The organism is Pseudoalteromonas luteoviolacea, assembly GCF_000814765.1.
GTDB classification, from domain to species: Bacteria; Pseudomonadota; Gammaproteobacteria; order Enterobacterales; family Alteromonadaceae; genus Pseudoalteromonas; species Pseudoalteromonas luteoviolacea_H.
Genome location: NZ_JWIC01000007.1, coordinates 288,358 through 403,700, shown reverse-complemented (window position 1 = coordinate 403,700; position 115,343 = coordinate 288,358). Strand labels below are relative to the sequence as shown.

Annotated in this window: 82 protein-coding genes and 1 pseudogene (2 of these 83 only partly in view); 32 read left to right on the top strand and 51 right to left on the bottom strand. The window is 40.3% G+C overall.

Features of this window, described 5'->3' with window-relative positions; all coding sequences use genetic code 11:
• The 8 genes from JF50_RS16175 to JF50_RS16140 form a co-directional block, all read left to right on the top strand.
• Positions 1-154, top strand: the end of a protein-coding gene (locus JF50_RS16175) for an efflux RND transporter periplasmic adaptor subunit (RefSeq protein ID WP_039610453.1). The gene continues 764 nt to the left of window position 1, outside the view; 154 of the gene's 918 nt are visible here — the last part of the coding sequence; the start codon falls outside the window, past its left edge; it ends in the stop codon at positions 152-154.
• Positions 144-3,173, top strand: coding sequence for an efflux RND transporter permease subunit (locus JF50_RS16170; RefSeq protein ID WP_039610452.1), 3,030 nt, complete (start codon positions 144-146; stop codon positions 3,171-3,173). The genes JF50_RS16175 and JF50_RS16170 overlap by 11 nt, the downstream gene beginning before the upstream one ends.
• A 19-nt stretch (positions 3,174-3,192) precedes the next feature.
• Positions 3,193-3,858 carry a response regulator transcription factor gene (locus JF50_RS16165; RefSeq protein ID WP_039610451.1) on the top strand — a complete coding sequence of 222 codons (666 nt, stop codon included), beginning with the start codon at positions 3,193-3,195 and terminating at the stop codon, positions 3,856-3,858.
• Positions 3,855-5,246: a sensor histidine kinase gene (locus JF50_RS16160; protein ID WP_039610450.1), complete on the top strand. Its 1,392-nt coding sequence runs from the start codon at positions 3,855-3,857 to the stop codon at positions 5,244-5,246. The genes JF50_RS16165 and JF50_RS16160 overlap by 4 nt, the downstream gene beginning before the upstream one ends.
• A gap of 19 nt (positions 5,247-5,265) precedes the next feature.
• Positions 5,266-5,721 (top strand): GNAT family N-acetyltransferase, encoded by a 456-nt coding sequence (locus tag JF50_RS16155; RefSeq protein WP_039610449.1) that lies wholly within the window; start codon positions 5,266-5,268, stop codon positions 5,719-5,721.
• A 155-nt stretch (positions 5,722-5,876) separates the two neighbouring features.
• A complete protein-coding gene (locus JF50_RS16150) occupies positions 5,877-7,013 on the top strand; it encodes a glycosyltransferase family 4 protein (RefSeq protein WP_080760263.1) in 1,137 nt (378 codons plus the stop codon).
• 117 nt (positions 7,014-7,130) lie between these two features.
• The gene (locus JF50_RS16145) at positions 7,131-7,802 is read left to right on the top strand and encodes a hypothetical protein (RefSeq protein WP_152614566.1); all 672 of its coding nucleotides are present in this window, start codon (positions 7,131-7,133) and stop codon (positions 7,800-7,802) included.
• A 126-nt stretch (positions 7,803-7,928) separates the two neighbouring features.
• Positions 7,929-8,921, top strand: coding sequence for a substrate-binding domain-containing protein (locus JF50_RS16140; RefSeq protein ID WP_052262366.1), 993 nt, complete (start codon positions 7,929-7,931; stop codon positions 8,919-8,921).
• A gap of 16 nt (positions 8,922-8,937) precedes the next feature.
• On the opposite strand, the gene JF50_RS16135 is transcribed toward JF50_RS16140, so the two are convergent.
• From JF50_RS16135 to JF50_RS16105, 7 genes are all read right to left on the bottom strand, one after another.
• The gene (locus tag JF50_RS16135; protein WP_039610446.1) at positions 8,938-9,807 is read right to left on the bottom strand and encodes a 2-phospho-L-lactate transferase CofD family protein; all 870 of its coding nucleotides are present in this window, start codon (positions 9,805-9,807) and stop codon (positions 8,938-8,940) included.
• Between the two features lie 199 nt (positions 9,808-10,006).
• A complete protein-coding gene (locus JF50_RS16130; protein ID WP_039610445.1) occupies positions 10,007-11,329 on the bottom strand; it encodes a Na+/H+ antiporter family protein in 1,323 nt (440 codons plus the stop codon).
• Position 11,330: 1 nt separating this feature from the next.
• The gene (locus JF50_RS16125; RefSeq protein ID WP_052262365.1) at positions 11,331-13,283 is read right to left on the bottom strand and encodes a transglutaminase TgpA family protein; all 1,953 of its coding nucleotides are present in this window, start codon (positions 13,281-13,283) and stop codon (positions 11,331-11,333) included.
• A complete protein-coding gene (locus tag JF50_RS16120; RefSeq protein ID WP_039610444.1) occupies positions 13,273-14,223 on the bottom strand; it encodes a DUF58 domain-containing protein in 951 nt (316 codons plus the stop codon). The genes JF50_RS16125 and JF50_RS16120 overlap by 11 nt, the downstream gene beginning before the upstream one ends.
• Positions 14,223-15,134, bottom strand: a complete 912-nt coding sequence (locus tag JF50_RS16115; protein WP_039610443.1) for an AAA family ATPase — start codon at positions 15,132-15,134, stop codon at positions 14,223-14,225. The genes JF50_RS16120 and JF50_RS16115 overlap by 1 nt, the downstream gene beginning before the upstream one ends.
• Complete coding sequence (locus tag JF50_RS16110) at positions 15,131-15,514, bottom strand: response regulator (protein ID WP_039610442.1); 384 nt, start codon at positions 15,512-15,514, stop codon at positions 15,131-15,133. The genes JF50_RS16115 and JF50_RS16110 overlap by 4 nt, the downstream gene beginning before the upstream one ends.
• Positions 15,515-15,734: 220 nt before the next feature.
• Positions 15,735-16,616: a hypothetical protein gene (locus JF50_RS16105; protein WP_152614565.1), complete on the bottom strand. Its 882-nt coding sequence runs from the start codon at positions 16,614-16,616 to the stop codon at positions 15,735-15,737.
• A gap of 424 nt (positions 16,617-17,040) precedes the next feature.
• Between JF50_RS16105 and JF50_RS16100 the strand changes: the two genes are divergently transcribed.
• The 4 genes from JF50_RS16100 (at position 17,041) to JF50_RS16085 (ending at position 21,501) form a co-directional block, all read left to right on the top strand.
• Positions 17,041-18,846 (top strand): RICIN domain-containing protein, encoded by a 1,806-nt coding sequence (locus JF50_RS16100; RefSeq protein ID WP_039610440.1) that lies wholly within the window; start codon positions 17,041-17,043, stop codon positions 18,844-18,846.
• Between the two features lie 400 nt (positions 18,847-19,246).
• Positions 19,247-19,699 (top strand): hypothetical protein, encoded by a 453-nt coding sequence (locus JF50_RS16095; protein ID WP_039610439.1) that lies wholly within the window; start codon positions 19,247-19,249, stop codon positions 19,697-19,699.
• Between the two features lie 181 nt (positions 19,700-19,880).
• Entirely contained in the window at positions 19,881-20,027 is a 147-nt protein-coding gene (locus tag JF50_RS27220) for a hypothetical protein (RefSeq protein WP_160290491.1), read from the top strand.
• Positions 20,028-21,048: 1,021 nt separating this feature from the next.
• Positions 21,049-21,501: a hypothetical protein gene (locus tag JF50_RS16085; RefSeq protein ID WP_039610437.1), complete on the top strand. Its 453-nt coding sequence runs from the start codon at positions 21,049-21,051 to the stop codon at positions 21,499-21,501.
• A 468-nt stretch (positions 21,502-21,969) separates the two neighbouring features.
• Here the strand turns inward: JF50_RS16085 and JF50_RS16080 are convergent, their stop codons facing one another.
• Positions 21,970-24,048, bottom strand: coding sequence for a carbohydrate binding domain-containing protein (locus JF50_RS16080; protein ID WP_039610436.1), 2,079 nt, complete (start codon positions 24,046-24,048; stop codon positions 21,970-21,972).
• Positions 24,049-24,512: 464 nt separating this feature from the next.
• Between JF50_RS16080 and JF50_RS16075 the strand changes: the two genes are divergently transcribed.
• Entirely contained in the window at positions 24,513-24,938 is a 426-nt protein-coding gene (locus JF50_RS16075) for a hypothetical protein (RefSeq protein WP_039610435.1), read from the top strand.
• Between the two features lie 57 nt (positions 24,939-24,995).
• Here JF50_RS16075 and asd read toward each other — a convergent pair whose 3' ends face one another.
• The 13 genes from asd to JF50_RS16010 all read right to left on the bottom strand — a co-directional run bounded on the left by asd (position 24,996) and on the right by JF50_RS16010 (position 43,199).
• Positions 24,996-26,105, bottom strand: coding sequence for an aspartate-semialdehyde dehydrogenase (gene asd / locus JF50_RS16070; RefSeq protein ID WP_039610434.1), 1,110 nt, complete (start codon positions 26,103-26,105; stop codon positions 24,996-24,998).
• A gap of 650 nt (positions 26,106-26,755) precedes the next feature.
• Positions 26,756-29,470, bottom strand: coding sequence for a TonB-dependent receptor plug domain-containing protein (locus JF50_RS16065; protein ID WP_039610995.1), 2,715 nt, complete (start codon positions 29,468-29,470; stop codon positions 26,756-26,758).
• 80 nt (positions 29,471-29,550) lie between these two features.
• A complete protein-coding gene (locus JF50_RS16060) occupies positions 29,551-31,188 on the bottom strand; it encodes a hypothetical protein (protein ID WP_039610433.1) in 1,638 nt (545 codons plus the stop codon).
• A gap of 174 nt (positions 31,189-31,362) precedes the next feature.
• Complete coding sequence (locus JF50_RS16055; RefSeq protein ID WP_039610432.1) at positions 31,363-32,667, bottom strand: tetratricopeptide repeat protein; 1,305 nt, start codon at positions 32,665-32,667, stop codon at positions 31,363-31,365.
• Positions 32,668-32,687: 20 nt separating this feature from the next.
• Positions 32,688-33,293, bottom strand: a complete 606-nt coding sequence (locus tag JF50_RS16050) for an energy transducer TonB (protein ID WP_039610431.1) — start codon at positions 33,291-33,293, stop codon at positions 32,688-32,690.
• 9 nt (positions 33,294-33,302) lie between these two features.
• On the bottom strand, positions 33,303-33,713 hold the full coding sequence (locus JF50_RS16045) for an ExbD/TolR family protein (protein WP_039610430.1): 411 nt from the start codon (positions 33,711-33,713) through the stop codon (positions 33,303-33,305).
• Positions 33,714-33,731: 18 nt separating this feature from the next.
• Positions 33,732-34,259: a MotA/TolQ/ExbB proton channel family protein gene (locus JF50_RS16040; protein WP_039610429.1), complete on the bottom strand. Its 528-nt coding sequence runs from the start codon at positions 34,257-34,259 to the stop codon at positions 33,732-33,734.
• Between the two features lie 2 nt (positions 34,260-34,261).
• Positions 34,262-35,584, bottom strand: a complete 1,323-nt coding sequence (locus JF50_RS16035; RefSeq protein WP_419177521.1) for a MotA/TolQ/ExbB proton channel family protein — start codon at positions 35,582-35,584, stop codon at positions 34,262-34,264.
• Between the two features lie 60 nt (positions 35,585-35,644).
• Positions 35,645-36,397: a DUF3450 domain-containing protein gene (locus JF50_RS16030; RefSeq protein ID WP_039610427.1), complete on the bottom strand. Its 753-nt coding sequence runs from the start codon at positions 36,395-36,397 to the stop codon at positions 35,645-35,647.
• A gap of 186 nt (positions 36,398-36,583) precedes the next feature.
• Positions 36,584-38,473: a methyl-accepting chemotaxis protein gene (locus JF50_RS16025; protein WP_039610426.1), complete on the bottom strand. Its 1,890-nt coding sequence runs from the start codon at positions 38,471-38,473 to the stop codon at positions 36,584-36,586.
• A gap of 177 nt (positions 38,474-38,650) precedes the next feature.
• Positions 38,651-39,412, bottom strand: a complete 762-nt coding sequence (locus tag JF50_RS16020) for a basic secretory protein-like protein (protein ID WP_039610425.1) — start codon at positions 39,410-39,412, stop codon at positions 38,651-38,653.
• A gap of 2 nt (positions 39,413-39,414) precedes the next feature.
• A complete protein-coding gene (locus JF50_RS16015) occupies positions 39,415-41,742 on the bottom strand; it encodes a GH92 family glycosyl hydrolase (protein ID WP_235423482.1) in 2,328 nt (775 codons plus the stop codon).
• A gap of 185 nt (positions 41,743-41,927) precedes the next feature.
• Complete coding sequence (locus tag JF50_RS16010) at positions 41,928-43,199, bottom strand: sugar MFS transporter (RefSeq protein ID WP_039610423.1); 1,272 nt, start codon at positions 43,197-43,199, stop codon at positions 41,928-41,930.
• 238 nt (positions 43,200-43,437) lie between these two features.
• Between JF50_RS16010 and JF50_RS16005 the strand changes: the two genes are divergently transcribed.
• The 3 genes from JF50_RS16005 (at position 43,438) to JF50_RS15990 (ending at position 47,077) form a co-directional block, all read left to right on the top strand.
• On the top strand, positions 43,438-44,628 hold the full coding sequence (locus JF50_RS16005; protein WP_039610422.1) for an AGE family epimerase/isomerase: 1,191 nt from the start codon (positions 43,438-43,440) through the stop codon (positions 44,626-44,628).
• Positions 44,628-45,578 carry a carbohydrate kinase family protein gene (locus JF50_RS16000; protein WP_039610421.1) on the top strand — a complete coding sequence of 317 codons (951 nt, stop codon included), beginning with the start codon at positions 44,628-44,630 and terminating at the stop codon, positions 45,576-45,578. The genes JF50_RS16005 and JF50_RS16000 overlap by 1 nt, the downstream gene beginning before the upstream one ends.
• Before the next feature lie 404 nt (positions 45,579-45,982).
• Positions 45,983-47,077 carry an MBL fold metallo-hydrolase gene (locus JF50_RS15990; RefSeq protein WP_039610419.1) on the top strand — a complete coding sequence of 365 codons (1,095 nt, stop codon included), beginning with the start codon at positions 45,983-45,985 and terminating at the stop codon, positions 47,075-47,077.
• A 48-nt stretch (positions 47,078-47,125) separates the two neighbouring features.
• Here the strand turns inward: JF50_RS15990 and rnd are convergent, their stop codons facing one another.
• The 3 genes from rnd to JF50_RS15975 form a co-directional block, all read right to left on the bottom strand.
• Complete coding sequence (rnd, locus tag JF50_RS15985) at positions 47,126-48,256, bottom strand: ribonuclease D (RefSeq protein ID WP_039610418.1); 1,131 nt, start codon at positions 48,254-48,256, stop codon at positions 47,126-47,128.
• 51 nt (positions 48,257-48,307) lie between these two features.
• Positions 48,308-49,957, bottom strand: a complete 1,650-nt coding sequence (gene fadD, locus JF50_RS15980) for a long-chain-fatty-acid--CoA ligase FadD (protein ID WP_039610417.1) — start codon at positions 49,955-49,957, stop codon at positions 48,308-48,310.
• A gap of 118 nt (positions 49,958-50,075) precedes the next feature.
• Positions 50,076-50,951 carry an alpha/beta fold hydrolase gene (locus tag JF50_RS15975; RefSeq protein WP_052262364.1) on the bottom strand — a complete coding sequence of 292 codons (876 nt, stop codon included), beginning with the start codon at positions 50,949-50,951 and terminating at the stop codon, positions 50,076-50,078.
• 129 nt (positions 50,952-51,080) lie between these two features.
• Between JF50_RS15975 and JF50_RS15970 the strand changes: the two genes are divergently transcribed.
• The 3 genes and pseudogenes from JF50_RS15970 (at position 51,081) to JF50_RS27905 (ending at position 53,098) form a co-directional block, all read left to right on the top strand.
• On the top strand, positions 51,081-52,373 hold the full coding sequence (locus JF50_RS15970) for an alkaline phosphatase (protein ID WP_039610416.1): 1,293 nt from the start codon (positions 51,081-51,083) through the stop codon (positions 52,371-52,373).
• 60 nt (positions 52,374-52,433) lie between these two features.
• A complete protein-coding gene (locus tag JF50_RS15965; protein ID WP_052262363.1) occupies positions 52,434-52,712 on the top strand; it encodes an integrase core domain-containing protein in 279 nt (92 codons plus the stop codon).
• Between the two features lie 224 nt (positions 52,713-52,936).
• Positions 52,937-53,098, top strand: a pseudogene (locus tag JF50_RS27905) (IS3 family transposase).
• A gap of 292 nt (positions 53,099-53,390) precedes the next feature.
• On the opposite strand, the gene JF50_RS27660 reads toward JF50_RS27905, so the two are convergent.
• The 5 genes from JF50_RS27660 to JF50_RS15935 form a co-directional block, all read right to left on the bottom strand.
• Positions 53,391-58,286, bottom strand: coding sequence for an RHS repeat domain-containing protein (locus tag JF50_RS27660; protein ID WP_039610415.1), 4,896 nt, complete (start codon positions 58,284-58,286; stop codon positions 53,391-53,393).
• A gap of 174 nt (positions 58,287-58,460) precedes the next feature.
• Positions 58,461-59,138: a hypothetical protein gene (locus JF50_RS15950; protein ID WP_039610414.1), complete on the bottom strand. Its 678-nt coding sequence runs from the start codon at positions 59,136-59,138 to the stop codon at positions 58,461-58,463.
• A 111-nt stretch (positions 59,139-59,249) separates the two neighbouring features.
• Positions 59,250-61,901 (bottom strand): chitinase N-terminal domain-containing protein, encoded by a 2,652-nt coding sequence (locus JF50_RS15945; RefSeq protein ID WP_152614564.1) that lies wholly within the window; start codon positions 61,899-61,901, stop codon positions 59,250-59,252.
• Between the two features lie 927 nt (positions 61,902-62,828).
• Positions 62,829-63,674, bottom strand: coding sequence for an alpha/beta hydrolase (locus JF50_RS15940; RefSeq protein WP_039610412.1), 846 nt, complete (start codon positions 63,672-63,674; stop codon positions 62,829-62,831).
• A gap of 588 nt (positions 63,675-64,262) precedes the next feature.
• Entirely contained in the window at positions 64,263-66,302 is a 2,040-nt protein-coding gene (locus JF50_RS15935) for an alpha/beta hydrolase family protein (RefSeq protein ID WP_039610411.1), read from the bottom strand.
• A 576-nt stretch (positions 66,303-66,878) separates the two neighbouring features.
• Here JF50_RS15935 and JF50_RS15930 point away from each other — a divergent pair.
• Together JF50_RS15930 and JF50_RS15925 are read left to right on the top strand one after the other, a co-directional pair.
• On the top strand, positions 66,879-68,456 hold the full coding sequence (locus JF50_RS15930) for a S8 family serine peptidase (RefSeq protein WP_039610410.1): 1,578 nt from the start codon (positions 66,879-66,881) through the stop codon (positions 68,454-68,456).
• A 996-nt stretch (positions 68,457-69,452) separates the two neighbouring features.
• On the top strand, positions 69,453-72,734 hold the full coding sequence (locus tag JF50_RS15925) for a TonB-dependent receptor (protein WP_039610409.1): 3,282 nt from the start codon (positions 69,453-69,455) through the stop codon (positions 72,732-72,734).
• Positions 72,735-72,822: 88 nt separating this feature from the next.
• Here JF50_RS15925 and JF50_RS15920 read toward each other — a convergent pair whose 3' ends face one another.
• The 4 genes from JF50_RS15920 to JF50_RS15905 form a co-directional block, all read right to left on the bottom strand.
• Entirely contained in the window at positions 72,823-73,431 is a 609-nt protein-coding gene (locus tag JF50_RS15920; protein WP_039610408.1) for a hypothetical protein, read from the bottom strand.
• Between the two features lie 193 nt (positions 73,432-73,624).
• Positions 73,625-74,278 carry a hypothetical protein gene (locus tag JF50_RS15915; protein ID WP_039610407.1) on the bottom strand — a complete coding sequence of 218 codons (654 nt, stop codon included), beginning with the start codon at positions 74,276-74,278 and terminating at the stop codon, positions 73,625-73,627.
• Positions 74,279-74,470: 192 nt separating this feature from the next.
• Positions 74,471-74,938, bottom strand: a complete 468-nt coding sequence (locus tag JF50_RS15910; RefSeq protein WP_039610406.1) for a hypothetical protein — start codon at positions 74,936-74,938, stop codon at positions 74,471-74,473.
• A 51-nt stretch (positions 74,939-74,989) separates the two neighbouring features.
• Positions 74,990-76,096, bottom strand: coding sequence for a M35 family metallo-endopeptidase (locus tag JF50_RS15905; protein ID WP_039610405.1), 1,107 nt, complete (start codon positions 76,094-76,096; stop codon positions 74,990-74,992).
• Between the two features lie 381 nt (positions 76,097-76,477).
• Between JF50_RS15905 and JF50_RS15900 the strand changes: the two genes are divergently transcribed.
• Complete coding sequence (locus tag JF50_RS15900; RefSeq protein WP_152614563.1) at positions 76,478-78,436, top strand: methyl-accepting chemotaxis protein; 1,959 nt, start codon at positions 76,478-76,480, stop codon at positions 78,434-78,436.
• 179 nt (positions 78,437-78,615) lie between these two features.
• Here JF50_RS15900 and JF50_RS15895 read toward each other — a convergent pair whose 3' ends face one another.
• The 4 genes from JF50_RS15895 to JF50_RS15880 form a co-directional block, all read right to left on the bottom strand.
• Positions 78,616-79,203 (bottom strand): pentapeptide repeat-containing protein, encoded by a 588-nt coding sequence (locus JF50_RS15895; protein ID WP_039610403.1) that lies wholly within the window; start codon positions 79,201-79,203, stop codon positions 78,616-78,618.
• 265 nt (positions 79,204-79,468) lie between these two features.
• On the bottom strand, positions 79,469-81,079 hold the full coding sequence (locus JF50_RS15890; protein ID WP_052262361.1) for an alkaline phosphatase: 1,611 nt from the start codon (positions 81,077-81,079) through the stop codon (positions 79,469-79,471).
• A 22-nt stretch (positions 81,080-81,101) separates the two neighbouring features.
• Complete coding sequence (locus JF50_RS15885) at positions 81,102-82,157, bottom strand: alkaline phosphatase D family protein (RefSeq protein WP_052262360.1); 1,056 nt, start codon at positions 82,155-82,157, stop codon at positions 81,102-81,104.
• Between the two features lie 361 nt (positions 82,158-82,518).
• Positions 82,519-84,870: a TonB-dependent receptor domain-containing protein gene (locus JF50_RS15880; RefSeq protein WP_039610402.1), complete on the bottom strand. Its 2,352-nt coding sequence runs from the start codon at positions 84,868-84,870 to the stop codon at positions 82,519-82,521.
• 208 nt (positions 84,871-85,078) lie between these two features.
• On the opposite strand from JF50_RS15880, the gene JF50_RS15875 reads away from it, so the two are divergent.
• Complete coding sequence (locus tag JF50_RS15875; protein ID WP_052262359.1) at positions 85,079-85,792, top strand: UTRA domain-containing protein; 714 nt, start codon at positions 85,079-85,081, stop codon at positions 85,790-85,792.
• Between the two features lie 112 nt (positions 85,793-85,904).
• Positions 85,905-87,212, top strand: coding sequence for a DUF5690 family protein (locus JF50_RS15870; RefSeq protein ID WP_039610401.1), 1,308 nt, complete (start codon positions 85,905-85,907; stop codon positions 87,210-87,212).
• A gap of 66 nt (positions 87,213-87,278) precedes the next feature.
• Here the strand turns inward: JF50_RS15870 and JF50_RS15865 are convergent, their stop codons facing one another.
• On the bottom strand, positions 87,279-88,322 hold the full coding sequence (locus tag JF50_RS15865) for a fibrinogen-like YCDxxxxGGGW domain-containing protein (RefSeq protein WP_039610400.1): 1,044 nt from the start codon (positions 88,320-88,322) through the stop codon (positions 87,279-87,281).
• A gap of 487 nt (positions 88,323-88,809) precedes the next feature.
• On the opposite strand from JF50_RS15865, the gene JF50_RS15860 reads away from it, so the two are divergent.
• Together JF50_RS15860 and JF50_RS15855 are read left to right on the top strand one after the other, a co-directional pair.
• Positions 88,810-89,583: a hypothetical protein gene (locus tag JF50_RS15860; RefSeq protein WP_039610399.1), complete on the top strand. Its 774-nt coding sequence runs from the start codon at positions 88,810-88,812 to the stop codon at positions 89,581-89,583.
• 549 nt (positions 89,584-90,132) lie between these two features.
• Positions 90,133-90,684 (top strand): hypothetical protein, encoded by a 552-nt coding sequence (locus JF50_RS15855; RefSeq protein WP_039610398.1) that lies wholly within the window; start codon positions 90,133-90,135, stop codon positions 90,682-90,684.
• A 77-nt stretch (positions 90,685-90,761) separates the two neighbouring features.
• On the opposite strand, the gene def is transcribed toward JF50_RS15855, so the two are convergent.
• Complete coding sequence (def, locus tag JF50_RS15850) at positions 90,762-91,310, bottom strand: peptide deformylase (RefSeq protein WP_039610397.1); 549 nt, start codon at positions 91,308-91,310, stop codon at positions 90,762-90,764.
• Between the two features lie 528 nt (positions 91,311-91,838).
• On the opposite strand from def, the gene JF50_RS27395 reads away from it, so the two are divergent.
• The gene (locus JF50_RS27395; RefSeq protein WP_196766434.1) at positions 91,839-91,979 is read left to right on the top strand and encodes a hypothetical protein; all 141 of its coding nucleotides are present in this window, start codon (positions 91,839-91,841) and stop codon (positions 91,977-91,979) included.
• 411 nt (positions 91,980-92,390) lie between these two features.
• Here JF50_RS27395 and JF50_RS15845 read toward each other — a convergent pair whose 3' ends face one another.
• The 5 genes from JF50_RS15845 to JF50_RS15825 all read right to left on the bottom strand — a co-directional run bounded on the left by JF50_RS15845 (position 92,391) and on the right by JF50_RS15825 (position 104,701).
• A complete protein-coding gene (locus tag JF50_RS15845; protein WP_039610396.1) occupies positions 92,391-99,797 on the bottom strand; it encodes a PKD domain-containing protein in 7,407 nt (2,468 codons plus the stop codon).
• A 628-nt stretch (positions 99,798-100,425) separates the two neighbouring features.
• Positions 100,426-100,833: a ribosome recycling factor family protein gene (locus JF50_RS15840; RefSeq protein ID WP_039610395.1), complete on the bottom strand. Its 408-nt coding sequence runs from the start codon at positions 100,831-100,833 to the stop codon at positions 100,426-100,428.
• 182 nt (positions 100,834-101,015) lie between these two features.
• Positions 101,016-103,049, bottom strand: coding sequence for an alpha/beta hydrolase family protein (locus tag JF50_RS15835; RefSeq protein WP_052262358.1), 2,034 nt, complete (start codon positions 103,047-103,049; stop codon positions 101,016-101,018).
• Between the two features lie 208 nt (positions 103,050-103,257).
• Entirely contained in the window at positions 103,258-103,662 is a 405-nt protein-coding gene (locus JF50_RS15830; protein WP_152614561.1) for a hypothetical protein, read from the bottom strand.
• A gap of 250 nt (positions 103,663-103,912) precedes the next feature.
• Positions 103,913-104,701 carry an AraC family transcriptional regulator gene (locus JF50_RS15825; RefSeq protein WP_052262357.1) on the bottom strand — a complete coding sequence of 263 codons (789 nt, stop codon included), beginning with the start codon at positions 104,699-104,701 and terminating at the stop codon, positions 103,913-103,915.
• Between the two features lie 96 nt (positions 104,702-104,797).
• On the opposite strand from JF50_RS15825, the gene JF50_RS15820 reads away from it, so the two are divergent.
• Entirely contained in the window at positions 104,798-105,169 is a 372-nt protein-coding gene (locus JF50_RS15820) for a DUF3224 domain-containing protein (protein ID WP_039610393.1), read from the top strand.
• A gap of 232 nt (positions 105,170-105,401) precedes the next feature.
• Complete coding sequence (locus JF50_RS15815; RefSeq protein ID WP_039610392.1) at positions 105,402-107,345, top strand: discoidin domain-containing protein; 1,944 nt, start codon at positions 105,402-105,404, stop codon at positions 107,343-107,345.
• Positions 107,346-107,659: 314 nt separating this feature from the next.
• On the opposite strand, the gene JF50_RS15810 is transcribed toward JF50_RS15815, so the two are convergent.
• Complete coding sequence (locus tag JF50_RS15810) at positions 107,660-108,235, bottom strand: hypothetical protein (RefSeq protein ID WP_039610391.1); 576 nt, start codon at positions 108,233-108,235, stop codon at positions 107,660-107,662.
• 266 nt (positions 108,236-108,501) lie between these two features.
• On the opposite strand from JF50_RS15810, the gene JF50_RS15805 reads away from it, so the two are divergent.
• Positions 108,502-109,854: a M24 family metallopeptidase gene (locus JF50_RS15805; RefSeq protein ID WP_039610390.1), complete on the top strand. Its 1,353-nt coding sequence runs from the start codon at positions 108,502-108,504 to the stop codon at positions 109,852-109,854.
• A gap of 71 nt (positions 109,855-109,925) precedes the next feature.
• Here JF50_RS15805 and JF50_RS15800 read toward each other — a convergent pair whose 3' ends face one another.
• The 3 genes from JF50_RS15800 to JF50_RS15790 form a co-directional block, all read right to left on the bottom strand.
• On the bottom strand, positions 109,926-110,486 hold the full coding sequence (locus JF50_RS15800) for a DUF6058 family natural product biosynthesis protein (RefSeq protein ID WP_152614560.1): 561 nt from the start codon (positions 110,484-110,486) through the stop codon (positions 109,926-109,928).
• Between the two features lie 88 nt (positions 110,487-110,574).
• On the bottom strand, positions 110,575-110,901 hold the full coding sequence (locus JF50_RS15795) for an antibiotic biosynthesis monooxygenase family protein (protein WP_039610388.1): 327 nt from the start codon (positions 110,899-110,901) through the stop codon (positions 110,575-110,577).
• Between the two features lies 1 nt (position 110,902).
• Positions 110,903-111,235: an NIPSNAP family protein gene (locus tag JF50_RS15790; protein WP_039610387.1), complete on the bottom strand. Its 333-nt coding sequence runs from the start codon at positions 111,233-111,235 to the stop codon at positions 110,903-110,905.
• A gap of 84 nt (positions 111,236-111,319) precedes the next feature.
• On the opposite strand from JF50_RS15790, the gene JF50_RS15785 reads away from it, so the two are divergent.
• Entirely contained in the window at positions 111,320-112,009 is a 690-nt protein-coding gene (locus tag JF50_RS15785; protein ID WP_039610386.1) for an ArsR/SmtB family transcription factor, read from the top strand.
• A 189-nt stretch (positions 112,010-112,198) separates the two neighbouring features.
• On the top strand, positions 112,199-113,266 hold the full coding sequence (locus tag JF50_RS15780; RefSeq protein WP_052262356.1) for an esterase-like activity of phytase family protein: 1,068 nt from the start codon (positions 112,199-112,201) through the stop codon (positions 113,264-113,266).
• 129 nt (positions 113,267-113,395) lie between these two features.
• Here JF50_RS15780 and JF50_RS15775 read toward each other — a convergent pair whose 3' ends face one another.
• The 3 genes from JF50_RS15775 to JF50_RS15765 all read right to left on the bottom strand — a co-directional run.
• Positions 113,396-113,947 carry a helix-turn-helix domain-containing protein gene (locus JF50_RS15775; protein WP_235423457.1) on the bottom strand — a complete coding sequence of 184 codons (552 nt, stop codon included), beginning with the start codon at positions 113,945-113,947 and terminating at the stop codon, positions 113,396-113,398.
• 63 nt (positions 113,948-114,010) lie between these two features.
• A complete protein-coding gene (locus JF50_RS15770; protein WP_039610384.1) occupies positions 114,011-114,826 on the bottom strand; it encodes a DUF4437 domain-containing protein in 816 nt (271 codons plus the stop codon).
• 282 nt (positions 114,827-115,108) lie between these two features.
• Positions 115,109-115,343 carry the final stretch of a phosphoribosyl-AMP cyclohydrolase gene (locus JF50_RS15765; RefSeq protein ID WP_200890418.1) on the bottom strand. It continues 275 nt past the right edge of the window, so 235 of the gene's 510 nt are visible here — the last part of the coding sequence; its start codon lies off the right edge, out of view; it ends in the stop codon at positions 115,109-115,111.

Genomic DNA, 115,343 nt, shown 5'->3' with positions numbered 1-115,343 from the left:
AAACCTATTTCATATTGAACTGATCGGAACGCGAGGTGAGGACTTACTATTTACAGTTACCAAAAACGTAGATGACATTAAATTTGATACATCACCAGAGCCCACTATCAATACAAATTTAATGGCTGCTTTGGAGGATAATAATGACAAGTAATAATACGCCCAATTGGTATCAAAACCCAAGACTGATCCTAGGGATCATCGTGATTTTAGTCATGGTAGGCGTGGCAGGGTGGTTCAATGCCAACGAACAAGAAGACCCTCAATTTCCTTACCGTAATGGTTTCATTTCCTTAAGCGCTAATAATATGACCATATCGCAGCTCAGAGATACAGCGGTATTACCACTTGAACGAGCGCTCAGTGAAATTGATGAAGTGAGCACCTACCAATCGCGCATAAAACATGGCAATGCCACAATAGACATTGAACTGCACGAGCACATCTATAGTACAGATACTGTATGGGAAAGAATAAAAGATACGATCGCTCATAAACAACGAACCATGCCAAATGTTGCTCTACAGCTTATTGATAGGGCACAAGATACACAAGGCATCGTCATCGCTATCTCGACCCCAAATGACTTGTTGGAACAGCGCTCAATTGCCCTGTCACTGAGAACTGAGCTTGAGCAAATTTCTAGTATACGCAAAATCAGCCTAGTAGGAGATCCGCAAGAGCAGCTCGTGATTGATTACTCACAACAAGCCTTGCAAAATTTTGGCGTAACACCATCACAAATTAAGGGTCGATTTCAGAATCCGTCTGGCAATTCGATACAGTTTGAAAATCAAGGGCTCGCAACCAGCTCAAATCCGATTGGTAGAGTTAAATCTCTGCAAGATGTTGCAAGCAGCCAAATAAACTTAGAAAACGCCCCCCCAGTTTCAATGTCGACTTTGGCAAACATTTATTACAGGCCAAACCCAATTGCACCTGAACGTTTCATGGTTAATGGAAAACAAGCGGTAGGGCTTGCTATCACTTTACCAGCCAATACAGTACGTGTGACGGACGTTGGGGAACAAATAAAGCAAGCTGTGGACAAATTTAACAGCCGGTTTTCATCCCCACCAGCGGAAATAGTCATTTTTCAGCCTAAATGGACGCAAAAGAGAAAAGTAGATTTACTGTCATCATTAGCAACTGGGTGTCTCGCTGTGGCCATTATACTAATTTTACTCATGTCAGTTAGAACTGCTGTCATTGTAGTGATATCCATTCCAACCATCACACTTATCGCTGTCGGCATATTTACAGCGGCTCAAGGCGTGATCCACCAAATGACGATTGCAGGTCTGGTTATATCACTTGGCTTGATGGTCGATAACAGTATCGTCATGGCAGAAAAAATAGTGCAGCTAATCGACCAAGGAATGAACAGGGTGCAGGCAAGCAAACAAGCCGTAAAGGCCCTTTACAAACCACTCGCAACTGCAACACTTACTACCATTGCCGCATTTTTACCTATGCTACTTGCAAAAGGTAGTGTCGCCGATTTTATTGCGTCTATTCCTGTTTTGGTGATTTTGTGTATTGGCATTAGCTATTTCATTGCATTGCTTTTCATACCCATTTTAGCCACCTATACGCTTAAAAAGATGACTCAAAATAAATTTAAAAATAGTCAACTTCAAAAACTTGGAATTAAGATCACCACATTTTCACTCACCAATAAAAAAATGGTTTTGGCAGGCGTAACATGCATTTTGTCACTCATGGTGATATTGCCAAAAGAAAATGGTGAATTTTTCCCCAAAACAAATCGGAATCAAGCGTACATAGATATTCAATTGCCTTATGGAAGTAGTATTGGCAAAACCACCCAAGTCGCCAACGAAGTCAGTGATAGCATTCAAGCGCTTGGCTTCATCACACAAACTCTGATTTTTAGTGGCTCTTCTGGACCAAGATTTTACTACAATCTTGTACAGCAACCTGGTGAGAGCCATATCGCCCGTATCGTTTTCGAGGTGGAAGAACATATTAACCTCAAAGAAATTGTTGAACGACTTAACGTGTTTTTACCCCCCAACTTTCCTGAGGCGCTCATCATAGCAAGAGAGCTTGGACAAGGTCCGCCGATTGAAAGCCCTATCGAAATAAGATTGATGAGTAATAATCACATGTCAAACTTAAGCGCAGCTGAAAAAGTTTTTATGCTTTTAAAACAACATGACTCTACCCAACATGTGAGAAGGGCGTATAGCTATGGTGTTGCCAATATTGATCTGAGAATAGACCAACAATCTCTCGCCCTCGCAGGATTGCACGAATCAGATATATCTGACTACCTGTCTTGGCAAGGAACAGGCTTACCAATAACTGACCTCAATTATAAAGTAGAGCCTGTTACGCTCGTATTACAGGATACGACTTCAGACCAAAGTCTAGCGCGTATAATGTCATTACAAGTCATTGATAAAAATGTACAGTTTTTACCAATTTCGACTTTTTTATCTGCTGATATCAAGGGTACAGTCGCCGTAGAAACACGTCGCAATGGTCGCTCAGAACTGCGTATTCTTGCTGATGTAAAACAAGGCTTCGACGAAGAATACGTGCTTAAAACATTGCAACCTGAGATAGAGGCAATTGTAAAAAAATACGATGTAAGCATGCAATTTGGCGGGGAATTGGAAGAGTCACAAGAAGCAAATACAGCGCTACTTATGGCATTACCCGCAGGGTTAATCCTCTTGTTTATAGCTTTAATGATACAATTTAACTCTTATAAATTAACCGCATTGGTCATGATCAGTATCCCGTTTGGTGCGATAGGTGCGCCAATCATGCTGTCAGTCATGGACATTCCTTTTGGGTTTATGTCACTACTTGGCATACTCGCATTAATGGGCATTGTCGTAAACACTGCAATACTACTAATTGAGAGCACCATTGAGCAAATCAGAGCTGGTAAAACAAAAATACAAGCTATTGATTTTGCAATTTCAACTAGGTTAAGGGCGATTATATTAACGACCATCACCACAATCATAGGTATATTACCCTTAACATTTGGACAAAGCCCACTTTGGCCACCACTTGCATGGGCGATGATCGGCGGGTTACTGAGTTCCACGTTAATTATGCTGTTTGTAATGCCAATCTGTATGAACTGGTTAATTGATCCAAAAAGGCACTTACTACGAATTAATATAGAACAATAAAAAAGGAAAATTTGAATCTATGCGCATTTTAATCACAGAAGATAATCAACAACTTGCAGAGTTTATTCAACAAGCCATTTTGCAAGATGGTCACGCAGCAGATATCGCCAACTGTGCATCTGAAATGAACCATCTTCTGTCTAACTGGCAATACGATGCGATGGTTCTCGATCTTGGGTTACCAGACACAGATGGCATCGATGTAATTAGGCAGCTAAGAGGTGCTGATAATCCAATCCCCATTTTAATTTTAACTGCTCGTGGCGGAGTAGAAGATCGAATAAAGGGACTCGACTTAGGTGCCGATGATTATCTCAATAAACCCTTCGCTATTGACGAGTTAAAAGCGCGTTTACGCGCAATTTTAAGACGCCCTGTTGAATATGCAGGTAACGTGTTAACGCGAGGGAATGTCTCTTTAGATAGCAAATCTCGACGCGTTATGGTCAATGATCAGAATATCAGTATGGGCAAAACTGAAGTTGCTATTTTGGAGTACATGATAAGGCATGCAAGTTTAACGGTAGGCAAAGATGCCATTTATGACGCAATATACGCGCTGGGCTTTGAAGTCACAGATAATGCAATCCAAGTGGCAATGCATCGAATTAGAAAAAAGCTGGAACAAGCTGGTGCAAGCGCAGACATCAAAACCATCCGAGGTATAGGATACATATTGTCATGAAACAGTCAGGCATAACCAACAAGGATTCATTGGCACGTAAATTATTCATCCTATTTAGTGTAATGGGCGGGGCTGTATTTGCACTGATCGGTGGCATCCTTTTTTTGTTTTCAATCAATTTCGCCAACATCGCTGTCGAAAAAAGCATGCATGGCATGGCTGAAGACATACCAGAAAGCCTCCATTTCGACGAGCAAGGTACACTCATATACTCATCTACCAACATGGCAAAAAAATGGGGGTACGATGCCTTATTTAATAATTTGGCATTTAAGGTGATTGACCGTGCATCAAATAGTGTCATTCTGACTTCTAATAAACACTTGGAGACATCGGCCGCATTATTAGCTCTACCGATTGATTTACCTGAGGGTTATTCCTTTTCAAACGGCATTGATCGATATCGTATTGCCGTGACATTAGACGATAGAGCACTTTATGTTGATTTAGCCAGAGACGACCTAATCGGAGAATTAGCAAATGAAGCGGTTCTTCCCATGTTAGGTCAAGTACTCACGCTCACAATGATTGCGGCATTTTTGATATTCATTTGTGTCGGATATGTCTCGATTAAAGCAGTTGTAAAACCAGTAAATAAAGTCGCTGAACAGCTAGACGGCATAGAACCTTCTCAACTGGATAGACGCTTAGACAAAAAAGGCGTACCAAGCGAAATGCTGCCTCTGGTTAATGCGTTGAATGACACCATGGAGCGAGTTGAAAAGGGCTTCAAAGAACAAAAGCGATTCGTGGCCAATGCCGCCCATGAATTAAAAACACCGCTTGCCGTATTACGCACTCGGCTTGAGTTGGCCAATGTCCCTGAAAAAGTTGGCTGTGAGTTAATGGGCGATATTGCCTATATGACTCGAGTCGTAGAGCAACTTTTAGACTTATCACGTGCTCAAAACCAAAATAGTTACCTGCACAAACCAGTGAATATATCTGATGTAGCAAGAGATGTGTGTATGTTGCTGGGCCCACTCACGGTGACACATAACAAAGAACTGGCACTTGAAGAAATCGATAAAGATGCAACCGTCATTGGCGACCAAGCCGCGCTTATTATTATGCTGAAAAACCTCCTAGAAAATGCGCTAAAACATGCAGAGGAAGGCGCGAATATCATTGTTGAAGTTGCTAACGACCGCATATCAGTGAAAGATTCAGGTCCCGGTATCAAAGAAGAAGATAGAGTGAAACTGTTTGAGCGTTTTTGGAGAAAAGAGCAATCAACACTAACCGGTAGCGGATTAGGTTTGGCCATTGTGCACGAAGTCACTCTTGCCCATAATGCCAAAATAGACGTGGATTGCAACAACGAGCTGGGCGGTGCTACCTTTCATGTATATTTTTATGATAGGGTGGAAAACGTATCTCTTTCGTAGCAATTCAAGGAGTTGAGCTATGCAATATAGAACGATAGAACGTGCAGACCTTGTTCAGGTTTCTAACATTGTGTCTGAAGTCTCAAACATAGATATTTTGCCGCATTTTTGTAAGCAAGGAAAAAGTGAGTTTATAACTCGTGTCATTCCCGACCTAGAAGCGACAATGAATTCAGCCCTATTTGATACCATTGTCGCCACTGAGAATGATCACATAGTTGGTTTTGCAGCAATTCGAGAAAAAAACTACATAACGCATGTCTTTGTCTCAAAAAATGCGCAAGGGAAAGGAGTCGGGAAGGCTTTAGTTAGCAAGTTACTGGGCTTCGCTAATGGCAAGCAAGTCACTTTAAGAGCGTCAGTTAACGCGCGCAGTTTTTACGAAGCACTCGGGTTTTGTGCAACAGAGCCTGAAGGTAGATTTAACGGAATACGCTTCATACCTATGTCGATAGCAGTCAATAAAATTGGTTAAATTCATACATATAAGCTGCCAAGCATTTTTAATTTGCAATGCAATTTGCACTTTTTCATTACCTTGATAAATATTTTCCATTTTAAAACAAACACTTAAAACTGGCCTACTTCTTGAAATTCAATATTAATTAATCAAATTGAGTAGGCTAGTCTATGAAGCACATTGGAATATATACAACATCGAGGAACCTCGACGAAGTCACTATGATGCTCAGTGAAGCAAATGCGCTGGCTGAGATTGGACATAAAGTTACGATTATTACCAAAGTAAAGTATAAAAACATACGTAACTTACATAAATCAGTCTCTATTTTTTATTTGGGTGCGCCAAATATTATTGAAGCAAGCGGCCTGGGCTCGACCATTGGCTTTCTTCGCCACTGTTACGCTATTTGGAAACAGTTCAAAGGCCTAAACTTCTTCGACTTAATTGGTAAAAGTACAAAGCTTTCAAATGTGCTCAAACAAAAGGAAATCGACCATCTGCACTGTAGCTTTAATCAAAGCGACTATTACGTCAGCTTGGCCAGTACAAAGTGTAACAACATATCGCTGTCCTCTTTTTGGGATGTCACGGGCCAAAGCAAATTAGTTAAGAAACAATTTAGGCTCTTTGAGCAATGTGATTTACCTCTCATGGAACTTGAGTGCCAAAGGCTGCCTGAGCATGTACAGCCATTGGTATTAAACAGAGGGTTAGACATCTCTAAATACAAACCCTATGAAAGAAATAAACCAAGCCTGAAACTGATATTTATAGGGAATATCGTCAAAGAGTCTGGACTCACAACGATTTTGAACGCACTTGCTAATTTACCTGCGCGCGTTGAAGTTAACCTCGACATTGTAGGTGATGGACCAATGAAAAAGGCCTTAGTGAATGAATTAATTAGAAAACGACTAAATCGGCGAGTACACTTCTTAGACGCAAAACCTAGATCTTGGATATTAAAAAAGTTACCTCAATACAGTGCCATAGTTGCTCCTTACTGTTCCGATGCTAGCCTTGCACAAGTCAACAATATTACATATGTAAAAGAAGCAATGGCTTGTGGAGTGCCTGTATTAACGTCAAACATCGCGGCCTGTAAAGAAATAACAAGCTCAAATACAGGTATGAAGTGCCCGCCTAATAGCATCGATGCGATGTGCAATATGCTGACAGCATTTATGCAGTTGAGCACGTATCATCAACATTTACTTGGTAAAAACGCGAGAAAATACGCAGAAGACAACTTTAATGTAAAACACCAAACAAGGGCGTTATCAAGATGGATTCAGGCTTTATAGATTTTAGCAAAGCACTACGCGACAAATAATCGTTTTGTTCTATACCTAATATATAGAGGTGTCTCTTTTAGAAGGCACCTTGTATTTAATGACACAAACAAAACAGGGAGTAGCGTGGTGTCTGACTCGATATATAGGGCATTACAAGGCTTAAGCCGACGAGAAACTATTTTATGTAAACAAGGCAGCAGACTGCCTAAGCACCTTGAATTTAAGCTATACGCTTTTTATCTATCACTCATTTTGTTCGCCATCATTATCGCCTTTATATGGCAATTGACGCGATTAGAGACTTTTAAAATTACTTCTTTAGTACTGCTGTTATCAGGCTACTTTGGGATTATTGCGCATCCAGCACTGTTGTTCATTGTCAGAAGCAAGGAAATTAGCAAGCATTTCAAAAACCCATTTAACATCATTTACGCAAACGCCCAAGAGACCGAAAGCATAGACAAAAGATACATCAATTACCTTGCGACAAAACGCCCAGAACAACTTGAACTGGTATTACTCGAAGTCAAAGCTCAAAAGCATATATTTGAACAAAAAACGGCATTGTTGGTTGGGTCAATAGAACGGATCGGCTTTGCTCCCGGCATACTTGCTTTGCTTATTTCGCTTGATAAACTCAGTGAAATTGAGCTCGATTGGGTATTGTCCATCGCATATATCATCCCGATTATTTATTTTTTCGGTGCATTCAGTCGGCTTCTTGCCTCTAAAGTGTCTCGCCATATCACCATACTAGAGCTAGCACTGAGTAATCAAAAAGCAAAAGTGGAATCATAAATAGTAATTAAAGAGTACATAAGTACATTCAAGTTGCATGATCTAATTCATTGCTATCACATAAAAACACGTTACACTCTAAACGTTAAGGTGACATATCATAAATTAGTCAAGGACTTAGAATTAGTGACTGATGTGAAGCGTATTACATACTACTTAGCTGTTGGACTAGCTTTATTAAGTCCATGTGCACTTGCACAATTTACTTTTGCCTTAATTGGCAAAACACAAAACGACAGCTTTTATCAGCAAGCGTTTACTGGCTGTAAAGCGTTCGCTCGCAAACAAAATGACCTAAAATGTGTCTATGACGGGGCAGATGACTACCAAGATGTTCGGACACAAGTACTCATTGTGAAAGAGTACATAGATAAAGGCATAGATGGGCTGTTAATATCGACGACTGACTCAAACCACCTTGTCGCTGGGGCATTGCAGTATGCTCAAAAAAAAGGGATCCCTGTCGTCACATTTGACTCTGACTTGCTTGTGCAACAACGTGAATTTCGTATGGCCTATCTGGGCACCAACAACTTCGATTTTGGGGTAGCACTTGGTGAAGCTGCAAGAAAGTACAAAAGCCAAAATCCTCAACCTATATGTATTCAATCAGGTCACTACACAACACCCAATTTGAATAAAAGAATAGAAGGGGTGAGATTTGCATTGTCAGGAGATGGCACTAAGAAACTAGAAGGACAATCAGGGTGGATAGAATACGAACGCTGCCCTCTCTATACTTTGGGTAAACGTGACGAAGCACTAAACCAATTGATCACCATTCTAAACTACGAAAACCCACCAATTTTTATTGCGGTGGCGGGTTTTGCTCAATTCAGTGAAGATTACATACCATCGCTAAACAAATACAAAGGCGATATCACGGCACAAAAAGTGATTATCATCTCCGCAGACACAGAAAACATTCAACTGAAAGCCCTAGGACTCGGATTATCCACAATTAACATCGGTCAAAAACCGTATCAAATGGGCATGAAAAGTGCTGAGCTTCTATATCATTATGTTAAAACAGGAAAAAAAACCAATAAAGATTCATACTACCTAGATTTTCATTACTGTGAACAAAAGAATGCAATGTCTTGCACAAATAATCACTGAAGCACATGACTAGTCACTAATATCTGGCAGGTGCAATGTTTAATTGTGCATTAATCATTGCTTCGACAGACAACGCACTAGGTACATCAAAAAGTGTACTCATCATACCTAGCGTCTTATTATGCACGACATCTTCAGGACTCACTGACATACTTTCTTGATAGTGATACTTTACAATCTCAGTAAATTGATTCGAAATCGTCACATCAAAGAACTGATAGCCAATTTGGCATTTCATCCAATGCAAATATTCTGATGATGTACAGCTGTTCACCAGCTTACTTGTGGAGTTAGGCATATCAATGAATAATCGACTGGCGGTCGTTTCTAAAAGCGCTCTTCTTATGTCATGAATTAATAATAACGGCATTAAATCGGTAATTGGGTTGCAAGGACCAAATATGATTAAATCAGCATCTTCTATCACAGACACTGCATCCAAGGACGTGTTTACGTCTTTCGAAAGGAAAACCTCTTTTGGTAACGCCGTTAAATTATTAATGTTCTTTGAGCCTACAACGGTCTCTCCTCCATAAGTAATGGCGATAAGGTCAGTTGCAAAGTCTGACATAGGTAATACGTTGTTAGCTGTATTGAGGGATTGATTAAATACGGTCATCGCCTCGGTTGGCGTGTGGCAAAGTAAAGCCAACAGCTCTAAATTTGCAATATGGCTTGTTTGCTCCTGCGCTTTAGATGAGTTCAACGCAAGACTCATACTCTGCAAAATTTCGAGCTGAGAATAGGAAAGCAGGGCACATTTATTATCAATATCGAAACTCGGCTCTGCGGTCGCACATATTGCACTTAATCTTTGGCATAGGGGTTTGAGCGACTTCATTAAATCAAGCATTTCTTGTCCAGCCCCAATGAACACTACATTCATATTTTCGTCCTCACATTTGTTCTTGTCAAAACGATTGCAGTTAACAGGCCAACATTTAAGCTGTTGATTTTATTTCTTTAAAAATTTATGGATGGTTTGATATTTTCATTTTGAAACGCACATTGAAAAACACTGATGTTTATGAAAATAAGCACAAGAGACTAAAATAAAAAGGGGCCCTTATGGCCCCATTCTAACTTTACAACACCATGGCTGCAATCCAGCCGAAGACAAGCAGCGGTATGTTAAAATGAATAAAGGTTGGGACAACAGAATCCCAAATATGGTCGTGCTGACCATCGGTATTTAATCCTGAAGTGGGTCCTAATGTTGAGTCTGACGCAGGGGAGCCTGCATCGCCCAATGCTCCCGCAGTGCCAACCAATGCAACGGTTGCCATTGCTGAGAAACCGACCTCTAAAGAGAGCGGTACAAATAATGTCGCGATGATTGGCACTGTCGAAAATGAACTGCCAATCCCCATAGTTATGAGTAACCCAACAAGCAAAATGACCGCTGCAGCGATAGGCTTACTATCTCCAATTAGATTTGCACAAGTTTGTACCAAAGAAGCGACATCACCGGTTTCTTTCATCACTGAAGCAAACCCTTGTGCAGAGATCATAATAAAGCCAATCATTGCCATCATCGCCACACCTTTGGTGAAGATATCTGAGTTTTGTTCCCATTTTATCAAACCGAACAAAGCAAACATCATCACACCGACAAGTCCACCTAAAATCATTGAACCACTGACATTCTGCGCAAGTAGTGAACATACAACAGCGATACCACCAGCAATCAATACTTTACGTTGATCTTCTACTACCAAATCGCTGCGCTCTGATGTCATTTCGCTTGATTGGTAGTCTCTTGGTTTTCGATAACTGAAAAACACGGCAATGAATAAGCCTATCAACATGCCTACTGCCGGTATTATCATTGCGTAAGGTACATCTGTGTTTATGATCTCAAGACCGTTGTCAATTAAGTTTTTATGCAAAATCGAATATAAATAAATCCCACCAAAGCCATAAGGCAAGACCATGTATGACGTGGCAAGACCAAATGTCAAAACACATGCAATGGCACGTCTGTCCATTTTTAGCTTATTAAAAATAACAATTAGAGGAGGGATCAAAATGGGTATGAATGCAATATGGACTGGCACGAGGTTTTGAGACGCAATTGCACAGCACATAATCACCAACAGAATAAGCATACTGAGGTATGAGGCAGAGTCTTTATTTTTACTGTTCACCAAGCTTAATAGCTTATTTGCCAGAATTAAGGTCAAGCCTGATTTAGATATTGCGACCGCAAAGGCACCGAGCATCGCATAGCTTAGCGCTATCTCAGCACCGCCAGACAAGCCATTATTAAAAGCATTGAGTGTGTTTTCAAGCCCTAAGCCAGCAGTTAAGCCTGCGACTAAGGCACTGATTGTCATCGCCACTATTACATTAACTCGAAATAGTGAGAGGCCAAGCATTAAAATGACCCCAATAAGTACTGCATTCATATTATTTTATTTTTGCCTTTTTTATTATTTGTTTATTGAGTTGAGACAACCTTCGATACTGATGAGAAGAAAGTGGCTGTGCGTTGTATCGTGCACTTTCGAACAATCTATAAAATTCAGTGAGCTCATCAGCCGCACTAGGCCATTGTACCTTTAGACGCTCAAATATCTGCTTTGGCGTTAATTTATCAGATTTTTCGTCACTCAACATCATTAAGTGATTATAAATTCTGACTTCTTTTGGCTCTCGAAATTTTGACCTCATAGTGAGGTATATAAACCAGAGCCCAAATACGATGATCAACAACACAACGACACTGAGAGCGGGTAACAGCTTATTTTTTTGACCAAAAAGCATTTCCAGTAGCGAAGACTGCTTTTTATCATCAAAATTCAGCACCCAGCGAGTCCACTGAAAATCGATTTGTTCTAACTTCAGACGCAACCAATTTACAGCAGCAATGTCAGAAAAGGCATGTAGGCTAAAACCTAGGTTCTCGTTAAATTCTTGTTCTAAGTCGACCATATCGGATAAAGAGCCCAGTATTCTTTGTGGTGAAACCCAAGCGGTTGGATCAAGCCTTTGCCACCCTAATTGTGGCACGTAATACTCAACCCAAGCATGAGCATCATACTGATAAACCGCATAATAATTACTCTCATCATTAAATTCTCCCCCCAAGTAGCCAGAAACAAGACGCGTCGGGATCCCCACTGAGCGCATCAAAAAAGCGGCTGAAGAAGCATAATGGCCACAGAAACCTTCTTGGGTTTCAAACAAAAATTCATCAATGGCATGCTTTGAATTAATACTGGGAGGGGACAAACTATACTGAAAACTCTGCGCCAAGAAAAATGCTTTCATATTAATAATAAACGCTTCGGTCGAAGAGGCTGTTTGATTGAGCTGTTTCGCTAAAGCGATGGCTTTGGGATTTATATCGCTCGGTAGACGCGTATTTAAGTTAAGCTCCCACTGAGATGCTCTCGCATCATCCAGTTTTATTGGCGAGACCTCGTACTGCATCGGCTTATTACTCAAATTCTTTTGATACAGTATGCCAAAGTAATTCACCTTAGTGCCATTGCTAGCCGGTAAACCTGCGCCAAGCGTGTAAAGCCAACGCGTATTAGAAGGGTTAGATATAACAGAGTAAGTTGATGAGCCAACTGGTTCGTATGTTTTCACCAAAGGTCTAGCCTGCAAATTAGACATTCCCCACCTTTTTCCATCAAAACTGTCGTGAATAATCGCTCGCCAATAAAAAGGCGGTTGAAACCCACTAGATTCAGGAAGTAATGCTCTAAATGCGAGTTCAGAAGAACGAGATAAATCGGATATCTGAAACGGGTCTACATCTTCAGATAATCCTGTAGCCGCATTTTTAGCATTAGGTAACTGCCAAAAAGGGGGCAGTTTAGGCACTAGGACAACCATCAAAATGGCAAGAGGTAAACTAAATATAAACTTTCTAACCGAGTTGTTTATTGATTGCTTGATTGGCAAGTGGTGTGTCACGCTAAATAACTGAGACAAGTTAAGTAACAAAAGTGCTGCGACAAATAAAAAGGACAAGATATTTTGCGAGAACAAATAAAAACAAGGGTAGGTAAAAAAATTCAGTAGATAGACGCTTTGAGCCTGCTGTTTCGTTGCTACCTTAAGCATTTTTAGTGAGCAGGCACCCAATAGCATTGCCACAAACATTTCTATGGTTTTTTGAAATCCAAGAGACAGAAACACCACAACGATGACCGTGATAGCCAATAAATTAATGATGATGTTTGACGGCTTTTTAACAGCACCAGTGGACACACTCAGTTTAAAAATACAGATGAGTAGAATCGAGACGCAAAATACATACCCTAAGCTTTGGAACAGAAGTAATGAGACGCCACAGTAAACAAATGACGTAATGAGCGTATTTTTCGCTATTAAGTCTCTAACATTCACTTAAACTCTCCAAACAAGCCAACACATGCTTTTCTCCATTACTGGCTTGAATGTGAAACCCAGGTAATTTTAAAGCGAATTCATGTCCTAACCTATCGGCTTCGAGTACCTGATAACAAAGTTTTGATAAACGGGTTTCTTTGCTACCTTCCACTAAGCTGTAGTCTAACGTTAAGCTAATACCGTGATTATCCCCTGTATAGTCTTTCACCAAAAGCTCATGATTTTTTGCAAAGTGACGCCATGAAATGCGATTTCTGTTCATACCTTTTTGATATGACTTTAGACCGGAGAATTCATCCAGACTATCTGATCTTTTTGCTAGTAACTCGGTATCTTCTCCCAAGTCTTGTACTTCATGTAAATCTAATGGGCACTTTAGTGGTAAAGGGTAAACGTAAAAGGTTTTGTCACTCACTAGATAACTCCAGACATTAACCAAGCCGAAAGGGTAACAGCTGTGGATTTTAAATTTACCCCCTTGATACTTCCCTCTTTGTTGCAGTCTTAGGGCCGAAACCTGCCCAGTGGTTGGCTCAAATAAGTTACACTCTGTTAATCCATCGCTGTCATATTCGGCACTGATCACTGACAAAGAGATCACATTTTTTTTTGAGAAGACCCGGAATTTCGCTTCATTATGGTTACCGCAAAAATTGTTGCGTATGTCTAACAGCTCAAGTTTGACACCATGCAAATTAAAGTAGCCATAAAATAATGAGGATATTTGTAGCATTAACATCAAATATGATACACCAAGGATCAAATTATTCTGATAATTAATACCGATAACAAAGTTTAAAAGTGCAAAGACGAGAAAATACAAGCCTCGCAAAGAGGGCACCACGTAAATATTGTTGTGCGCAAGTGTAATACTGTTTGCGCTATGCTTCTTAGTTATGACTTTTTCGATCCATTGCTTATAAAAAGGCAATGTCATTACACAGGCACCGGTACTTGTTTGAAGATTGAATTTACAACATCCAACTGCTCACTACATGGGATATTTAACCTATGTCCAGCGACACAGCCAAATATAGCCTGTACATCATCCGGTAATGTGTAATCTCTACCTGATATGAGCGCATAAGCGCGTGCAGATAGACCAAGCGCGATACTCGCACGAGGTGAAAGTGGGTCGCTAAACTCGCCAGAGTCTCGAGTGTATCTCACCAAATCAAGAATGTACTGAACAACTGGATCTGAAAGCTTCACTTTCATCACTTCATCTTGAAGCGCAAAAAGTTGCTCGTCTGTCATGTTACATTCGAGCTGTCGTGTCTCGAAGGTTCGCTTATTACCTTGCAAAATCAAACTTTTCTCAACTTCTGAATCTGGGTAACCAAGGCTTATTCTCATGAAAAAACGATCTAGCTGAGACTCTGGTAACGGGTGCGTACCAGACTGATGCAATGGATTTTGAGTCGCAATAACAAAAAAGGGTTGGGCAAGTCCATGTGTTTGTCCGTCTATCGTAACTTGGCCTTCTTCCATGGCTTCTAACAATGCGCTTTGTGTTTTTGGACTGGCTCGGTTTATTTCATCTGCTAATAGAATCTGACTAAAAATGGGCCCAGGATGAAAATCAAAAGTATGAGTTTGAGAATTAAAAATACTCGAACCCGTAATGTCTGCTGGTAACAGGTCACTCGTAAACTGAACCCGCTGATAGCTCAAGCCAAGTACATTTGCCAAACCATGGGATAGGGTGGTCTTGCCCATTCCAGGCAAATCTTCAATAAGCAAGTGTCCTTTGCTCAACAAACAACATAAAGCTAACTTAAGTTGCTCATTTTTGCCCAAAATAAGTTGAGAGAGATCTTCAATTATCTTTGTTGTCAGTTGGCTCATGCAATCATTTCTAACCTTTTCATTACGGTATCAACTTTTTTAGCATTGAAGGGTTTTGCGATGAAACCTTTGGCTCCGAGCTCCCATGTGTTTTGCACATTCTCCAGACTATTGTGGCCAGAACACATAATCACATGTGTGTTTGGAAACTGGTCATTCACATATTCTAGAATTTGCGTACCGTCTGTATCGGGCAGCTCAATGTCTAAAAAGAGCACGTTGGGCGCTTTGGACTCTAATAAAGGTTTAGCCGAGGTGAAGTCCTTTGATTCGTAGATTTCTTCGAATCCTAAGTTCTCTAAGATGTCTACCAAGTAACTGCGTACTTCTTCAACATCATCAATAATAAGTATAGGTTCTAGGGGTCTAACAAGTTCCATATTGTAATACTTTCTGACTGCAATTGACTCAATACTAAGGCATGGCGACAACGAGCTCAATGGTTTATTTAAATCAAATGAGCGAATAGGCTATGGTCTATTATTTATTCGGTTTTAATATAGTATACAAAACTGAATACACAATTAAATAAGTAATGATTAGAACCAATACTGATGTACTTGTAGACGCGCTACTCTCACTACGAGCTCGTTTTAACAATCAATCAGCTTGCAAGCTGCGCTTAAAATATTGCTCTATAAATGCTTTGAGCTCCTGATGTTCTTTTTCAGGTAAATAGTCAAAGTGTGCATTTAAAAATGGCGGCTTATCATACACGCTCAACATAATTTGATTAACTTTTGCAATAAACTGACGACTTACTTCCGTTTTATTGCACATAAAATGCCCCACTATGATCTTGGGTGATCCAGCAATGTGATATGAGCGCACCGGCAAATTAACATGATTGCTAAATCGATGAAATTCAGCAGGATAATTGAGAAGAAAATCAACACGTTTTGAAATGAACATACGGTATACAGTCTCATAATGATCCGCACCGCCCCTGAATATCAGGTTTTTTCGGTCAATTTTATCCAGTTGAGCATCTAGGAAGTCACCATAAGAAAAGTTTTCAGCTATCACAATCGCGGTTTGATTATATGATTTAAATAGCTCAACAAGAGAAGATATCTCATTTTGCGTGTTTAAAACGGGTAGTGGAGCCAGTGATAAGTCATGATGTGAATACAACTTATGCGCCCAATAAAAATTGACAGGTAAACTAAACAGGTACTCGCTTTTCCTTTCCTCATTTTTAATCATATTGAGGTTACAGGCCGCAACATTAGACTGCTGCAAAGATTTAATCGCGCGCTTGCGGCTTGACTTAACATAGTGCACCTTCATGTCTTCAATCTTTGAGAGTACAAGCAGATTAGTTGCACCCGCGATGTTTTCAGGTTGCCTGACTTTAGAGCTGAGTAGCTCAAAATCTAACTGATCATCAAGATATATGTGCACACCATGCGCGTATACACTTAAACTAAAGGTACAAGCAGCCACCAATAACATGCAAGCTAACTTATCACTGCAACTCACTATCTATGCCTCAATCATTAAGCCACTTATAAATTGTAGCTGACAATCGGATTTCACCACACTCATTTGACCAATTGTTTACAAAGAGAGAATCATCAAACCTGACTCTTGTAAGACTTACCATCATGTTAAAGCCACATATCAGCGCTTAGCTTGAGCGGTTGTATATATTGTCATAATAAAACGCCTTATTTAAAGACGACAAAACAGTCCAAATACCTAACTCCTTTGCTTACAGGCTTGATTGTAAGACTGTCTATTACTTCAACGCGCCAACGCAATAAAAAAGTCACATTATTTACATCTGTAATACAGTGTAATAGAACACCCCACCTCATTGATGTAATTTACAAAACGAATTCAAGGCCATTGTGCATGTCTTTGAGCGTCGTGTAATTAAACAATAATAAATTTGGAGTAAATAATGGGTTCACGAAAAGGGATCGTAAATTCAGCAGTCGTTGCCTCTGTGGTGGCGGGTTCTATGGTGATGACTAACCAAGCAAATGCATTTGGCTGGGGGAGCATAGGTGACTTCTTTAAAGATCCAATCGGGACTGTTGGTGGTGCCGTTTCACAAGTAGCACAAGTAGTTAGACATGTTACAAGCCCTGTGACAACTATTGCAATTGACACATTGAGACACGGTGCAAATGTTGTAAATAGTGCAACTAATTTGGTTGGTGTTGATTCTTCAGCGATTACTGGCAAAGCCATATCACTTGCTCAGCAACTTGCTACTTTGGACAACATTGGTACATTTGTAGCAGACCAACAACAAAAACTCGCCGCACTTGAACATTTTGCCACTGTTGCAGTCACCAATGCACACCACTTAGGTCAATTAGAAGCATTAGTTGATGGCGTGAATGAGAACAACGTTGAAGTGGCAAGAACCATCGTACACAGCCTAATAAAAGACATTGATTATCATACGTTAAAGCTGGTCGTCGATCAGGTAAAAACATATGATGGCGCACAATCTCTGATGTTTATGGTTAATAAAGGTAATCTAGGAGTAGGGGTTGCTGTTGACGTGAACGAACTTGAACGCATCAAGTATGGCCATCATTCAAACCGCCACGAACCAATCATGAGCTTTTTTGTTCAGGCTGTGAACCCAGGGACGCCAAATAACCAATTAAAATTTTCTGTTGGCTACCACAAAAACCCGCCTTTACAGGTATCCGGAAACAGCGTAAGCCTATCAAGCACAGTTAAAAAAATGAAAGTCAGCCTTGCATTTGCTTCGTTGAATAGCAGTGACTTCCTTGCGCTGGTTGACGTGCAGGCTTTGCGAAATCAACATAAAATGACTGCGGTTGGCGTCAGTGCAAACCCAATTAGCTTGCAAGCTGGTAGCACATCGAGACAAGTTGTATTTAAAGAATGCCAAAACGGTCGATTACAAGCGAACGGCGTTGATTGTAATCAACAAGATTTGTCTATAAGTGCGCTTACCGGTGTCCATGCTTTGGACCAGCACACTGCATTAGGTGGTGTATCATTTACATTTAAATCATTCGGTAAAGTGGATGGTATGTACTGTGTACAAACAGTAGAGCCCGCAGATCCGCATACGTGGCACGACAACTATTTTTGTTCATCCCAAGATCTTGGTATGAAATGGTCTTTTGCAGGCCCAATTGACGGCATGCGCTGTACGCAAATCATCGAATTAGCAGATCCGCATACATGGCAAGATAATTACCTTTGTTTACCTAATGACTCAGACTATTTGTTCTCTTGGAGTAGTGCTGGTAAAGGTAATATGAAAAATACAGTAAGATGGTTAGAAGCCGCAGATCCACACACTTGGAATGACAATTATCTAGGCATTGAAAAACATGTTGAGATGAAACTATTCGATAGGTGTTTAGATATTGCAGGGTATCACCCTAGCAATGGTCAAGACATCATGCTGCATGACTGTCACAATGGTGCGAACCAAAAATGGTTGTTCACCAATGATGGAAAAGTAAGAAGCAAAGTAGACTATAACAAGTGCTTAGATTACAGAAACTCAGCAACAAGCAACGGTGAAAAACTGATGATTTGGGACTGTAACACCAGCCCAACACAGCAATTTGAGTATGTTAATGGCCAGTTAAAAACGGTTCTACAACCATCTCGCTGTGTAGATGCACCAACACCGCACAATTTCACAAGAACACATTTGTGGGATTGCCCAGTGCTAACAAGGCACAACAACGTGGTTATTTCGAACTAATACACAGACACTCTGCCGGAAAGTGATGCGCTTTCCGGTAAGGTTTTTAGTTGAACCGGTTAAACTATATTCTAAATACGATCAACACCATTGAAGAAATCCGCATTAATTCAGATACTTCCGATCTACTCTACATTGGGCAAACTCAAAATACTTGAAAGTACAAACAACTGTTAGCGCATACGCATTAAGGTTTTAGTCGGTGTAATCCAGCGCTGAAAATCCCGTAATGGTCACACTTAGAGTTCCCATTTTGAGTGCTCATCTTTGAATCAATGAGTTTAGAATAGCAGGGTTGGAATAGAAAATTAGCCGTAAAAATATTCTACATATTAGTTGGTTAACACTTCCAACTTGTACAAATATTATGCTTAGTACAAACTACAACTAAATGTGTAATATGAAAATCTACAAATGGACTAACCCCAAAAAAGTAAACCTTCGACTGCCATTTCTTTACCATATTTGCATCAATACAGGTCAAACAGAGTTTAATTACATTGGAAAAGCATCTACAAAATCTAGATTAAATGAATACCGCAGAAATGTCGCCAGAATTTTAGATGGCAAAGCAAGGCGACCAAAGACAAAACGTAACGGTGAACCGCAATCACCTAGCAATCTAAAATATCGTTACGTGCACCTAGTGTTAGCCCTAGCACACAAACAAAACTGGGAAGTTAAGCATTACCCAATTGAAAATGTGGAAAAAGAAAATCTAAATAATAGGGAGCAACAAATGATTGAAGAACTCAATACAACCTGCGAACATTTTGGTCTGAACGAAAAACCGACTTGGGAAATCGAAGAGCTGGACACGCTATCGAAAAAGCTACTTCAAGGTATAAAGTAATTATTTAGGGAACTTTTTTAAATCAAATTACCTCTTAAATAGAAAGCATGGATTTTACTTAGTTTTAAATCATGCTTTAAACCGCCATACACATGCTTTTAATTACTCCTAGTAATTTTACTTACCTAAGCAAAATGCACGTGACAGAGTAGTTTCAATTTCACAAAAGGAGATTAAGAAAGTGAATACAAATATAGCAGTTAAAGACCTAAAACGGGTTGTCGCTGGCATTAACAACGGTGGGGATCGTGGTGGCCCTCCAGCTTCTTACATTCAAACGACTATAGAAATACAAAAAGTTGCAAGTGAAAAGGGTGCTGACATTTAGGTTGTCCACCGCACCGTACTCAATAAAATTATCTGTCATTAAAAAAGGAAAACAATATGATCGAATTAATCCCAACTAAAGAATTAAAAAAAATAGCTGGCGGCGTGGCTGGTAATTGCCACCAAGGTGGTCCTCCTCATACCCGTAAGTAGATATATTAGCCGCTATGTGCGGCTTTTTTACTTAAGTTTTGGGAGCATATTAGTTACTAGTTACGATTGGACCAAACTAAATTCTGAACATTTAGACCTTGGCTGACATAATTTTCCATATTTACAATATGTTAGTTGAAATTTTAAATATTCACAGATTAACCAATAACCTTTCGAATTCACATCAACAGCGATTAGGTTCAGTTTTACAAAAGGGCATTAATAAAATGAATAAAAATATAGCAGTTCAAGACCTAAAATGGGCTGTCACTGGAGATAACAGCGTTGGGGATCGTGTGGTGGCACTCCAGCTTCATACTGTCTAACGGCTAAAGAATTACAGAAAGCTAAAAGTTGAATTGGTAACAGAGGTATCGATAGCCTTCCGCTCTCAACTAAATAAAACCCAACTCTAATTAAAAAGGAAAGTCTTATGATCGAATTAATCCCTACAAAAGAATTAAAAAAAGTAGTGGGTGGTGTGACTGGTGGTGGCGACCAAGGAGGACCCCCTCAGTCAAACAAATTATGATATAAGCCGCTGCGCGGCTTTTTCAGGTATTGTAGATAGCTTTGTGTAACGACCACAGGCCAAAGGTAATTTGAAAGGAAAAACACTTTTTAAGGTTCTGATTTTAAAAACGTGAAGATACTCAACAAACCTGTAAAAATTTAAGGAACAAATCAACAGTAGGGCACTTGCACCAATCTTAATAAATTCAACCAACTAAAGCTCACACAAAAATTAATCAAAAAATATCAATAATTTTATTTGTCATTTTGCGCTTTGAGTTGCTAAACCTAACAATGCATAGAGCGATTTCAATCAGTTCAACTCTAATAACATGTAAGCAGAGGAAGTAGATAAGATGGCACTTAAACCAACAACCACAGCACAAGATGCTTACGTTGAAATGTTTGAAAGACACCATAGCCAAGCGCACAATGAGTTAATAGATAAACTCAACGAAGTGGCATTGAAACTGTATTCAATCTCAATGGATAAACATTATCTCAGAGATGCAATTTTGCTTGAAGTGTCAAAGGCACTGATGGAAACCAAAAAGTATTTTCGCTCATTGGAGTCCAATACACCCCGAAACCACGAGACCGAAGGCAAGCTCGTGATGCTTTGGGGCTTAGCCGCAGCGCCACTGAGCATGATAGATAAAGAGCTAGGTATACTGTGCGAGCTAGAAGACGAAAATTGGTTGCACCCAGATGGTTGGACTAACGATGAAATTATCGAATTTGGTGAGAAGCTCGATTTAATATCACGGACATTTATGCGTTTGTCATTTCCAGTATCTGTTTGGCATTAGAGAAACCCAAGCATACCCAAAATAGACACAGCTTAATATCTTAAGTCGAGTGCAAGATATATCGAACATGTGTCATTTCTCAAAAGCCCCATTAAGTCCGATACTGGTAAGTATTGGACATTTAATTGAATTAAAAATCATTTTTAAGCGTCAATAAAGTAGTGGCATAGCCTTGCTTTAAGCAGTTAAAATCTTATTTAACATAATATAAATTATCGGATATTATATATTGTGTTTCATAACCATCGTTTAGGTTTTAACTATCGTGGTTTGTAAACCTGCATCTCCCTATTAAAAATCAATGGGCCCCGCTTTTGTAACAGTGTTCAGCGCTAAACATAAGTGATCAACTATCCAGTTTGTAGCAAGGTTCCATTTTCTCACACTCGTATTTTACCCTACAAACTTATACAGCACTTTTTTAAAAGAATGTGGCCAGCCCTTGCTGTGCTGGCCACAACGAATCAGTTAATTAATACGGTATATCTCCAAATCATCAAAATGGATTTCACTGTCAACTTGCCAATTTGTTGAGTACAAATAAATTTGTAACTGATGGCCTGCAGTTTCTGGCACTGTAAATTCCATAGATAATGGCGACCAAGTTCTACTTGTGGTGATCTTTTGGCCGATTGATTTTTTACTCGTTGCATCGTAAATCATAATGCGTCCGTTTGCATCTCCAGATGATACGCGTGCCATAGATTCCAATCTATACGTCGCACCAGGCTCGTACTTAAATACCTTCTGTGCAACTTGCCAGCCATAAGTTGGCTTGTTTTTTACAGTTAACCCTTGTGCACCACTAAATGCACTGTTCGTGCTCAAAAACACAGTCTCAGGTGTTGATTGCCAGTGACGCCATTCTGCTGGTAACGCATTTGCAAACCCAACATCAAATGACTGATCATAAACCCTATATCCTTTAACAAGCTGTGCAATAGCGCCCATGTAATAACGTTGATTGACACCTTGAATGGCATCAAACACTGAGGTTAATTTGACTTCCGAGTCATGATAAATACTTGGCTTAAATTCAGCTAGTTGCATCCACCATCTTAAAGACGTTAGCGATTCGGAGTCATAGCATTTGTTCACATGCCTACTAAAGTTTGCACAATGTGAAATCATAAAGTCAGCCGTATTAGCAAAATAGTTCATTTCCTCTTTGCTGAATCCAAGCCCTGCATGATAACTACTTACAGCCGCTGCAACATCTAAGTTTCCGTGACTGGTATCCTCTGTTCCAGTCCAATTAAAACCATCACTTGTTGTATCTTTGTCAGTCAGCAGGCTCCAATAACTCCATTCGTATTTATTCACTGACAAGCCCGAATCTGCCTGATATTGACCAAGCGTCAGACTACTTTTAAAAGCCTCAATCAACTGTTTAGCCATAAATTGGTGATTAGGATCACTGTCTTCAACCTGAGCAAGTTCAGCATAGGTGCGCTGCAATGCAAGATACTGGTTATGAGGTAAGGATTGGCCAGGCTTTCGGCTAGATGAATCATTGGCAAACAAATAAACTAAATTACCATTTAACGTATTGTGTAGGTCTTTTTCCCACTTCGGAAATGTATGATTTATCAAAAAATCATAGTAGCCATCGGCCCAAGAGTTGAAACGTGCATCAAGCCGCCCTGTCCTTGCCAATTTAATAAACTTGGCTATCGGTGCTGTTATCATGCCATCGTGGACGAGGTATTCACGCCAAGATCTCACACGAATATTATCGAAGTGGACTGTACAGTGCTTTTTATAATCTGTTGCGTATAACCTGATATGTACATTATTAGAAGGATCGGAAGGCGCAATAAATTCCGCGACATGGCTAGTGAAACTATGCGATTCAACGTATGTGTTTAATAGCAACTTTCTTTCAGTAAAATCATAAACCTGTAAAAGGCCTTTAACACCACTATCGCAATTCTCAATTTTTGCATGAAAATTAATTTGGTACTTACCATTCGGATCAAAATGCTCGTTAGCTTTATGAGGGTTTCTTAATGGGGTTTGCAATACATGCCAACGATTAGTGTCGGGTGCGGTTTTAATAGTAAATCCAGCACGGCTCTTCCCGTCATCGACTTTATCTGCAGTGTTTCTATAGGCTGTTTCAGCTGTCGACTGCCAGCGATACCAGTTTGCAGGTAATGAACTGTCTTGCGAGTCAGCTTCTTCTGCACCAAAATTCTCAATTGCGTCAATAGAATAAACCCACTCCCCCCAGCCTTTATAGCCATCTACACCCATTCCGGTATCATCTTTGGCAAGCGCAAACGCTTTATCTACACGTGAAATGAATGTATCAAGATAGTTTTGATTGTTTGTGCCTAGATACATTTCTATTAAAGCATCTAAATAGTAGGCTTCTGCCCAAGCTAAATTGCTAGAACGGCTAAAGCTATTTGGATACTGTGCCTGATATTGCTGACTCAACAAATCGAACTTACCAACCCACTGTGCTTGAGTATGCTCAGCATAAGCTTTATTTACTGAAAATAAGCACAAAGGCAGTGATATAATTTTAATTATATTTTTCATAAACTTTCCTTTTTTTAGTACTATATTAGATACTACACCACCCAGCACGATGAAAAAACAACCGATGAATACATTACTATTTAAAAACCACTGATTAAAATTCACTCTAAAAAATAAATTAAGAATACAAACATATATAAATTTAAAATAATAATATCAAAATTAATAATTATATTTTTTAACAACCTTACCATAAAAAAGTAAAAATTTTTCTATAATGGGTAAATTCTTGAGGTAAATCTCTCAACTTAAAAAACATACTTGTACCTTTAATATATAAATATTAGTAACAAATTAGACCAAACACCTTCATTTTATACTAAGATTTAAACCCTATTCAGTGTAAAACCCCGCAGAAAAGTAAACAAAATGTAACATTTACTGAGTATTTTTTTACCCATTTTACTGCTATAACTTTTGATTGTTTTTAACCTGTTCATTCAGACAATCAAAAGGAGTGAGATATGAAAACACTATTTTTGGCCAGTACACTTTTAGCAAGCATCATCAGCGTTAATGGCTCCGCAACTGAAGTGAAAAAAAGCGCAGATGATGGATTGCTCAAGTACTCATACAACTTTGTGTATTTAAAGTGCGAGTCTGCATCTTGTAATGGTGCGATCACTCGTTGGTACAAAATGAGCGTATTTTATAAATTTATTGCTGATGTTCCTCCACATTCCGAGGTCAGAATTTATTGGAATGAAAATGTCCCCGTAGGTAGATCTGCTGGAAAAAGAGTGGCGTATACAAAAGGTGCGGCATGCTCTGATGGATCAAACATGACTGCAAAATGGTTTTTAGATAGTGCTTTTAAGCCAGTAACTGCGATAGCAACTGACTGTGATGGCCTTGAACACACGTACAGTGTGCATCAGTTTAACTTTTAAAGTGGCATTATAAAGACAATAACGCCTAGCTTGGACATGCTAGGCGTTTGCATAGGGTTAGCCTGTGATGATACGTAACATTCTACGAAGTGGCTCTGCAGCGCCCCATAACAATTGGTCACCAACAGTAAAGGCACTGATATATTTGTCACCCATAGAGAGTTTTCTGATCCTACCTATCGGGATATGAAGCGATCCAGTCACCTTCACTGGTGTAAGCTCTTGTTCAGTGATCCCTCTTTCATTCGGAATCACCTTAACCCATTCATTATGTTCATCAAGAATACGTTCGATTTCACTCACTTCAACGTCTTCACGAAGCTTAATGGTTAACGCTTGTGAGTGACAGCGCATTGCGCCAATACGAACACAAAGGCCATCGACAGGAATAGGCTGCTTAATCGAACCTAAGATTTTATTTGCCTCAACTTCAGCTTTCCACTCTTCTTTGCTTTGGCCTGATTCCATAGGCACATCTATCCAAGGGATTAAGCTCCCAGCAAGCGGCACACCGAATTGATCTTTCGGCAAGTTGTCATCTTTAAGTTTATCAGCAACAACTTTATCAATTTCCAAAATCGCAGAAGATGGGTTCTCAAGCTGCGAACTCACACTGCTATGAATTTCGCCCATTTGTGTGATTAGTTCTCTCATATTTCGTGCGCCAGCGCCAGAGGCAGCTTGGTATGTCATCGGGCTAACCCACTCAATAAGGTCTTTTTCAAACAGGCCACCAAGTGCTAATAACATCAAGGAGACTGTACAGTTACCCCCTACAAATGTTTTAACACCCTGCTCTAGCCCTTGTTGGATCACATCATTATTGACTGGATCTAGAACGATGATACTGTCGCTCGACATACGCAATGCCGATGCTGCGTCTATCCAGTAACCCTGCCAGCCAGCATCTCTTAAAGGCTGATAAACCTCTTTTGTATAATCACCACCTTGGCATGACACGATAATATCCATTTCTTTTAAAGAAGGTATGTCAAATGCATTGTTAAGCGGTTTGGCTGTCCCCGCAAAATCAGGGCCTAGTTGACCTGACTGTGAGGTGGTAAAAAAATGCGCATTAAGGTGAGCAAAGTCCCCTTCTTGTTGCATGCGCTCCATGAGTACTGAGCCAACCATGCCACGCCAGCCCACAAATCCTACATTATTCATTACATTACCCTTTATTTAATTAAAATTACTCATTGCGTGAGGGGTACGTCTAGACGTCTAACCTATCAAAATATAGCTATGAGCTCTAGTACTTTTTGGGGCAATTACAAAATTACTCATCTAGCGAAAAATATCGCATTAACCTTAGACAAACACAGTAGTGAGATATCAAGTTATAAAACGGTGATTAGGCATAAAAAAACCCCGCAATGCGGGGTTTGGATACAACATGTAAAGGTTGCGTCCAAGCTTGATGCTGCGCATCAAACTAGAACTCTGTTTTGGTAAAATGTTTATTTAATGTTAACAAAATACCTGAATATGGTAAGGATATGCGATAACCTTTTTGTGTTAGCTATTATGAGTCAGGTTACTGCTATTTTCAAGTAAAAATCATTCTAAATATTGATCTAGATTATAAAAAAAATCCAAATCTAATATATGTTTACGCTTACGTAAATGTAATATTTCTCACGTGAAAGTTATTAAATTTTATAGACAATCTTAAACCTAAAAATAAAGACGATAAAAACCGAAACATATTTAGATGATTTTAAAATAATTATACTAAATAAAAACCATGATTATTTTAATAATGGCAAAAATAAAAAAGACCACAAAAGTGGTCTTTTTTTAGTCATTATGTTTTCTTAGAATTCAATAGCAAAATCTAAGCTAACTTGTTGCGCCGTTTCTTGAGATCGAATAAGCGCACCGTTTTGTTCAACTTCAAAATCTTGACCAAGCAAGTTCTTCACTTTGAACGTTACAGTCGTGCTGAACGTTGGATAGTAACTATACACTACGTCTAATGAGTTGATCGGTTGCTCATACGCATCGTCAAAACCATTTACACCAGCTGCTAGGATACGATCTCCAAATACGTTGTAAATGACAGAGCCTTGGTGATTACCATTATGTGAGTCGTAGTTCAGCTGCAAGTTTGCAACATACTTAGAGTGACCTGTCATACGGCGTTGAAGATTGGTTAAATCCCCTCTCGCACTTTCAAGTATTTCTACTTCTGAGTCACTTACTGTTAAGTTACCAGAAGTAAAGAATGCGCCGCCTAAGAAATCTGAAGACAATTCCACCAGCCATTCAGCTTCAAGTCCATAAACATATGCAGAGTCAGCATTCTCAAACTCTAACGTAAAGCGACCATCACGCTCGTTAAGCTGAGCCTCGATCGGTTTGTCGATATCTTTATAGAATGCACCTACGGAGAAGTTGTCGCCACTTTCAAAATAGAACTCGACACGCACATCAAAGTTGTCTAAGTGACTCGACTGTAAAGTCGGGTTACCAAGCGTTCTATAATCCGTCAATGGATCTTGATATTGAACAGGCGTCAGTTCACGAAGATCTGGGCGAACAATCGTTTGACCCCAACCAGCACGAATCTGATAGGTTGGTTGACTATACGTCATAGACAACGAGCCAAACGTCTCATCTTCCATCACAGACGCTTCTTGAATTGCTTCGGCACTTAACTTGTCATTCAATAATTCTGCATCAAATACAGAGCGTGAGAAAGCCAACGCAACTTGTCTGAAGTCTTCATATCTTAAACCACCAGAAAAACGCCAGTCGTTTGCATACACGTAATCAAAGCTACCATAGTAAGCATCGATTTTTTGTGCGGCGATGTAATCATCTGCGGTTGGTTCCTGGAACAGGATCTCGATTTCAGTGTTATCAACTCGGCTATCGTCTTTAAAGATGCTGCCAATCCCTAATGCTTCATTTTTATTGGTAGCAAGAATAATATTTTCGGTCGGGCCAAAACGATATTTAAAGAAATCGGTTTTATATTCACGAGTTTTATCAACATAGTAAGCACCACCCTTTAGCTCAATTTCGGAAGAGTCAAAGTAAAATGCTTTAGATAAGTTCCAACCAAAGTTTTCAACTTTGTCTTCCATGTCAACAAAGCGGTATAAGAACGGATCGCCACCTAATGGACCACTCGTGTACGTATCTGTGTAAGCACCGTCTGTATAACGGTCTCTGGCTGTGATCTCAAGTTCACTTGGGATGTCAGTAGTCGCTGTCGAGTCTGTATACTGCCAGTCGAAGCCGACACCTTTAATGAAGTCGTATTCGATATTGTGCGTACCACGGAATTGAATCACTTCCAATTCACGCTGCTCGAACGATGTTAAGTTCTTGCGCTGGAGCTCTCCATTTGCAATGCTTAATGACTTTGACGGCTCTTGATATAGCGAAATTGACGCTTCGTCTTCAGTATCTCTTAACATCATGTAAGATGCATTAACGTCGTGTCCATCTAACTTATAACCGACATTAAGAGAGCTGTTCAACTTTACGTTCTTTTTAGTCGATTCCTTATCTGTTCTGGCAGAGTAACATTCTAAGTCAGACTTACCACAATCTTCAGGCTTCACATCAACAGATGATAAAACTGCTGAATATCCCTTGCTGTGAGACCATTCATGGTCATAAGCTGCAGAGATTAAGAAACCTAGCGAACCGCCAAAACCAAATACATCGTCAAATCTATCGCCATAAACAAGCTTGCCGCCAAAATCCGGATCTAGGCTCTTTTCAACCATACCAAAATCACGGTGCAAAGACTTAGTCAGTGATTTGTTGATTGCAATGGCTTCTGCTTGAGAGACAGCTTCACCGCGCTCTTTAGATTCAATATCGCGAATATTCAATACTGAAATATCTGAAATACCATTAATATACTTGTTCAGCGCAGCATTCATCGTGCTTGGCATTGCACGTAAACCGTCATCTTCACCTAACCAGTCATCATCACTACCGTTATACACAAAGCCAGTGCTGTTTGTGTCTTTGTGTGTTAAACCGACTTCCAGCTTGATCACTCGGTCATTAGGGATGCTCTTAGTACGGATGTTTACATCACCACCACCAAACGCAGCTGGCATATTTGGAGAATATGCTTTTTGAACGGCTAAAGACTCAATGATACTAGACGGGAAAATATCCAAAGGGATGACATTTCGAGTTAGGTCTGGGCTCGGAACTTGAGCACCATTTAGGCGAACACTGGAGTAACGCTCACCAAGACCACGCACATAAATGAATTTATCGTTTACGAGACTCAAACCTGTCACACGGCGAAGTGCAGATGCAGCATCGCTATCACCAGTACGTGAAATCTGCTCTGCCCCCATGATATCAGCAACAAAAGCTTGATTCTTACGCTCTTCAATGACAGCACTTGCACTGCCTTTTAAGCGGCTTCCTACCGCGACAACTTCTTCAATTTCTTGTGCCGTCTCTTGTGCCAAAACCTGTGTTGACAAAGGACTTAAAAGAGAAAGCAAAGAAATCGTTATCAAATTTGTTTTAAACACTTTGATTGGTTTCATTTGTAATTCCTCTAAACCAAAATTTCGATTCACAAAGGGCGCATTAAAGCGCCCTTCCAATTTTTCTTTTATGGCTTAGATTATTTTGTACGAGCGATTGACTGCGCTACGAATTTTGCCCAGTTTGTGTCTGTTTCGTCTTCACCTAATGCACCAACATATGTTACGTCAGTAAAGAATGAATTCTCGTCGCTAAGCTTTGATGACTCAACGCTTACATTGTTACCATCTTTATCTTTGATAGTACCGTTAGTAGTCGCTAAATCTGCACCAAGTACGTTTTCAAATGCGCTGAAACCAACGAGTTGGTTGCCATCATTTGTAAACCACTGAGCGATATCAAAACCTGTTAGGTCACCGTCTAAAGTAATATTTTCAGGTTCAAAGTTATTCGCACAAGCAAAGATAGAGTTGTGGAACTTGATGTCACCAGCAATTGCATTTGCGTGAACGCCTACTGGGCCTGAACCTTCGTTTTTGTCATATAGGTCAAAACACGCTGCGCCGTCTTCAGTGCCTTTACTTACAAAAAGCATGTTATGAAGTTGAGCTTTACCCCATTCTTTCATTTCCATACCAGCACCGTGACCACGTGGACCTTTAACACCATTGCTCACAACTGTCGCGTTAGCAATTGTTGGGTTAGAAACCGTTGTTGCTCTGTCTGCGCCAGCATCAGTTGTCGGGTCTTTTTTACCACCGTCTGTTTCGAAACCGTGGTTACCTTGGTTCAGTGTTTGAACTAGGATGAACTGGCCGTTACCTTTCCAACCTGTATCCCAGTCAATGCCGTCATCCGCAGTGTCTGTTACAACGATGTGCTTGATGTTAACTTGACCACCAAATAATTCGATACCGTCATCGTAACCTTGGTGAATGTGAATGTATTCAACCTTAGTGCCTGAACCAACTGCGTTTAAAGTAATTGAGTTAAGCTCGTCACCTTCTACACCGTTACCTGCATACTTAACAACAACGTGCTCTAGTGAACCGCTATTATCAGCATCATTGTTACCACCGTAGTAAGACACAACGCCTTCAGCGGCTACGTTACACATACCTGATTCAGCTTCAGTTTTAGTACACTCAACGGTTGTCGCTAAACCATTAATTTGGATACCACCCCAGTCTTGCATCGCTGGTACTGTTTCTGCATCACCGTCTATTTCTTTAATTGAAGTGAAAGTGATTGGGTTGCCAAGTTCACCAACAGCGTGGATTTTAGAACCACGACCAATACGTACAAAGTTCTCAGCTTTTGTGAATGCAATGGTTGCACCTGCTTCGATAGTTAAAGTAGGGCCGTCAAGGTCGATTGAACCACCTTTTGATGTATCCACATCATCACCGATGAATAATGCACCTTCAAAAACGTGTGCGCCGCCGTCTGGTAATGCTTCTAGTAAGAATGAAGAAGAGATGCTTTTTGCATTACTTGCGAACGCTTGGCTATATTTACAATGGATACCGTCTTGGTCACCTTTAAACGTCGTGCCGTCCATTGTGTAGCTTGCACATGGCAATTCTACAACTTTGTCGCCGCCATTATCGTTACCACCGTCATTACCTGTATCTGGAACAACGACCGGATTTTCAACTGAGTTGTCTACATGATTGTCGTTATTTGTAGGAGTGATATTGATGTCGCCGCCACCACAACCAGCTAGTACAAGAGCAGAAGAAATTAAGCTTACTTTAAATAAACCAGAAAGGTTCATATTGGTCTCCAAAGATATAATTGTTATAACCGTATTTATTTAATGGAGCCAGAATAGATTTATCGTGTTACAAATGGGTGACAGTTTTTATAAGTTAAAATGACAAAATATAATAAATTTAAAATAAAAAAGCCGCCCGAAGGCAGCTTTGGTGTTGCGAATTATTATTATAATTTACATTAACACTTCTTTTAAGCTTTGCTTGTGAAGCTTTTCATTTTTTACATATTTAATCCATTGACGAGCTAACTGCGCTGATTTTTTATGCTTTTCAGCTTGTTCAAATGCCAGTATAGATGCATCATAATTTTCTAAATTATACTGCGCCATACCAAGTGCAACATATGCATTTGACTCAAAAGTAAGGCCACCTTTTTCTAACGCAGCCCTTGCAGCATCAGCCGCTTCATCAAAGTTCTCAAGATTAATGTATACTTCAGCCAAGCGCTGTTGATACTGTCCATGTGACGACAGTTTATCAGCTGCTTCAAAAAACTCGATTGATTTTTTCTCATCGCGCGCTTGTACATAGGCTTCAGCAATAAAAGATAAGTTTTTTTCGGTATTATCAATTACCTTATTCTTTATACCTTCTTGCAAAGCTTGTGCGGCTTTAAACGGCAAACCATTGTATAAATAAACTTGTGAAAGCTGTAATACTTCAGATTTGGTCTTTATAAACCCACGCTGTTTTGCAGTTTCTAAAATAGCAAGTTGCTTTTTCTCAGCGCCAATCTCACCATACATTCCACCTAGCTGGATCCAATACTGCGGCTTATCAAACAGCTTAACCATTTTCTCCAATGTATTAACGACATCTGAAGGCTGATTTAACGAGTAATATAAAGCACGCTGAAGTACTAACCAGTTCTCTTTTGGTACTTCATTTTTAGACTCGACTAATGAAATTGCTGTATTGATACTTGCTAGTGCAGCTTGATACTGTTTATTCTGATAAAGCGCCTGCGCTTTTAACGTATAGTAATTGGTTTTAATCGGTTGGGTATTTAAAGCTTTCCAATCCTCCAAATATGCAACCGTTTTACCATAATCGCCATTAGCCATAGCAAGCTGCGCTAAACTAAAGGTCGTCGACAACTTTAAAGACTCTGGAATAGCCTCTTCGGCAACCACTTTCTCAAACGACGCAATTGCTTTGTCTAATTGGTTTTCGTTGTAGTAAATAAACCCATAAAAGTTATGCATCATCGCAACTTCATAGGAGTTCATGCTAGAAGCACGCCCTTTTATCGAGTCTAAAACTTCGAGACCTTCTTGTACATTGCCATCGTCAGCAAGCTTTTGGGCTCTCGCTAACTGGCTATACACCTTTTCCCTCAAAGCTGGCACACGCTTTGTTTTGGTCGCAGCATAAGCACTAGATAGTGAAACTTCTGGTACCAAAGAGACCATACTGATAGAAGCATTTATGGCTAACGTCGTCGCACTAAGAACCAGTATATTTTTGATTAATTTCATAATACAAACTCCTAACTTCACTAACCATTAATTTGGAAGGTGATCTTATTTTGTACACCAGCCACTTCAACAGCCTCACCATTTACAACGCGCGGCTTATACTTGAACTTCAATGCGGCATCCATTGCTGCGCGATTAAAGATATTTTCTGGCTCAGCTTGCACAACCTCAGGGTCTCGCACTGTGCCTTGTTTAGTGACTGTAAACTCAACGATCACAAAACCTTCAATTCCTCGTGAAAGTGCGCGCCGAGGATAAACTGGTGCAACTTTTACAATCGGTAAGTACTCTCCATCACTGGACTCAAGTGCCAAACCGCCCGCTAAATCCACATCCGCATCAACGTTTGCTGAAAAATCAAAGTTAGCACCGGCAGCATCAAGATTATTTGCCTGCATTTGCGGCGCATCCATTGGCGGTGGCGGCTCCTTAGGTGTTGGCGGTTTCTCTGGTTTACGCTCTTTCTTCTCTACTGTTTCTTCTTTTTTCAACCTGACAAAGTCAAGCACATTACCCTTAACAGGTTCTGTTGCAGTCCCTTGACCTCCTGTGATCAAAGCCTGCATACCAAGAAACAAGAAGAAAGTGACGACGCCTGCAACTAATAATGCAATTATGTAACGCATCGTGTGCCCTTAAGATTCTTGTGCAGCGATAGACACATCGAACGCACCTGCTGCTCGTGATGCATCCATGACTTTAATTAAAATTTCAGTCGTCGCTTTTTTATCTGCTTGAATAACGACACTGCCTTGTGGGTTTTCTGCCTTTAAACGCTCGATATTTGCTTGCACAGCACGAATATCAATTTGACGTTTATTAATCCAAATTTCACCTTTATCAGATATCGCGACCAATATGTTGGCACGTTGTTTTTTCACAGCCGTTGCCGCTTCTGGGCGGTTAACATCTATACCTGCTTCTTTGACGAATGAAGCGGTTACAATGAAGAAGATAAGCATGATAAATACAACGTCTAACATGGGAGTCATGTTAATTTCTTCGGTTTCTTCTTCTTGGAAAACTTTTGCTAGAGGAGCTCTCATTTTAATACCTCAAATTCTTTAATGATCTAACAGCAATTTATCTTCTAAAAGCTCAACTTCACGTTTTGCTTTACGCTGTAAATAAGTAGAAGCGAATACACCTGACAGTGCCGCTACCATTCCAGCCATTGTCGGTATGGTGGCTTTTGATACACCGGCTGCCATCGAGCGCGCGCTACCAGAGCCAGTAATTGCCATTACGTTAAATACTTCAATCATGCCAGTAACCGTACCGAGCAGCCCGAGTAAAGGGCATAGTGCAACCATGACATTAATAAAAGCCAAATTACTATTCAGTTCAATTCCTGCTTTGGATATCATGCCTTGGCGAATTTGCTCTGCATTCCAGCTATTTCGCTCAGATCTGTTTTGCCAAGTTTCTACCGTCTGCTTTTTATAGCTTCTGTACTTACCAAAAAAGTACATAAAGCGCTCCAGGATAAGTAGCCACATTGCAAAGGTGACTACTGCGATGACCAGGAGTACCTGGCCACCCGTATCAAGGAACTCTTGTAGTGCGGTAATAGCATCTACTAGTAGCACCATGATTACGCTCCTTTTTCACTTCGCTCTGCAATAATGCCAGCACTTTGCTCTTGAAGAATAAGAAGCAGGTTACGTGAACGTGTATTCAATACGGTGTATAAGAATACCGTCGGAATTGCGACGACAAGACCTAGTACCGTAGTTACAAGTGCTGTCGAGATACCACCAGCCATGAGTTTAGGGTCACCTGTACCAAACAAAGTAATTGCTTGGAAGGTATTGATCATACCGGTCACTGTCCCTAATAGGCCAAGTAAAGGCGCGACCACTGAGATGATTTTAATTAACGTTAAGTTACGTGTAATTTTTGGCATTTCGCGCAATATGGCTTCGCTTAACTTCAGCTCTAATGTGTCGTAGGCCACATCTGGGTACTGCTCTTTGACTTTCATGACACGACCAAGCGGATTGTCATCTTTAGCTACATCTGATTTAAGCTGACGCTTAATTTTGGCACCTATCAACATAAGTGATACAAAGCGCTCAAGTGCAATTAATAAAGCCAGTGCACCAACGGCGAGGATGACATAACCTACAACACCACCTTGCTCTACTTGCTCTTTCCTATTTGGCGCTTGAACCAATAAGCCCAAGATTGAACCGCCTGTTGGATCCAGTGCAAAGTCAACATTACCTGCGCTTGCCCCTTGCAAGTCAGCCGCACTTTGTTGGAAGCGTGATACAGGCTGTCGAGTCAACTCTGAGATCGTGTTTGTTTCAGGGTTGAAAGTCAGGTATTTGCCATCTGCAATTAAGTTAAATGCACCAACACGCATCACCTCTTTGTTTACCTTTTCACCGCCAGCGACAATCACATCCGTGCTGTAGCGAGTGACTTTACCCTGCTCGGTCATTTCACGCTGTAGTTCAAACCACACCTTTTCGATATCTTCAATCGAAGCGAGTTTTGATGTAGAGCCCATCTTCTTAGCCATGTCGTCCATCAATTCAGTTCGATTTTGAATTTCGGCAGAGACGACTGATGTTCTGAATTTAGAACTTGCATCACCCGATGCTTGCTGAAGCACCCCAAACAACTCTTTTAAAGAGCCCATGCGCTTTGAAAGCGTGTCACTTAGGTTACCTAATTTAATTTCGTTTTCTTCGAACTGAGTTTCCATTTGCTCTGAGCGATTCAACTGATTGTTGCGCTCAGATACAAGTGCATTTAGCATTTTTACTTGCTGATCTTCACGCGATTTAAACTCAGCTTCTCGCTGTTTATTCTGCTGCGTTTGTGCAGCTTGACCAGATTCGAGTGTTTTCAATAACGCGTCTAAATCCATTGCTTCATTATTTGCAAATGCTGACGCACTCAATGCCATAGAAGATACAAGTAATGCTTTACGGCTAAATGATTTTAAAAAGCTCATTAGTTATACCTCTTATTGAGCAGCTTGGACTGGCAGGGTTAACATATCTGGGGCAAGTTGCTTACGCGCAATGCGAACACCCTTATTGATTTGACTAATATTGGTATTAGGCAGAGCGACAAATTGCTTGGATTCTTTGTTCCAACTACCTGCTTTTGCAGCATCTTTCGTCACATACAGAAGTTCTAAACGACCAATTCGCAGCATGTCTACTTCACGCTCTTGCCCATCAATCGTTATCAGGGTTGAATACGCTTCAATGGTACGGCCGTATTCGACTTCAACCTGATAAGCCTCTAATACACGGCGGAATTTTTCACTCGAGGTGATGTCGGCTCTATCCATCAAAGCTTTAAGAGAAGCGATACGATTGGCACGCTCTTCTGGTAGGAAAGGTACATCTAAAGCCACGAATTGCTCGAGGCCAGCAATCATTCGCAACATCAATGGCGTGATCTGACGCTCGATAACAGACACTTGGTCCATCGATGCATTAATTGCGGCCATTTCTTCTAATTGGTTATTAATTTGCTTATCTAATTGGCTGTTATATACAACAAGGCCTTCTATTTCCTTATTCAGCGTTCTAAATTGCTGCAGACGAGACTGCATATTATCTGAAATCGCATCGATTTTATTTTGAGAAGTTAGCGCTGATTTATTAATGGCAGAGCTAGAGTCTATTACTTGATTGAGATCGTTTGCCTGCGCACTGCTTGCTACTGCAAACACGCCCGCTAAAAGCAATTGGTTAACGCACTTCATCTCACACACCTTTTATAATATTTGCTTGTTCCAATTTTGAAGTGTGTGCAGTTTAAATACGAAAAATGACAACCGTGTTGCGCAATTAATACATTACTGTGACAGCTGTAATATAAGTTTAAAAAAGAGATTTATACTAATAAATTCAATATTAAAAAGGGCCGCATTAATGCAGCCCTTTAATTGTTATACTTTAAATTTATTCATCATGTGTTCTAATTCATCAAATTGCAATTTTAGCGTTTTGCATTCATCCAGCGTTTGCTGCAAGCTTGCACTCCCCTGAACACATAAATCGCTAATGCCATGAATGTCCCCATCAAGGGATTGGATCACGGTATTTTGCTCTTGAGTTGCGTTTGCCACGGCATGGTTCATACCATCAATGGACTCAATCGCATGGGAGACTTCTTGCATTTTGGTACCCGCAGACTGTGCCTGTTCAGCGCTGGCACTTGAGTCCTCAATACTCAGTTTCATGACAGCAACCGCAGAGGCAGAACCTTGCTGCAATTCACCAATGGTATTTTCAATCTCTTGCGTCGACTCCTGAGTACGCTGAGCAAGTTGTCTAACCTCATCTGCAACAACAGCAAAGCCACGGCCTGCTTCACCAGCACGAGCCGCTTCTATCGCCGCATTCAGTGCAAGTAGGTTTGTCTGCTCACTCACCCCTTTAATTACTTCTAATACCTGACCGATACTTGCGGTCAATCTATCAAGTCCATCAATGGTCGATTGTGCTTCTTGCATTTTAGAACTCAAAGCCCCAATTTCCTCGATATTGGAATTGAGTGCAGATTGACTTTGATCAGATAAATTATTGGCCCCCGTTGCTAATTCCGATGCGTGTTTGGCATTATTAGAAATCTCAATCGCACTTGAAGACAGCTCATTGATTGCGGTTGCCACATTGTCTGTACGCTTAGTTTGCTCAGTATAAATGTCTAACGCTTCTTGCGTTTGCTTTTGCAGCCCTTCCATGACGCTTTCAAGTGCATCCGTCGTGCTTTTTACTTTAGAAATACTTTGATGTATTTTCTCGACAAATAAATTAAAGTAATTAGACAATTCCCCGAATTCGTCATTATTTTCAACAATCAGGCGTCTGGTTAAATCACCTTCACCTTGTGCAATGTCTTTGATCGCTTCGTTTAGGTGTGTCATAGGCCTCATCAAATACTTCAATAGCAGCTGCATCATCACAACAATGACGACAACACCTAATAACATATAAACCAAGGCCATATTTCTAAACGAAGAAATAGACGAATATGCTATCTCTTTATCAATCACGACACCTAGGTACCAATCTACATTTTTAATGCCGTGCATTTTGACAAAAGAGACCAGCTTTTCTTTGCCGTCTATCTCAAGTTCAACAAATTCCTGTTGCAAATTAAGTTGCTGGCCAAATAACTGACGCATATCTTTGTCATTCATCTGAGTATTTGGATGACTTAAGATACGACCTTCACCATCGAGCAAAAACCCATAACCAAAGCCAAGGAAATCTATTTCATTAATGATTTCTGTGATAGTGGCCATATCGATGTCACCACCGGCGGCGCCAGACAAAACACCGTTACTGTATACAGGTACTACGGCTGTGATGGTCAGCTCATTGGTTGTTGCATCCGTATAGGGTGTAGTAAACGCCGTGTCACGCTTCTGCACCGCAAGTTGATACCATGGGCGTGTTGTGGCATCAAAATCGCTTGGTAAGACAATAGACGCATCATTTAACACAAATTGACCATCCGGGGTGCCTATAAAGGTATTTTTGAAATGACCTGCAGCAGCAGCTGTTTGCAATCTTCGACGCACATCGTCATTGCTGTCAGACTTTAAATGACCTTGTGCAACCGACTGAACGATGTCTAAGCGGTCATTTAGCCAGTTAGCAATATTTTGTGACACTGATTGAGAAATTTCTTGTAATACAAGTGTTAACTGATCTTGAGTCTGAGAACGCATCAAGACAAAGTTATTCACTGTAAAGAGACTTAAAACGATAACAAGTACGACCGAAGCCGCAAGTGTAATTTTGGTGGTAAATTTAAAGGCGCTAAACATGCAGATCCTGTTGTTGTTCTTATCTACTACTAAGTAGGTTGTATCAAATCTTTACGGGTTTGTCCCCCTGTTATCGGCAGTTTTTATCTTTATATTATAAATTTATTGAATTATTTTTAATTGGCAATAAAAAAGGCAAGTTTTACTTGCCTTTGATATAGTAAAAAAGAACTAAAATTAGAGTTTACTTTGATAATGTGACCAAGCTGTATCGAGGTTTATTTCCATCTCAGAGGAAAAGCTTTTCCAGCTCCACTTTTTGTTATCAGAAGGATCTAATTGGGCGTTTAGCTCTACCAACAAGTTCGGGTGATGATTTTCTTCTAACCAATGCAAGAAAAACGCGGTGGTTTTATACCCCGTGTCATAATTGCCACCCGCTTTACGATGTTCAAAATCAACATAACCACCTTTCATTCTTACAACATCGGCGATCCCTTCAATAATCGGACCAATTTCTTTGTAATTATGATCATCCAGTTGATACGCATGGGCAATCTCATGATAAAGCACACCGATTAACTCATCATAAAGCGCTTGTGCACTGTGGCTTTGTGCATATTTATTAAGGTATTGAGCACTAATATGAATTTTTGCACCATTGAAGTCGCCTTCTTTGTATGCAACGCCATTCATATCTTCAATGATGATCTCCAATAGTGGTAACTTAGGTGCACGCTGTTTTTCACTATATAAAATACGTGCGACGTTATACGAGATCTGCTTTATCAAATTGACATTAACGTGCTGCCAAACAGGCACGGTTTCTTTGCTGAAGTTTCTGATTTGCACATTCGGCAAAGGAAACTGCTGCCATGCAATGTCTGCTTGAAACTGGATTGGCTTTATTGCGGTATCAATTTTGTCTAACGCTGATGCGCTATGGACCAAAAGGCCCATAGCCACTGCAAGCGAAGAAATTGCAGTTTTCACTTTCATGCTTAGTTATACTCCGACATTGACGGTGGACGTGCGCTAATTTCGCTACCCCATGCTTTGTTCGGCTTATCACTCATTACATACTTAAGCTCACCACCAGCCATAATATCTGCGTGCGTTAAGTAGTTACGGTTTAGTGGCTTACCATTTAAGCTCACAGATTGAATATACTTATGTGTTTTACTTAAGCCTTTAGCAGTCGTTGTGAATGTTTTACCATTTGCAAGCTTTAAGGTGACTTTAGGTGTTTGTGGCGCGCCAATTGCGTATGACAAATCACCTGGTGCTACTGGATAGAAGCCCATCGCTGAGAAAATATACCATGCAGACATCTGACCAACATCATCGTTACCCGCAAGGCCATCTGGCTTATCTGAGCTTAATGTATCCATGATTTGGCGAATACGCTCTTGTGTACGCCAAGGCTTACCCGCATAGTTGTACAGATAAGCAATGTGGTGACTCGGCTCATTACCGTGTGCGTAGTTACCGATCAAGCCAGCAATATCTTCGTGCTCTTTGATCATGTCTGCTGATAAATGCGTATCGAACAAATCATCTAAGCGTTGCTCAAATGCATCATCGCCACCCATTAAATCAATTAGGCCTGCAACATCGTGTGGTACGTAGAAGCTGTACTGCATAGAGTTGCCCTCTGTAAATGCGCCCATATACTTCGCTTCATATGCATTGAAATCTGGGTTCCAGTTACCTTTAGTATCACGACCACGCATGAACTTAGTTTCAGGATCAAACACGTTTCTGTAGCTCATTGCACGCGCATAGTAGTCTTTAGCAAGCTCTGTTTTACCCATCGCTTCAAACATACGTGCAATAGCATAATCATCGTACGCATACTCTAGAGTAATAGACACCGACTCTGGCAAAACATCCATAGGTACGTAGCCATACTTTTTATACTCTGGGATCGCGTCGTACACCTTGTTATTTGCCGTGTTAGTGATCGCTTCAACCGCTAAATCAATGTCATAGTCACGAATACCTTTTAGGTAAGCATCTGCAATGACAGATACTGCATGATAACCAATCATTGTCCATGTCTCGTGTGCATGGAAAGACCAGATAGGTAGCATTTTTTCGTAGCTCTGTTGATAGTGAACTAACATTGATTGGATCATACCCGATACACGATCTGGATCGATGTACGTCAGTAATGGGTGAAGTGCACGGTAAGTATCCCAAAGAGAGAATAATGTATAGTGTTCAAAGCCTTTACCATCGTGGATCTCACCGTCAACACCTCGGTATTGACCATTTACGTCTTGGTAAATGCTTGGTGCTTGTAAAGCATGATACAACGCTGTATAGAACTGACGCTTTTCAGATACTGTACCTTCTACATCCACTTTGTCTAAGTAATTAGCCCACAGCTGCTTTGACTCAGCACGTACTTTATCAAAGTCCCAATGCGGGATTTCAGCATTTAAGTTTTCAAGTGCATTTGAACGACTCACCGCTGACAACCCAACTTTAACGTAAAGCGGCTTGTCTTTTAGGCCATCGAATGAAGCAACAAATTTAACGGCTTTACCCGCAGTCATTTTGACAGCTTTGTTTTCAATCGTTGAGTGCTTTTGCTTGGTATTTAGACAGTTCATACATCTATAACGCATGTTGTCTTCGTTGATGAACTCATAGTCATCGATTGGCTGTGAAAATTGAATTGCAAAGTACATTTGTCGATTGCGCGCCCAGCCATTGGTCGCACGGTAAGCAACTAGCGTTCTGTCATCAACTTTACGAATGTCACTCCAAATAACTTTGTTCTCAAAGTTATAAATTGAGCTGGTTAAATCAAATAAAACATGGCCGTCATCATGACTATTGAAAGTATACTTATGCATACCTACACGTGTCGTTGCTGTGAGCTCAGCTGTCACATCGTAGTCTTGTAGTTCAACGCCGTAGTACCCTGGCTCAGACCACTCTTTATCGTGAGAAAAGCGTGAACGGTAACCCGTATCAGGCTTTTCAGCAGTGCCCGCTGTTAGTTTTACATCACCTGTAATTGGCATCACAAGCAAGTCACCCAAGTCAGAGTGGCCAGTACCTGAGAAATGCGTATGAGAGAAACCTACTATCGTATGATCATCATAGTGATAACCTGCACAGCGCTTGTATATTTCTGGTTGTGGTGAAACGCCGCGCATAGGATTATCAGTATCAGGACTTAATTGGACCATACCGAATGGAACAACTGCACCAGGGAATGTATGACCATCTCCGCCAGTACCAATAAATGTATCAACCCACTGCGTGTTTGATTCGCTTGCTACACTTACCGACGAAACTGAGGTAAGTGACAACATAGCTGCAGCCCAAATAGAGCGATGCATGTGCCTCTCCTTTATTCTAAATTATGATTGGATCGTTCCAACTAAGTTTAATATACAACGTCTATGAATACGTATTCAATACTTATGAGATAGAAATTTATAAATTTAAGTTAAAAAAGGCAAGTGAACACTTGCCTTATTAGAAAGAAGTTTGCGCGTTACGCTATTTTGTCATGCCATTGCTTTGATAGTTTTACAACATTTAAGCCATACCAAGCTATGAAAATGTAGCAAACAAGTGGCACAATGAAACTGATTTGAATATGCATTGTATCTGCTACAACCCCTTGTAATAGCGGTATAATAGCACCACCAACAATGGCCAAACACAACCAACCTGAACCTTTACTTGTCAGTGAACCAAGACCTTCAATTGCCGTTGTAAAAATTGTTGGGAACATAATAGAGTTAAACAAACCAATTGCTAACACTGACACCATTGCAACATTACCTTCTGTTAGCATGGTCGCTGCCAACAACAGCATGACAAATACTGAGTTGAATACCAATGCTTTTGAAGGCGCCACATATTTAAGTGCTTGGGAGCCAATAAAGCGACCAACCATTGCCCCACCCCAATAATAACCAAGCAATTTAGCCGCAGTTGGCGCATCCAAGCCGCCGATATGCTCTTCAGCAAAATAGTTTACGATAAAACTGCCAATAGACACCTCTGCACCGACATAACAAAATATAGCGACAACCCCCATCATTAAATGCGGCGCTTCTTTTAAGTTTTTGTCTTTGACTTTACAGTCTTCAGTTTCGATATGCGCTTCGATTGTTGGTAGCTTCAAAAACGCAAATACCACCGCGATTGCGAGCAAGCAACCTGCAATGACCAAGTACGGTACTTTGACAGAATCAGCATTAGCAGCTTCGACCACCGCCGCACTGCCCGCACCAAATAACAACATGCCGCCTGCAATTGGACCTAAAGTGGTACCCAATGAGTTCAACGCTTGTGCCAAGTTTAAACGGCTTGAAGCAGTTTTTGGCGTGCCCAGTGCTGCAACATATGGGTTAGCTGACACTTGTAAGATAACAATACCAGACGCCATCACAAATAAGGCGGTTAAGAATACCCAGTATTGATGCACAATCACTGCTGGATAAAACAGTAAACACCCCGCAGCGGCAACGACAAGACCGATGATGATCCCTTTTTGATAACCTAATCGCTTAACTAAATTACCGGCGGGAAGAGAAACAACGAAGTAGGCAATAAAGAAGCAAAACTGGATTAACATCGCTTCTGTGTAGTTTAAGTCAAAAACGCTTTTTAATCTCGGGATTAAAACATCGTTAAATACCGTAATAAAACCCCATAAAAAGAACAGGGTTGTCATTGCAGCAAGCGGAAAAAAGTAGTTTTTTTCGTTGTTCTGGGCGCCTGCTGCAAAGCTTTGATTCATGTTGATTTCACTCACTCGGATTACTCCATGTTAAAGGATGTAATGATTCTACACATTGTTACAAGAAAATCACAAATGTTTTATTGGATCGTTCCATTATTTTTTTTAAGATGCTACAGTAAATGAATAAATGAGAAAATAACGGTCAATACATCAAATAAAATAAGCTCAGGTGAATGATGCGCATTGTTCGCACTTTTATGATGCTTATATCATATTGACCGCTACGCGATTTGAGAGTGGAGCACAAATAATGTCGCTAGATTTTAGAAGTAGAGATTTTTTACAGCAACATATTGATAAAACCATGGCGTTTTATCATCCGAGGTGCGTAGACAACAAGGGTGGGTTTTATCAGTTTTTCAAGGACAACGGCGACATTTATGATGACAGCACTCGTCATCTGGTTTCTAGCACGCGCTTTGTATTTAACTATGCCATGGCCTATATCAACACGGATAAAACGGAATATCTGGAATTAGTCCAACACGGTTTAGATTATTTAGAAAAGGTCCATAAGCAAGAAAACGGCGGATATGCTTGGCTTATCGAAAATGGCGAGGCAAGCGATCTCACCAACCATTGTTATGGTCTTGCATTTGTATTGCTTGCAAATGCGATGGCTGTAAAAGCCGGTATCAACTCAGCAAAAGACACTATCGAGCAAGTCTGGTCACTTTTAGAAGAAAAATACTATGACTCAGCATTTGGCTTATACCTAGATGAGTTTAACGCCAACTTTACAGAAGCAGATAAGTATCGCGGTCAAAACGCGAACATGCATATGTGTGAAGCGCTACTAATGTGCTTTGAAGCAACCAATGATAACAAGTTTTTAGACCGCGCTTATGCACTTGCCCACAATATGACGGTAAGACAGGCAAGCTTAGCGGATGGTCTAGTTTGGGAGCATTACAACAGCGATTGGGAAATCGATTGGGATTATAACAAAGAGAACCCTAAGCATTTGTTTAGACCATGGGGATTCCAGCCAGGTCACCAAACAGAATGGACCAAACTGCTGCTTATCTTAAATAGACACAAACCAGAAGCGTGGATGGTAGAAAAGGCTAAGTTCTTATTTGATCAGGCGCTTGCGCATGCGTGGGACAAAGAGCATGGCGGAATTTGCTATGGCTTCGCACCAGATAAAAGCATTTGCGATGGCGACAAATATTTCTGGGTTCAAGCAGAAAGCTTTGCCGCAGCTGCCCTGCTAGCACTAGAGACTCAGGATGAGCAATATTGGCAATGGTATGAGAAAATCTGGCAATACAGCTGGGATAATATGATCGACCATAAATATGGCGCTTGGTATCGAATTCTCACGCAAGACAACCGCAGTTACAGTGATGAAAAGAGCCCCGCAGGTAAAACTGATTACCACACGATGGGTGCCTGTTACGAAGTGTTAAGAGCATATAATTTGAGAGAGAATGGCTAATGAGTGTTGTTTGTTTTGGTGAAGCGCTAATAGATTTCTTGTCCGACGGTGGCACACCTGAATCTTTCACAAAGTATGCAGGCGGCGCGCCAGCAAATGTCTCTGTTGCTGTTGCAAAGCAAGGCGTAGAAAGCACATTTTGTGGCATGTTAGGCGATGACATGTTTGGTCACTTTTTAAAAGACGAGCTATCGGGTCATCAGGTAAATACTCAATTTGTAAAATTTACCTCTGAAGCAAAAACAGCGCTGGCTTTTGTCTCACTAGATAGCGAGGGCGAGCGAAGCTTTAGCTTTTATAGACCACCTGCTGCAGATTTACTTTTCCGTGCAGAAGATTTCGAAGACAACATGTTTGAGCAAGGTACAATTTTACACGTCTGTTCAAACAGTCTGACAGAGAAAAACATCTACCTCAGCACAGTAACTGCATTGGAAAAGGCAAAACAACACGGTTTAATCAAAAGTTTCGATATGAATTTGCGAGAAAACCTATGGCCATCGATGAATCATTGCCTTGATAGAATCTGGCATATTATGTCGCAATCTGATGTAGTCAAGCTCTCCAAAGAAGAGTTAATATTCTTAAATACTCATGCGCATCCATCTAAAGATGAACAAAACACCATAGAAGCGATACTCTCTAGCCAAGTTAAGTTATTGATCATCACAGACGGTGCAAATGATATTCGTTATTTTACGGCGCAATTTTCTGGCTACATTACACCACCCAAAGTGAATGCTGTAGATACAACTGCTGGTGGCGACGCATTTGTTGGTGGTTTGCTGGCAGATATGACAAGGAAACTATCTCAAACTTCATTCACAGACATTGTAAGTTGTGAAGCTAAAATATTGGATTTAGTAAACTTTTCAGCTAAATGTGGCGCATATGCTGTAACCAGATATGGCTCCTTTTCATCGCTTCCAAGTCACCACGACATAGACTAAACAAATTTCCTAAGTGTGAGACAGGCTCACGGAAGAGCCTATTTAGCCTCTAGACATGCACTAAATACTCATTATAAAACCAAAAAACGATTGGCCCGCATATCAACCACCCGATTAGAAAAGGTTTAAAAAAACCGATTCTATTCGCGTCTAGCTCCTCAACTACTGAGTCATACTCAGAGGGTTTAACAGGAAACACTTTTCGATACATTTTAAATATTGCGAGCCCTATTAAAAAAGGTACTATTATTAGCGAGAAAAATAATAATACTGCGTACCAGGTTTCGTCTGAAACTCGTTCCATAACACTCCCATAGTGACTTGATGTTAATTAACGTTTTAGTAGTTAACGCAATTTCAGGATAGAGACAGACATCACTAAATACAATAAGAAATTTATATCTATGATAAACAAATACCTACCACTTCCTCTGTGCTTACTAATAGCGGGATGTGCGTCACAAAATAATGTAAATCGTTTGGAGCCGACGAAAGACATCAAATACAAAGTCACGGAAGGTTATACGCACCAGTTTGCCAATACTTATAAGATGCCTGAAGATTATCCCTATACTTGTAAGGACAATTGCTACCCTAAAAGCCAAGAGATCCAGTGCGAGAATGACATGGAACGCTGCCAGTATGTCGGCCAAAACCCTGTCCTTTCAAATACTTCAGAAAATACGTTCAACGTTAGATGGTTAGGTCACGCCAGCTTCTCTGTTACAACACCTAGTGGTGAAACCATACTGATTGATCCTGTTACAGGTCAATTTGACTGGCCCGTTGATTGGGCATTTGTTCATTTGGCAGGTGGCTTTTATCGAACAGAACCCAACGCATATAGCAAACAAACACTTGAATCCACGCAAGCGGTCGTCTACTCACACATTCACTATGATCACTTCAATAAGTCCGATATTGAAAACATTGGCAATCATCCAACCTATCTAACCCCATTAAACTTTGCAGATTACTTTCCTACGGGTGGTTATAACATAGTCGAAATGCCTTGGTTCACACAGTATGACGTTGGTAAGACAAACGTTCACTTTGTGCCAGCGCACCACTTTAGCAGCCGTATTGTGGTCCCCATGATCACAAGTGATGATGATGAAACGCTGTGGGGAGGCTGGGTCTTCGAAAGTGAAGGCAGGAAGTTATTTTACGCCGGTGATACCGGTTATTCTGCACACTTCAAAGATATTCATAACCAATATGGTGATATGGACGTCTGCTTGATACCGATTGCGTCTTATCATCATGAAAAGCACGGTAAGTGGTATAGAAATGTCCATTTAACGCCGGAGGATGCGCTTATTGCTGCTGATGAGCTAAACTGCGGGATAATGATCCCTTGGGGACACGGTAATATGAGTTGGAAAATGGGCGACCATACATCCCACTCTGCACTATTCCGCCTTTTACATATGAAAGAGGAACTAAAAACGCGCACGCCACTGTATATATTAAATGAGGGTGAGCACGCTAAACTGTGACTCAATAAATAGAGCGAAGCCCTTGCTTCGCTCTACCAACGCAAGAAGCTAGACTTCCCACTTTTTCAATGCATCACCGATAAGTTGCTTACGCCAGCCTTGGAATAAGTCCGGTTTTATCATCACTTCACGCTCTTTAGCGCTAAGCTTCCAGTTCCAACTGATCACCTGATTAATTTGTTTTTTTGATGCAATCACATCTACTGGTAAATCAAACTTTTTAGCAACATCCGTAATATCTGACTTAATCTCTTTGGCTGCCTTTTTATACTGGGCAAAATCAATAAGTCTTTTCACTTTTGAAGGTAGTACATCATCAGCAACGGCTTTACCAGCCTCAATACACGCTAAAATTTCTTTGCCAGAACGGTTTACTTCCATGGCTTCAACTTCAGGAATGTTTCTCATGCTCGACAGAGAACTTGGACGGCGTTTGGCAATTTCAACCATGTTGAGCTCTTTTAAAATGAAATTAACAGAGATGTTCTTTTTCTCTGCTTTATTCATGCGCCACGCTGCCAGTTCTCTCAATACCGCAAGATCGCGCCCTCTCAGCTGCCAAACATTTTTAATATTCAGGTAAAGGTATTCATCGGGTGTTCTAAATGCGCGCTTTTTAGCAATTAATTCACTTTCAGATATAACGATATCAAAAAGCTGCTTATCCTTAATTTTTTGAATTAGCTGTTCAAAACAAGGTAAAAGATAAAATACATCAGCCGCAGCATACTCTAGCTGCTTGTCAGATAATGGGCGTTTCAGCCAATCTGTACGCGACATACTTTTATCAATTTCTACATCCAGCAGGTTTTTAACCATGTTTGCAAAGCCAACACAATTCCCCTCGCCTAAAAGCTGTAATGCAAACTGTGTATCAAATAACGGTGAAGGAACAATACCGCCAAACTTTTGAAATACTTCAATGTCTTCGGAAGGAGAATGGATAACTTTTATCACTTCTTGCGAAGTAAACAGTGCCCATAAAGCTGAAAAGTCCATGTCAATTAATGGATCAATTAAAGCGAGATGCGTGCCATCAAATACTTGAAATAACGCACTTTCCGGATAAAGCGTTCTACGACGCATAAATTCAGTATCTATTGCTAAAATTTTACTTGAAGAAATGAGATTAACAAACTCATCTAGCTCAGCTTGATTTTGAATAAACTGGTACTGCACATTGACTCCTTCGCTTTTAGCGAAAAAAAACCGGCTGCTGCCGGTTTTTCATTATTTTAACGCCCTACGTAATATCTTACCTACGTTCGTTTTTGGTAGTTCATCTCTGAACTCGACCATTTTTGGAACTTTGTAGTTTGTTAGGTTTTCACGACAATGCGCTATTATATCTTTTTCTGACAAAGATTGGTCTTTTCTGACAACAAAAACTTTGACCTGTTCGCCACTTACTTCATGAGGCACACCTACAGCGGCAACTTCAAGCACCCCATCATGACTTGCGACCACCTCTTCAATCTCATTTGGAAAGACATTAAAGCCAGAAACCAAAATCATGTCTTTTTTACGGTCAACAATATAGAAGAAGCCTTCATCATCATAAGTTGCAATGTCACCCGTTGCAAACCAACCATCCTGCAAGCATTCAGCCGTTGCGTCTGGTCGGTTATAATAACCCGCCATCACTTGAGGGCCTTTGACTAGGAGTTCACCAGGTTCACCCTTAGGTGCTTCTTCACCATTTTCTAGGATAACTTTTAAGTCTGTACTTGGTGCAGGTAAACCAATCGAACCGTTATAGCCTTCTAGATCTAAAGGACAAATTGTCACAAGCGGTGCACACTCAGTTAAGCCATAGCCCTCTAATAAACGTGAGTTTGTTACCGATTGCCAACGTTCCGCCACAGGACGCTGAACGGCCATACCGCCACCTAAAGACACCTTCAGTTTTGAAAAATCTAACTGCGCAAAACCATCCGTATTTAATAGGCCATTAAACAGCGTATTCACACCTGTAATAACCGTAAACGGATACTTAGCTAAATCTTTGACAAAACCCGCCATGTCACGTGGGTTGGTGATCAGAATATTATGACCACCGTATTTCATGAAGGTTAAGCAATTCGCAGTCAATGCAAAAATGTGATAAAGCGGCAGTGCCGTCACCACAACTTCCTTACCTTTGTCTAATACTTTATCTAGGCAACCAGAAACCTGCTCAAGGTTAGCTACCATGTTACCGTGAGTTAGCATTGCACCTTTAGACACACCTGTCGTGCCGCCGGTATATTGCAAAAATGCCAAGTCATTTTGACCCACCTCAGGCTTTTTATAGCCATTAGGATCAGAACTCATTACATTTGCGAATGGGATAGCCGATGGTAAGTTGTAAGCAGGCACCATCTTTTTGACTTTTTTAACTACAAAGTTCACTAAGTGCTTTTTCACACCGCCCAGCAAATCACCGATCTGAGTTAAAACGATGTGTTTAACAGGCGTTGATGGTAATGCTTTTTCTAGCGTGCTCGCAAAGTTAGCCAAAATAAAAATAGCTTTGGCTTCAGAGTCATTTAATTGATGTTCTAATTCTCTAACTGTGTAAAGCGGGTTGACGTTTACGACCGTACAACCAGCTCTCAACACACCTAAAATTGTAATTGGCGTTTGCAATAAGTTTGGCATCATAACCGCAACTTTATCGCCTTTACCAAGTTTAAGTGTGTTTTGAATGTAACTTGCAACCGACTTAGTTGCCTCATCAATGTCTTTATACGTCAGTGTTTTGCCCATATTCGAATAAGCGGGTAACTGAGCATAATTGGTGAAACATTCATCTATTAATTCTAGCAGCGAGTTGTAGTGTTCTGGATCAATCGTTGCCGGCATGCCTTCTGGATAGCGCTTTAGCCAGATTTTTTCCACTCTTAGCTCCTGTATTCTCGTTCTTTTTTTACATTAACCTTAAAGCAAATAAGGCACTTAAACAATTGAGTAAATACTCTAACTGAGGGATATTCCCATATTTAAAGCAAAGTTACAATCAACAAAGCGCCTGCTTTTCAAGATGTTTAATGATCTCATTCAGAATCTCACGGGGATATTGCATATGGCAATGATGCCCCCCAGACACTTTGGAAACGCTAAGTTTATCAAAACATGGAAGAAATTTTTTCATGTTATCACGCATTTGAGCATATCCTTCGTCTGGTAAGATAAGCATAGTGTCTACTGAAATTTTATCTAATAAACTCATTGCTTGTTCTTGATTTAATCTTATCGTTGATGGCAACTTTAATTTTGGATCAGAGCTTAGTGTGTACCGACCTTGCTCTTCAAGTATATTTCGCGCCATCAAAGTCTCAGCAATGGTGTCGTCGAAATCACCCACTTTCGCCCTCGCCTTAATCATAGATTGCTTGTCATCAAACCAGCGTTTATCTTGATTAGATAATTTTAGCCGCGCTTCAAACGCTTTAATCAAATTGGCTTTTGCATGTTGATGACCTTGATATATGAGCCCGATACCGTCTATTAAGTTCAACGACTGAACATAGTTCGGAAAAGTGCTGGACAACAGGTTAGCAATAAGTGCCCCCATAGAATGACCTACAAAATGCGCGCTTTTTATATCAATAACCGTCATAAAGCGTATGACGTCATAAAGATACTCAACGAAGTAGTATTGCGCATCCTCCGATCTCCAAGCAGAGCGTCCGTGGCCTGGCAAATCAAGCAAGTACCATGTGTACTTGTCTAACTCTGCTTCGCTCAACATCTCAGCCATCGGTTGAAAGCTGTTACTATTATCTAGCCAACCGTGCAAACAAACGACAGCTTGAGCGCCACTTCCCACCTGTTGCCAAGCAAAGCCAGCTTTATTATGGTCTTTCATCTCATTTTTTTTATTAATCAGCATTTATTGATATTCTTCACAAACACATTTAGTTAAGATCATACGCGATAAAATCTAGACGCCTAAGCAAATAATTAATTCAATTATGACATGTAGCGTTTAAATCAAACACGGGAATTCAAAGGAAAAACTATGTCACGCAAAATTTCGGCAGTTGCAGCGGCAATTTCACTGATGGCAACAAGCCAAGTGTACGCTGCACCAAAAAATATCATTTACATGATCGGTGACGGCATGGGTCCAGCATACACAACTGCGTATCGATACTACAAAGATGACAAAACAACAAAAGTAGTTGAGCCGACAGTATTTGACTCAATTTTAGTTGGTATGGCACACACATACCCAGACGATAACACGGTTGTGACAGACAGTGCTGCTGGTGCAACCGCTCTGAGCACCGCAACAAAGAGCTATAACGGCGCCATTGCAGTAGACACAAAAAAGAAACCACTAAAAACCATGCTGCAAATGGCCAAAGAACAAGGCATGACCACGGCGCTTGTTGCAACGTCCCAAATTAACCATGCAACGCCAGCAAGCTTTGCAGCACACAACGAATCGCGTCGTAACTATGATGAAATCGCCAACGATTACGTAGACGTCAAAATTGCGGGGAAGCTGCCAGTCGACCTTATGTTAGGTGGCGGCACGCAGTACTTTATAAGAGAAGACCGAAATATCGTCTCTGAATTCCAGCAAGCTGGTTATCAATATATTGACAACCTCAGCAACCTTGACTCAGTCAACCGCATCCCAGCAATCGGCTTGTTTGCCGAGCGAGGTATGGCCCATGCAATCGACGAGCACCCGCTTAGACTTACTCAAATGACTGACAAAGCGCTTTCTTTACTTGAAAAAGACAATAATAAAGAAGGCTTCTTTATTATGATAGAAGGCAGCCAGATAGATTGGTGCGGTCACGCAAATGATATTGCTTGTGCGATGAAAGAAATGGATGATTTCGCCCAATCAATTGAGCTTGCAAAAGCCTACGTTGATAACAACCCAGATACACTGTTAGTTATCACAGCAGATCACTCTACCGGTGGATTAACACTGGGCGCTGACGGTGACTATAAATGGGAGCGAGACGTTGTTGCTAATGTTAAAGCGTCAGTGAAAACCATCACTAAAAAGCTCAAAGCAAGCAAAAATATCAAACAAGACTGGACTGCCCTTACCGGTCTAGCTTACACATCTGAAGTCGCGCAAGCGCTTAAAGAAGCCAAAGCTGAAAGTGACAAAGCGCTGTACAAGGCTATCAATGAATTGATTAATGAGGCCAGTTATACCGGCTGGACCACAGGGGGTCATACTGCGATTGACGTTCAAGTATTTGCCCACGGTAAAGGTCGTGAGCACTTCATAGGCTCTCAAAACAATACACAAATTGCAGAAAAGCTCATTTCCTTTATTGAATAATTGCTTTTCTGTTAGAAAATTAAAGCGGCTGCAAATAAGCAGCCGTTTTAATTTAAAACTATGTGTGATGACGAGTGTTTTGTCGCGTCCTATATAACTCCCCCATACACTGAAAAGTGCATAAAACTTAAGCTGATTAAACCATGTAATTCATTTCAGAACAGGGTTGTTGAGCGATTTAGCCGCAGCTACCAAGCAGAAATATTGGATTTATATCTGTTTGAGTCACTTCAGCAGGTTCGTGATATTACAGATGAATGGTTAGATATTTATCATTATGAACGGCCTCACAAAGCGCTTGGAGAGCAAACTCCAATGAGCTATCTTGAGGTGGTATAATTCTAGTCATGAGCTGTGGTAAAAATCGGGGCAGAGACAGATACATTAAACAATACTGTTAAGCAGTTGGCATGGCATGAACGACCGCTCATTCATTCTGACCAAGGTTGACAATATCAACATTCAGTTGACCAGAAAATTCATTGCTGAAAACAAGCTTACACAAAGCATGCCTCGAAAAGGAAACAGCCTAGACAATACCGTAGCAGAAAATTTTTTGACATATTGAAAAGGAAATGTACCACGGTTATGAGTATAAAAGTGTTACCGGGCTGGTAAGTGCCATTAAAGGATATATAGAATATTAGAATCACAAACGAATTAAGCTCAAACTAAATGGCCTGAGTCCGATAGCATATCGAAATCAGGCCTTGGTAGCCGCTTAGAAATGAGTCCAGCTTTATGGGGTCACTTCATAGTGCGAAGCTTTAGATTCAAAAGTAAGACCTTTTTAGAATAATCTTGTCCACTATTACTAAATCAGACCCAAAATCTGAAAAACACCAATGAGTAGAATCAATGAAAAGCAAATTAACATAAGTTTATTACCTTTTAAAAAGGTAACAACATATGATTGCGATTTTGTTTGTATATACCCTAGGCAAATAGCACTACCTACTAGAGCTATGAGGATCAAAATTAACGCATGAATCATTTTTAAACTTACCTCTCATCTTGCTATTCAACCATTTTTTGAATTTTATCAGCAGCAGAAGCAGCATCTCCTGCTGTATTGGCAGCTTCAATTAACGTCATTCCATTAGTTGCTTGAGAAGCACCACGCCCCGCTACAGCTTCTATTCCTTTATCAATGTATTCGGCTACTGACACACAAATAGTTGAACACCCTAAATCTTGAGCGGTCGATTGCAAAGGTCCTTCAGGTGTAGAACTCTTATTTTGGCCTGTTTCATTATTCCAAGCGTCTTTTATCTTATTTTTTGCACTATCAAAAGTATATTTTGAATCATGCACTAAGTAAATACCCCCAGCTATTGCTAATGATCCACCTACTTTCGAACCTGCTAACAAATCGACGGCCCCAACTCCTGTCAAAACTACTCCAGCAGCAGCTTCCCCTAAAGCGCCTACTGCACCCAAAGTACCTACAGCCAAATTACCCCATTCCTCTAATGATTCTGGCGCCATTCCCGTTGGGTCGGTATATCTATAAGGGTTATTGTTAGCATATGCATATCGATTAAAGCCAAATGCTCCATTACCAGCTTCAAAATGCCCTAAAGTATCCACAGGATCATTCGAATAGAAACGACCTATGACTGGATCATAGTATCGTGCCTGCATATAACTTAAGTTTAGGTCGGTATCAAACTTATGGCCTGTATAGCCAATACTATCCGTTGGTGTATTTATTGTCTCACCAAAAGGGCGATACGCCTGACGCGTGTCCTGTGATGGCGTGGCGTCGCCGTATTTGGCAACTAGCTTGTCACCTAAATAGATAAAGTTTGTACCATCGCCCGAGAATGTATCCTTCTCTCTATAGAGCAATTTACCACTTTGACTATATAAACTGTAACTGGTGCCATTGCCATCTTTTTGCTTCACTCGGCGGTTATAACCGTCATATAGGTATGTATTTCCCTTGGCACTAATCATCTGATTTGCCATGTTATAATCCATATTGAAGCCGCCGTTGCTTGTTACGTTACCGCGGCTGTCATAGGAAAATACAGAGTATTTCCCGTCAGTGCCCTCACCAGTTACTTTGTCAAGTAGGTTCGTGCGATCATTGTAATAATAAGTTAAGTCACGAGATGACGCTTTATAAGTAACAATATTACCAATGGCATCATAGTTGATTGCGCTGTTACCTATCGCAGTGCCACCAGTAACATTCTTAAGTCTATCAAGGTCATCATATACCAAAGATATAAGACTATAACTTGGGTCGACACCATCAATGATGGAAGTCACATTTGCATTGTAATCATAGCCGTATGTTAGGTTTACAAGATCACCATGAGCGCCCGAGTCTTTGAGAAGCTCAGGTAACTGCGTGACTTTGTCTATCTCTAGTGTGTGTTTAATGCCATTACCGTATTCAAAGCTATGTAACGTGCCATTGGCATGATAACGCGCATTTTTTGCAATGGTGAAATCAACTTGATTTTGCGCTGTAAGCGTCACGGCTCTGGTTGGTTGACCAAACCCGTTTGGGCTATAGTGCACCGTTGTACCATCAGGATAAGCAATATACGATGGCGCAAGCGCATTATTATAGCCATAATCAATTTCTGACTGTATTTGGTTATCAATTGAAAGCCTTTCAAGCTCTAATACACTTTGGTTATTGTACTGATAGTCATGTCGCACACTGCCTGCAACAAGTGACAATAAATTACCGACATTATCATGGGTATATGTAACTGAAGGTGTTGTGTCAGGATAGGTGACTGTGTGGCTATCACCCAAATTATCATACTTAAATCGCGTTGCGCCCTGTGGCTCGGCTGTCACACAAGTGTTATCGGCCACGCCTGCTTTTTGCCACATTATTTGACCAAGGGCATTGTGCCCCATAATGGTGTTGCCCACGTCAGGTCTTTTGATTAAACATAAGTTTTGATGGTCATCGTATTCGCGCGTCTCTGTCACCGCGTCCACACCATTTAAAGGGGTCGCTCCACTATTAGCTGATTTTTGTGTAATAGTTCGCACTTGCCCAAAAATATCTCGCTGAATATCTGTTATGACAAATTCTGGAGACTCAATATAAGTTGCAAGTTCGTATGCTGGACTCCCAAAAGCTTGATAAGTTGTCGTCGTGACATGTTTTTTTGGATCTGTGACTTTGATTTTATGTCCACTCAAATATGTGAACAAGGTTTCACCCATACCACTGGATTTAATGCTTTCCTTTCTTCCAAGTGCATCATAAACGGTGGTAACACCATACGTTTTATCATCATTAAAACGGACATGTGACTGAAACGTAGGTTGGTTTTTATAGTCGTATTCAAAGCTTTGATAACGCGTAGGGTTAATTACATCTGCTTGCTCAGATAAATCTGTCTCTACTTTTTTAACTAAACGATACAAGCCATCATAGTGCTCAACATTTTTATACTGAACAGTCCCAGCCACACACTCGTTGGCTGTGCTCAGCTCACATTGCTGGATAGTTCGAGTTCTTGCGCTATCGTTCCACGTAAACTTGGTATCCAACCACGCATGTGAAATATTGGGGTCATCACTCATATTGACACTTGTGATCCGGTCAATATCATCATAAGTATATCGAGTAACCACGCCGTTAAGATTGGTTATTTTTTTAATATTGCCATACCCATCTAGCAACCGTTCCATCGACATAAACTTGCCTGCATCATAGCGGGTTGGCAATGTGATTAACTGAGCTACATTGTGTTGATAATTATCATATTCGATAGTTCTATTGCCTGTACCATCGTTATAAGTCACCTTTTTTAGGCCACCATGACCATGGTACTGGTTATATGTTTTTTTCAGTTGGCCATGTACTTCAAGCGTACTTGGTAACTGTATATCTCGGCTAATATTATCTGAGTTTTTTAGAGGAAATGACGCATACTTCGTCCAAGCTGCGAGATCAGTGGACGAGCTTACATCAATATTGGCAAGTGACTGTTCACTAACAAATACTTTGCTCGGCTGGTTTAGCCAATTCGTATTTTCATCATGAAAATATGTCAGTCGTACGTGTTTTGTCTTCGCATCACTGTGGTTGGTGAGCTTAAATTGTGTTGGTTTATCATACTCATTGAACTCAGTTATGCTTGTTGAATATAGGGAGCTATTCGCACCATAATAGGTTGTAACTTTTTTCGATTTCACTTCAACATTAATGTCTGACGTAAAATCCTTTCTCTGCGCATCCCAAGGTTTTAAAGAGAGGTGGATATAAACAAATGCTCTGTCATCACCATGTGACTTCCCATAATGATAATCATAACTAGTTTCTTGCAGTAACACGCCTGAATTAGAAAATACTTTTTCTTTTTCCAAATTATTCAGTGTACGGCCATACTTTCGACTAAAGTGGCTTTCAGTGTAGGAGTTGTCTGGGTTGCGAACCGTCGTTACTTTGGTATGGTCTGCCAGCTGTGTATCATAGCTGCCATCACTGCCCGTATATTCATATGACCAAATCAGTGGTTTAGTTTCACCCGCTACACTCAACGTTTTCTTAATCAGGGAATAAGCCCAACTGGTATGAGGCACCCAAACTTCATCATGCTCGGTAAACCCTTGAGGATGAACTTTCAATATTTTTGGCACGCCCGTGCGGCCCTTACACTGATCCTCTATACTGAATTGGCCCGATGTGCCGTTTGGATGTGTGACGGTTATATAATTATCTAGCCTCTGCCCTTCATTAGCAGCACAAAAATTATCAGTGCCTGGAATTTCATAACGCTCCTCGTCAAAAATTTGATCGTGGCCATATGCCATTTTCCAGGTTTGCTTATTCGGAAGTGTGACAGTTTCTAATAAATTATAACGACGAGCATCTGAATACGCTAAAATTCGATAATCGTAAGACCACTCTCTGGCATTGAAGGTGACCTTATCAATTCTTGGCTCCGTCGAGCTCCAAGTAAAGTCTACTCTTTGGCCGTCAGACGTTACAATGTTGTCGATCCTACCGTTGTCTAAGTATGAAAATTCTATCGTATTGCCAAACCTATCTTCTATTTTAGAAGGCAGCATAAACACGTGATATTTTTGGACCTTAATGCCTGATGGCATGCTAGGTGCATCGCCACCACCAAAACTTGGCGGCTGTCTGTCTGAACACCCCAATTTAACGCAGCGTTCTGTAAAAACGCCCATATAAGGTGTGGTTCGGGCTTTAATAATACGCATGTTATCTAGGTGATAGGTAATGCCACTGGGGCTTTCTACTTTAAACCCTTCACTGCCTGCGCTCGTTTGGTAACAGCTAAATTTGTGCGATGCTTTAGTCGTTTTCCTAAAGTTATTTTCATTGGGACCACCAAGCGGTTGCTCCAATATTTTGTATGTGGGTTCATTCATTAAAGACAATGAATCTCCACTCCAATACTGGTCACGCATCAACCAGTAAGGGATCCGCTTAACTTGAGTTGGATCTGGATGTTCAGACCAGTCATCATAATTCATACTAGGCGTGCTACCTACATTGGCTGAGCACGCGTTACCTTTTTTCCATGCAGACGTATTCGCATAAACACCATTAACATCTTCAGCAAAAGTTGAGCGAATATGAGGTAGTTTCAAACTCCAAGCGCCAAACTCTTTTGTTTGCTGATACCAGCCATCGGGATCTCCAAACGTTCGAGTGATATCAAAAGTTAAGCCGCCATTCACTTTCAAAGTTAAATCGGTGTGGGAAATACTAAACCCACCATTTGCCAAATCGACTTTATCGCCCAATAGGTCCGTTGTAAGTGTACTTACCTCAGTACTGTTATTTGTGTACTCTTTATAATTGTACGCGTAGTCTGGCAATTTAGATGGATCTGCTATTGCCATAGCTTGCATGGGCAAAGTCCCAAGCAGCACTATATTCGTGAGTAAATTAAACTTCATTCACTATTTCCGTTAGATAATTATCTCTGTGTTTTGGTTGAAATAAAGACATTCTTTAACCAAAACCTGTTATGTGTTGTTTTAAAGGCGCTAATGCCTTTCATTTGTACATGCTTCAATTGCCTGTTGTGATATACACAGGGGCACTTTGAGGCACTGATGAATCAAATCTTCTTAATTTGACTCTGTTACTGGGCTGCCGAGCAGGTCCGTGTGAATAAATATCACTCGCTTTTTGGACGCCACATCAATGAGCAACGTATTACTCCACTGAGAACAGGTCGTTCCATTTGAACATGCTTGCACGCGGTACGCTCTTGGCCCGGTGTCTTGGGTACCCATGGTGTAAGACACGCCCACTTGAGTTGATATTGGCTGCCAAGTGATTTCACTCTCTATGGCACAGTTACTCGCACAAACAGCGCGCTCTAGCTTATAGTGTTGTGTGCTTGCCACAGGGGTCCACTCAATTGTGCCAGGCTTAGACTGGAATAAAGCAACCGTGTTAGGATCGCCCAAGTTGCTAGTATCTACCGTCAGCACACTGCTGTAATGACCAACATCTTCACCACACTGCACCACATTGCTTGCGTCACGAATACATGCGCCAACTCGATAGTGGTACTTGCCAAGCGTCTGCTTGCTAATGGCTCGGGACAACTCGGTCAGTGGAGATGGCGTCACTGACTTCCAGGAACCATCTAGCTGTTGCTCTTCTAAGGAGTAATGTGTCGCGTTAGCCACTTGACCCCAACTTAAAATAAACTGCACAGGCGTACTTGCCTGAGCAATATTGAACTTGCCCAGCAATACGAGCGCACCCAGTGCTATGGTTTTATTTTTTAACTGCATTTAAATGCCTTTTTCTTCTATCTACCTTACGTGTTAAAAGCACAGCAAGACAGAGACATAACTTTAAACTCGAGGTCTTTATTAACGACCTTCGAAAACACACAAATACGCTTATTGCTGCTTAAGTACAGGGGCTGCAAGTTTACGGATCTGTGTTGATAAAACCTGATGGGTTATCGTGCTGTTTTGCGTACACTCAAAGCTCAAATCAGATTTAGTGCTATACAAGGTCACTTGTTCACTGCCCTTGTTGGTGTAAACCGACCCGTTACGAGCACAGCTCATACCTGCTGGAATATCCCAACTTAGAGCAAATGGTGTGCCTATGGACACGTGAGCTGGAGCAGTAAAGTGTGTTTTACCTTCAAGTACGTTGAGTGTTTTAAGTTGTGGATCACTACAATAACGTTCTGACTCATTGCAAGATTGGATACTCACAGAATATGTGCCTGGTTTTAATAGTGTGATCTCTTTGGTGTAGGTCGTTTTATCACCGACTTGTCGCACTGTGCCATCACATCCACCAATGCCACCAGCTGGCGTACATGTAAATTTGTAATAGGCGGTTTCAAAGATGGTGCCGCTAGGTTGCGCCCAATTTAATGTCACTTGTTCGCCCGCGGGAATAGGCACAGTGCCATTCCAGAATTCAGGGTGTGAGAAATACCAAGACACCGGCTGAGGCTTATCATAAGCAACGATTAACTGTGAAGGACTCCATTGCGAGCACACAGGTTGACCGTTTACCCCTTCCACGCAAGTCGCCATTTTTAAGTGATACTGCGCAATCTCCGGTATCAAAATATCAACGTGTGGTTCTGTCGCCTTAACGTATACCTCGGTTTTTGCAGAGTCTGGGGCATTGACTTTATTTAAATGCACTTTAAACCCTGTTGCACCTGAAACCCCTTTTGCCAAGTTCACACGCATAAGGCTTTGAGCTGGGTAATAAAAATCCCAATTAACATTATATTTTGGGTGACCATGCACTGCTGGCAATACATCAACATATTTATGCGTTGGGCTACTGCAATAGCGCTCATTTTCATTACATGCTTGTACTGTAACAGTATGCTGACCATAGCCATTGAAGCTCAAACTTTTCACCAGTGGCAGGGCCATATCACCTCGATAAGCGATCTGTTCATTACAACTTTGCTGACCCGATGGCGTGGTGCATTGCACCTTAAAGTACCCATTTTCCCAAAGCATGCCTGCTGGTGGAGTCAAACTTAATACGTTGTTGCTGTCAATGCTGGCTTGAACAGGCTGAGGCTTGTCGTACACTACAATACGTGCGCTGTCACTTAAATTACCACAACGAACTTGGCCTGAACGAGATGTCACACATGATGCCAATTGAAGAGTGTGATTCCCCAGTGTCGATGCCGAGATTGTGGTGCTACCATCTGACTTAAGTACGCGCTTAAGGAATTTCGGCTGGTTGCCTGCAGGGTAATAATAAATATCAAAAGCATCAGCACCATCAATACCTTGTGAGATCACAAGAGGAATGTCGCTGCCTATAGGATGATGTATATCCCAGTTCAAATTGTATTGTGGTTTACCATGGGTTTGAGGTAACACCGTTACTTGGGCAGTTGCTGTGCTGCAATAGCTATCAGACTTATTACAAGTACGCACTTCTATGTCGTAAACACCCACATGATCTGCGGTAAATGTATGAGAGTACTGTGACTTATTCTCACTGCCACGATGTGGAATATGCTGGTCACAAACACGGCTGTTTGTCGCAGTGTGACATTTAACATTAAAGTATGCTTGCTCCCAAATGGTGCCACTGGGCACATTCCACGTGATGGTGACAGCCGCATTTTTTGATGGCAAGTGAGAACTTACCGAGACACTTGCTGCGGACGGTCTCTCAAAAATTTTTACGCGCTGTGATGGGCCTTCACCACTACACCCAGACGCATTACACGCCTCAATCCTGAGGTAATTATACCCAATCCCCACCGATGGCACACTGGTCCAGCCACTGCTGCTCACCTGCTTTGAAACTGCCCGCGAGCTTTCTGAACTGCCGTTATAAATATAATATGACGTCGCACCAGAAATGCTTGGTACAGACACAGGAATGCTACTCCCATATGGGTGGTATAAATCCCAATTCACGTAAGGCACTGAAGGTCGACTAGGTACGGGTGGTGGAATATTTACAACAACTTGTCGCTCCGGGCCTGTGCCAGAACACACATTATCAATATTACACACTTCCACTCGGTACCTGTAGGTACCGTTGCCTAAGTTTTGAGACAAGCTTTGTCCAGAGCTTGAATATACAACCTGCCATGACCCGCCATTGTCTGAGCGTTCAACGATGTATTTGTTAATACCATGACCCCAAGGTTTTGACCATGTAAGCGTGAATGAACCAGAAGAAGAGGTGGATGGCCCGCTGGTGACGGTTTGATTTGGTTTCCAGTGCTTTACAACCCGATTTACCTCATAACCACTCCACCCACTACAACCACTGCTGTTACAAGCCCGAACTCGCGCAGTGTAGTAGCCTAAGTCAGTATGTGTTTTTGTAAAACTGGTGCTAGTAAATCGACTCGTTGATGTGCTTCCAGCCCATGTGGTTTGCACTTCAAAATAAGTGGTTCCGCTAGGCTTAGTCCAAGAATAATCATATGTACCACGATAAATATGGTACGCAGGCCCTGTTATAGAGGGTTTTGATGGTACAGCAGCAACCACAGTTGAACTGGCCAACAGCAATAATAAAAGTATCTGTTTCAAAAAAATACCAAGTAAATAAATTTGAGCAATGATTCGCAGGCCACTATGGCCGATTTTATAGGTCACCGAGATTGAGAGAACAAGGCGATAAATTGCGCTTAGTCATGACAGAATAATTGCAATGACATTTGATATGACTCAGCGATTGCGCTTAAACATGTCTGGACTTGGCTAAGAATTAATCTCGATTCAAACCTTAGTACCTATTCTAGGTATTTTAAATTAAATGCGCAGAGATAAAAATAAAAATTTTCTTATTTTTAGCTTATATAACCAATATTTAAACAATGCGAGTAGTTTACGAGCAGCTAGGTATACATACGAGCGACATACCACATTAACATTGAGTGTGAACTTTTTTCGGTATTGATGATTAATCCAGACCATCCGTGGAGGGTATAACAATGTATACTGGACCCTCATAGTCAGGCAGATCTCATTTGTTCATAATATGAGTTACTTTTACTTTGAGCTGGCTTCAGTGTATAAGTGGTACAAGTCTCGGCTTTGTAACCTGACACCTACGATTGCAAGAGAGCGTTTGTCAACTTAAGCCGTGTATTAGTTAACAAAGCCCTACAATGCCCGTAGCAGTCATTTAAACACGGCATTTAATGTCAGATAGATTGCTATCGCCAAGTCGGAATAAGTTAAATAATTTAGGAGAAAGGCCATATTTGCCATAAAAATGAGCTATTTATTTGACAGACTTAGCAACCTTTCAACATGCTTTATTGAGTTCAATGAACTTTTAAGCATAGCCCTTTGATAATAGCGACCAAACTTAATACACCTAATATAATATTACACACAGGTAAAAATAAGAAATTAAATATACTTTTTAAAATACAACCATACTATTACAACGAAAAATAACCATTTCGCATCGACAACATGCGTGTATTCATTTGTCGGATTAATGACACCTTACAATAATTTTTCTATAAAGCCTTTATAAGTACTCCTCACCTTTTCATTATCAAACATTTGATAATGTCCTGCTTCATCAGATATCACAATTTTTTTATCACTACTTTGGCTTGCCAAAAACAATGCGTGCGACAAAGAAACAGGCGTTTGCTTATCTTCACCACCGCCAATTACCAATAAAGGGCCTGAGTAAAACCTGCTCACTACGTCTTTATTATCAACGGTAAAAAAGACGTCATCTACTTGAACGTCAACCAATACTTTTTTATACCAAGGAATTGCTTTATCTATCCACTCTTGAATATTTGTTGCAGAACCTTGCATGATCAACCCATCAATTGGCCTTGTCTTTGCCACTTGGGCAGCAACGAAACTCCCCAAAGAAAAGCCGTGCACAATCACGCTATCTGCGTTCAGTTGCTTCTTGACGTAGTCGTAACTCATTTGGGCATCTTCGACCAAACTGGCAATTTTAGAAACACCGTTACTTGCACCTAGGCCTCTGCGATCAAAAACAACGATATCAGCATGATATTCTGCTAAGTTGAGTAACGCCTTCTGTGCTGCATTTTCAACGCTCATGCCATTACCGGGTATATACAATATTGTATTGTTGGTGTGTGGTCGGTCCAAATGTATACCATGCAATGTCACTGCACCTTGCTCTGCTGGCACAACTATATGCTTCACGATGTGATTAGGCGTAGCCACATTTAGTTGGTGAATAAAATCAGATGAATATGGCGTAACAGTCTCGGCCTGAGCAATAAAATTTGATTCGTTTATCTGAACAGAGCAACCACAAAGCAGAGTAATGATCGAAGCCAGTGCAATTTTTTTCATAGTTATAATCTTCTTGCTGTCTAAATATCAATCATGAATTTATCAGAAACTCTGGCTCAAGTGCGGATTTGAAATAATTTGTAACCATAAAGCCGAGGCGACGCTTCAATTCAGCATTTGCAAAGGCTTGCTTCACTGGCGTGCAAAGCTTAAACCTTTATTTATTCGATAAAAACTCATCGAAAATCAATAATTCCTAAGACGCATCGCGTATATACCAAACTCATTTATAAAAGAAATAAGATAAAAAACATTGAAGTGCAACACAGCTAAGCATATTTTTAAATAAGTGGGTTTGCCTAGCTTTTTACAATAGTCGAGGATAATAAAAATACGATTTTTCAAAGCACGCTTTTTGAGTGCATGATTGCCCTACTCTGTACATTGACAATAAATAAACTGTTCAAATACGAATTAACCATTAACAATATAAGAGCGCTCAAAGTTTAATTGGGCGCTCTAAAATGCTGTTGGTGTTTAGACGTGTATCCAATACACTTTGCTTTAAATCGCAATGTGCTAGTAATAATCAGATTTAGTCGCTCTTTAAAGCAAGAAAAACATCATAACCCTTATTACACCATAAGCTTAAATTCCGCCAGGTTTGGCAAACTGAGTCATCCACTGCTCAACCTCATTGTACCAATAGATTGAATTGTTCGGTTTCATAATCCAGTGATTCTCATCAGGAAAATAAATCATTCTTGATTCAACACCTTTAGTTTGCAATGTTCTGAATAACTCAAAACCTTGACCAACAGGCACGCGATAATCTAACTGACCATGAACTATCAATGTCGGTGTATCAAAGTTTTCGGCATAAAAGTGCGGAGAAATGGTTTTATAAATCTCGGGCTGCTCCCAATAACTACCAAAACGAGGTGAATGCACAGCAAAGTCGGCTGACATTTGAGAATACATGTTGTACACCGCGGCATGAATTAAGAATGCTTTAAAATTATGCTTATCCCCGAGTAGCGTAGCACTTAAAAAACCGCCATAGCTCGCCCCTGCCGCAACCATACGCTCTGGGTCTATCCAAGACTTTTGCTCAAACCATTTTGTCGCTAATTGCACATCTTTTAAAGGTTTAGTTCGCCAATCAGGGTTGATTGCGTCCGCAAATGCTTGCCCAAAGCCGCTTGAACCATGAAAGTTAGGCCAAGCAGTTACATACCCCCACGAAGCAAACGTCTGCGCGTTCCAACGGTAGTGAAACCCGTCAGTAATTGCATTATGCGGTCCACCATGGATCAACATCATCAATGGATATTTTTTAGTTTTATCGAACCCAGGAGGGTAATGAACCCACATTTGTATGTCTTGTCCGTCGGCACCTTTGTAAGTCACAGACTCATAAGTACCTAGCTCAACCTCAGCCATAACTGTTTCATTCAAACTATCTATGCGATTAAATTTGCCACTACGCGCATTAATCACCACTAATCTTTTCGGATACAAAAAGCTCTCATTGGTAGTCACCAACTTGCGCGAACCCAATAATTTGGGTGTACCAAAATTTGTATCTTTTGTGATGGCACGCGTTTTTCCAGTTTTCCCATTGATATGATAAATGCGTCTGGTGCCCGCATCATCTATCGAGCTATAAAAATCACGGCCGTTATCAGCCCATATGATATTTGTCACTGAACGGTCTTTATCAATGTTCAGTGTTTTCGTTTCTTTCCCTTTTAAGTCATAGAGTTTTATAACCGCTGTATCGGCATAAAAGCCTAAAATACTGCGACTTAAATAAGCTAAGGTTTTTCCGCTTTGACTAAATTTCGGTGAAAAATCTGGTGCATTATTCTCTGGCGTAATGTTTACGACTTGATGACTACCAATTTTACCAATGAAGATATCCGTCTTTGTATAAACTTGGTTTTCCCAGCCATTTGAATTAAATGCAATGTTTTGCTCATTTGGGTCAATGTCATAACTTAGCCCCGATTGACTTGATCGAACCAACTGTCTTCCCATAGGCTCAGTGATAGGTTCAACTTGACCGCCACCAGCTGGGATTCGAAAAACATGCGCTTGTCTGTCTTCATTAATGAAATGATCAAAGGAAGAGTAAGGCAGCGCGTTCCATTGGCGCGCAGACACTGTCGTCTCTTTCTGCTTTTTTAATAGGCCTTCCATTTCGACCCATGTTTTTTTAGGCCACACTGAGCTAATAAAATAAAGATGCTGACCGACCCACTTAATGCCTTTGACACCAGTTGGCACATTCGTTAACCTTTTCGCTTCTCCTGGCTTAGTTAGGGGCAAAATATAAATTTGACCCATTTGATCATCGGCACGCTTACTGATAAAAGCCAATTGACTTGAGTCAGGGGAAAATACAGGCTCACTTGCTCTTAGCTTTGCAGATGTTAACGCTCTAGCAGGTTTCCCTTTCGCATCAAACAACCATAATTGCGTATCGCCTTTATCTTTTGCAACATCAAACTTAGTCACGGGTGCAACGATAAAATTGCCATCGGATGAAACAACAGGCGAACCTAGTCGCTGTAACTGCCATAAGCGCTCAATATTAAGCGCCGTGTTCGAATGTGATGAAGTTGCATGTACACTAAACGCCCACCCAATCAACAGTATAAACAACAGAAATAAACGAGTTTTCATCGGTATGTGATACCTCTATTAAGAAAAAAATGCAAAATACCACCAAGAATCAAATGATTCATACAATTTGGGATAAAACACCCCAAACGACTGCTCACTTAACCCCCAAGCAGGCAAGATTGCCGTTACGTTAAGCTGGTTAGCTCAATCTGTTTTTGCAAAAAAATGTCATAGAATAGTAGTCACTCCTTTCAATTTTTACATTGAATACACGCAGATAATAAGCAACCTTATTTCAAAATTTACGCTCAACGGTATTCTTTGTACCCACAAATCACGCTAAAAATTCAATATTAATATTTTTCAAGTTGGGGCGTAAGTTCATATATAACAACAATTTCTGATTAAAAATCAACCACACCAGACGGAACTTTATGATTTAAATGCGTGAATAATATTGCCATTAGACCGTTCCAAGTATTATGTTATTTAAAAGAACACAAATTGTTACCGATATGTATACCGCTTATTGCAGACACACCCTGCTGCTTTCGAGTCAACAGATTCAATGCAGAAGGCTGAATAAGTAACGGTGTTTATCAGCTAACAAACTCTTAAACAACGAAGGAGCAAAACATGAGTATCAAGCGATTTAAACTTTCAGCAATCACAACCCTAATGGCAACCGCTGTTAGTTTCCCAACAATAGCAAGTGAACCCGTTTTAGAAGGCTATGAGTCAGCGCAAAAGCTACAGACTAAAGCAGTGCAAAGTAACCGTTATATTGTTAAGTTTAAAAAAGAAAACCTCGGTGAAAAAAGAACATTCAACGACTTTATAGCGCTAAATTATTTGTTTACAGCTGGCGCTGAACCGCTCTTTTCGATTAATGAAGAGCGCGTCATGGTAGCTGAGCTAGACGATTTCAGCCTTAAGACTCTGCGTAACATGTCATCTATCGAATCTATAGAAATCGATCCTAAACGCTACCTAGCAAAAACAACATCTCGCGACGCCATTACACCTTATGCGCAAAGTACGCCGTATGGTATAAACATGGTACAAGGCAACCTTTTGTCTCAAACTAACACGTCAGCAAGAAAGGTGTGTGTTATCGACACAGGTTACAACTTGGGCCACCCAGATTTACCTTATGGTAATGTGACTGGTATTGCTAATAATAACGCAGTGGGTCGCTGGAATAATGACGGTAATGGCCATGGTACGCATGTGGCGGGTACCATCGCAGCTGAAAACAATAACCAAGGTGTCGTCGGTGTATACCCAGGTGTCGACCTACATATTGTTAAAATTTTCGATGATAACGGTCAATGGACTTATGCATCTAACTTGATAAATGCAATTCAGCAATGTAAAGATGCGGGTTCTGATGTTGTGAATATGAGTTTGGGTGGCGGTAACTATTCGAGCAGTGAAAATACAGCCATGCAAAACTTTGTTAATGGCGGCATGATGTTAGTTGCGGCGGCCGGTAATGACGGTAATGGCTCTAAATCATACCCAGCTTCTTATGACTCTGTAATTTCTGTTGCTTCAGTCACATCGAACGAATCTCGCTCATCGTTTTCCCAGTATAACGACCAAGTCGAAATATCAGGTCCTGGTTCAAACGTTAATTCAACATACCCAACTAATACCTATAGAAGTTTAAGTGGTACTTCGATGGCATCACCGCACGTTGCTGGGGTCGCGGCATTGGTCTGGAGCCACCATACACAATGTACAAACCAAGAAATACGTGCAGCTATTAACGCAACGGCCAAGGATAAAGGTGCAGCAGGTTATGACATTTACTACGGCCATGGTATTGCTCAAGCAAAAAGTGCGTCTGACTACTTAACAGCTAATGGATGTCAAGGCGGTGGCGATCCAGGTAATCCGGGAGATGTTACACCAGTAAATGGCTCATTACCTAACTTACAAGGCACGCAAAATGGATGGACGCATTATACTTGGAATATCCCACAAGGCGTAAAAGAGATGAGCTTAAACATTACTGGTGGTACTGGTGATGCAGATCTATACGTTAGATATAATGCTCAACCAGATGCCAATAACTACACCTGCCGACCTTGGAAAGATGGCAACGAAGAGCAATGTACTTTTACAAATCCAACGTCAGGTACTTGGCATATCAGCTTGTTCGGATATAGCAACTACAGTGGTGTCACTTTGAATTACGCATACAAATAAGCGTTATAAACGTTAATAAGCGGGGAAATCCCCCGCTTGTTTATAAAACCTTAATTAAATATACACCTAAGTGATTTTATCTGCTTCAAAAATTCAATAAATAAAAACAAAAAAGTTAACAAACAAATTTCAACTATTCACAACTATGATGATAAGTTATTTTCAGGTGTAAAAGAAATAGTGTGCTGGTCATTCCTGGGATATTCAAAGGTGTAAAATCAAGGAGCAATATCAAAAATAAACATAATTATGATAACTTACAAACATATAAGACAAACTTACTACTTCCCTACAACCATGCTTACATAGCGCTCAAAACACTGTACACAACCACAGTGGATCATAAAATCATGTATTTAACAACTAAAATATATATACAAAACCTGTGTATTTTTTATTCTTTTACATGATAATTACTTTGATAACTTAATCAAGCTTGCGTTATAATGCGCGCCCATAATTGCACAAAACCAAAGGGTGATTAGTTCTACTCTATATTGTTCTAGCGGTGTTTGAATGTAACTTTCAAACTACTGACTTAAGCGAGGGGAGCGAACTTTAAAGCACACGTTGTTGAATACACAGGATGAATGTCCGGTAAATTCAATATTTTTATTAATTAACAGTGTGTGAGCCTGTAATAGAAGATCGGATAGACTAGAAAGTGGTAAGTCAGTACGTAATGTTGTTACAAAATAAAATTACAAATTTCGTCAATGCGTGTTTTAAGCGCTCACTGGTAGTTCAGCTTTCTCTTCTGATCTCTGTTCATCGTGGTCAATCAACTTTTGGGTATAAGTATAACTATAAGCAGTAACCCTATCTCTTGAACTTCAACTCACCAAACCCAAGTTAGCCTCCTTGCGGAAGCTCGCTTTTTTTTGGTCTGAAAACAAAGATAGGAAAGCAGTATTTGACTAACTAAAAGATAAAAATCAGTTAGTTAGTTCAGTAAATTTAAAATTGTAACAACCTAAACACACGGGAAACAACACAATGAAAAACGTTCGCTTATCGAAAGTGGCCGGCGCCTTAGCACTTGCTATTGGTGTGTCAACCAGTGCATTCGCTGCTGACACGTCATCTGCAATGCGTGGTAAGATTACGACTCCAAATGGTGACGCTGCCGCTAACGTTAAAGTTACGGTTATTCACGAGCCAACAGGCACAGTTAACACATTCACAACCAATGACTCAGGTGCGTTTATCGCAAAAGGTCTTCGAGTTGGTGGTCCTTACCGAGTAGTTATTGACTCTGACACCTATTCAGATGCAGAACTAAACGGTATCTCACTGAAACTAGGTGATACGCATCGCATCGCAACACAGCTAGAGCCACTACAAACAATCGAAAAGATTCAGGTAAGCGGTTATAAACTAGTACAACAAGCGGGTGGTTCAAGCAGTGTATTTGGTGAAGACACCATTAATAACGTACCTAGCTTTAACAACGATATCAAAGACGTTGCACGTCTTAACCCACTTGCGAGCATCAATGGTAACGGCGAATTAACCATTGCTGGTAATAACCCAAGAACAAACGGCTTGACGGTTGATGGCATCGGTCAAAACGATGACTTTGGTTTGAATTTTGGCGGTTACCCAACAGCTCAGCCACCAGTTGCACTTGATGCGATTGAACAGATCTCTGTAGATAGCTCTCCTTTCTCAGCGAAAAAAGGCAACTTCGGTGGTGGTACTATCAACGCCGTAACTAAGTCAGGTTCTAACGAATTTACTTTCTCTGGCTTTTACGAGACAAGTACACCTAGCCTAGCTGGCAAAGTAGATAACATCTCTGAAGCTAAATATAAAGAGCATGTTAAAGACGAAAGCGGTGAGATCATTCACTATGCAGGCTCTAACATTCTAGATGAAGATGGTCACAAAACTTTCGAAGTTTCAAGCACAGATCCGATTGAAACAGAAGCAAGAATGGGCTTTAACACTGGTGGTGCAATCATCAAAGACGAGCTATTTTTCTTCGTGAACTACACCTCTTGGAAACAAGAGCGAGAAATGGACTATGGTTTTGATGGTTCAGGTACTTCACATGAATTTGATATTTCTGAGCAAGATTACAATAGATTCAATAGCATCTTAAACGACACTTACGGTCTTCAAGACGAGCTTGGTGGCGATCCAGAGAATACAAGTGACAGCCTACTTGTTAAACTTAGCTGGAACATCAGTGATCTGCACCGTGCAGACTTTACTTACCAGTGGCAAGACGAAGAAAGTGACAAAGGTTATGCAACGGGTGGTAGCACCATCACTATGGCTTCAAGCCGCTATCAATATGTAACAAAGTTCAACAACTTTGCGACAAAACTATATTCAGATTGGTCTGATGACTTCTCGACAGAAATTGGCTTTGCTTATAAAGATGTTTCAAACAACAGCCTTACAAATTCTGATCTAGGTCAAATTGAAGTTTATCTAAATAATAGCGACCGTGGTGAGTCTATCCAGTTTGGTCGTGATGATATTCGTCACATCAACGTATCTGAGACTGAAACGTACGCTTTCACATTCGATGCGACATACTTAATGGGCGATCACGAGATCAACTTTGGTGCTCAACTTGAAAGCAAGCGTCTTTACAACCTATTTGGTCAAAACTCAAAAGGTACTTGGAAGTTCGGAAGTCTTGATGATTTTGAAAGCAAGAAGCTTTACCAAAACAGATGGGACGACTATCAGTTCTCATACATGAATGCATATTCAAACAATGTAAACGATTTAGCGTATGATGCAACACGCGAGCAACTTGCTCTTTATGTTGAAGATAAGTTCTATCTAACGGATGATTTGGAAATCACAGCAGGTGTTCGATATGAGCGTCTATCATCAGGTGATGAGCCAAACCTGAACGAAAACTTCCTTCAGACCTATGGCTACACTAACCAAGAAAACTTAGACGGTGCAGACATCATCCTTCCGCGTATTGGCTTTAAGTTCTACGCAACGGATGCACTCACCATTAACGGTGGTATTGGTCGCTTCCAAGGTGGTATCCCTAACGTTTGGTTTAACAACCCATTCCAAAAAGATGGCATCACGCAGGTTGTTGCAAATCAAGATGACATCAATGCCTACTTTGCCAATGTAGAGCAAGTTGATATCACGCGAGTGCCAGAGGGTATTCAAACAACGCTTACTCAAGGCGCAGGTAACACAGCTTATACAGATCCAAACTTCAAACTACCTTCAAGCATCCGTGCTCAGATTGGCTTCGAATATGAATTCGATTCAGCGCTTTTAGGTGATGGCTTCAAATGGTCTGCTGAACTTGCATACCAAAACAAGCAAGACGAAGCTGTTTGGCACAATACGGCTATTCGCCCAATGATGGAAAACGGTGAAGTTGTTCGTTCAGACACTGGCCGTGTTATCTATGAAAGCATTTATGCAGATGACCCAGCACGTAAAGATAACCACGACATCATGATGACAAACTCAGATCTTGATGCACGTTCAATCATCTTCTCAACAGCACTTGCTAAAGAATTTGAGAACGGTCTTTATGTATCAGTAAGTTATACTCATCAAGACGTGGAAGACATTGCACCTGGTAGCGCTTCACAAGCTGAAGGTAACTACAAGCATGCAACTACACACAGCCGTAACGTAGACTTAGTTGGCCGTGGTCACTATGAAGTTGAACACAGCTTAAAGCTAAACTTACGTTACCAAACTGAGTTCTTCGAAGGTTATGCATCGAAGTTCAACATGTTCTTCGAGCGCCGTTCAGGCCGTCCATTTAGCTACACAATGGGCTCATACAATGATGGTGATTTTGGTGATACGCGCGGTCTAGACAGAACGTCAGCTTACCTTGCTTATATTCCAACAGGTCCTGATGACGCAAACGTAGATTGGAATGAATCTAAGTTATCGTGGAATGAGTTAGAAGCACTTCTTAACAGAGCTGGTATTTCTGAGCGTGGCCAATTACTTGACCGTAACACAGGTACTCAACCTTGGGTTACTACAATGGATGTAAGCTTCAGACAAGAAATTCCAGGCATTTATAAAGAGCACAAAGGTGAAGTTTACTTCATGATTGAGAACTTCGCGAACCTGCTTAACAGTGACTGGGGTGTTGAGAAGAGACTTGGATACAGCGACCAAAAACTTTATGATTTTGGTGGTTTAGAGGACGGTAAACTGGTTATCGATCCACGTTACCAAGGTTCAGACGTTCGTAACTACTCTCAGATCACCAAAGGTGCATCTGCGTGGCAAGCTAAAATTGGTATCCGCTACTCTTTCTAATAGCGTGACTATATAGTAATTCAAAGGCCAACACATGTTGGCCTTTTTCTTTTGACCATAAAAACTATGTCAGATTAACAAGATATGATTATTTCACAGGCAAAACTTCAGCACATCCAACACGTTTTTGTTCATGCTTTATAAATTCAGTCATTCGATTGACATTAAAAGGTAAATGCTCGATAGGCTCATTCCCTTCAGGATATGACTTGGTTCTTGCAAGTAATGCATTTGCCAACGCTTCACACTCTTTGTCCTTTTCACCTAAAGCGTAATATGCTGTCGATAGACTCATATACAACTGAGTCTGTAAGTCATAATTGACCTCAGATCCGTTATAAGATAGTGCTTTCAAAATGTGTTCAGTCGCATGTTGATATCTATTTTCATAAGTTCCGCCGGGGTCATGAAAGCCCCAGAGGCTAAAAAACTTTTTATGCTTGGTAAGCAACGGCGATACATAAAAGTGTCCATAGTATTTATGGGCAACAACCAAACATTCGTTATTTTGAATTTGATTACAATACTCAATCACCCGATTAAGATTATAATCAATTCGACCTGGGGTAACGCCCTTTTTTAACAGACGAGCTGCGTTGAAAATATCCTTATCAGCTTTAGCCTGATCATATGTTGCTTCGCAACCACTCAATATTGTAGCCACCACGGCTATTGATAAAGTTGTTTTTATACTCATTATTTCTCTACTATCCTTGGTCCTACTGACGCTGCAGCAAAACGCATCATTTGATACCTTGATTTTATCTACTGGGCATCAAAGTTATTTGGCGTAATTGGAAAGGGTTGTATTTATCCTTACAGAAAGACTCTGTTAGCCATTTAATAATTGGCACTCAATAGTGGCAACTTTGATACTAACGACGCAGTTTTTAGTCTTGGGTAATGAATTTTTCACACCCTGCTCTTTGCTTTTGATGTGCTATAAAATCACTCAGTCGCTCAAAACTCAGAGGTACTTTTTCAACTGATATATCATCATTCGGGTAAGCTTTAAAGTGAAATACCAAGCTTTTATCCAGTGCATCACATTCTTTAGCAGCGTCTGCAATTAAGTAATAACTTAAAGATAATTGAATATAAAGCAGTGCAATGGCTTCATGCTCTTTTGTGCTATCCAGAAAGTTGATTGCTTTTTCAAAATGCTTGGCTGAGTAATGGAATTTATTTTCATAAGTGACATTTGGCTCTAAAAAGCCATTTTTTAAGTAATAGTCTTGCTCTGCGATGACTCTTTTAGAACGATACAGGTGGCCATAATATTGATGTGCTGCAGATAAACAGGCTTTGTCTTCCTCTTTAGTACATAACTTAACCGCATTTTGGAGGCGAATCTCATTATTTACCGGGTTTCCTGAGCGCTCTATTGATTGACGAATATTATCAAGGTCAGCATAGACATGAAATAAATCGAGGGTACTGCTACACCCATTCAACAGCAGAAAAAAAACACACACCACTAGAGTGCGTACAGGGTTGGTTATTTTGATAAACTGATGAATTGGTTTGGTCGTTCTAAAAGACATAATAAGCACTTGATAAAAAAAACTGCGCCATTGTATGTCAGAATTAGCAATATTGGGTACCAAAACAAAATGACTATAACTTTAAATGCTCAATTTAAATACACGTAGGTTGTAATTTACACATTCTTTAAACTATGCACAGACTATAAAACCACCGTCAATAAAGAACGTATTAATTACTAGTATATAACCTCATCTTGGCATTAGGTTAATTGAGCAATATGCCTCTAGCTTATCTGGGTGCACTAAATTATTTTGATAAGTGATTTTAAGCGGCGCCTCAACATCAATCTCATACACCTGTGCTAAATCTATGGTCGTCGCTTTTGTTTCTTTGGGTAAAAAGGTAACGTAATCATCTTCATCTGCAGCAGAGCGTTTAGCCATCGGCCCCAAATAATCAAGCCGCTCACCGCTTTGCTCAACGAGTAGAAACTTACTCCACCACCCCTCAAATGGCGTATGCCATATTAATACCCGCACTGAACTATCAGATAAGTTAGTAAACCTAAACTCAACAGGGTACTTCATATCTGGAAAGGGGGTACTCGCATACGCGATAGAACAGTCAAAATTGCTATTTATATCTGTATTTGGGGTATTATCTTTGCACCCTGTTATAAAGAGTGACGCTATCAAGCACATCCATTGTTTTTTCATATATTCTAGGGCACGACGGTGCGCACCCTACTCCGTTGATACTAATTACGATTAATTTTGATAAGGGGTATTTTCAGCAAAATATTCGTAACTGTCAGCATTTTCGATTGCTTTTTTAACATCTGATGATGCTAACTGCTTTGCACCGCTGTGTCCATAGGCATGGTCATCAGTGCCAGCAACGGCGTTAAAGTGACTGACTTCATGAATAATGGTACCGGCTTGAGAATCTGTGCCAGTGCGTGGTGCACCCCAAAACGCGCCGCAAAAATAGATTTTATATGGCTGCGAAGGGTAAACGTATGCAAAAGTACCTGAGCTTGTGCAACTACAGTCAAATGACAAAGGCTTATTTTTAATCGCGTCGGTGGTCGCTGTGAAGTTCTCCTCAACACGCTCGTGCGCTTTGGTTAACCACAAAAATCCGACTCTTACGGTTGGATCACCAAACCAAGTTGTGTAGCGCGCCGAATTCTCTAGTTGACTTGTACTTCTGCCAGTCAAGTAGCTCGTCGCATTTGCCGACATCGTTTTTGCACTGCTCCACGCAGAGTTTATCGTAGACTTTTGACTGTTACTACAAGATGCATAACTTGTGGCTGCGAACACAGAATTGGTGTGCAATTGGTCGTTTTCAAAAACTTGTACTTCACCATCTAACCAAGTTACCGCAGTATTAGATTTAAGTTCATTTACTTTGCGAGGGATCGATTTGCTAGTGGCAATCTGAAAATCAGCATTTCGGTACAAATGCACAGACTCCGCATTGTAGCTTATCTCATATTGACCAGGTGCAGAAAAGTCATACAGCGCTGACAACTCCACTTTATAGCTAATACTCTCGCCTGGTAAAATCTCAATATAATCTTTTTCATTAGGCGCCCTACGTTTATAAAGTGCACCTAAGTAACTAACCTCTTTTCCGTCACGTTTAACAGTAAATAAATCTCCTGAAATCCCTTCTTCAGCAGTCGCCCACTTTAGTAAATTAACAGGTTTGTTTTCATGGTTAGTTAATTCCAACTCTACATGTACGTCACCATCAGTACTATGAATTTGCTGAGCAAAATGCAAAGTAGCACTCACATTTTGAGCATTAGCAAAACAAGATAATAATATGGCACTCGACACACAAGATAATTTAATAATTCGCATCATAACAATTTTCCTTTTTTAATATGCAACTCTAAGATAGATCAAAATTTAATCTAAAATCAACATCAAATTAACCCAATATCCATTTCCTCGTAATTTTATATGCAGTTTAATTGCAGTATTCCTCGCTATGTTAAACTAACTCAAACCAGAGAATAGGTATAAAATACACTCAACCATGACGACACTAATCGTTCCAATTTTAATCAAAATTTTTAACTAAAATATAAGATAACCATTGGATGAAATAATTTATATAATCATTTATCGTAATGAAATACTTAATTATTAAGTTTATAATTGCGCTAAACACACCAATTAGATGGTTCCAATTTGAAGCTTTACCAAAAACTATACCTATCATTTGCTTCTGTCGTAAGTTTAATGTTCATCAGCAGTGTCATTATATGGACTACATCTCAAACTCTCACTGATACCCAAACCGAAATAGAAACAGATGATGTGCCTGGTGTTATTTACTACATGCAGTTAAATACAACACTAGCGGAAATCGAGACTAACTTGTTGAGCTATCTTGCAGGTGAAGAAAGCAGTAAACACGAATTTCACAAAGCACATAAACGGTTTAATTTAGTACTATCTGACCTAAAACCTCTTGAGTCTGCAACAATCAGTGATAGAGACAAAATGCAAAAAATTACGGATTTATCTCAAGCCATTAAAAACCAAGTAAACACGCATGTATTCAATGTATTTAAACCGTCAATGCAAAAATCTGCATTCTCGATGGTAGACCAATTAGAAAATCAACAAGCAGCTCAATTATCAAGACTGCTCAACCGACTGAAACAAGAAGAGTTTGATGACGCAATGAGATCTGGTGATATTCAAGAAACTTTGGCGGATGACTTACCTGGGGTAAAGCTCTACTTTGATCTCTTTAACACTCAGGCAATGATGATCGCATCTTTGACTGAATACGTGACAGGAGAGCTGGATGAAAAGGCTTCGTTTGAACAGGCATCCATTCAGTTTAAAAACCACTTAAACGCATTACGACCACTTGAAAAGAGAAACCAAGAAATCCGTGATTTGGCACAAGTTGAACAGTTGTTTAAAGCCATATACCAAGGTGCCCAATCTGTCTTTGAACAATATGATCCAAGCGCTTCAGAGCAGGCAAAACAGATAATTAGACAACTTAGGGGCACCCACTTTAAAGAACTGAAAACCATATTAAATCGCTCTACTGACGAAGAAAAGAGCGATAGCTTAAGTGCGTTAACCACCCTGTCCGAAGGTATGTCATTGATGGGCAACGTCATTGTTATCGCTACATTCATTGCAGCACTGCTAAGCATGTTGATTGCGTACAAACTAAGCAACTCAATTAATCAAAGGCTTAACACGCTGTTGACCGTATCCAAGCGCACCGCTGATGGAGACATTTCTACGCCTAAACTTGAGCCTAAAGGAAAAGACGAAATTGATGAGTTAGCACACGCGTCTAACGATATGACAAGTTCTTTAAACAACTTAATCTCACAAATAGGACAGCTAGCTGGTTTGGTGAATGTGGCATCTGAAGAAATTGCGCGTTCAAACGACAGTATTTCAACACGCAGTCAAGCGAGCTCAGAGCAGTCAACATTAATTGCCACAGCGATAGAAGAAATGAGTACCAGTATCGCAGATGTCGCAAGGCAAAGCCAAGATGCCAATACACAAGCCAGTCAGGCTAAAGAACTTGCATTACAAGGCGGAAAAGTTGTCGATCAGACTATTTCGGAAATTGATGATGCCTCACAGGCGGTGCAAAAAACCTCTGAACAAGTCATCAATCTAGGTGAACTGGGTGCACAAATTGAAGAAGTCATGGGTGTTATCAGTAGTATTGCTGAACAAACCAACCTACTTGCACTCAATGCAGCTATTGAAGCAGCGCGAGCTGGCGAGCAAGGCCGAGGGTTCTCTGTCGTTGCAGATGAAGTACGAACACTCGCAGAGCGAACATCGCAGGCAACGAATCAAATAGTTGAGACAGTGCAAACAATCCAGCAACAGACAACACACGCTGTGAATGCCATGCAAAGCAGTGTGGATAAAGTGTCAGGGTGTGTTCATTCAGCGCAGCAAGCAGGCAACTCACTATATGCAATTGTAGACAGCGCAACGAGTATTGCGGACATGGTTCAATCTATTGCAACAGCGACAGAGGAACAGTCCGTCGTTTCGAGAGAAATGGCACTAGAGGTTGTAAAAATAGAAGAAAGTAGTAAATCTACGTATGATGATACCCAATTAGCTTCGGTTGAAGCGAATAAGCTCTCTGAGCAGGCACACGCTTTATCAAGCTCTATTGGTCAGTTTAAAGTGCGATAGCCTTAACATTGCATTGCATTGCATTGCATTGAAAAAACTGCGGTATTTTTTACCGCAGTTGCACCTTTCCATAAAAAATAAAAGTGACCTCAATCTGGTCGACCCGCAAGTTCCAAACTGGCCTTACTCCACTGTGACGCTAATTGATGAGGCCTTTATTTGGCCGTTGACCAAAAAAATTATACCAGTTCAACTTCTAGGCAATTGAGCAACCGAGTCGCTTCAAAACGGTCAAATTTAGCTTTATTGATTGTATTGCTAAATATATCGATATCGAAGCCAGTGGCATTTGAAAAGTCTGCGGCAGACAAATTAGTGCTAGAAAACATCGATCCGGCAAACTCACTGTCTCTAAAGCTTGCTCTTGCAAAATCTCCATCTCTGAAATCTACGCCACGCACGACACTGCGCTCTATGACACAACCTTGCAGCTGCAAGCCATAGAAAGAACTGTCGTTTAACATGCAATCGTAAAACTTAATTGGCGCGCTGAGCATTAATCTCGGCCAAGCCGCTTTAGTCCAGTCAATGCCAATTGCTTTAGAATCACGAAAGATCACGTCGGAAAACTGGCTATAGTGCATTTTAGCAAGGCTTAAATTGCACTTAATAAACTCACAATCAATAAATTTACAGCTGCGAAAACTCGTTTCTGACAAGTTACAGCCTATAAAAGTACAGCCTTCAAATTCTTTGGATATGAATTCATCTGTAGAGAAATCTTCACCTTCAAATGTATTTGACCAGAACTCACTGTGTTCATGCATACTCAATTTACTTCCTTTTTAATTTGCTCGACTCGTGTGTATTCTAACTTCAAAAGTTAAATTTTGTCCTATAAATGAAAAAATAGATTTTTGCTGAGGGTTCCCCTAAGTGATTAAAGGTCTTTAACGATCAGGAAACCTACCCGCTCCCAATGATTCAAATGAGTTGGATACACTCAGCTAAACTCTCGTAGCCCCAACATTTATTGGGGCCGTTTAATCTCTCTTTCGTTAAATGATTATCCAAACAAAAATCTGACCTTATTTATTGCACAGTGAGAACTTGCTGCATTTTCTTGCCAAGCTCAACATGAGTATGAAGCCCACTAAACTGTTCAATGGCATGAGACGGGCCTAAAACGAATACACCTACGGGTGTATGCGTGTGGGTACCAGTCGACCACACAATATTTTGTTTAGCAGACAGCGCTCTGCCAATCAGGTTTAAAGGACGCTCGTTAAGATAAACATAAAAGGGGGAAAAATCATTTATCTTGCCAGCAATTTTAACGCCTAAGCTTTTATGTCCTCGTTTGAAAAACGCATTTTTCTGCTCTGCTAAAATAGCATGAGCATCTGTGTTATCTATTTTGAATTCACTGTTTTGATTAACCGTTTGCACTAACTGTTCTGCTACAGGGTGAGCTTTGCCTCCCTTAGCAGCTTTCCACATCGCAGCATAGCTTCGCTTTTGCAAATAAAGCTTGTCTAATATCGCAAGTTCCCCAAAATTATAATTTGGTTTATATACGTCGCGATTTAAATTATTGAGCTGTTCTGCTTGCGGTAAGTCCACCCCACTATAACTAAAACCAAATCCACCCGTTTCATGGTCAGCGGTGACAATCACAACGGTGTCATCTCTGTCTTTAGCCCAGCGCAAAACCACATCAACAGCGCTATCAAACTTTAGCATCTCATGCAATAAGGTGCCTGCATCATTGTTATGACCGGCCCAGTCAATTTGCCCACCTTCTACCATTAAAAAGAACCCTTGTGGATTTTTTGATAGCTTATTGATGGCCACTTCCGTCATGTCACGTAAACTAGGCTGTCCTAAATAGCGCTTATGAGTCGCTTCAATGCCATCTACCATCGCACTATTAGCAAACAAGCCCAATAGACGGTCGCTTTGTGCCTCTTGAAGTTGGCTTTGATTAAACACTAATTCATAACCCTGGTTTTCGGCTTGTTGCAAAATGTTTTTGCTATCTCGTCGTTTTGACTTTAGTGATAAATCACTGTCTGCCAGCTTGGCCTCAAAAGCTGCGGGTTTCGCCGGCAACATATAAGCTTTGGGTATAAAATGACGTAGTCCGCCAGATAGCATAACGTCGACTGAATCACTACGTACCATTTGCTCCGCGATGGCATTTTCTAAAGAGCGGTGAATTTGATGTGACGCAAAAGCCGCTGGTGTTGCATGCGTCAATCGTGTATCAGAAACTAACCCCGTCGATTTACCGAGTGCTTTTGCTTGTTGCAAAATAGTCGGCACTTTGTCTCCCGCACGATTTAACCCTATCATCTCACTCCCCGATGCCACGCCTGTCGCCAATTGAGTTGCCGAGCACGCAGAATCGACCACCAATTTATCAGCAGGTCCATGCAGAGATAACCCTGTCACGCCTAGATTGGCCAGTTTAGCGATTGCGCTACTTTTACCTTGATAAACTGACTGCGGAGCCCGAGTCGCATATTCTTCCAGCAAACCGACTTGCTGTGGGCCCATGCCATCCCCGATCAATAAGATAACGTTTTTGATTTGTGGCGATGTTTTCGTTTCATCGTACCCGTTGCTTTCAATCAGTTTGCATCCACAAAGACTCAATGGCAAAACAACAAACAACGATAATAATTTTTTAAATCCTGACATCTTTTAGGTTCCCATTCACCAGCTATTTAAATTGCAACGAAGAAAGCGGCATGCTTTGCAGGTGCGTGATATCTCCTTGAATATCTTTTAGCCCAAATTGAATATGTGGGTCAGCTTGTTGCCAATTAATTTCTATAAATCCATAATTAACTTGCGCTGTGTACGCGCCAACTCGGTGGCGATTAGGGCTCACGTCTTTCCACTTTTGTGTCAAACCTGAGCTCGTGATCTCCCAAAGCGGATAACCATGCTCAGTTTCGTATCTAGATAACTCTCCCCAATGCGTGTCACCACTGATCATTATGACACCGCCAATTTTATGCTTTTTAATAAAGTCGAATAATCGTTGGCGATCAGCTGGAAAATTTGCCCAGCTTTCCCACCCTGTGAAATCTGGAATGAGCTGTAAGCTTGAAGCGATTATCTTAACCTTTGCTGGTTTTAAAAGTTCTTTCTCAAGCCACTTCCACTGTGCTTCACCTAACATGGAGACCTTGTGATCAACAGGCCTATAAGGTCCTTTATTGTTAAAAAAACTGCCAACCCAGTAGCTTAAATGACCAATTGAATTAAGTTCAGGTCTATTCCAACGTAAGTCAGGCAGGATCACTTGCACACTTTGATGCTGCTCGCCAAACATATAAGCAGTATAAATGCCGGACAGTCGAGTCCGCCTTGGACTATTTTCCGGCTCTTGCCAAAAATCCAGCATGATCTGACGAGACTGCTCTTTGAATGGGTACTCTTTGCCTGCGTCATTCTCTCCGTAATCATGATCGTCCCAAATAGCGATGGTCGGTGTAGTTGAGCGCAGTGTTTTAAACCCCTCTTTATTTCCCAGCTTTTGATACTTGGCGGCTAATTCAGTCATATTTTCAGTGTCGCCATATACATTATCGCCAAGGAACACGAACAGGTCCGATTGCTCTGTGTTAATGGCATCAAAAATCGGAATATCTTTATCTTGGTGACTGCAAGAACCAAATAAAATTTTATCAATGGATCCCGTCGCTTGAGCATTGGCCGCTAAACAACCCAAGACAAATAGAGTAAATAATAGTGAGCGTTTGAAATTCATAAGTTAATGACCTCAAATTAGCACTACCTAGCAGTGATACACGTCATGAGAATAAATCGTACAGACGCAAGTCAGATTTAGCTTTAAGCAAAAAAGCTCCCACGCTGAGTAGGTAGTTACTTATATTAAGTTGATTTCTAAAATGTGTTTTTCATTGCTTAAAAAGAGCTAAGTAGCCAGGGGGAAGGAAAGTACTTAGCTCTTGTGCGGCATAGTGTTTTAGAACAGGTTGTGCAGTGATATCCATGCTTACGCGGTACACACAACCCCAGCACCTATCAACAACTATCAATTTCCTTTCTTACCGCAGTAATGGACAAAAGAGATGACGAATGTGTTTTATCATCCGTCACCAATAAGGTTAAAAACGAGTTTGGAAATTAATAGCGGCAGTGCGTGGTGCACCAATCCAACCGCCCCAACCGCCTGCAACACTACCAATATAACTTTCATCAAATAGGTTGTTCACTGTTAAGCGGATTGAGGCACCTTTTAGCGCGCCAACTTCTTCTAAATCTACAGCAACATACAAATCGCTTACCGCATAAGCATCAATACGTTGAGTATTATCTGCATCCATCCAACGCTCACCAATCCACTTAGTAGATAGACCTGCTGAATAAATATCTGATTGCCAATCAAGTGACAATACCGCCATGTCTTCTACAGAACCAAATACAGTGTTACCGGCTTTGATATCTACAGTGCCATCTGTGTACTCTGAGTCATTACTGGTATATGACATATACACAGACAGAGATTGCGTTGGATAATATGTTAGTGACGCTTCAACACCTGATGATTCGATACCACCTGTATTGATGTACTGGCCGCTAGTACCAACCAGATAATCGTTACCAGATGCAGATTCAGGTGCGACAAATGTCAAACGGTTCTGAAAGTCAATGCTATAAAGGGTGATGCTGGCATCGAAATCGCTATTGTCATAACGGATACCAAAGTCCATGTTTTCAGCCGTTTCTGGTTCGATGTTACCAAGGGCTGATGCATCAGCTTCTAGTACTTGGTCTTTAATTGCCGCAAAGTTTTCAGCGTAACCGGCAAATACTTCTAAGCCTTCAACTGGCGTATACCAAACAGCACCCGCAGATAGCAATGTATCTGAATCAGAATTAACTGACTTATTGGTATTTGTGAATTTGTCATGGCTATCTAAATCAACTAAGTACTTTTTCACGCCTGCACGTAATGTTACCGTATCCATCTCAATTGAGTCTTCAAGGTATAACATGGTTGTTTCTACTGGGTATGTACGATCGTACTGTATCCAATATGGGTTGTGGTCAAAGTCAAAGCTGCTTTTTGAGTCTATGATTTTGTGCCAATCACGGTACTCTGAGCGCTCGTAATCTTCATACCAGATCCCCCCACGCAAGACGTTGTTGTAGTCGCCAATCTTGGTCTCCCAAGTAAGATCTGCATTGATGCCAAAACGCTCTTTTTCATAGTGGCTGTTACGGTATGAACCCACTGGGCGTGCGCTCGCTTCATAACAATTTGGATCATATTCAGCGTCAGCACCACCATAAGGGAAAGTAATTGAGCTTTCACAGCCATTCATTGGTTGAAGTGATTTACCATCTGCATCAACAAAATAAATCTTACCTAGAGAGCTTCCGCCTTGATACGTTGTACCAGACACGAGCTCAGAATGGCCATTAGCGCCATCATGATTCACATCTACAATATAAGGTGGTACCCAGTCACCACGGCCTTGGTTTTTATGAAAATACGCATTTGCGGTGACTTCTACTTCGCCAAACATAGTGTCCACTTCGATGTAACCAAATAAGTTTTCACGCAGTGTTGACCAACCACGACGATACACCTGATCAATATAAGGAACACCTGTCCACTCACCAGTTAAACCATCTGACTCTGGATTTTGTTTGAAGCTTTCCAAAGAAACACGCTGATAGTTATCTTCATGGACGTCGTCATAAGAAAGATACGCAGTGATCTCCAAGTCACTGTCCATACCTTTTACAAACTTAGCAGCAAAGTGGTCACGTGTATTTTCTGCTGTGCCAGTGATCCAGTCGCTATTGCTTGAATTTGAATAACTCAACCAACCAAAGGTATCATCCATGACTTCGCCAGTTTCAATGCGCATATAGTATTTTTGAGCATCGAAGTTTGCCAATGACACACTTGCAACAATCCCCTGCTCTGTACTTGGGTCTATTGTCGTAAAGTTTAACGTACCACCAAGTGCTTCGTTAGAACGAGAACCGATATCTGCCGTACCTTGAGACACTTCAACCGCCATTAGGTTTTCAGTATCGATATAACGGTTTGCCTTAGCACCTCCACCATAGTTTGAATTACCGTTTGAGATACCATCAATAGTAATACCAACTTGTTGCTCATCTAGGCTTAATTGGAAACCCCGAATTGACACTGTTGTTGACCAATCGTCAGAACCAAATGTATCACCCTCGTTGATAAGCACACCAGGTAAATTGTCGATCATCGCCATCGCACTGGTCATGGATGACTGTTGCTTAAACATTTCTTCAGAAGTTGCGTTATTCGCGTAAGAAACACTTTTACCAACAACCATAATCTCTTCGATTTGCTGGTCTGCTTTTGCTTGGTCATCTTCTGCAAAAGCCGGTGCCGATAAAGCGGCTGCAACCGCCATTGCCAGCATGGATATTTTTGTAGAGCCTGTAGAGTATAGAGTTTTCATTATAATTCCCGAAAGTGATTGGTACATACCAAAATTACGAACGGGGCAAATCTTAATTCTGTATCATTACAGGGACTTTACAGAAATATGTAAGTTTAAAAACAATTGGTATGGACCAAAATTTATTAAGATGAGTTTCTATTTTGTTAAGTATGTTGTAATGTGATAACAATTAAATCATCAACACACTGCGAAGAATAAGTCATCTATGAGCGACACCAGTTTTGCCTACGCCCAAGTAAGACAGGCTATTAGCCACCAAATTGTTGAACAAAAATTGACAGGCAGTTTGCCGTCAGAACGAGAGTTATGTGCCAAATATGATGTTGCTCGTTCTACATTAAGACAAGCACTTGGCCAGCTTGAAAATATGGGATTAATCTACAGGAAGAACCGAAGTGGGTGGTATGTTTGTCCTCGTAAACTAAAGTATGACCCTATGCAGCATACTTCTTTTTTACAATACACAACAGCTCAGGGCTTTCAACCAAGTACAAAGTTAGTCGAACAAAAAAAGCAAAAACCGTGTAAAGAAATCGCCAGCGCACTGACATTAGATGGTCGAACAAGCTTAACAAGCATACTACGTGTACGCTCAGTAGATGGTCGTGCAGTTGTGGTAGAGGAACTCAATTTTAGTAATAAACACTTGCCCAATATTGATAAACATGACTTGTCTTTATCCATTAGTGTGCTGCTGAAGAACACGTATCACCATCACAATGTATTATACGATATTTCCGTAGAGTCATGCTGTTTATTTAACCCTATTGCCCAGTACTTAAATACCTATGACGGTGCTTTAGGACTCAAAGTGACTCGAATTGTAAGAGATTTGGACGGCACCGCCTTCGAGTTTGACCGAGAATATTGGCGTCATGACGCATTGATGATAGAGAACAAAGCTAAGTTACACTTTTAGCAATAATAGCGTTGTAAAAAATCTGAAATATCGCCCAATTAAACTTTACATAAATTCAGATAAGCATAATTTTGGTCCGTACCAAAATTGAGCGTTCCAATATGAGTGTCAAATGTATTACAAATTGGGCAAACAAATCCAAAATCAACTGAATGCCAATACTTTCTTTTTCTGCTTATACGCCATTGTTACAGCATGCAGCACCTATGCATTGATGTATGGGTTTCGAAAGCCGATAGCAGTCGGTCTATATCAGGACACAGCTTGGTTAGGCCTATCTTTAAAAACGCTCTATTTAACGGCACAAATTCTGGGTTATGCGCTCTCTAAATTTATCGGCATTAAAGTGATCTCTGAGCTTCAAAGTCATGGCCGTGCCAAAGCCACCCTCGCTTTGGTTTTGTTTGCTTGGCTGGCGCTATTAGGGTTTGCTGTTTTCCCCGCTCCTTGGAATGCAGTATTTATGCTATTGAATGGGCTACCATTGGGCATGGTCTGGGGCATCGTATTCAGTTATCTAGAAGGTCGTCGAGTGACCGAAATACTCGCCGCAGGCCTTTGTACCAGCTTTATTCTTGCATCAGGCATGGTTAAAACAGTGGCCAGTATATTACTGCAAAATTATCACGTAAGTGAAATTTGGATGCCGTTTGTAACAGCTTCGATATTCTTGCCTTTTTTGTGTTTATCGGTATGGATGCTAGACCAACTTCCGCCACCCAGTCAGAGCGACATAGATCAGCGTTGTCAGCGCGTGCCAATGGATAACACAAGTCGTATTGAATTGCTCAAACTATTAGGTTTAGGGATCATTACGCTCATCGCAGGCTATATTTTGCTAACGATTCTACGCGACTTGCGCGACAGCTTTGCAGCAGATGTGTGGCAAGCGACTGGACTCAGCGGCGAACCTGTACTATTCACGCTCACAGAGTTACCCATTGCTTTAATTGTTTTAGTCATCATTGCGCTTCTCAAGCTAGTAAAAAATAATCATACCGCGATGATAATTAACCACCTATTGATATGCCTAGGTTTTGTTATCACACTGATTAGCTCGCTTGCATACGAACACAATAAGCTCGGCCCCATCAATTGGATGATTTTTAATGGTATTGGTTTATATTTAGCGTATGTACCATTCACCACTTCTTTATTTGAGCGGCTTATAGCGACATTTAACCGCCCTGCTAATGTTGGCTTTTTAACTTACCTTGCAGACTCATTTGGTTATTTAGGCACGGTCGGAGTCATGGTTTATCAAAGCGTAAATAATCACACGATTGATTGGAATATTTTTTTGCGAGATTTGAGCTATTTTACTGGCATGGTCGGTACTTTGTTAACGCTCTTTTCGCTCGGCTTTTTTTTGTATAAGGAGCGAAAAAACAATCAAAGTCCAAATACTGTAATTGCTTAAGTACATAGTAAAACCTGCAGTATTATAAATAACTATAATACTGCAGATTAATTATATGAGTTTGTATTATCTAACCCACAACAGGCCCCATCGAGTGCCATTTGCATGCGCATTATAACTACAACGTGCACTACCTTGAGCAGCAGGCAAATATAAGCCATGACCTAACCAACATGCGTGGTGGCTTGTATGAACATCACGTTGCCAGCCAATTACATTCATGTTGTTGCGATCAGGATTAATCAAACAATTTGTATACGTCGTGCCATTTGCTACATATCTTGTACGACAATCAGGTAACGGCGTTGTCGCTTGCTTTTCTTGTTGGTCTTTATAGCCCCATGTATAGCGGATCATATCTAGCTCAGCTTCGTTTAACGAAGATTGATACGCAGTACTTTTACAACCAGCAAAGTCACATGCAACTTGCTCTCTAATATCTCTAAATACACTCAGTGAGCCTTGGTATAATCCCGTTGCTGGATCTGTTGCCGTCACACCAGGCAAAGGATTGTATTCACTGATACGCTCTTTCCCACCTGGCTCAGTTCTCGCGTACGTACCTATTAGCGTCCACCCGCCTTCATCGGTATCCATGTCACAATAGGCGTCAAAGCTATCGTGTACACCTTCACCATCTGGGTCAATTGAATAAACACCCGAAGTCGCCTCAGGGTTTTCACTGAGAATTTCTGCACAACTTACCGGAACCTTAACCACATTAAGTTTAGGTCCTAATGTAAAGTCGCCCGAGTCGTTATTTGGGCCATACCAAGTACCTTGGTAACCTTCTTGCGAGCTACCCTGTCCAAGATAATAAAAACGTCTACCATCTTTAGAGATAGTAAATTGGACACGTTGAACAGTGCCAGATCCCAATTCAAATGTATTTGGGTGTTCGAACTCACCTTGAATAAGCGTAGACTCAGCAGCTACCAGATCTGTCGCACTGAATTTGTTGGCCAAAATCGTCATTTCTAACTTTTGGACATGCGCGTTAGAGGACTCAAGCACCCCATTTAAGTTTGTATCTGAAAATAACTCCCACTGCGCGCTTGCAGAGGCACCACAGGTTATGCTCGCCAATAATATAGCCGTTATTTTATTCATATTTTTCATCCTTATATTTTCACACCTATGATGACATAATAAATTCCATTTAGAATAATAATTTACCATCAAAAATAATTAAAAAAACTTTGCTGAACGTTAATAAATCACAAACAAAAAACAAAGCCAAATATAAACAATTGTTTATAAATGAAAATTCGATGTAGACATAATTCAGAGTAACAGATCGCATTCTTAAAATAGTGATTCACTTCCCATAAATTAAGTGTTCTCGATACCAATAATTAAGCTAGCATAGCACTGCTTTACTAAGGTCTTTGAGCTTAATGAATATCATTAAACACTGATTGAAGTTAAAAGAACATATATTTGTAACACTTGTAACTTTTCTTTATTTTAGAATTATTAGAGCGTCTACTATGTATCTTGTAGTCGTTTGTAAGTGCAATTCAACCTAAATAATTCACTTGCACTTGCAAGGACGATTAACACTCATAAATTACTGTAAAACTAACAAGGAAATACGATGAATTTACGTAAATTATCAATTGCTGCAGCGCTTCTAGGCAGTGTGATGACAGCCCAAGCACAAACAGTTACCTTTCAACTTGCAGCGACAAACGATGCTGGTGAACCCTCTAATCCAACATCAGCACCAGGCCAAAAAGCCTATTCTTTCGATATTGAAATGGCCTATGAATACGGCACCACAAAAAAATGCCGTATTAACTACAGCGAAAATAGCTGTGTATTAGAGGGAGTCAACAACGGAAATCATCTAGTAAGATACAAGTGGAATGGCCTTTTTGCTGGAAAGATGAGCCAAATGATCGCAGGTTGGATGAACGTAAACCTATACTCTCCTGCTAACGTTTTAATTCCATCTAGTAACGTTCATTTCTACATGGTAGATAACAAGCCTTATGATGGCTCGGTACAGATTTATGGCCGTACATCCTTTGAAGCAATGATGTATGGGTACGGAAGCTTACAAACCACTCAAAACTCAAACAACTTGGGCAACCATATCGCTACAATGGAGCGCTGGGATATGCAAAATGGTAAGAAGTTCCCAATGTTAGCTGGATGTATGAGCTTAGCTTTATTACCTAAGACGACCAATACCATCAAGCGTGTTACATACCCTCAACCAACCCTAGATACAGGCCCACAAACCACGCTATTGTGTGTCCCTGGTAATGACACTGATACTTACGTCGGTATTGACGCTGAGAAATTAAGAGTGACAAACATTTCTTCTGTAAAACCGGCTGAGTTATCGGCCACCAGTGCCAAATAACATACCTAAGTAATTCAAAAAAAGCGCATTATAAATGCGCTTTCACTACTCTATGCCCTCAAATGATTAAAGGTTTTCAAATACGCCTATAAATTATTCCGAGTTCACCCACATCATTACAATACTATAACCACATTGTGTCATTGGCCTTTCTCGGCAAATATGTGGCAGATATATCCGGAGCTTGAGATAATGCTGATGTTGTTAAACAGCTAATCATGATGACAATTAACCTAGTTCATCTATTTGCTTATGTGTCAGATTAATTTTCTCTCTAGGAATAAAGTTCAATTTACCATCCAAAGACGATTAAGCCTTAGCACCTTGAAAAAATAAATCAGCGTAACTTATAAAGACAGTGAAAGCATATATTCAATATAACAAACTGAGGTACTAGCTCGCATTTGATACAGGAAGCCTGATACAGGTTAATTATGATTAAGCCTTATAAAGTGTAATAAATGCTACAATAGTATTTGGCAAGCTAAAGGAAATAGCTTAGTGTTATTATGCTTTTAAATAAATCAATAAGTATATAAAAGGGAAATTATGAGAACTTCAATCGCTCTACTCATTGGACTAAGTGCCGGATTTAGTGTGAGTGCTTCAGCACAGTCTATTTCATACAACGCAACAGAATGTAGTCAAAGATATGTAAACGCAGGTCAAGAAACGCTTAAATATCGACACTTCTCAAATTCTAGCATTGAAAACACCACCAATAGAGACATACACGTATATTGTCCAATCAACTTAGATCAGAGTCGAACTCTTGATTCAGTGCATGCGTATTTTAATCTTGCAAGTAAACATCAGTTTTCAGATGCATCTTGTACCCTTGAAATTAGAGGAATGGCAAACCCTAGTGTAAAACTATCCACAACCGGTGGGGTTTTCGAACTCACATCTCGGCTGACAATGAGGCCTTCAGATGAATATGATGCCAATTTACAGTCCTATCAATCTACGTATCATAGCTTTGGTTCAGATGTCACAGCGTACATCAATTGTAAACTGCCTAGAGTGTCTGATGAGGCATTGGCTGGCTCTTATGGATTTACCAGAATGATGGGATATGTTGTAAATTACCAGCCCCAATAATCGATAAGATCTCTTTGTAGAGCACTAACAAAAATTACAAAATGACTAAAGCGTTCTCGTTGTGCTCTACTTTTCAGTTACGGCTTTGTTGCATAGTGCTGATACCAATAACTTTCACTTACCAAATCTTGATTAGAATCTAGCCTGTCGACAAACGTCAAACCATTCAGATGGTCCAGCTCATGTTGGAAAATCCGTGCGATAAAACCTTCATATACTGCTGTTTTCAATGTTCCAAGCTGATCCGTGTACCTAATCGTAATTTCTCTATGCCTGGGCACGAATCCTCGCATACTTGGCACACTCAAACATCCCTCCCAGTCTTTTTCTAATTCTGCACTGAAACCAGTAATTTCTGGGTTAATAATTGCAGTCGGTGCCATTAGAGGTGCATTTGGATATCGAGCATTGGGCTTTGAACACATGATGAAAATTCGTAAGCTTTGATATATCTGTGGTGCAGCAATACCCACACCACCAGCTTGCTCCACTGTCGCCATCATTTCTTTAATTAATGTTTGGCAATCTGGAGAAAGGATACTTTCGACTTCTTGTGCTCGTGCCTTCAAAATAGGGTGACCTAATTGAGCAATTTTACAATCATGAGTAGTGCTTTTTGGCTGCATGTAATACCTAACAAATGCACATTGATACATAGGCACTTACGCTATCAGATGTCAGAGCCGTCGCAAAGAGAAAATTATTGGTTTGGATAGCGCTATACGCAACGGACGATCGCACACAGGTTATTAATGCTAATTTTTTATTCACCAAGAGATAAAAAATCCTTTCTTTAACACTAAATCCACACTTTCACGAACACGAAAAGCCCAGCCAAGTTGACTATTAGACAAGGTAAGATGAGTAACCCCCAAAGTTTCAATATTTTCTAAATGTTCTGCACTTTCTAATTTAGTTTGACAAGCTTATCTTAGATCAATATATTGTATTCGCGAGTGAGCGGTGATTAGGACTATGTTTGCTTTCAATAGTTAAGCTAAATGGTCTTGAAATTATCAAAGCCTTAAATACGGTGAAAAATTATCTGTTACTTTCAGTGTAAGTAGATTCACATAGTAAGTAACACATTGTTTTTTATATCAAATAATTTGGAACATCGCTCTTCTTATTAATAGATAACGTGGAGTATAGTGATGGAACATTGGTCTGACTTTTTTCCTTATATTTTTATGGGGGTTAAAGTGATTGCATTGGGTATAGCAGGCTTTTTTGCCGTTAAGTGGCATTTCGATCAGGACAGAAAACTGAAAGAGAAGCAATCTAAAGAAAGCTAAGGAATGCGCTTTCACTAGTCAGTATTGATATATTTTTGTGTGCTCTTTAGTTTTTAACAGTGTTTTTTACACTAACCGTAGACAGTAAGAGCACAAAAATCAGTTGTTCTCACAGTTTTAATAGTGGGTTTTCCAAACACCTTTTTTCTGATACTACGTATTTAAATTCACTTAAATTAATAACTTTCCTCTGTTCGGTTAAGGCTTTGTAACCTACACACGGAACGGTCTACCTGACAACCTAACTTTTCTTCCTTTAATACATTCTCCAAGATTTTGCGTCTCGCTTAAGCTGGTAGTAAAAGAAAAGTTTTTGCATGCCCTTAACACAATAAATGAGCTTCAATAAAAGTATTAAAGCTCATTTATAATTTAATATTACGGCTTAGAGCCTATATGGGTTCTAATGAACTAATTATCTATTAATATAGGATGAGATCTTACACCTAGTTTCAACCTCAATAATTCATCTACTTGTGTGTTCTTGACGTGAATGTAGCCTATATAACCACCATTATCTAATCCAGTTATGTCATTTAGCGTATTGTTACGGAAATACATTCTGGATAGACTCAGACCTTCGGTTAAATAAAAGCTTGTCATTGGTACACTGTCAGCAAAAAACTCTGATAACGTATTTGGAATATCAAACTCAGCAATTTGTGTATTTGAAATATTCAATTTTTTTAACCCTGAAACTTTAGAGAGATCCAGAGTTTCCAACCCAGTATTTGACACATCAATATCATAATACCCGCCACCTAACAAAGACAACTCCTTTAACGGGTTATCATTAACCTTCAATGAAAAATACACATAATTGAAGTCTGGAAATTCTAAGGCTTCTAACGCATTATTTGATAAATCAAGACTCATCGATATCTGCCCTAGCTTTTTGAAATTATTAATAGAATTGTTTGCTAAGTTAAGATAACTGATATCAGTCGAATTGTTAATTTCAAAGTATGTCAACGAATTGTTGGATAAATCGACACTTTTAAACGTACCAGACAAAGCAATTTCTTCAATCTGATTGTTTATTAAATTTATCTCAGCATCTCTGTTACTGCTATTGATAGAGACCAGTCTTAATTGATTATTCGCTGCACTCAAACTTTCTGGACTGTCTAAAACCTGTAAAGTAGACAGCTTATTACCGTCTAAATTAAAAGTAGATTTAGTCAGCCCTGTTGGAATTGTTAACCGTTCAAGGGCATTGTCTTCTAGCTCAATCTTTAAACCGGAATAAGCATTAGGTTCAGAGTCAGGCAAAATAATACTTCGAATACTGCCAGTATTGGCCTTTAAGGATCTGAATTCACTTTGAAATGAAAGATCCAAGCTCAAAAACATGTTGTTTTCAGCATTTAGGTATTGCAAAGCTGGCAAAAATTCAGTGTTCAATTCTAATAGCTGTGTTCCACTGATATTCAGCACAGAAACCGCAGATGGCTCATCAATTCGTAATGAGGTTAGAGGCGAGTTTTTAATATCTAACTCTTTCAATGCATTAGCACCTGTAATATCTAACTGCTGAAGCTGGGTATCACCCAAATAAATTTTCTCAAGGTGGGTGAAATTAGCTAACGAAAAAAACTTAATCGGTGTACTGTTTAGAAACACCGTTTTTATACGGTGCTCAGGTGTAACACCAGTGATTGAGCTCACTTCAGAATGGCCTGCTTCAATATACTCCAAGGACTTATTGTCAGTTAAGTCTAAGCTAGTAATATCTGAATTCCAGATTACAAGTTTCTTAAGACCTGTTAACCCAGATAAGTCTATTTCAGTAATATGTGAGGATTTTAAGTCTACCTTTTTGAGGATTTCTGATTTAGGTAATTTAACAGAGCCTGGCGGCAAGTCATTCAAGATTAAGTTTTCTAAACGATTCAGTCTGGATAGGTCAATATCAATGGGTTCATCATCAGCACTTGTCCCTTTTAGCTCTATTTGAAGATAATTGAGATTTTCTAACGCTGCAAGATTATCAGCGGCAGCCTGATTTATCTTAAGCTCATAATAAGAGTACGACGTCAGGAAAAACTGCTCCATTGACACCAACTTTTGAATTCCATCTAAGCTTGTTTCAACATTTTCAAAAATACAGCCAAAAATAGTTTCATACTCGATGTATTCACTGCGACCGCCTTTATCAATACAAGTTTTTAAAGCCGGATCAGTGATCCCCAATCGGTCGGCATTAGATGCAGGCTTAGGGCTAGCCGAAATTGTAAATGTACACGCTTTCGTTATCGGGCCTGACTCAAATATTACTTTATCCCACAACACCTGACTAGGTTTAACTATTCCACAACCAGAAAATGAGCTTGCATAATATGTATCGGTCTCCCGTCTATGTATTGTAATAGACAATTTATCCCCATACTCAATAAAACCAGATTCAGCATTGTGTGTGACACTCAATCTATAGGGTTCCTCTACGTTCACTTTCACTTTTGTCGCAGGTAAATGGTACATAAGGCGTACGTAATCACTTTGTGCACAACTACCTGACGATAAGCGACACAATCTAATTCCCTGAGAGTCTGCTTCAACTAGTTGATATTCATATATTTCATCGCCATAAGTAAATTGAAAAGTCGAGCCGACTGACGATATCAATCGAGGTTCATTTGTATCTATCTGGACAAAGTATTGACCTGATTCTGTAACTGAAAAACGCCAAGTAATAATGTTTCCATTACTGTTTTGGTAATATTTAGTATTATTTAGATAATGAGTCTTAAACCCTTCAGAAAGCGGTCCTGTTTCAAGTTTATAAACGAATAATCTATCCGCTTCTTCATCGACACCGTATTTACGTAAAAATGCCCTTGTGCCATCAAAAGCAATGATGTCATAACTTGCAATCAGCACAGTTTCACAATCAGAATCATTAATCGTGCATCTGTGATCGTAATCATTTAGTTCTTTATTATAAGTAGCCGAAATACGCAATCTACTGCCATTGAGCTCGGCATATGCAGCACCATTTGTTTGACCATTTCGTACATTGCTGATCTGTGCAGTATATGCATAGAGTAAGAAGTTGTTATCGTTAGGACGAATTTCACTATGCCATGCCCCGGTTAATTCAGCCAAACTGAAGGTTTTATCCTCGATATTTATGAAGGACCATACTCCTTGTTTAACCCATGGTATAACTGCATCATCACCAAGTTGTGTCATATCAGATACAAAAGTAAATACACCGTTCCCCGACTTAATTAGTTGCCAATATGCAAGTTTCTGTGCGTCATCTCTTAGAACTAACTCATTATCTTCGTTTATCCACCATTCAATCTGCACAGTAGACAAATAATCATTGTTTAAATACGTTAAAAGTGAACCCGAACCATCTATCGACAATGATAATTTGTAACCTCTATCGGATACATCTTGATTTAAATACCAATTACCAACTAGCTCTTGTGCTGTTACGGGTAATACCTCTATGTCAGAAGCAAATTCAAAGGACGTACAAAACTCAGCTTCCGTTGATACATTGTTTTGTGTGTTCGCACCGTAAAAGCAAAGTGTCTTTTCATTAGGGTCCGAGTTGAGTTTAAATCTCTCTGTATAAAATACATCTCCGTGGACACGCACTTTTACTCGGCTAGCTAACTGAAATTCATACTCTGTCGGAGACAAGTTATGTTTTGAGAATGTTGTATTGGCATCTAAGCCATAAAATGTTCCATCGTGATCAGTCTCTAATTCAAACTGCCAACTGTTCATCAGTTCGTTTGACGAAATTTCAATTAAAGTGAATGCTTTGTGTTCAAAAAACGGCGGGGCATCTGGTGTGAAGTTCACAGTGATGTCGCAGCTTTCCGTTGGCTTGGTAACAACATAAAGTATTTCCTCTGTCACTTGATCACTCAGCCATCCATCACACCCTGATACGCCATTAAATGAGCCTTCGACTAACTCTTCAATATGAACATTAAAGCTTTCACCATAATAGAATGTATCTGCTGACGTGGTGACTTTACCATCCCCCAACGTATTGATATTAATATCAAGTCGAGGCTTTTCAAATTTGAAATCTAATTTTGTTCCTGCATCACAAGTACTATTTTCCTCAAAATGACAAAGCACAAGACCATCATTTGAGTTGCCAGAAATACCTAGATAAGTTACCCCCCCTGTAACATCATGGGTTAATTTAAGGACATCATTCTCAATCGATGCTTGATATTTCTCTCCCAAAAAGGAAAGTGTATTGGAGCAATTATAGTCAGGGTCCTGCCTTGGTGGGCATGAAAGCTCGCCATATAACTTTGTAACATTTCCGCCACTTCGCGAATACATCACAGAGTGAATATTGAAAATCTCCGTCAGTTGATTCTGCTCAAAAAAAGATGCATCAAATCTATCAACGTTCAATGCTTCATCTTTCAACTTATAAAAGTGAATATGGTTCTCAACCAATCCAAAAAAGGAGCTTTGCCCTGAAGTGATTGAAACTGCGATAACATCATCAATTTGTGATACTAATTCAATATCATAGCGTTTATTAATTGTGCAACCAGTTAACTCTGTATTGCAATAATTAACTGACTCTCCATTAAGTAAATAGTCGAACCGTCTTAGAGTACCTTCCTCGTTTATGACTCGTGCACCAGCAAACCAGCTAAAATCAAAGCTATTTTCATCGACTTTAAGCTCATAGTTGTGGTACTTACTGTGTTGTCTTTCCCACTTCTTCTGGTAATTAATCTCATTAAAATCAGTATCTTGATGCTTAATCATAAAGGCATCTTGATAATATTCACCCAGCCTAGAATATACTGCAACTCGATATCCAAAATTGAATTTACTAAGGACTCGTAATATATAATCATTACTATGTAAGCCAATTCGCCCATCATTATAGGTCCAATCACTATCATCAATGACTTCACTGCCTTTAAGCGCTAACAAACGAGAGCCTGTCATAAATTTATACTTCGTGGCATAAGGCACACCAGTTTCAAGCGAAAGTGACCACGTGCCTAAAATATCTTCTTTTGTTAGCTCAATTAAGTTCTTACCTGATTGCATTTGCACAGCAGTGGAGTACTTGCCTGAGGGAATCTCCTCTAGGCCTGTGATCAAGTCAAACTCAATTCGTGCGTTGTATGACCAGCCATTATATTCATGGGTCGTGATAGTGAGGCCAGAAACAAAAAAGCCAGATTCGTATTTAAGCTTGTTACTTAACACGTAAAAGCCTTCTTCCAACTCAATTCTGATTTTGTTTCCTTCTTTGGTGTAATCAAACAAGCTATTCGATAAATGATTACTAATCGAGCCTCTATTACTTCCTGATAGAAATGTTAACCTAAAGCCCAACTCATCAATATTGTGATTATCAAATACAATATATTCCCCATCATCGACAAATTCATCATTATGGATTACATCACTGTCATTGAGGATCTCTTGGGTGATCTGTTCCAATAATGCAGGCTGGTTTTGTTGTATAAGGGCCAACTGTTCTTCGGCAACATCAGAATTGAGCGCAAGCTCTAAAGTAGAGCTAACGCCGTCAGGCAACTCAAAATCATAATCTATCACTGCCTTCAATAGCGTCGAGAGCATCAACTGACTTTGAAAAGATATTTGACTTCTTGCTTCTAAAAGCTCTTGGTCATTTGTATAAGTTGGTGTCACCTTAGCGAGTACTGCATATTCAGCGGTCGTCATGTTCGTAACGTTAATATCGAACAGCTCATCAGCAGTGAGTACTTTATCGTCACCAGCGGCATTAACAAGAGAACCTATCGAGCCAAGCTGAGATACAAGAGACACTGAGCTTTGTGAACCAACACCACTTGCATACAGCTTAACCAACTGAGCTTCCGTGATATCAAGTACATCAACAGGCAAAATATAGTCACCATTTGCGTCAGCCTTAGTGTGATACCAACTTTCGCCAATCTGCATAGACACGTTTGCATTTGCTATGGGTCCATCTGTAACTTTACCAGCAATCACTAACTCTTGTTCAATATTCTCAATTGTTACCATTGCTGAAGCATTTGCTTGTGCACCTTGATTATCAGTCACGGTATAAGTAAACACTACGTCTAAAGGTTCTGCCAGATCAGGGCTCAATACAGAAATACTATCCGTATTCTGCCCTTGGATTGTTAATTCAATTGGCGAGTTATGCGTCCATAAATGGGTGATAATTTCTCCGTCGTCATCCGTAGCAAGACCTTGCAATGAAAATTGTAGTTTTTCGATTGCTTTGCGGGGAGCTTGCACTTGAACACTAGGTATTGTGTTCTCCAACGCTTCCAGCTCAATAACCCGCTGCGTAGTATAACTACCACCCTCATTATCTTTGACCGTTAAGAAAACTGTCACTTGGTGGTTTTGTGTAATGTCGAGCGATTCAAGCGTGTATGATTCATCAGCACCAGAAGCAACCAATACTACGTCTGAATCGTATGACCATATAAAAGCCTCAATTGTGCCGTCCAGATCAGAAGCTTGGGCGGTTAAGGTCACTGAAGATTGCTCCAAAAACTTTGCAGGGCCTACAATTTCTGCGGTTGGTAATATATTTGGTATTGGTAAGACGGTTATATCTATACTGGCTCGGGAAGCTGCGCCTTGATTATCTATGACCGATACAGCGAAGTTTACAGTTTGAACAGCAGCAACATTACCAATATCAACGACCAATTGCGCTGATGTTTCTCCAGCTATAGCAATATCAAAGCCAGCATTATGTGTCCATGCATAAGAGACAATTTGTCCATCTAAGTCTTTAGCATCGGCCTGCAGTACAATAGTAGTCCTCTCTTCGGCCTGCTTACTACCCATAATAGCTACAGTGGGTGGTAAGTTCGCTTTTGCTACCAGCGTTATTTTATGAGCAGCGCTCACTGTAGTGCCGTCATTAAACTCTATGTTCACGGTAAAAGTGACACTGCCATCATTGACTAAATCTGGTACCGACACATTAAGCTCACTGTCAGTCACCCCATTGAGCACTATGCCAATGTCAGAATCATGTGCCCATTTGACTGAAAAAACATTGTGTAAATTATTATAATCAGCTACTGACAATGTAAATGTAGTTTGCTCTTGCGCCGTCGTAACACCATTAATTGTAATACTTGGCACTTGAGCTTGTAACGCTCTGACAATCACTGCATGAGTTAAAGTGTATATTTGGCCTTTGTAATCAACCTTAGCAGTAAAATGAAGCGTTTCATCTCTGTCTATATCAGGTGTTTTCACTACTAAAGATGAATCATTCGTCCCTACTAACTCAAGAGCCAGTGAAGAGTCAGTACTCCAAGTAATAGATGTGATGTCATCATCATCGCTGAGACCGGATAAAGAAAGAGAAAAAGTAGTTTGTTCACTGACGCTTTCAACACCCGAAATTGAAATGGGAAAGGGCTTCACTTTTATCACAAGCTGTGTAGTTGCAGACGTTTTTTTGCCCAAATTATCTTCGACTTGTAAGCTGACATTAACAGTCATATCAGCGTCAAGAGGCCCGCTAACAATCGTCAAGTTGGGCGTATACTCACCACTCAATGTAAGTGGTAGACTTTTATCAACACTCCAATGGTAGCTTTCAATACTGCCGTCTGTGTCAATTGCTATCCCATTTAAGGTAATAGATTCTTGTGAATAAACCTCTGATGCACCCTCAATACTGACAGTAGGTGGTAAGTTTGTGGTCGGCGCATCTCTGCCTTCATCTCCACTGGAATCATTGTGATTGTCCGAACCGCCACAAGCAACCAAACCTAACATCACTATTGTTAGGAAAAGCCTTTTTATTACGTTAACTTGTTCCACCATAATCAATTGACACCTCCATGTAATTGGTCAACTATTAAAAACACATTTAGTATATATTATAAGATTAAAAATCAAAAATGTATGCAAACACTTAATTTTACTAAGAGGGAACCACCTAGTTAGAAAAGTCAATTTTACCTATATAATACAACAACTTAAAAAATAAAAGCAATTTTATTACAGAATAAACCTTAAAAAGTGATACAGAAAAGCGAAACAAAATTAAAAAATTAATATATTAAATGACCAATTAAAGTGAATAATAAGCTACTTTTAATCAATAGATTAAATATAATAATAGTGAATGCAGATAAACGATAGTATAGCTAAAGTATCAGATGCTTAAGCTTTACAACGACTATAAATGCAGCAATCTGATAAGCTTTAGTAAAGAATTAGAGTGTAAGTGTATCAGTGCGAATGAAGTGTGGATCCTTTGTCTACTCTTTGACTTCCCCTAAACCACTCCTAACTCTGCTTAATAGAAGCCTTTGATCAAGAGTAAAATTTTGGATAGGACTTTTACCTTTCATTATTCACATAGATGGAAGCTAAAAGTGGCATGTGAATCGCATGGCCATGAATTGTTCAAAGTGAAAAATAAATTTGTGAAATTGAACATTAACTCTTAATCTTCCCAAGCAATATCAAACGCTTTTCTTGCTTCAATCAAGGTACACTCGGTTTCAGCTATTAGCTGCTGATGTGTGATGGCTGGGTTATTACGTACCATGTCTACTAACTCAGCTAAATCAGGCTTTGGAAATGTGTTAATCAAGCTCTCAATTACCCACCGCCAGCTAGACTCTTCGGCCCGCTGTGCGTGCGCAATGATAAACTCGAATTGTGACCGGCTGCCTCGAATACGCCAATTTCTTGAACGCCCTATTCGGCTTAAATGTGCGCCTGAAGACTTGATGATGGCTTTTATAGAATGGGCTTGGTCAATACGCCGTACAAAGCTATTTAGTTGAATTTCATACATATAAACGTTAAAGAAAACCACATAAAAAACAGTTGCAAGTGAAAAAAACACCTACTCCACCGAATTAAAATTCGAAGAATATCATACCAGAAAAGATGAAAATTAGCAGTGTACTTAACAAATCTGCTCAGTTGGCTAGGAACAAAAAAGGACAGTATTAGTTGAAATAAATGACACTATTAAAAAGGGCGATTACACCGCCCTTATTTCATACTCAATAAACTTGATCCCAATTAATCAGAATAACGTTCAAACCACTGTAAAATGTGCTCAATGCGCGCGACCAGGTTAGTTGGTTTACCTGAACGAGATAATGAATGCGTCTCTCCTTTAAATATTACCATTTCAACAGGGACTTCATTGACCTTAAGTGCATAAAACCATTCTTGTGCCTGCCCGATAGGTGTAATCATATCCGCATCGCTGTGAATGATAAGCGTGGGTGTCTTGACGTTATCCGCATACTTCAAAGGAGACCTATCCCAATAAGCATCAAAGTTATTCCATAAGTGGCCACCGAACTCTATGGTCATTTGATTCGGCGTATATGCCTGAGTACCCGCTTCTGATATCCATGAGCTCACACTGCGTTGAGTCACAGCCGCTTTAAATCTATCTGTTTTAGTGGTGATCCAATTAGTTAAAAAACCACCATGGCTGCCACCTGTAATAAATAACTTATCTTTATTCATCCAAGGGTTTTTAGCCAAGACATTGTCAAGAAACTGCATATTGTCTCGATAATCAGCACCACCGTAATCTTTGCGTACAGCTTGACTGTGAGCAATACCATAGCCACTGCTTCCACGATAGTTTACATACACGACAGCATAGCCCTGCGCAGCATACATTTGGTTTTCGAAAAACCACTGGTGCCCCCACATACCGCCTGGACCGCCTTTAATATTTAAAATGGCGGGGTATGATTTGCGTTTATCAAAGTTCAGTGGCTTATGAACAAAACCTTGTACTTTCATACCTTTTTCATTCACAAACCATACTTCTTCAGCCGGTGATAACGCTTTTTCATTACGTAATTTATCATTGAACGACGTTAATTTACTTACTTTCTTACTTCCAAGATCTAGACGATAGAGTTCTGGTAGCTCTGTGCTGCTTTCAGCCGTAAAAACAAGAAACTGACCATCACTTGATACAGCAAGATTGCCTATTTTTTGATTTTTATCTAATAACCTTGTTACTTCACCACTTTCAACAGAAACGGCAAACAAACGATTGGCACCGTGATCGTTTGTCGTAAAATAAAGATGCTTATTGTCTGCTGACCAAATTGCTGGTTTTGCATTCCTATCGAAGTTTTTGGTTAAATTAACTGGCTTCTTAGCGCCATGTGTCAGCAACATTAAGTCAACTTGCTCATATGAGTCTTCCATATGTAGGTAAGCAAGCGCTTTTTTGTCAGTCCCCTGGCTCGCACTAAATTGAGCATGAGGGTGCTGAGTGACAGCTGTCACCCGCTTAGAACTCATTTCTAAGTGATAAATATCACTGTTGTCATTACCTTCATACTCTTGACCCGTTTTATTGGCATGAAAATAAATAGATGAGCCATCGTTTGAGATGACAGGGCTGTTTGCATTCCAATCTGCACCAGACGTAAGCTGTGTCAAAACTTTTGTTTTAAGATCAAATTCAAACAAATGAGTGCGCTTATCACTTAAATACCCACTTCCATTCGATAAGTATTTAGCATGTTTGACGATAACCGTATCAGGTTCTGCGCGTTTTTTAGACTCCTTCGAATTGTGTTTCTTCTCAGAGTCATTGTTCGCTACATTGAGAGATAAAAGTAATTTGTCTCCCGATGGAAACCACTCAAACCCAGACAAACTTTGTTCTAGTGATGTGACCGCTTTTGCTTCCCCCCCATTTGCTGGCATCACAAAGACTTGAGATTGCCCATCGACCGAACGAATAAACGCAACTTGATTGCCATCAGCAGACCATTTAGGCGACCTATCTCGTTTCCCCTGCGTAAACTCAGAAACCCCACCTTGCTTATCAATTTTAAAGATTTGGTTGTCTCTTCCACTAGCGTCATCGTTGACAGTCTGTTTAACAAATAAAATCACGTCATTGTTGGGGGAGATTTCCGGGGTATGCATATACACAAAGTCAAAATAGTCCTCTGGTATCAAACCTGTTTTTTGTTCGCCTTGTGCTATCGCATTTGAATGCCATACACCGAGTGTCATTGCAAGCAATAGCAAGCTCGATGAGCTGGCAGACTTTAATTTTCTTATCATTAACTAGTTCCAGAATTGCATTTTTCCACATGTTACTAAATATAATTTGGCCTTAACATTTAATAGAGACGAAATACGTCCTTATGCTTTGAATGCCCACGGGACTGGATTAGAGCAAAAAAATGAGCAAAGAGAAATCGATATGATGATTACTGTCTAGGGTATATATTCTAAAAACTTTACCTAATAAAGGTTGAGTAACGCCAACTCAGCCTGGGGGTTGCTTCAAAGAGATAAGTAAGTAATCTGGTTGGTCCAATGATGGAATTTTAAAACGAAGCCGGATTGTTTGACTGGATTTACCTGATAATTCTTCAGAAAACACTTCTGTAAATAGCTGCTTATTGACTTGAGCATCACCAATCCACTTAGTTTGCACGCCTATCACTCTAATATTTATTGGTACACGCTTATCAACACTTGCTGCAGCGACAATTGTTACCTCACAGTGCCCTAACCTACAGTCATAAGTTTGTGACTCAATCACAAAATCTGCGTTAACTTGGGCTTGATACACAAACGCAGTGACAATAAACAAAAAAAATGTGGTTATCGCTCCTTTTTTTAAAGCATTTAAACACTTAATTCTAAAATCTCTTTGCTTTCTCGTCATCGCTTTTTGCATCACCTCATAAACTTTAATTATATAATATTCAAAGCTTAAATATGCCCTTGATTTAATGATTAAGTATATACAGCTTTAATTTCCATGTCTAAAGGCTAATCTACCACAACGAGGGTTAGTAATTATAAGCCTGTCATCAATACGCTGACAATCAACCTGTTTAATCACCTGACTTAGTTTTCATGTAAATACTATTTTCGTGTTCTTTTCTGTATACACTGGCTTCTTAAAAAAATGTTTATTTGAGATACTGACCAGGTGTAACCCCTATCACCTCTTTAAAATCACGGATTAAATGTGCTTGATCTGTATATTTAAGCAAATTAACAATATCCAGCATATCCAAGTTACCATGCTCGAGTTGCCTAAGGACTTGATGTAAACGGTACTTTCGAATAAGCCATTTAGGTGTCAACCCCACACATTTGTTAAAGGCTCTCTGAATAGATCTTTTTGACAAGTTGCTTTTAGCGGCAAGCGCCTCGACAGTATAGATGCTCGGATCGTTTTTTATCAGGCAACACAACTCTAACGCTTGACACTGATACAAGCTCATTGGCGCATTGTAGATTTTTAAGAATGAACTCAGTGAATCAAAAATCACCTCATCGCTCTGACAAGTGTACAAAGGTAACAGTAAGTGATCTACCTCTGCTCCAAAAAAATCGCTTGCCGGTAACGCTTTATCGACATAATGACTGGGCGGCTTTTCTAACAAATGCAATAAAGAAGCGACTTTAAACTTTACTCCAAGCACACGCCCTTGTTTGGACATACTATAGGAAAACACTTTACTGACTGGGCCTATCACTTGTACTTGCTGTGCTTCTATCACCAAATGAAAATTCGGATCTGGTAAATTCCTTTGCGTATGCGACTTTTGCTCCGAAATTTGCCAGTCTACAAACCAAAATTGCTCAATAAGGCTGCTAAGTTCAGCCTTCGGCTCATATCGACGCAACTTATAGTGTTCCTTGCTGGCCTTCTGATGCAGCACACCAGTCACCTCTTTATTATTTTCTAGCAAAACTGTCCCAAGAATTTAACTGTCGCGTTTATACAATACCAGATGTGCATTTAGATGCTAACCTGCAAAAAAACTAACTACCGAGAGAAGCTAACAATGAAACTTGCAGGTATATTTCAAGTAATCGATTGGCAAGAGTCAGATGTCGATTTACTGACTAACGAAACAAAAATAACTCATGCCATTGTACAACAAACATATAAAGGCGACCTTGTCGGCACCAGCACTGTGCACTATCTGCTCTACTATGATAAAGAAGGAAACGCTGCGTTTAATGGTTTAGAAATATTTAAACACGAAAGTAACGAAGAAAACACATTGGTTATTCGTCATGAGGGTAGATTTAAAGATGGCATAGCATCGAGTACTTTTTCCATCATAAACTGTGAATATAATCGAGATATGATAGGAAAAACCGGTAGCTTTAAGTCAATAGAAGGCCAAAAATCCACCTATTTAATTGAATAACCCAATATATCTTAAGTACTTTATGAGCTCATATGTCATCATAATTCATGGGCTCACTATATGATTTCATTGACCCATGTTCTAACGTAAGAGAAAACTATTTTCACAATATAAAGTTATTAATATAAAACAATGCATTAAGTTGCAAACCCTATTCATAAAAACGTATTTATTCGATATTATGCGCATTGCAAAAATAAACAACCTCTCAAGATAATTAATAAGGACGGCTATGTTTAAACTTCTTGGTATTTGTTCTTTGGCTTTTGCCACTGCTGCTTACGCTCAACCCTTTACTCTCATCGAAGATGTCAAAATATCGGACCAAAAGATCACTGTACCAATCAATGGATTTAATGATCCAGTTGTATTTGCATCTATCCCCACTCTTAATGATCCACAAGCGGGTGTTGTATCAATTTCAAATGTGACCGATTCAAGTTTCGATGTTCAATTTAAAGAGTGGCCGTATTTAGATGGTCTGCATGGTGAAGAACGTGTGGCCTTTTTGGTTGCGGAAAAAGGGCGTCACCAGCTTCAAGATGGCAGTTTTTGGGAAGTTGGTGAGTTCACCATGACAAGTGGTTCCACGCATCAATTTTTTAACGAAAGCTTTGCCCATACACCGCATATTTTACTCAGTGGCCAAACACAAAATGACGCAGATGCCTATTCATTGCGCGTTTCAAGTACATCAGCACTAACCTTCGGTGTTGCACTCAATGAGCAAGAGGCGGGAAATAATCATGTTGAAGAGTCGATTGGCTACCTTGCCGTGTATAGTCCAACCAATGCAGGGATCACGCACAATAATGAAGCTTATGAGTTAACGCACCAGGCCATTAACCAAGAAGGGTTTCAAACCGTCAATGGAAAGCTGCTCGTACAAGAGGAACAATCACGTGACGCAGAAACCGACCATTTACTTGAGATTATAAATATCCTAACCGTTAAGAATAAGCTGTTTGCTCAAGACATTACACACTATGGCAAAGATACAATGGCCCTTCGTCTAGATACTGGAAGTCAATTTGCTATAGATCCAGGAGAAGCCACTGGGCAATATGGTAACATAGCGTTGCTAGGCAGCAATGGGCTAACTGAAGCTTCTTACACCGCTAGCAACTCTTATTCAAAAGACAGTCCTGCAGGCGCATTTGATGGCTTTAACAACGGTGAAAAAGTAAACATTGACTCTCAAAAGCGAATCAGGCGTGGGGTATGGCTCTCTACAGTTAATCAAGAACACTGGCTACAAGTCGCATTTGAGCGTAATGCGTACATAACTTCTTTTAGAGTTATGCTTTATGAAACCGCTAAAACTATGGGTCCAAAAGAAGTTACCCTGCAGGTTTCGCAAGATAATGTACACTTTAGCGACCACGAGACTCTGACAATCCCAACGGGTCTCAACCAGCTTGTAACTTTAATAGAGCCTGCTATCGGGAAGTACGTCAGACTAAAAATTCACTCTACGCATGGCAGCTCCTACCGCGTAATTGGTGAGTTGGAATACTACGGCGGCTTTGTAACACATGATACTGTCATAGAACCTGAAGACCCAACACCGATCGAAGGCACCACATGTGCTTCAATAAAACAACAAACACCAAATGCAACCACCGGGATTTATCAAATAGACCCAGATGGAAATGGCGGTGAGCCTGCATTCTATGCGCATTGTGAAATGACACTTAATGGGGGTGGCTGGACACTCGTAGCAAACCATGCGGATGGACTAAATGAACTGGTTGTGACTTCTCCGGTAACAGAAACAACCAATGGCGTATTGCCAGCAGCACAATGGCAAGCGATTCAAAAGCAAATGACTTCAGGTATGATGTTTATAGATGAATACAGTCAGGTTTCACAGATCAGTAAAGCCAAATTAACCAACGCTAACTGTGTTTCTTTGCAACAAAATACCGATTTAAGCCAGCCCAAAGTCCCCTACGATACAGCTGTACTATGGCAACACGAAGGAACTGGATGTAGCCTATCCGGTCTTGATTACTCATTTATCAGCTTAAGCACAAAGCCAACAAGCCGCGGAGATGGTTACACGCGCAATGGCGCTTCGTTATATCAGCATAATGTTAAGTTTGACCTCTGGCCATATAACAGCGGCGTATACAGTGGTGCGGAACAAAACACTTTACTGTACTACGTTAAATAAATATTGGGCCGACTCGCTAATGGAGTCGGCCTTCTATTTGTGTATCAATAGGCGATGAGTAAGATTGTACAATCTAATATATAAGTGCAGGCCTCAGCTCGCTGAGCAAATACATATTATGTAAAAAGCAAGTTTAGGTTTAACACACTGGAAGACAAATCTGATTATCATGCCCATTAGCTAGCTAAAACTGACGTTGATTGTTTTAAATAACCTACGAAAAGATAACAAGTTAAAAAGTCATGATTAAAAGCGAGGGGGTTAATACGATGAGCAAACTATGTATGCGTGTATATCAGTAAAAATAACACTCATTATTTTTTATTGGTTCCCAAATAAACCTTTGCCTCGACTTTACCCGCTTCTTTGACAACGAGTTTTAAGTTTGTGTCTTTTCTAAATCCATCATCTTTCGGGCGTAAGTTATAGTCATTCCAATGCAGTACGGTATTTACTCTTGCAGCATCGAAAACATCTCTTTTTTGCAATCTCAATAATGTTTTTTCTAGCGCTTCTAGCTTTTTCTGACCTCTACCAGCAATTAATTCAAAGCCAATGTAAGTTTCAACCTGCTCATTGACCTCAATCTGGCTCCCTATTAAAGGCCATTCATCTCCAGCAAGTATGAAGAGCGTTGCTACATCTGACATAAAACCGCCCCACCCGACTTTTTGAAGCCATGGAATAATCTTTAGTGGGGGCAAATATAATGTCAACCTAATGCCACTCTCCCCTCTTGGAGCAGGAGGTGCTATATGGCTGATGTTGTACCCAAATGGCAGGGCATCAGCACATCGTTTAAAACTAGACTCAATATTTGCCATAATTGGCATATTAAGGTCGTTAAAACCTACACCTATTGCAACTAAATACTTAACTACACAAATCATAGTTAAACCTAACTCTTTAAGTCATTATGGATAATGACTAAATGGCAGGTTTATATTATCCATATCATCATTTCTACTCTCTATTAGTTGTGTAATTAGTTATGTAAATAGTACTTAGCTGTCATTCGTAGCATCTAGGTTGCTGTTAAACACGTATTGCCATATTATTTTAAGCCCTTACTAACAATAAATACTCGACCTTTTAGGTAAGCCAACTCAATGCAGACCTTTAAGTTCTATATAAGCAAATAAACGGTAGGACCATTATGCACAAGTTTTTTGGACTATTTGGGGCCATATTAGGCCTGAGCACATCATTGTCTGCACAAGAATTTACACAAGGGCGCGAAATAACAGAGCTGCCCGATATCCTCAGTTTTAAAGAGCGTGTAGAGCCGATAAATCATATGGTCACAGATAGGCTTGACAATCTACTACCGAAACTCATGGATGAAGCCGATTTAGACATGTGGCTCGTCATTAATCGTGAGTATGGTGAAGACAAGTTGTTTTATACTCTTGTGCCACAACCCACGTTTGCTGCGAGACGCACAACTTTATTAGTATTCTCTAAAAAGCCAGATGGCAGCGTTGAGCGATTCAGCGTGAGCCGCTATCCAATTGGAGATCTATACCCGACTGTCTGGAAAGGCGGCAGCAAAGAAGAGCAATGGCAGCGCCTAGCTGAGGTAATTGCTGAAAAAGATCCAAAACGCATTGGTATAAACATCAGTGAGGATTGGGCACTCGCTGATGGCTTAAGTGTTGGCCTGCATAATCAACTGAAAAAGTATTTACCTAGAAAATATGAAAAACGCTTGGTGAGTGCAGAAAACCTGGTAATTAGATGGTTAGAAACAAGAAGTGAAAGAGAGCTTAACGTCTATCCGCAGGCTGTTACCATTGCAAGACGCGTGATAGCGGAAGCATTCTCGAATAAAGTGATCACTCCAGGCGTCACCACAACAACAGATGTTGAGTGGTATCTTCGTGAACGTTTTGAAGAGTTGCAGTTGCGACCTTGGTTCCAACCTTATGTGAATATTCAGCGCCGTGGTGATAATCCGCCAAAAGATGAAGTGTTTATGGGCAAATACAATCGCGTTATTTTACCCGGAGACATTATTCATACTGATGTTGGCATATGCTACTTAAATCAATGTACTGATACGCAAGAGATGGGTTACGTTTTAAAGCTCAATGAAACGGATGTACCGAATGGACTGAAAAATGCGATGTCCGTGGGCAATCGCTGGCAAGACATCCTCACAGACAACTTTAAAACTGGGCTAACGGGCAATCAAATTTTAGCCGAGACCATCAAAGATAGCCAAGCTGCTAATATTATCAGTAGTACCTACACACACCCTCTGGGTTTTGTTGGCCATGCTCCTGGCCCAACAATTGGTATGTGGGACAACCAAGGCCCGACACCTATCCAAGGTGACTGGAAACTTTATCCAAATACCGTTTACGCAATTGAAGGCAACATTAAGGTGCAATTGCCGGAATGGGATAACCAATGGATCCAAGTCAAACTTGAACAAGACGCTGTGTTTGATGGTAAACAAGTTTGGTATTTGGCAGGTAGGCAGACCAAATGGCATTTAATTAGATAAAGGCTTAACTCAGTCTTTTTACCGAAAAACATAGAGCCACTTTGAGTGGCTTTATGTTTTATTCATAAACCTCAACGAGATAAACTTTCTAACCGCGCTAATAATTGATGCTGTTTAGACAAGGCACGCTCGTGCGGCGCAAATTGACTCCCCACCTTTTTTAAACAACCCACTGCTCGCGACAAATAACCTTGTTCTGTGACAGATAAAGATGTTTTATCCAGTAAAGTACGGATGGTTGTCACCGCCAATTCTTTACTTAAAATATCAAATGGTAATCCCCTTTTCGTACACACACCATAGGTTCCGGCTAAAAAGTGCGGCCACTGCTGCGCAATAAATTCATCAAATGCTGTCATGATTTTATTATCATCCAACCAAAACACATTTTCTGATAGTGTGTCTTTTGCTTGATAGAATAACCGAGAAAATTCAGTAAATGCACGTTGCTGTGTGTCATAACTAACGCAGCTTGTTAACCAGCCTGCGTATGCTTTGGGGTAAAAATACACAAGCTGTTGGCTAACATGACTGCCAAAATAAGAATGACACGTCAGTGACATATCAAGTTTGTAAGACGCTTTTGGCATAATAGAGCGCATTTGTAATTGAGTGAACTCGTACTCTGACACATTACTCCTATTTAGTAATTCTGAACCGGTATAAAAGTGCGCTGTTAAATACTGAATCAGTGACAAATTACAGGCATTGTTCTGCATTTTAGACCACATTTGGTTCCGTCGTATTACTCATACCATAATCTCTGATGACATTCGCAACACGTAACCTAAAATCCACAAACAGCTCAGATTTGCCCAGAGCCTGAGCACGCTTGTGTTCAAATTGGTCTCGCCAGGCCAAGACCGACTCTTTGTTATCCCAAAATGATAAAGATACATAGCGGTCCGAATCAGAAACATTGACAAAGCGCTCAATCGAAATAAAACCAGCTTGCTTAACAAGTAGGTTTTTAAGCTCAGCTGCGATATCGAAATAGGCCTTTTTACCCTCAGGTTTTAGCGTGACTTCAAATATGACTGCTATCATCTCACATGGCTCCAATTTGCTTTAAAGTGCTCTCAACGCCACTGAGAAAGTAGCGCCTTTCGTGTAAAATAAAACTTTCTCGCAGCGCAAACTCAAAGTTTGCTTGAGCTTGTTCATCAGCCCTTAATCTCTGGCGGTATGCCTCGTATTCAGCAAGACTGGCAAATGCAATTAGACCATAAGCTCGCTTATTGTCCCCTTCATAAGGCATAAAGTAGCCAATCAACTCGCCCCCTAACCTAGGAATAATCTCACCCCAATTTTTCGAGTATTGATTAAACTGCGCTAATTTACTTGGGTCGATTTCGTATTCTATAAAACAGGTCATATACATTAGATTTGCTTCCTTTATTGTTTTAAGGCAGTCTAACGCTTTGAAAATGTTATGCTTCGATGCACATCGAACTATTAAGAAGTTATGGAACCAAATATCTCTCTCGTCGCCGGGTTAATTGCAGATCCTGCTCGCTCAAAAATGTTAATGGCCCTAATGGGTGGGAAAGCCTTAACTGCAACCGAGCTATCAATTGAAGCAGACATCACTGCGCAAACAGCCAGTAGTCATTTGGGAAAATTAGTCGACGGCGAGCTACTGCAAGTTCGAAAGCAAGGTCGCCATAAGTATTTTCAATTAAAAGGGCAACACATTGCTGTGATGCTAGAGCAGCTATTGGTTATCACCTCCCTATCCAAACCACAGACAGCAACAGGCCCAAGTGATCCTAGGCTGCAATTTGCAAGAGTATGTTACGACCACTTGGCTGGTGAGTTAGGCGTTAAACTTTATGACGCATTGGTATCGGAGGATATGCTTCAAGATATGGGGGAGCAGTCTGTACTCACTGAAAAAGGTAAAAAGCACTTTACTGGCTTAGGTGTTGATGTCGCAGCACTTGAAAAAGCGAAACGACCTATTTGTAAATCCTGCCTAGACTGGAGTGAAAGAAGAAACCACTTAGCTGGCAGCTTAGGAAAGTGGATATTGGACTTCACATTTGAAAAGCAATGGGCAGAAAGAGGTTTAGATAGTCGCGCTATTGCATTTTCTGCCAAAGGACTGAAATCTTTCCACAAAACATTTTTGATAAAACCTGATGTCCAGAATTAACCAGTGTTTACTCAGCAGCATGTAATGAGTGCATTTGCAAACCATCAACGCTTTGCCCACAATCCACGAAAATACACCTAACACACCATAAAAAGTTTAAATTAACTAATTTTTTATTCGTTTTGTGATGCAAACTTAACGTTACCCGCGTATATTCCTCGGTTCTATTTCATTTGTTGATAAAACATTATGCGCAATTATTTATTCTTGGCCTTGTTAGCCCCCTTTTTTACTTACTCAAACACGATTGAGCTTTCTTACTTAGATGAGTTCATTGTATCTGCGGACTTAAAGGTCGATGGCGACACTGTGGGTGGCTTATCGAGTATCGAATATGCCAATGGTAAGTATTTGATGATAGCGGATGATGCTGACAAACCAAGGTACTTCAGTGCAGATATTCAAATCAAAGAAAACAAGTTTAAAAATGTAACGTTTGAAAAATCTGTCCAACTCATTGATAAAAATAACCAATCCGTTGTTGCAGATCCTGAAAGCCTGAGATCACTGCCCAATAATGGCGGTATCGCTTGGAGTAGTGAGGGCAGTATAAAATTCAGCAAAGCACCGGCTGTATTTTTGCAAACAGACGTTGGATTGACTCAGTTTGAACTACCAAGCATGTTTGATATTAACAAGTCATCGGGCCCTAGACATAATGCCGTATTTGAAGGGCTAACAATTGCACCTTCTGGAAAAGGAATGTGGGTATCAATGGAAGGCCCGCTTAAACAAGATGGCAAAAAAGCAACGATCAAACATGGCAGTATGCTCCGTATTTCTTATTTTGATTTTGCTTCAAAACAAATGCAAAAACAGTTTGCTTACTTCCTAGAGCCTATGGTTAATCGACCTGAAGCAAAGCCTGATGCATTTCGCACAACCGGCCTTGTCGAAATTTTACAAATCAATGAGCATCAATTCTTGACCATGGAGCGCTCTTATACCGCGGGTATTCCTGATGGTGGAAATAGCGTTAGTATTTTCCTCATTGATATCAAAGGTGTAACCGACACATCGAAGCTAGCATCATTAAAAACAGGTCAATATCACGCTGCGCAGAAAACCTTGGTATTAGATATGGAGTCAATCAAACACAAACTGGGTTCAAAACATATTGATAATTTAGAAGGCATGACATTTGGTCCACAGCTTTCGAATGGAAACCCAAGCCTGCTCATGGTGTCTGACAATAACTTCAACATTCATGGCAAACAGTTAAGCCAGATTTTATTGTTTGAAGTAAAAAACAAATGATAACTGAATAGAGAAAATTGATTTGTCAGATCTAAAGTAAGCTCAGTATCTGGCAAATCAAAACCACAACCCGATAAAGCAATATATGCCCTATTCGCATGAATATGCCAGATTATCAGCACGCTCACATTATTTGTTGTCAGTGCCATTGAGCAATCTTTTTTGGGACATATAATCATAAAAGATATTCAGTCCTAACAAAGCAAAGCCCACTACAAAAGCAATGCCACCGAAGTCCAGATACCTAAAGTTGCCATGTAATTCATACTGTTGATTAAAATCAGCCCCTTTAAGTGTCGGTATTAAAATATCGATTACCCACAGTCCAAAGAACAGGCTTGCAGCAGCAAATGCCATTAACCATGCATATTTGCATATAAAGCTAAACGCTATATTTTCAACCCCTTTTGATCCCTGAAGAGCCATGGGGCTTACAGCAAAAACAGAGGCAAGTGCTTTTGCTGTTTCTAACGATGCAGAACCAGTTTTTTCCACTCTTTGGATGGTCCTTACACTTAAGCCACTGGCAGCAGCGAGTTCATCCTGACTCCAGCAGCTAGCCATACGCAGCGTATAGATCTTTTCTTTATTCAATTTCACATCCTGACTCATATTTGTCATTCCTTTAAAGTGATCATAAAAGGTCATGATAGCAACTTGAATCAAAATATTACCTGACAATAGACTGACTCTACAGCGACAAACACCTGACACGAGTATGACAATGACATGACATACATCAAATTATCTGACCTCAAATTGCTCGTCCGCACGGATGTACAAGAGTGCATCGTCATTACCAAGATTCGTCACAATATGATCAAATTTAGCTGTGGATTCAAAATAACTCCCTGCCTCTAATGTAATAACGCTTTGCTCACTAGAGCGATAGCTCACTTTACCAGAAATAAGTACGGCTCGAAATTCACTTGATGTGCTCGCAATCACACCGCTAAATTGCCTAGGCAGCTTTATCATTTGACCTCTCACTGCGCTATCACTTCCCCAGAGCTGTACTGCTTTCACTTGTGGTGTGTTTAGATATTTCAACGTTTTTTGGTAAAGCCAAACAATATTGTTTTTATGCAGGTTGAGCGCTCTTTCGCCGTTATCAAATGCTTGCTTCATCGGTTTCACCAAGTATGGACCTGAATCAATTTCAAGATAAATCAGATTAGTATTACCGTTTGCTGCTGTTATATGAGATTCCCCCGCAGGTTGTGTCCAAAACGACCCTTTAGGCATCCACATTTTTTCAGCACTTGGGTCATCATTGTGCAAAAGGCCATCAATCACCACGCCTCGATAGGTGATATTGTGTATATGTGGCGGTGATTCAAACCCTTTCTTGAAGCGAACTAGCATACCAGTGGCGCTATTTTTTGTCCTATCTCCCCATAAGTTAACCGCTCCAGGGCTCAACTTTCCTCTTAACGGGTTGAGATACCCCCATTCAAGGTGCTCGGTGGTAACTACTTTAGATACAGGCGGGTTCGCAACCCCCTGCGACGCTTGCAGTAAAAACGAAAAATAAATCAACGTATATATAATTGGTCGCATAAAACTTTCTTTCAGTGTTATTTTTAACGTTACTTTATGCTAAACGTCCGGCTAAAATTAGAAGGTAAAAACTAAAAACTCTTTCAATTTATTGCAGATAATCACGTAAAGTTTAGCCATTAATTATATACCTCGATGTCATGTCTGTACTGACTCAAATATAACTATTTTAAGAAATGAAGATGGTAACAAGACAACCAGTATAAGTGTGAAGGGCGTGTAGCAACAGGCGTAACCAATACCTGCATAGCGCAGGTATTGGACAACGTCATTTAAGAACAGTTACAGCTTAAATGGCAATGAAGAGTGGTGGAGGTTAATTTTGACATTACCTTCTTTGTCTTTGATGTAACCAAATGAATACTCTACTTTGATTTCTTCACCATTTTTCTTTGTAAAGTAGTAATTACCCATCGACATAGCTGAGTTACCATCTGTGATGATCCCTTCATTTTCCCAGCGAACCTTAACATAAGGAGCTAACGCAAACCCTTTATCTTCAGCTAAATCTTGGCCT

What these genes read in the sequence shown, in the direction of transcription:
- JF50_RS15880 (WP_039610402.1), bottom strand. Translation starts at nt 84,870, where the DNA reads ATGAAAACTCTATACTCTACAGGCTCTACAAAAATATCCATGCTGGCA.
- JF50_RS16115 (WP_039610443.1), bottom strand. Translation starts at nt 15,134, where the DNA reads ATGAGCCAACTGACAACAAAGATAATTGAAGATCTCTCTCAACTTATT.
- JF50_RS15915 (WP_039610407.1), bottom strand. Translation starts at nt 74,278, where the DNA reads ATGTCTTTTAGAACGACCAAACCAATTCATCAGTTTATCAAAATAACC.
- JF50_RS16085 (WP_039610437.1), top strand. Translation starts at nt 21,049, where the DNA reads ATGGCACTTAAACCAACAACCACAGCACAAGATGCTTACGTTGAAATG.
- JF50_RS15820 (WP_039610393.1), top strand. Translation starts at nt 104,798, where the DNA reads ATGAAACTTGCAGGTATATTTCAAGTAATCGATTGGCAAGAGTCAGAT.
- JF50_RS15910 (WP_039610406.1), bottom strand. Translation starts at nt 74,938, where the DNA reads ATGAAAAAACAATGGATGTGCTTGATAGCGTCACTCTTTATAACAGGG.
- JF50_RS15885 (WP_052262360.1), bottom strand. Translation starts at nt 82,157, where the DNA reads ATGAATTTCAAACGCTCACTATTATTTACTCTATTTGTCTTGGGTTGT.
- JF50_RS16065 (WP_039610995.1), bottom strand. Translation starts at nt 29,470, where the DNA reads ATGAAACCAATCAAAGTGTTTAAAACAAATTTGATAACGATTTCTTTG.
- JF50_RS16155 (WP_039610449.1), top strand. Translation starts at nt 5,266, where the DNA reads ATGCAATATAGAACGATAGAACGTGCAGACCTTGTTCAGGTTTCTAAC.
- JF50_RS16095 (WP_039610439.1), top strand. Translation starts at nt 19,247, where the DNA reads ATGAAAATCTACAAATGGACTAACCCCAAAAAAGTAAACCTTCGACTG.
- JF50_RS15860 (WP_039610399.1), top strand. Translation starts at nt 88,810, where the DNA reads ATGAATTTACGTAAATTATCAATTGCTGCAGCGCTTCTAGGCAGTGTG.
- JF50_RS15875 (WP_052262359.1), top strand. Translation starts at nt 85,079, where the DNA reads ATGAGCGACACCAGTTTTGCCTACGCCCAAGTAAGACAGGCTATTAGC.
- JF50_RS16055 (WP_039610432.1), bottom strand. Translation starts at nt 32,667, where the DNA reads ATGAAATTAATCAAAAATATACTGGTTCTTAGTGCGACGACGTTAGCC.
- JF50_RS15870 (WP_039610401.1), top strand. Translation starts at nt 85,905, where the DNA reads ATGTATTACAAATTGGGCAAACAAATCCAAAATCAACTGAATGCCAAT.
- JF50_RS15990 (WP_039610419.1), top strand. Translation starts at nt 45,983, where the DNA reads ATGATAAACAAATACCTACCACTTCCTCTGTGCTTACTAATAGCGGGA.
- JF50_RS15950 (WP_039610414.1), bottom strand. Translation starts at nt 59,138, where the DNA reads ATGCAGTTAAAAAATAAAACCATAGCACTGGGTGCGCTCGTATTGCTG.
- JF50_RS15855 (WP_039610398.1), top strand. Translation starts at nt 90,133, where the DNA reads ATGAGAACTTCAATCGCTCTACTCATTGGACTAAGTGCCGGATTTAGT.
- JF50_RS15895 (WP_039610403.1), bottom strand. Translation starts at nt 79,203, where the DNA reads ATGCATGAACACAGTGAGTTCTGGTCAAATACATTTGAAGGTGAAGAT.
- JF50_RS16080 (WP_039610436.1), bottom strand. Translation starts at nt 24,048, where the DNA reads ATGAAAAATATAATTAAAATTATATCACTGCCTTTGTGCTTATTTTCA.
- JF50_RS15810 (WP_039610391.1), bottom strand. Translation starts at nt 108,235, where the DNA reads ATGATTTGTGTAGTTAAGTATTTAGTTGCAATAGGTGTAGGTTTTAAC.
- JF50_RS16005 (WP_039610422.1), top strand. Translation starts at nt 43,438, where the DNA reads ATGTCGCTAGATTTTAGAAGTAGAGATTTTTTACAGCAACATATTGAT.
- JF50_RS27660 (WP_039610415.1), bottom strand. Translation starts at nt 58,286, where the DNA reads ATGAAGTTTAATTTACTCACGAATATAGTGCTGCTTGGGACTTTGCCC.
- JF50_RS16150 (WP_080760263.1), top strand. Translation starts at nt 5,877, where the DNA reads ATGAAGCACATTGGAATATATACAACATCGAGGAACCTCGACGAAGTC.
- asd (WP_039610434.1), bottom strand. Translation starts at nt 26,105, where the DNA reads ATGAATAATGTAGGATTTGTGGGCTGGCGTGGCATGGTTGGCTCAGTA.
- JF50_RS16020 (WP_039610425.1), bottom strand. Translation starts at nt 39,412, where the DNA reads ATGAAAGTGAAAACTGCAATTTCTTCGCTTGCAGTGGCTATGGGCCTT.
- JF50_RS16030 (WP_039610427.1), bottom strand. Translation starts at nt 36,397, where the DNA reads ATGAAGTGCGTTAACCAATTGCTTTTAGCGGGCGTGTTTGCAGTAGCA.
- JF50_RS15845 (WP_039610396.1), bottom strand. Translation starts at nt 99,797, where the DNA reads ATGGTGGAACAAGTTAACGTAATAAAAAGGCTTTTCCTAACAATAGTG.
- JF50_RS15830 (WP_152614561.1), bottom strand. Translation starts at nt 103,662, where the DNA reads ATGACGAGAAAGCAAAGAGATTTTAGAATTAAGTGTTTAAATGCTTTA.
- JF50_RS16110 (WP_039610442.1), bottom strand. Translation starts at nt 15,514, where the DNA reads ATGGAACTTGTTAGACCCCTAGAACCTATACTTATTATTGATGATGTT.
- JF50_RS15925 (WP_039610409.1), top strand. Translation starts at nt 69,453, where the DNA reads ATGAAAAACGTTCGCTTATCGAAAGTGGCCGGCGCCTTAGCACTTGCT.
- JF50_RS15930 (WP_039610410.1), top strand. Translation starts at nt 66,879, where the DNA reads ATGAGTATCAAGCGATTTAAACTTTCAGCAATCACAACCCTAATGGCA.
- JF50_RS16040 (WP_039610429.1), bottom strand. Translation starts at nt 34,259, where the DNA reads ATGGTGCTACTAGTAGATGCTATTACCGCACTACAAGAGTTCCTTGAT.
- JF50_RS15905 (WP_039610405.1), bottom strand. Translation starts at nt 76,096, where the DNA reads ATGATGCGAATTATTAAATTATCTTGTGTGTCGAGTGCCATATTATTA.
- JF50_RS15970 (WP_039610416.1), top strand. Translation starts at nt 51,081, where the DNA reads ATGTCACGCAAAATTTCGGCAGTTGCAGCGGCAATTTCACTGATGGCA.
- JF50_RS16015 (WP_235423482.1), bottom strand. Translation starts at nt 41,742, where the DNA reads ATGTTGTCACTTACCTCAGTTTCGTCGGTAAGTGTAGCAAGCGAATCA.
- JF50_RS15790 (WP_039610387.1), bottom strand. Translation starts at nt 111,235, where the DNA reads ATGTATATGACCTGTTTTATAGAATACGAAATCGACCCAAGTAAATTA.
- JF50_RS27395 (WP_196766434.1), top strand. Translation starts at nt 91,839, where the DNA reads ATGGAACATTGGTCTGACTTTTTTCCTTATATTTTTATGGGGGTTAAA.
- JF50_RS15935 (WP_039610411.1), bottom strand. Translation starts at nt 66,302, where the DNA reads ATGAAAACTCGTTTATTTCTGTTGTTTATACTGTTGATTGGGTGGGCG.
- JF50_RS15940 (WP_039610412.1), bottom strand. Translation starts at nt 63,674, where the DNA reads ATGAAAAAAATTGCACTGGCTTCGATCATTACTCTGCTTTGTGGTTGC.
- JF50_RS15780 (WP_052262356.1), top strand. Translation starts at nt 112,199, where the DNA reads ATGCGCAATTATTTATTCTTGGCCTTGTTAGCCCCCTTTTTTACTTAC.
- JF50_RS15770 (WP_039610384.1), bottom strand. Translation starts at nt 114,826, where the DNA reads ATGCGACCAATTATATATACGTTGATTTATTTTTCGTTTTTACTGCAA.
- JF50_RS16120 (WP_039610444.1), bottom strand. Translation starts at nt 14,223, where the DNA reads ATGACATTGCCTTTTTATAAGCAATGGATCGAAAAAGTCATAACTAAG.
- JF50_RS15815 (WP_039610392.1), top strand. Translation starts at nt 105,402, where the DNA reads ATGTTTAAACTTCTTGGTATTTGTTCTTTGGCTTTTGCCACTGCTGCT.
- JF50_RS16050 (WP_039610431.1), bottom strand. Translation starts at nt 33,293, where the DNA reads ATGCGTTACATAATTGCATTATTAGTTGCAGGCGTCGTCACTTTCTTC.
- JF50_RS16135 (WP_039610446.1), bottom strand. Translation starts at nt 9,807, where the DNA reads ATGAATGTAGTGTTCATTGGGGCTGGACAAGAAATGCTTGATTTAATG.
- JF50_RS15805 (WP_039610390.1), top strand. Translation starts at nt 108,502, where the DNA reads ATGCACAAGTTTTTTGGACTATTTGGGGCCATATTAGGCCTGAGCACA.
- JF50_RS15920 (WP_039610408.1), bottom strand. Translation starts at nt 73,431, where the DNA reads ATGAGTATAAAAACAACTTTATCAATAGCCGTGGTGGCTACAATATTG.
- JF50_RS16165 (WP_039610451.1), top strand. Translation starts at nt 3,193, where the DNA reads ATGCGCATTTTAATCACAGAAGATAATCAACAACTTGCAGAGTTTATT.
- JF50_RS15900 (WP_152614563.1), top strand. Translation starts at nt 76,478, where the DNA reads ATGTTCATCAGCAGTGTCATTATATGGACTACATCTCAAACTCTCACT.
- JF50_RS15835 (WP_052262358.1), bottom strand. Translation starts at nt 103,049, where the DNA reads ATGATAAGAAAATTAAAGTCTGCCAGCTCATCGAGCTTGCTATTGCTT.
- JF50_RS16045 (WP_039610430.1), bottom strand. Translation starts at nt 33,713, where the DNA reads ATGAGAGCTCCTCTAGCAAAAGTTTTCCAAGAAGAAGAAACCGAAGAA.
- JF50_RS16160 (WP_039610450.1), top strand. Translation starts at nt 3,855, where the DNA reads ATGAAACAGTCAGGCATAACCAACAAGGATTCATTGGCACGTAAATTA.
- JF50_RS15795 (WP_039610388.1), bottom strand. Translation starts at nt 110,901, where the DNA reads ATGATAGCAGTCATATTTGAAGTCACGCTAAAACCTGAGGGTAAAAAG.
- def (WP_039610397.1), bottom strand. Translation starts at nt 91,310, where the DNA reads ATGCAGCCAAAAAGCACTACTCATGATTGTAAAATTGCTCAATTAGGT.
- JF50_RS16000 (WP_039610421.1), top strand. Translation starts at nt 44,628, where the DNA reads ATGAGTGTTGTTTGTTTTGGTGAAGCGCTAATAGATTTCTTGTCCGAC.
- JF50_RS16170 (WP_039610452.1), top strand. Translation starts at nt 144, where the DNA reads ATGACAAGTAATAATACGCCCAATTGGTATCAAAACCCAAGACTGATC.
- JF50_RS16100 (WP_039610440.1), top strand. Translation starts at nt 17,041, where the DNA reads ATGGGTTCACGAAAAGGGATCGTAAATTCAGCAGTCGTTGCCTCTGTG.
- JF50_RS16075 (WP_039610435.1), top strand. Translation starts at nt 24,513, where the DNA reads ATGAAAACACTATTTTTGGCCAGTACACTTTTAGCAAGCATCATCAGC.
- JF50_RS16060 (WP_039610433.1), bottom strand. Translation starts at nt 31,188, where the DNA reads ATGAACCTTTCTGGTTTATTTAAAGTAAGCTTAATTTCTTCTGCTCTT.
- JF50_RS16035 (WP_419177521.1), bottom strand. Translation starts at nt 35,584, where the DNA reads ATGGCATTGAGTGCGTCAGCATTTGCAAATAATGAAGCAATGGATTTA.
- JF50_RS15785 (WP_039610386.1), top strand. Translation starts at nt 111,320, where the DNA reads ATGGAACCAAATATCTCTCTCGTCGCCGGGTTAATTGCAGATCCTGCT.
- JF50_RS16025 (WP_039610426.1), bottom strand. Translation starts at nt 38,473, where the DNA reads ATGTTTAGCGCCTTTAAATTTACCACCAAAATTACACTTGCGGCTTCG.
- JF50_RS16130 (WP_039610445.1), bottom strand. Translation starts at nt 11,329, where the DNA reads ATGAATGCAGTACTTATTGGGGTCATTTTAATGCTTGGCCTCTCACTA.
- JF50_RS15975 (WP_052262364.1), bottom strand. Translation starts at nt 50,951, where the DNA reads ATGCTGATTAATAAAAAAAATGAGATGAAAGACCATAATAAAGCTGGC.
- JF50_RS15965 (WP_052262363.1), top strand. Translation starts at nt 52,434, where the DNA reads ATGTGTGATGACGAGTGTTTTGTCGCGTCCTATATAACTCCCCCATAC.
- JF50_RS15865 (WP_039610400.1), bottom strand. Translation starts at nt 88,322, where the DNA reads ATGAATAAAATAACGGCTATATTATTGGCGAGCATAACCTGTGGTGCC.
- JF50_RS15890 (WP_052262361.1), bottom strand. Translation starts at nt 81,079, where the DNA reads ATGTCAGGATTTAAAAAATTATTATCGTTGTTTGTTGTTTTGCCATTG.